The 114,960-nt window shown below is 53.8% G+C and carries 113 protein-coding genes, 2 pseudogenes and 1 other annotated feature (1 of these 116 cut by a window edge); of the genes and pseudogenes, 51 read left to right on the top strand and 64 right to left on the bottom strand.

Features of this window, described 5'->3' with window-relative positions; genetic code table 11:
- Positions 1-862: the 3' end of a pyruvate:ferredoxin (flavodoxin) oxidoreductase gene (gene nifJ, locus IM273_RS14410; RefSeq protein WP_193051538.1), read on the top strand. It extends 2,663 nt beyond the left edge of the window; 862 of the gene's 3,525 nt are visible here — the last part of the coding sequence; its start codon lies beyond the left edge, outside the window; the stop codon is at positions 860-862.
- A gap of 389 nt (positions 863-1,251) precedes the next feature.
- A complete protein-coding gene (gene ompC, locus IM273_RS14405; protein WP_193055553.1) occupies positions 1,252-2,412 on the top strand; it encodes a porin OmpC in 1,161 nt (386 codons plus the stop codon).
- Between the two features lie 332 nt (positions 2,413-2,744).
- On the opposite strand, the gene IM273_RS22480 is transcribed toward ompC, so the two are convergent.
- The 6 genes and pseudogenes from IM273_RS22480 to IM273_RS22475 form a co-directional block, all read right to left on the bottom strand.
- On the bottom strand, positions 2,745-2,822 hold the full coding sequence (locus tag IM273_RS22480) for a hypothetical protein (protein WP_223239581.1): 78 nt from the start codon (positions 2,820-2,822) through the stop codon (positions 2,745-2,747).
- Positions 2,823-2,890: 68 nt separating this feature from the next.
- Positions 2,891-3,313, bottom strand: coding sequence for a GFA family protein (locus tag IM273_RS14400; RefSeq protein WP_048999945.1), 423 nt, complete (start codon positions 3,311-3,313; stop codon positions 2,891-2,893).
- A gap of 3 nt (positions 3,314-3,316) precedes the next feature.
- Positions 3,317-3,514 (bottom strand): hypothetical protein, encoded by a 198-nt coding sequence (locus IM273_RS14395; RefSeq protein ID WP_028013317.1) that lies wholly within the window; start codon positions 3,512-3,514, stop codon positions 3,317-3,319.
- Positions 3,515-3,578: 64 nt separating this feature from the next.
- Positions 3,579-4,007 (bottom strand): VOC family protein, encoded by a 429-nt coding sequence (locus IM273_RS14390; protein ID WP_193055552.1) that lies wholly within the window; start codon positions 4,005-4,007, stop codon positions 3,579-3,581.
- A 95-nt stretch (positions 4,008-4,102) separates the two neighbouring features.
- A complete protein-coding gene (locus tag IM273_RS14385) occupies positions 4,103-4,447 on the bottom strand; it encodes a DUF1294 domain-containing protein (RefSeq protein ID WP_045260635.1) in 345 nt (114 codons plus the stop codon).
- A 78-nt stretch (positions 4,448-4,525) separates the two neighbouring features.
- Positions 4,526-4,663 (bottom strand): annotated as a pseudogene (locus tag IM273_RS22475) (hypothetical protein); the annotation flags it as partial.
- On the opposite strand from IM273_RS22475, the pseudogene IM273_RS22470 reads away from it, so the two are divergent.
- Together IM273_RS22470 and ttcA are read left to right on the top strand one after the other, a co-directional pair.
- Positions 4,660-4,833 (top strand): annotated as a pseudogene (locus IM273_RS22470) (site-specific integrase); the annotation flags it as partial. The pseudogenes IM273_RS22475 and IM273_RS22470 overlap by 4 nt on opposite strands.
- A 20-nt stretch (positions 4,834-4,853) precedes the next feature.
- On the top strand, positions 4,854-5,789 hold the full coding sequence (gene ttcA / locus IM273_RS14380) for a tRNA 2-thiocytidine(32) synthetase TtcA (RefSeq protein ID WP_193055551.1): 936 nt from the start codon (positions 4,854-4,856) through the stop codon (positions 5,787-5,789).
- Between the two features lie 42 nt (positions 5,790-5,831).
- On the opposite strand, the gene dbpA is transcribed toward ttcA, so the two are convergent.
- The 4 genes from dbpA to IM273_RS14365 all read right to left on the bottom strand — a co-directional run bounded on the left by dbpA (position 5,832) and on the right by IM273_RS14365 (position 9,969).
- On the bottom strand, positions 5,832-7,205 hold the full coding sequence (dbpA, locus tag IM273_RS14375) for an ATP-dependent RNA helicase DbpA (protein WP_193055550.1): 1,374 nt from the start codon (positions 7,203-7,205) through the stop codon (positions 5,832-5,834).
- Positions 7,206-7,232: 27 nt separating this feature from the next.
- Complete coding sequence (locus IM273_RS22465; RefSeq protein ID WP_305143948.1) at positions 7,233-7,397, bottom strand: hypothetical protein; 165 nt, start codon at positions 7,395-7,397, stop codon at positions 7,233-7,235.
- Positions 7,398-7,688: 291 nt separating this feature from the next.
- Positions 7,689-8,672, bottom strand: a complete 984-nt coding sequence (gene zntB, locus IM273_RS14370) for a zinc transporter ZntB (protein ID WP_028013350.1) — start codon at positions 8,670-8,672, stop codon at positions 7,689-7,691.
- A gap of 154 nt (positions 8,673-8,826) precedes the next feature.
- A complete protein-coding gene (locus tag IM273_RS14365) occupies positions 8,827-9,969 on the bottom strand; it encodes a methyl-accepting chemotaxis protein (protein WP_193055549.1) in 1,143 nt (380 codons plus the stop codon).
- 454 nt (positions 9,970-10,423) lie between these two features.
- Here IM273_RS14365 and IM273_RS14360 point away from each other — a divergent pair, with 454 nt between their 5' ends.
- From IM273_RS14360 to IM273_RS14350, 3 genes are all read left to right on the top strand, one after another.
- Positions 10,424-12,553, top strand: coding sequence for a bifunctional diguanylate cyclase/phosphodiesterase (locus tag IM273_RS14360; protein ID WP_193055548.1), 2,130 nt, complete (start codon positions 10,424-10,426; stop codon positions 12,551-12,553).
- A gap of 92 nt (positions 12,554-12,645) precedes the next feature.
- Complete coding sequence (locus tag IM273_RS14355) at positions 12,646-13,878, top strand: sensor domain-containing diguanylate cyclase (protein ID WP_193055547.1); 1,233 nt, start codon at positions 12,646-12,648, stop codon at positions 13,876-13,878.
- Positions 13,879-13,952: 74 nt separating this feature from the next.
- Complete coding sequence (locus tag IM273_RS14350) at positions 13,953-14,093, top strand: Ecr family regulatory small membrane protein (RefSeq protein ID WP_032644880.1); 141 nt, start codon at positions 13,953-13,955, stop codon at positions 14,091-14,093.
- Positions 14,094-14,283: 190 nt separating this feature from the next.
- On the opposite strand, the gene IM273_RS14345 is transcribed toward IM273_RS14350, so the two are convergent.
- A complete protein-coding gene (locus tag IM273_RS14345; protein WP_193051330.1) occupies positions 14,284-15,183 on the bottom strand; it encodes a LysR family transcriptional regulator in 900 nt (299 codons plus the stop codon).
- Positions 15,184-15,325: 142 nt separating this feature from the next.
- Between IM273_RS14345 and IM273_RS14340 the strand changes: the two genes are divergently transcribed.
- On the top strand, positions 15,326-16,255 hold the full coding sequence (locus tag IM273_RS14340; RefSeq protein ID WP_193051332.1) for an aromatic alcohol reductase: 930 nt from the start codon (positions 15,326-15,328) through the stop codon (positions 16,253-16,255).
- 101 nt (positions 16,256-16,356) lie between these two features.
- On the opposite strand, the gene IM273_RS14335 is transcribed toward IM273_RS14340, so the two are convergent.
- Positions 16,357-17,973, bottom strand: a complete 1,617-nt coding sequence (locus IM273_RS14335) for an ABC transporter substrate-binding protein (protein WP_028013356.1) — start codon at positions 17,971-17,973, stop codon at positions 16,357-16,359.
- A 185-nt stretch (positions 17,974-18,158) separates the two neighbouring features.
- Here IM273_RS14335 and mpaA point away from each other — a divergent pair, with 185 nt between their 5' ends.
- Complete coding sequence (gene mpaA / locus IM273_RS14330) at positions 18,159-18,872, top strand: murein tripeptide amidase MpaA (protein ID WP_047364989.1); 714 nt, start codon at positions 18,159-18,161, stop codon at positions 18,870-18,872.
- Here mpaA and ycjG read toward each other — a convergent pair.
- Positions 18,863-19,828 carry an L-Ala-D/L-Glu epimerase gene (ycjG, locus tag IM273_RS14325; RefSeq protein WP_048959059.1) on the bottom strand — a complete coding sequence of 322 codons (966 nt, stop codon included), beginning with the start codon at positions 19,826-19,828 and terminating at the stop codon, positions 18,863-18,865. The two genes, mpaA and ycjG, sit on opposite strands and share 10 nt — an antisense overlap.
- 108 nt (positions 19,829-19,936) lie before the next feature.
- Between ycjG and tpx the strand changes: the two genes are divergently transcribed.
- Positions 19,937-20,443: a thiol peroxidase gene (gene tpx, locus IM273_RS14320; protein WP_041909703.1), complete on the top strand. Its 507-nt coding sequence runs from the start codon at positions 19,937-19,939 to the stop codon at positions 20,441-20,443.
- Positions 20,444-20,718: 275 nt separating this feature from the next.
- Positions 20,719-21,927, top strand: a complete 1,209-nt coding sequence (locus IM273_RS14315) for an aldose 1-epimerase family protein (RefSeq protein WP_048959060.1) — start codon at positions 20,719-20,721, stop codon at positions 21,925-21,927.
- Between the two features lie 33 nt (positions 21,928-21,960).
- On the opposite strand, the gene tyrR is transcribed toward IM273_RS14315, so the two are convergent.
- The 3 genes from tyrR to IM273_RS14300 all read right to left on the bottom strand — a co-directional run bounded on the left by tyrR (position 21,961) and on the right by IM273_RS14300 (position 26,061).
- Complete coding sequence (gene tyrR / locus IM273_RS14310; RefSeq protein ID WP_028013361.1) at positions 21,961-23,502, bottom strand: transcriptional regulator TyrR; 1,542 nt, start codon at positions 23,500-23,502, stop codon at positions 21,961-21,963.
- Between the two features lie 112 nt (positions 23,503-23,614).
- Positions 23,615-24,667 (bottom strand): YcjF family protein, encoded by a 1,053-nt coding sequence (locus IM273_RS14305; protein WP_193051334.1) that lies wholly within the window; start codon positions 24,665-24,667, stop codon positions 23,615-23,617.
- On the bottom strand, positions 24,664-26,061 hold the full coding sequence (locus IM273_RS14300) for a YcjX family protein (RefSeq protein ID WP_045260646.1): 1,398 nt from the start codon (positions 26,059-26,061) through the stop codon (positions 24,664-24,666). Before IM273_RS14300 ends, IM273_RS14305 begins: the two co-directional genes overlap by 4 nt.
- A 155-nt stretch (positions 26,062-26,216) precedes the next feature.
- On the opposite strand from IM273_RS14300, the gene IM273_RS14295 reads away from it, so the two are divergent.
- Positions 26,217-27,227 carry a LacI family DNA-binding transcriptional regulator gene (locus IM273_RS14295; RefSeq protein ID WP_041909694.1) on the top strand — a complete coding sequence of 337 codons (1,011 nt, stop codon included), beginning with the start codon at positions 26,217-26,219 and terminating at the stop codon, positions 27,225-27,227.
- Positions 27,228-27,260: 33 nt separating this feature from the next.
- Here the strand turns inward: IM273_RS14295 and IM273_RS14290 are convergent, their stop codons facing one another.
- From IM273_RS14290 to pspA, 15 genes are all read right to left on the bottom strand, one after another.
- A complete protein-coding gene (locus tag IM273_RS14290; RefSeq protein ID WP_047368683.1) occupies positions 27,261-28,175 on the bottom strand; it encodes an OmpG family monomeric porin in 915 nt (304 codons plus the stop codon).
- A 66-nt stretch (positions 28,176-28,241) separates the two neighbouring features.
- Complete coding sequence (locus IM273_RS14285) at positions 28,242-29,324, bottom strand: ABC transporter ATP-binding protein (RefSeq protein WP_063154347.1); 1,083 nt, start codon at positions 29,322-29,324, stop codon at positions 28,242-28,244.
- Between the two features lie 13 nt (positions 29,325-29,337).
- The gene (pgmB, locus tag IM273_RS14280) at positions 29,338-30,003 is read right to left on the bottom strand and encodes a beta-phosphoglucomutase (protein WP_048956152.1); all 666 of its coding nucleotides are present in this window, start codon (positions 30,001-30,003) and stop codon (positions 29,338-29,340) included.
- On the bottom strand, positions 29,993-32,272 hold the full coding sequence (locus tag IM273_RS14275; protein WP_193051336.1) for a glycoside hydrolase family 65 protein: 2,280 nt from the start codon (positions 32,270-32,272) through the stop codon (positions 29,993-29,995). The genes pgmB and IM273_RS14275 overlap by 11 nt, the downstream gene beginning before the upstream one ends.
- Positions 32,266-33,324, bottom strand: a complete 1,059-nt coding sequence (locus IM273_RS14270; RefSeq protein ID WP_193051338.1) for a Gfo/Idh/MocA family protein — start codon at positions 33,322-33,324, stop codon at positions 32,266-32,268. The genes IM273_RS14275 and IM273_RS14270 overlap by 7 nt, the downstream gene beginning before the upstream one ends.
- Positions 33,325-33,335: 11 nt before the next feature.
- Positions 33,336-34,124, bottom strand: coding sequence for a sugar phosphate isomerase/epimerase (locus tag IM273_RS14265; RefSeq protein ID WP_193051340.1), 789 nt, complete (start codon positions 34,122-34,124; stop codon positions 33,336-33,338).
- A gap of 17 nt (positions 34,125-34,141) precedes the next feature.
- Complete coding sequence (locus IM273_RS14260; RefSeq protein WP_193051342.1) at positions 34,142-35,194, bottom strand: zinc-binding alcohol dehydrogenase; 1,053 nt, start codon at positions 35,192-35,194, stop codon at positions 34,142-34,144.
- Between the two features lie 29 nt (positions 35,195-35,223).
- A complete protein-coding gene (locus IM273_RS14255; protein ID WP_028013372.1) occupies positions 35,224-36,066 on the bottom strand; it encodes a carbohydrate ABC transporter permease in 843 nt (280 codons plus the stop codon).
- Positions 36,053-36,934 carry a carbohydrate ABC transporter permease gene (locus tag IM273_RS14250; RefSeq protein ID WP_028013373.1) on the bottom strand — a complete coding sequence of 294 codons (882 nt, stop codon included), beginning with the start codon at positions 36,932-36,934 and terminating at the stop codon, positions 36,053-36,055. The genes IM273_RS14255 and IM273_RS14250 overlap by 14 nt, the downstream gene beginning before the upstream one ends.
- Before the next feature lie 22 nt (positions 36,935-36,956).
- Positions 36,957-38,249, bottom strand: coding sequence for an ABC transporter substrate-binding protein (locus tag IM273_RS14245; protein WP_193051344.1), 1,293 nt, complete (start codon positions 38,247-38,249; stop codon positions 36,957-36,959).
- A gap of 13 nt (positions 38,250-38,262) precedes the next feature.
- Positions 38,263-39,960 carry a sugar phosphorylase gene (locus tag IM273_RS14240; protein WP_193051346.1) on the bottom strand — a complete coding sequence of 566 codons (1,698 nt, stop codon included), beginning with the start codon at positions 39,958-39,960 and terminating at the stop codon, positions 38,263-38,265.
- A gap of 184 nt (positions 39,961-40,144) precedes the next feature.
- Positions 40,145-40,369 (bottom strand): phage shock protein PspD, encoded by a 225-nt coding sequence (gene pspD / locus IM273_RS14235; protein WP_193051348.1) that lies wholly within the window; start codon positions 40,367-40,369, stop codon positions 40,145-40,147.
- Between the two features lie 12 nt (positions 40,370-40,381).
- A complete protein-coding gene (pspC, locus tag IM273_RS14230; protein WP_028013377.1) occupies positions 40,382-40,741 on the bottom strand; it encodes an envelope stress response membrane protein PspC in 360 nt (119 codons plus the stop codon).
- Positions 40,741-40,965 (bottom strand): envelope stress response membrane protein PspB, encoded by a 225-nt coding sequence (gene pspB, locus IM273_RS14225; protein WP_028013378.1) that lies wholly within the window; start codon positions 40,963-40,965, stop codon positions 40,741-40,743. The genes pspC and pspB overlap by 1 nt, the downstream gene beginning before the upstream one ends.
- Positions 40,966-41,018: 53 nt before the next feature.
- Positions 41,019-41,687, bottom strand: a complete 669-nt coding sequence (pspA, locus tag IM273_RS14220; RefSeq protein WP_028013379.1) for a phage shock protein PspA — start codon at positions 41,685-41,687, stop codon at positions 41,019-41,021.
- Positions 41,688-41,838: 151 nt separating this feature from the next.
- On the opposite strand from pspA, the gene pspF reads away from it, so the two are divergent.
- From pspF to IM273_RS14185, 7 genes are all read left to right on the top strand, one after another.
- Complete coding sequence (gene pspF / locus IM273_RS14215) at positions 41,839-42,831, top strand: phage shock protein operon transcriptional activator (protein WP_193051350.1); 993 nt, start codon at positions 41,839-41,841, stop codon at positions 42,829-42,831.
- Between the two features lie 88 nt (positions 42,832-42,919).
- Entirely contained in the window at positions 42,920-44,560 is a 1,641-nt protein-coding gene (sapA, locus tag IM273_RS14210; RefSeq protein ID WP_193051353.1) for an ABC transporter substrate-binding protein SapA, read from the top strand.
- Positions 44,557-45,522, top strand: a complete 966-nt coding sequence (gene sapB / locus IM273_RS14205) for a putrescine export ABC transporter permease SapB (protein ID WP_041909670.1) — start codon at positions 44,557-44,559, stop codon at positions 45,520-45,522. Before sapA ends, sapB begins: the two co-directional genes overlap by 4 nt.
- The gene (gene sapC, locus IM273_RS14200; protein WP_028013383.1) at positions 45,509-46,399 is read left to right on the top strand and encodes a putrescine export ABC transporter permease SapC; all 891 of its coding nucleotides are present in this window, start codon (positions 45,509-45,511) and stop codon (positions 46,397-46,399) included. Before sapB ends, sapC begins: the two co-directional genes overlap by 14 nt.
- A complete protein-coding gene (gene sapD / locus IM273_RS14195) occupies positions 46,399-47,391 on the top strand; it encodes a putrescine export ABC transporter ATP-binding protein SapD (RefSeq protein ID WP_028013384.1) in 993 nt (330 codons plus the stop codon). The genes sapC and sapD overlap by 1 nt, the downstream gene beginning before the upstream one ends.
- Before the next feature lies 1 nt (position 47,392).
- A complete protein-coding gene (gene sapF, locus IM273_RS14190; protein ID WP_028013385.1) occupies positions 47,393-48,199 on the top strand; it encodes a putrescine export ABC transporter ATP-binding protein SapF in 807 nt (268 codons plus the stop codon).
- Between the two features lie 161 nt (positions 48,200-48,360).
- Positions 48,361-49,275: an ATP-grasp fold amidoligase family protein gene (locus IM273_RS14185; RefSeq protein ID WP_193051355.1), complete on the top strand. Its 915-nt coding sequence runs from the start codon at positions 48,361-48,363 to the stop codon at positions 49,273-49,275.
- 14 nt (positions 49,276-49,289) lie between these two features.
- Here the strand turns inward: IM273_RS14185 and IM273_RS14180 are convergent, their stop codons facing one another.
- Together IM273_RS14180 and IM273_RS14175 are read right to left on the bottom strand one after the other, a co-directional pair.
- Positions 49,290-50,354: an ATP-binding protein gene (locus IM273_RS14180; RefSeq protein WP_193051356.1), complete on the bottom strand. Its 1,065-nt coding sequence runs from the start codon at positions 50,352-50,354 to the stop codon at positions 49,290-49,292.
- On the bottom strand, positions 50,351-51,055 hold the full coding sequence (locus tag IM273_RS14175) for a response regulator (RefSeq protein WP_028013388.1): 705 nt from the start codon (positions 51,053-51,055) through the stop codon (positions 50,351-50,353). Before IM273_RS14175 ends, IM273_RS14180 begins: the two co-directional genes overlap by 4 nt.
- Before the next feature lie 271 nt (positions 51,056-51,326).
- On the opposite strand from IM273_RS14175, the gene IM273_RS14170 reads away from it, so the two are divergent.
- From IM273_RS14170 to osmB, 9 genes are all read left to right on the top strand, one after another.
- Positions 51,327-51,713 (top strand): hypothetical protein, encoded by a 387-nt coding sequence (locus IM273_RS14170; protein WP_041909660.1) that lies wholly within the window; start codon positions 51,327-51,329, stop codon positions 51,711-51,713.
- 136 nt (positions 51,714-51,849) lie between these two features.
- On the top strand, positions 51,850-54,945 hold the full coding sequence (locus IM273_RS14165; protein WP_193051358.1) for a multidrug efflux RND transporter permease subunit: 3,096 nt from the start codon (positions 51,850-51,852) through the stop codon (positions 54,943-54,945).
- Between the two features lie 270 nt (positions 54,946-55,215).
- On the top strand, positions 55,216-56,004 hold the full coding sequence (gene fabI, locus IM273_RS14160) for an enoyl-ACP reductase FabI (protein ID WP_003856831.1): 789 nt from the start codon (positions 55,216-55,218) through the stop codon (positions 56,002-56,004).
- Between the two features lie 154 nt (positions 56,005-56,158).
- The gene (locus IM273_RS14155) at positions 56,159-57,145 is read left to right on the top strand and encodes a hypothetical protein (protein ID WP_063942365.1); all 987 of its coding nucleotides are present in this window, start codon (positions 56,159-56,161) and stop codon (positions 57,143-57,145) included.
- A gap of 88 nt (positions 57,146-57,233) precedes the next feature.
- The gene (locus IM273_RS14150) at positions 57,234-59,168 is read left to right on the top strand and encodes an exoribonuclease II (protein WP_045260657.1); all 1,935 of its coding nucleotides are present in this window, start codon (positions 57,234-57,236) and stop codon (positions 59,166-59,168) included.
- A gap of 320 nt (positions 59,169-59,488) precedes the next feature.
- Positions 59,489-61,480: a cyclic di-GMP phosphodiesterase gene (pdeR, locus tag IM273_RS14145; protein WP_028013393.1), complete on the top strand. Its 1,992-nt coding sequence runs from the start codon at positions 59,489-59,491 to the stop codon at positions 61,478-61,480.
- A gap of 118 nt (positions 61,481-61,598) precedes the next feature.
- Positions 61,599-61,781, top strand: coding sequence for a hypothetical protein (locus IM273_RS14140; RefSeq protein WP_045260688.1), 183 nt, complete (start codon positions 61,599-61,601; stop codon positions 61,779-61,781).
- A gap of 43 nt (positions 61,782-61,824) precedes the next feature.
- Positions 61,825-62,577 carry a DNA-binding transcriptional regulator YciT gene (locus IM273_RS14135; RefSeq protein WP_041909650.1) on the top strand — a complete coding sequence of 251 codons (753 nt, stop codon included), beginning with the start codon at positions 61,825-61,827 and terminating at the stop codon, positions 62,575-62,577.
- A 261-nt stretch (positions 62,578-62,838) separates the two neighbouring features.
- A complete protein-coding gene (osmB, locus tag IM273_RS14130) occupies positions 62,839-63,057 on the top strand; it encodes an osmotically-inducible lipoprotein OsmB (RefSeq protein WP_008501216.1) in 219 nt (72 codons plus the stop codon).
- A gap of 104 nt (positions 63,058-63,161) precedes the next feature.
- Here the strand turns inward: osmB and yciH are convergent, their stop codons facing one another.
- The 5 genes from yciH to pgpB all read right to left on the bottom strand — a co-directional run bounded on the left by yciH (position 63,162) and on the right by pgpB (position 66,812).
- Positions 63,162-63,488, bottom strand: coding sequence for a stress response translation initiation inhibitor YciH (gene yciH / locus IM273_RS14125; RefSeq protein WP_045260659.1), 327 nt, complete (start codon positions 63,486-63,488; stop codon positions 63,162-63,164).
- A complete protein-coding gene (gene pyrF, locus IM273_RS14120) occupies positions 63,485-64,225 on the bottom strand; it encodes an orotidine-5'-phosphate decarboxylase (protein ID WP_045260660.1) in 741 nt (246 codons plus the stop codon). The genes yciH and pyrF overlap by 4 nt, the downstream gene beginning before the upstream one ends.
- Before the next feature lie 186 nt (positions 64,226-64,411).
- Positions 64,412-65,581 (bottom strand): lipopolysaccharide assembly protein LapB, encoded by a 1,170-nt coding sequence (lapB, locus tag IM273_RS14115; protein WP_041909646.1) that lies wholly within the window; start codon positions 65,579-65,581, stop codon positions 64,412-64,414.
- 6 nt (positions 65,582-65,587) lie between these two features.
- Positions 65,588-65,896, bottom strand: coding sequence for a LapA family protein (locus IM273_RS14110; RefSeq protein WP_028013399.1), 309 nt, complete (start codon positions 65,894-65,896; stop codon positions 65,588-65,590).
- A 148-nt stretch (positions 65,897-66,044) separates the two neighbouring features.
- Positions 66,045-66,812 carry a phosphatidylglycerophosphatase B gene (pgpB, locus tag IM273_RS14105; RefSeq protein ID WP_028013400.1) on the bottom strand — a complete coding sequence of 256 codons (768 nt, stop codon included), beginning with the start codon at positions 66,810-66,812 and terminating at the stop codon, positions 66,045-66,047.
- Positions 66,813-67,009: 197 nt separating this feature from the next.
- Between pgpB and ribA the strand changes: the two genes are divergently transcribed.
- Positions 67,010-67,600: a GTP cyclohydrolase II gene (gene ribA, locus IM273_RS14100; RefSeq protein WP_028013401.1), complete on the top strand. Its 591-nt coding sequence runs from the start codon at positions 67,010-67,012 to the stop codon at positions 67,598-67,600.
- 37 nt (positions 67,601-67,637) lie between these two features.
- Here ribA and acnA read toward each other — a convergent pair whose 3' ends face one another.
- The 6 genes from acnA to topA form a co-directional block, all read right to left on the bottom strand.
- Complete coding sequence (gene acnA, locus IM273_RS14095; RefSeq protein ID WP_045630537.1) at positions 67,638-70,313, bottom strand: aconitate hydratase AcnA; 2,676 nt, start codon at positions 70,311-70,313, stop codon at positions 67,638-67,640.
- A gap of 163 nt (positions 70,314-70,476) precedes the next feature.
- Entirely contained in the window at positions 70,477-70,575 is a 99-nt protein-coding gene (gene ymiC, locus IM273_RS22460; protein ID WP_032644994.1) for a small membrane protein YmiC, read from the bottom strand.
- Positions 70,576-70,712: 137 nt separating this feature from the next.
- Positions 70,713-70,883, bottom strand: a complete 171-nt coding sequence (locus IM273_RS14090) for a hypothetical protein (RefSeq protein WP_032644881.1) — start codon at positions 70,881-70,883, stop codon at positions 70,713-70,715.
- A 2-nt stretch (positions 70,884-70,885) separates the two neighbouring features.
- Positions 70,886-71,026, bottom strand: a complete 141-nt coding sequence (locus tag IM273_RS14085; RefSeq protein ID WP_226841160.1) for a YmiA family putative membrane protein — start codon at positions 71,024-71,026, stop codon at positions 70,886-70,888.
- Positions 71,027-71,364: 338 nt separating this feature from the next.
- A complete protein-coding gene (gene cysB, locus IM273_RS14080) occupies positions 71,365-72,339 on the bottom strand; it encodes an HTH-type transcriptional regulator CysB (protein ID WP_028013403.1) in 975 nt (324 codons plus the stop codon).
- Between the two features lie 187 nt (positions 72,340-72,526).
- Positions 72,527-75,124: a type I DNA topoisomerase gene (gene topA / locus IM273_RS14075; protein ID WP_041909639.1), complete on the bottom strand. Its 2,598-nt coding sequence runs from the start codon at positions 75,122-75,124 to the stop codon at positions 72,527-72,529.
- A 399-nt stretch (positions 75,125-75,523) separates the two neighbouring features.
- On the opposite strand from topA, the gene IM273_RS14070 reads away from it, so the two are divergent.
- Entirely contained in the window at positions 75,524-75,775 is a 252-nt protein-coding gene (locus IM273_RS14070; RefSeq protein ID WP_003856804.1) for a YciN family protein, read from the top strand.
- Between the two features lie 34 nt (positions 75,776-75,809).
- On the opposite strand, the gene sohB is transcribed toward IM273_RS14070, so the two are convergent.
- Complete coding sequence (gene sohB, locus IM273_RS14065; RefSeq protein ID WP_041909637.1) at positions 75,810-76,856, bottom strand: protease SohB; 1,047 nt, start codon at positions 76,854-76,856, stop codon at positions 75,810-75,812.
- 251 nt (positions 76,857-77,107) lie between these two features.
- Between sohB and IM273_RS14060 the strand changes: the two genes are divergently transcribed.
- Both IM273_RS14060 and cobO read left to right on the top strand, forming a co-directional pair.
- Positions 77,108-77,869 (top strand): YciK family oxidoreductase, encoded by a 762-nt coding sequence (locus IM273_RS14060; protein ID WP_028013406.1) that lies wholly within the window; start codon positions 77,108-77,110, stop codon positions 77,867-77,869.
- Positions 77,866-78,456 (top strand): cob(I)yrinic acid a,c-diamide adenosyltransferase, encoded by a 591-nt coding sequence (gene cobO, locus IM273_RS14055; protein ID WP_193051362.1) that lies wholly within the window; start codon positions 77,866-77,868, stop codon positions 78,454-78,456. The genes IM273_RS14060 and cobO overlap by 4 nt, the downstream gene beginning before the upstream one ends.
- A 35-nt stretch (positions 78,457-78,491) precedes the next feature.
- On the opposite strand, the gene rluB is transcribed toward cobO, so the two are convergent.
- The 3 genes from rluB to rnm all read right to left on the bottom strand — a co-directional run bounded on the left by rluB (position 78,492) and on the right by rnm (position 80,963).
- The gene (gene rluB / locus IM273_RS14050; protein ID WP_045260662.1) at positions 78,492-79,367 is read right to left on the bottom strand and encodes a 23S rRNA pseudouridine(2605) synthase RluB; all 876 of its coding nucleotides are present in this window, start codon (positions 79,365-79,367) and stop codon (positions 78,492-78,494) included.
- 97 nt (positions 79,368-79,464) lie between these two features.
- On the bottom strand, positions 79,465-80,085 hold the full coding sequence (locus tag IM273_RS14045) for an L-threonylcarbamoyladenylate synthase (RefSeq protein ID WP_003856793.1): 621 nt from the start codon (positions 80,083-80,085) through the stop codon (positions 79,465-79,467).
- Positions 80,082-80,963 (bottom strand): RNase AM, encoded by an 882-nt coding sequence (rnm, locus tag IM273_RS14040; protein ID WP_193051364.1) that lies wholly within the window; start codon positions 80,961-80,963, stop codon positions 80,082-80,084. Before rnm ends, IM273_RS14045 begins: the two co-directional genes overlap by 4 nt.
- Before the next feature lie 139 nt (positions 80,964-81,102).
- Here rnm and trpL point away from each other — a divergent pair, with 139 nt between their 5' ends.
- The 8 genes from trpL to yedF all read left to right on the top strand — a co-directional run bounded on the left by trpL (position 81,103) and on the right by yedF (position 89,397).
- Complete coding sequence (gene trpL / locus IM273_RS22740; protein ID WP_106993556.1) at positions 81,103-81,147, top strand: trp operon leader peptide; 45 nt, start codon at positions 81,103-81,105, stop codon at positions 81,145-81,147.
- Positions 81,124-81,217: a sequence feature (Trp leader region), on the top strand. It overlaps the preceding gene by 24 nt.
- 25 nt (positions 81,218-81,242) lie before the next feature.
- Complete coding sequence (locus tag IM273_RS14030) at positions 81,243-82,805, top strand: anthranilate synthase component 1 (RefSeq protein ID WP_063942357.1); 1,563 nt, start codon at positions 81,243-81,245, stop codon at positions 82,803-82,805.
- Positions 82,805-84,400, top strand: coding sequence for a bifunctional anthranilate synthase glutamate amidotransferase component TrpG/anthranilate phosphoribosyltransferase TrpD (gene trpD, locus IM273_RS14025; RefSeq protein ID WP_193051366.1), 1,596 nt, complete (start codon positions 82,805-82,807; stop codon positions 84,398-84,400). The genes IM273_RS14030 and trpD overlap by 1 nt, the downstream gene beginning before the upstream one ends.
- A 3-nt stretch (positions 84,401-84,403) precedes the next feature.
- On the top strand, positions 84,404-85,762 hold the full coding sequence (gene trpCF, locus IM273_RS14020) for a bifunctional indole-3-glycerol-phosphate synthase TrpC/phosphoribosylanthranilate isomerase TrpF (protein WP_193051368.1): 1,359 nt from the start codon (positions 84,404-84,406) through the stop codon (positions 85,760-85,762).
- 10 nt (positions 85,763-85,772) lie between these two features.
- Entirely contained in the window at positions 85,773-86,966 is a 1,194-nt protein-coding gene (gene trpB / locus IM273_RS14015) for a tryptophan synthase subunit beta (RefSeq protein WP_028013413.1), read from the top strand.
- Positions 86,966-87,775 carry a tryptophan synthase subunit alpha gene (gene trpA / locus IM273_RS14010; RefSeq protein ID WP_193051370.1) on the top strand — a complete coding sequence of 270 codons (810 nt, stop codon included), beginning with the start codon at positions 86,966-86,968 and terminating at the stop codon, positions 87,773-87,775. Before trpB ends, trpA begins: the two co-directional genes overlap by 1 nt.
- A gap of 180 nt (positions 87,776-87,955) precedes the next feature.
- Positions 87,956-89,167 (top strand): selenium metabolism membrane protein YedE/FdhT, encoded by a 1,212-nt coding sequence (gene yedE, locus IM273_RS14005; RefSeq protein WP_193051372.1) that lies wholly within the window; start codon positions 87,956-87,958, stop codon positions 89,165-89,167.
- Positions 89,164-89,397: a sulfurtransferase-like selenium metabolism protein YedF gene (gene yedF / locus IM273_RS14000; RefSeq protein WP_003856774.1), complete on the top strand. Its 234-nt coding sequence runs from the start codon at positions 89,164-89,166 to the stop codon at positions 89,395-89,397. Before yedE ends, yedF begins: the two co-directional genes overlap by 4 nt.
- 156 nt (positions 89,398-89,553) lie before the next feature.
- Here yedF and IM273_RS13995 read toward each other — a convergent pair whose 3' ends face one another.
- On the bottom strand, positions 89,554-89,763 hold the full coding sequence (locus tag IM273_RS13995; RefSeq protein ID WP_048998820.1) for a hypothetical protein: 210 nt from the start codon (positions 89,761-89,763) through the stop codon (positions 89,554-89,556).
- A gap of 144 nt (positions 89,764-89,907) precedes the next feature.
- Complete coding sequence (gene ompW, locus IM273_RS13990; RefSeq protein WP_193051374.1) at positions 89,908-90,540, bottom strand: outer membrane protein OmpW; 633 nt, start codon at positions 90,538-90,540, stop codon at positions 89,908-89,910.
- A 280-nt stretch (positions 90,541-90,820) separates the two neighbouring features.
- Between ompW and IM273_RS13985 the strand changes: the two genes are divergently transcribed.
- From IM273_RS13985 to yciA, 4 genes are all read left to right on the top strand, one after another.
- Complete coding sequence (locus IM273_RS13985) at positions 90,821-91,225, top strand: YkgJ family cysteine cluster protein (protein WP_045630545.1); 405 nt, start codon at positions 90,821-90,823, stop codon at positions 91,223-91,225.
- A gap of 25 nt (positions 91,226-91,250) precedes the next feature.
- A complete protein-coding gene (locus tag IM273_RS13980) occupies positions 91,251-91,994 on the top strand; it encodes a YciC family protein (RefSeq protein ID WP_193051376.1) in 744 nt (247 codons plus the stop codon).
- A 56-nt stretch (positions 91,995-92,050) separates the two neighbouring features.
- Entirely contained in the window at positions 92,051-92,590 is a 540-nt protein-coding gene (locus IM273_RS13975; RefSeq protein ID WP_028013419.1) for a septation protein A, read from the top strand.
- Positions 92,591-92,694: 104 nt separating this feature from the next.
- Complete coding sequence (gene yciA / locus IM273_RS13970) at positions 92,695-93,090, top strand: acyl-CoA thioester hydrolase YciA (protein ID WP_041909616.1); 396 nt, start codon at positions 92,695-92,697, stop codon at positions 93,088-93,090.
- 38 nt (positions 93,091-93,128) lie between these two features.
- Here yciA and tonB read toward each other — a convergent pair whose 3' ends face one another.
- The gene (gene tonB / locus IM273_RS13965) at positions 93,129-93,851 is read right to left on the bottom strand and encodes a TonB system transport protein TonB (RefSeq protein ID WP_049138284.1); all 723 of its coding nucleotides are present in this window, start codon (positions 93,849-93,851) and stop codon (positions 93,129-93,131) included.
- Positions 93,852-94,073: 222 nt separating this feature from the next.
- Between tonB and IM273_RS13960 the strand changes: the two genes are divergently transcribed.
- Positions 94,074-94,370: a YciI family protein gene (locus IM273_RS13960; protein WP_028013422.1), complete on the top strand. Its 297-nt coding sequence runs from the start codon at positions 94,074-94,076 to the stop codon at positions 94,368-94,370.
- A 34-nt stretch (positions 94,371-94,404) separates the two neighbouring features.
- Here the strand turns inward: IM273_RS13960 and leuE are convergent, their stop codons facing one another.
- The gene (gene leuE, locus IM273_RS13955) at positions 94,405-95,040 is read right to left on the bottom strand and encodes a leucine efflux protein LeuE (protein WP_028013423.1); all 636 of its coding nucleotides are present in this window, start codon (positions 95,038-95,040) and stop codon (positions 94,405-94,407) included.
- Between the two features lie 106 nt (positions 95,041-95,146).
- Positions 95,147-95,320 carry a YciY family protein gene (locus IM273_RS13950; protein ID WP_086379783.1) on the bottom strand — a complete coding sequence of 58 codons (174 nt, stop codon included), beginning with the start codon at positions 95,318-95,320 and terminating at the stop codon, positions 95,147-95,149.
- Between the two features lie 144 nt (positions 95,321-95,464).
- Here IM273_RS13950 and cls point away from each other — a divergent pair, with 144 nt between their 5' ends.
- Together cls and IM273_RS13940 are read left to right on the top strand one after the other, a co-directional pair.
- Positions 95,465-96,925, top strand: a complete 1,461-nt coding sequence (gene cls, locus IM273_RS13945; protein ID WP_028013424.1) for a cardiolipin synthase — start codon at positions 95,465-95,467, stop codon at positions 96,923-96,925.
- Between the two features lie 33 nt (positions 96,926-96,958).
- Entirely contained in the window at positions 96,959-97,288 is a 330-nt protein-coding gene (locus IM273_RS13940) for an HI1450 family dsDNA-mimic protein (RefSeq protein ID WP_006810881.1), read from the top strand.
- Between the two features lie 31 nt (positions 97,289-97,319).
- Here IM273_RS13940 and IM273_RS13935 read toward each other — a convergent pair whose 3' ends face one another.
- From IM273_RS13935 to IM273_RS13905, 7 genes are all read right to left on the bottom strand, one after another.
- On the bottom strand, positions 97,320-98,156 hold the full coding sequence (locus tag IM273_RS13935; protein ID WP_193051378.1) for an ion transporter: 837 nt from the start codon (positions 98,154-98,156) through the stop codon (positions 97,320-97,322).
- Positions 98,157-98,204: 48 nt separating this feature from the next.
- Complete coding sequence (gene oppF, locus IM273_RS13930) at positions 98,205-99,209, bottom strand: murein tripeptide/oligopeptide ABC transporter ATP-binding protein OppF (protein ID WP_041909608.1); 1,005 nt, start codon at positions 99,207-99,209, stop codon at positions 98,205-98,207.
- The gene (locus tag IM273_RS13925) at positions 99,206-100,219 is read right to left on the bottom strand and encodes an ABC transporter ATP-binding protein (protein ID WP_193051380.1); all 1,014 of its coding nucleotides are present in this window, start codon (positions 100,217-100,219) and stop codon (positions 99,206-99,208) included. The genes oppF and IM273_RS13925 overlap by 4 nt, the downstream gene beginning before the upstream one ends.
- An 11-nt stretch (positions 100,220-100,230) precedes the next feature.
- Positions 100,231-101,139: an oligopeptide ABC transporter permease OppC gene (gene oppC, locus IM273_RS13920; protein WP_028013428.1), complete on the bottom strand. Its 909-nt coding sequence runs from the start codon at positions 101,137-101,139 to the stop codon at positions 100,231-100,233.
- A gap of 14 nt (positions 101,140-101,153) precedes the next feature.
- Complete coding sequence (gene oppB / locus IM273_RS13915) at positions 101,154-102,074, bottom strand: oligopeptide ABC transporter permease OppB (protein WP_028013429.1); 921 nt, start codon at positions 102,072-102,074, stop codon at positions 101,154-101,156.
- Between the two features lie 83 nt (positions 102,075-102,157).
- Entirely contained in the window at positions 102,158-103,789 is a 1,632-nt protein-coding gene (gene oppA, locus IM273_RS13910; RefSeq protein WP_028013430.1) for an oligopeptide ABC transporter substrate-binding protein OppA, read from the bottom strand.
- A gap of 770 nt (positions 103,790-104,559) precedes the next feature.
- A complete protein-coding gene (locus tag IM273_RS13905) occupies positions 104,560-105,207 on the bottom strand; it encodes a YchE family NAAT transporter (RefSeq protein ID WP_028013431.1) in 648 nt (215 codons plus the stop codon).
- Between the two features lie 478 nt (positions 105,208-105,685).
- Here IM273_RS13905 and adhE point away from each other — a divergent pair, with 478 nt between their 5' ends.
- The gene (gene adhE / locus IM273_RS13900) at positions 105,686-108,364 is read left to right on the top strand and encodes a bifunctional acetaldehyde-CoA/alcohol dehydrogenase (protein WP_028013432.1); all 2,679 of its coding nucleotides are present in this window, start codon (positions 105,686-105,688) and stop codon (positions 108,362-108,364) included.
- 65 nt (positions 108,365-108,429) lie between these two features.
- On the opposite strand, the gene tdk is transcribed toward adhE, so the two are convergent.
- Complete coding sequence (tdk, locus tag IM273_RS13895) at positions 108,430-109,044, bottom strand: thymidine kinase (RefSeq protein WP_028013433.1); 615 nt, start codon at positions 109,042-109,044, stop codon at positions 108,430-108,432.
- Positions 109,045-109,592: 548 nt separating this feature from the next.
- On the opposite strand from tdk, the gene hns reads away from it, so the two are divergent.
- Positions 109,593-110,006, top strand: coding sequence for a histone-like nucleoid-structuring protein H-NS (gene hns / locus IM273_RS13890; RefSeq protein WP_028013434.1), 414 nt, complete (start codon positions 109,593-109,595; stop codon positions 110,004-110,006).
- A gap of 198 nt (positions 110,007-110,204) precedes the next feature.
- Here hns and galU read toward each other — a convergent pair whose 3' ends face one another.
- The 3 genes from galU to rssA form a co-directional block, all read right to left on the bottom strand.
- Positions 110,205-111,113: a UTP--glucose-1-phosphate uridylyltransferase GalU gene (galU, locus tag IM273_RS13885; protein ID WP_028013435.1), complete on the bottom strand. Its 909-nt coding sequence runs from the start codon at positions 111,111-111,113 to the stop codon at positions 110,205-110,207.
- Positions 111,114-111,313: 200 nt separating this feature from the next.
- The gene (gene rssB / locus IM273_RS13880) at positions 111,314-112,327 is read right to left on the bottom strand and encodes a two-component system response regulator RssB (protein ID WP_193051686.1); all 1,014 of its coding nucleotides are present in this window, start codon (positions 112,325-112,327) and stop codon (positions 111,314-111,316) included.
- Between the two features lie 91 nt (positions 112,328-112,418).
- Complete coding sequence (gene rssA / locus IM273_RS13875; protein ID WP_028013437.1) at positions 112,419-113,321, bottom strand: patatin-like phospholipase RssA; 903 nt, start codon at positions 113,319-113,321, stop codon at positions 112,419-112,421.
- Between the two features lie 114 nt (positions 113,322-113,435).
- Here rssA and IM273_RS13870 point away from each other — a divergent pair, with 114 nt between their 5' ends.
- Both IM273_RS13870 and purU read left to right on the top strand, forming a co-directional pair.
- Positions 113,436-113,894 (top strand): YchJ family protein, encoded by a 459-nt coding sequence (locus IM273_RS13870; RefSeq protein WP_041909602.1) that lies wholly within the window; start codon positions 113,436-113,438, stop codon positions 113,892-113,894.
- Positions 113,895-113,940: 46 nt separating this feature from the next.
- Entirely contained in the window at positions 113,941-114,783 is an 843-nt protein-coding gene (gene purU / locus IM273_RS13865; protein WP_028013439.1) for a formyltetrahydrofolate deformylase, read from the top strand.
- The last annotated feature ends 177 nt before the right edge of the window (positions 114,784-114,960 follow it).

Here is a 114,960-nt window from a genome sequence, read left to right as displayed (position 1 = left end):
CACCGTTGACCAGCACCGCGCGCGTGTGATGCGCCTGCTTGAACAATTTGCCGATAAGATCCCGGCTGAACTTAATGCGGCGCTACACGCAGAAGCCACGCCAGAGATTCGTCGCGAGCAGGTAGCTGCACTTCGCAGCGCACTCAAGGGAATTGACGGCGCTGAACAGCTTCTGACCGACGCTGACGCCCTGGTCGAAAAATCGATCTGGCTGATTGGCGGTGACGGCTGGGCTTACGACATCGGCTTTGGCGGGCTGGATCATGTGTTAAGCCTGACCGAAAACGTCAACATTCTGGTTCTGGATACGCAGTGTTATTCCAATACCGGTGGGCAGGCATCGAAAGCCACGCCGCTGGGCGCCGTCACGAAATTTGGTGAACACGGTAAACGCAAGGCACGTAAGGATCTCGGCGTGAGCATGATGATGTACGGCCACGTTTACGTCGCGCAAATCTCGCTGGGGGCGCAGCTTAACCAGACGGTGAAAGCCATTCAGGAGGCTGAAGCGTATCCAGGGCCGTCGCTGATCATTGCCTACAGCCCGTGCGAAGAGCACGGCTACGACCTGGCCCTCAGCCACGATCAGATGCGTCAGCTGACGGCTACCGGCTTCTGGCCGCTCTACCGGTTCGATCCGCGCCGTGCGGAAGAGGGCAAATTACCGCTGGCGCTGGATTCACGTCCGCCGTCAGATGCCCTGGCAGAGACGCTGATGCAGGAACAGCGCTTCCGCCGTCTGAATGCACAACAGCCTGAGGTGGCAGAACAGCTCTGGAAAGACGCCGCCGAAGATCTGCAAAAACGGTATGACTTCCTGGCACAAATGGCGGGTAAAGCCGAAAAATCAACCAGCGACTAACTCCACTGCCCGGCTTGTCCGGGCATTTTTTTGCCATAAAAAAAGCCCGATGTCTTCACACCGGGCTAATCCAGATAATTAATGAATCTCTCTTTAGTTGCCCAAATGACATTCACGATAATTATGGATAAATAATCTTAAAGGCATATAACGGGGCAGAGATTACCTGATTCAACCGCTGATTAATAATTTTTATTTAATATGAATCATTTTCAATCATTCACCATGCCAATGATCATTTCCGCGGATTTATTCTTTTGAGATTTTACTCAATTAGTAACAATTATATTTTATTACTCTTTCGCAGGAGTGATTTAGCATGAGACAACTTTCTTATCCGGGAAGTTCAACAGGTAATCAAATAAAAACAACTGCAAAGGAATATCACGATGCAAAGAAAAGTACTGGCTCTGATGATTCCAGCTCTGTTAATGGCTGGCGCCGCGCACGCGGCAGAAATTTATAATAAAGACGGCAACAAATTAGATCTGTACGGAAAAGTAGATGGTCTGCACTATTTCTCCGATGATGCCTCTAAAGACGGCGATCAAACCTACATGCGTCTGGGTTTCAAAGGTGAAACGCAGATTAACGACATGATGACCGGCTACGCGCAATGGGAATATAACATTCAGGCGAATAACACCGAAGGGTCTAATAATCAGTCCTGGACGCGTCTGGCCTTCGCGGGTGTCAAAGTGGGTGACTACGGTTCCTTCGATTATGGTCGTAACTATGGCGTGCTGTACGACGTGGAAGGCTGGACCGATATGCTGCCTGAGTTCGGTGGCGACTCTTACACCTATGCGGATAACTTTATGACCGGCCGCGCCAACGGCGTGGCAACCTACCGCAACACTGACTTCTATGGTCTGGTGCAGGGTCTGAACTTCGCGCTGCAGTATCAGGGCAGCAACGAAGGCAGCAATTGCGATGAGACGGGTTGCTCTCAGGAAGGGACTAACAACCGGACAGATAAAAACATCCGCAATCAAAATGGCGACGGCTTCGGTATTTCAACCACCTATGATTTCGGCATGGGGTTCAGTGCCGGTGCCGCCTACGCCTCATCTGACCGTACAAATGACCAGGTAAGCGCAGGTACTGGCGCTGCGTCTCAATATGCGGGTGGTGATAAAGCGGATGCCTGGACTGCAGGCCTCAAATATGACGCAAATAATATCTACCTGGCGGCGATGTATTCTGAAACCCGTAATATGACGCCGTACGGTTCAGGTGATAGCAAATCAGGCGGCGGTATTGCCAACAAAACTCAGAACTTCGAAGTGACCGCACAGTACCAGTTCGATTTCGGTCTGCGTCCGGCCATTTCTTACCTGCAGTCTAAAGGGAAAGACCTGGGCAACGGTCAGGGCGATCAGGACCTGGTTAAATATGCGGACGTAGGCGCGACCTACTATTTCAACAAGAATATGTCCACCTACGTTGATTATAAAATCAACCTGCTGGATGAAGATGACAGCTTCTACAAAAACAACGGTATCAGCACCGACGATGTCGTTGCATTAGGCCTGGTTTACCAGTTCTGATGGCCAGAGCCCGCAGCGTCATGCGGGCTCTCCTTTTTTTGATGTTTGTCTCACAACAGCGCTTTATCGCGATATTGTTGAGGATAAGTTGAAAGAAAGCGGGTTAGACTGCGCCGATATCCCCCTCTTCATTAAGGATACCTGCGTTGTTTGGTCGTATATCCGTTACCATTCTGACACTTTTAGCATGCTTGTGGATGGCGTTAATCTTTGATTTTCGAGATATTGTCGGGCATCTCGGCACGCTGCTAAACCATCTGGATCACCATTAACAGTGATTCCCAGAAAAAAGCCACCAGCAGTGCCGGTGGCGGTCATACGCATTTCGAGCGTTATTTTTTCACGGGTTGAGGTTTTTTATCCCCTGATTCCGGGGCCTCACGCGGATCGTCTTTTTCTACACAGAGCATAATTTCTCCTGTTTTAGAAACCCACTTCCCACTATAGCCAGGCTGATAAAAAAAAGGCCAGGCGGTGATTAATCTTGATTGATCTCTTTTTTGCGAAACGAGAGATAGCCAAAAACGCCGCTTTCGCCGTCGCTCGGATGGTTTACGCCATCCATCACCGTCACTTCTGGGAAATCAAACGGCGACACATTTTTAAAACAGGCCACATTGACGCCGTATTCATTTGGGTTAGAGCGACGCTGATGGAACGTGTAAATCCCGCAGACCGAGCAGAAGAAATGCCGCGCCGTCCCCGTGTTGAACCGGTACTCCGTCAGCTTATCCTCACCTCTGGTCACGGTGATACCCGACAGCGGTGCAGAGACCACAATCGCGCCCCGCATACGGCAAAAAGAGCAGCTGCAGCGCCGCGCGGTATTCAAGCCGTCAGTCAGTTCGACGGTAAAGGCCACCGCACCACAGTGGCACTGTGCATGACGAATGTCAGCCATTGGCTATACCCCTTTTCTTACCAGTTCGGCAGCTTTGAGAAAAACCTCATCTTCTACACCATCGCCTTTCTGCCTGCCCAGCCTGACAAGTTCGTTGACAATGCTGTCACGATCGATCGTTTTTTGCGATGAAACTAGCCCTATAACGGCAGCCCCAATCGCCAGCCCCACTAATCCTGTTTGTTCGTCTTTGTTCTTCATACTCATGCTCCTGATACAACAAACAAGCGTAGCAGGATTTTTCAGACCGTTTTCAGGCGTTTTACTATTTCGCCTGGATCGCTGTTATTCCGACACGCTGGCCGTATGAGAGCTCTAAGGTATTACCGTCAGGATCGGCAAAAAATACATAATAACCGACGGGGTCACCCAGAGCTTCCGGCGCTTTCCTCAACACCCCTTCTTTAGCGGCCATCGCAGTTTTTCTATCAATTTCTTCGCGCGTTGCGCAGGCAATCCCAAGGTGGCCAAAATGCCCCAGCGGCGTATCGGTCACGGTGTCCGCCTGTACCAGAACCAGCGCAAAAGGACGCGTATGGTCAGTTAGCCACGCCACTTTACGGGCAGTTGGAAGATCGGGCTCACGCGAATGGATGACGTCCATCCCGGCATATCGGCGATAGAAAGCAAGGCTCTTCTCCAGATCCCTGACCATAAACGCAACATGAGTGAATCCTACATCAATGTCTTTCATTTTAAGATGTTACTCCTGTATTAACATGTCGTAGCCATCTTAAAAGCTCAAGTTAACTTGAGGTCAACGGTGAATTTGTGCGGTCCTGATGATGTTCAAAAAAGAATAAAGGGACAGAAATGATAAAGCGCCGCCGTGGCTGAAATATTCACGACGATGCTCAGCAAAAACCAGGTTTTGAAGGGTTGCTTCTGCGTTTTATGGCGAAAGAGCTGTTGGCCCAATATGGCGCCTGGCCACCCTCCCACAGTACCAAACGTCAGTAAAGTGACTTCCGGTATCCTGCGCATCGCTTTTCGTGCCGCCGTTTTGTCGACACCATAAATCGCTATCGTCAGCATATTAATCAGCAGAAACCACATGGCAAAAGGATACGAGGAAAAAAAGCTGCCGATCGCAGCGAAGATCAGCAGAACAAAACAAAAGCGATTTAATGTCATAGGGTCAGTCACGGAATATGTAAGCGTATGTCGGGAAAGCATTATACGCTATCTTACGCATTATCCGGTCAGGTGCTATCAGCCCGCTTTTGCATGCGGCCTCAAAATGAATGACCTCTTCGACGCACCGAATTGCATTTTGTGAAGCTTCGCATACGCGCCATCATGAGCAAGCAGTACCTTATGGCTTCCGCGTTCAACGATAACGCCAGTTTGTTTTGGTCCCCCCTCTCCCGGATGGCGAACAGAAAGCCGACTACGCTTTATTAGCTATTGCGCAGAGTGTAAAACGTGCTGGCATTCGCCGCCGGAATCCGTACCATACGCGGCATACTTTTGCCTGCTGGCTATTATCTGCCGGCGCTAACCCGTCTTTCGCCGCTACTGGCTCCGAAGGTAGTAATAAATGCAAGAAAATCAACAAAATACAAAGAAAGAGCAATACAACCTGAATAAACTGCAAAAGCGCCTGCGCCGTAACGTGGGCGAGGCCATTGCGGACTTCAACATGATTGAAGAAGGCGACCGCATCATGGTTTGCCTGTCAGGGGGTAAAGACAGCTACACCATGCTGGAGATCCTGCGTAATCTTCAGCAAAGCGCGCCGGTGAATTTTTCTCTGGTGGCGGTCAACCTTGACCAGAAACAGCCGGGTTTCCCGGAGCACATTCTGCCGGAATATCTGGAGCAGCTGGGCGTTGAGTACAAAATCGTCGAAGAAAACACCTACGGCATCGTGAAAGAGAAGATTCCGGAAGGGAAAACCACCTGCTCGCTTTGCTCTCGTCTGCGCCGCGGCATTCTCTATCGTACCGCAACGGAACTGGGCGCGACCAAAATTGCGCTGGGCCATCACCGCGACGATATTCTGCAAACGCTGTTCCTGAACATGTTCTATGGCGGCAAGATGAAAGGCATGCCGCCTAAGCTGATGAGCGATGATGGCAAGCATATTGTGATCCGTCCTCTTGCCTACTGCCGGGAAAAAGACATTGAGCGTTTTTCTCAGGCGAAAGGGTTCCCGATCATTCCATGCAATCTGTGCGGCTCACAGCCGAACCTGCAGCGTCAGGTGATCGGCGACATGCTGCGCGACTGGGACAAACGTTATCCGGGCCGCATTGAGACCATGTTCAGCGCGATGCAGAACGTGGTTCCTTCCCACCTCGCTGACGTAGAGCTGTTCGACTTCAAAGGTATCAACCACGGCTCGGAGGTGGTGAATGGTGGCGATTTGGCGTTTGACCGGGAAGAGATCCCAATGCAGCCTGCGGGCTGGCAGCCGGAAGATGATGACAATCAGTTCGAAGAGTTGCGTCTGAACGTGCTTGAAGTGAAATAAGCGATGGGCGTCTCAGAAAAACCTTCTGAGACGCTTTATGCCTTATTTCAGCAGATGTACGCGGCAGGTTTTGCCTTTAATCTTGCCGTTTTGCAGCTGCTTCCACGCCTTATGCGCAACCGCCTGGCGAACCGCCACGTACACGTGTGCCGGATGAACCGCAATTTTCCCGATATCCGCCCCTTCCAGCCCCACATCTCCGGTCAGTGCGCCCAGCACATCCCCCGGTCGCATCTTGGCCTTTTTGCCGCCATCAATGCATAGCGTCGCCATTTGGGCCTCCAGCGGCACGAGCCTGACGTTGCCCGGCGCGTTCACCCAGTTCAGTTTGATCTGCAACATTTCTGAGAGAATATTGGCGCGCTGCGCCTCTTCCGGTGCGCAGAAGCTGATGGCCAGGCCGCTGTTTCCGGCGCGCGCGGTACGACCAATACGATGGACGTGCACTTCCGGGTCCCAGGCCAGTTCATAGTTCACCACCAGTTCAAGGGATTTGATGTCCAGACCGCGGGCGGCGACGTCGGTCGCGACCAGCACGCGGGCGCTGCCGTTGGCGAAACGCACCAGCGTTTGATCGCGATCGCGCTGTTCCAGATCACCATGCAGAGACAGTGCGCTCTGCCCCGCCGCATTCAGGGCATCACAAACCGCCTGGCAGTCTTTTTTGGTATTACAGAACACTACGCATGACGCAGGCTGGTGCTGGCTCAGCAGTTTCTGCAGGAGCGGGATTTTTCCCTGCTGCGAGGTTTCAAAGAACTGCTGTTCGATGGCCGGCAGAGCATCGACGCTGTCGATCTCAATGGTGAGCGGATTATTCTGCACGCGACCGCTGATCGCGGCGATGGCTTCAGGCCATGTCGCAGAGAACAGCAGCGTCTGACGATCGGCCGGCGCGAAGCGGATCACTTCATCAATGGCATCGCTGAAGCCCATATCCAGCATCCTGTCCGCCTCGTCCATCACCAGCGTGCTTAAGGCATCGAGCGAAACGGTGCCTTTTTGCAGGTGATCAAGCAGGCGGCCGGGCGTCGCGACAATAATGTGCGGCGCGTGCTGAAGCGAATCGCGCTGTGCGCCAAACGGCTGCCCACCGCAGAGGGTTAAGATCTTGGTATTGGGCAGGAAGCGCGCCAGGCGACGCAGTTCACCCGCGACCTGGTCTGCCAGCTCGCGGGTCGGGCACAGGACAAGTGACTGGGTCTGAAACAGCGACGCGTCAATATGCTGCAGCAGACCAAGACCGAAAGCGGCCGTTTTCCCACTGCCCGTTTTCGCCTGCACACGCACGTCCCGGCCTTCAAGGATAGCGGGCAGCGCGGCCGCCTGAACAGGCGTCATCGTGAGGTATCCCAACTCGTTGAGGTTGTCGAGTTGGGTGGCAGGCAGAACATTCAGGGTAGAAAAAGCGGTCACAATAATCTCTCGTGGTCATCTTTACGGTCAGATGGCGCGTATCCTCGCAGATCTCGGGGTTCGATGCGACAATTTAATCGGTTCTTCGTCCGGCGGCGGGTCTGGCATCGGCTGCGGACGCGGAATGGGATCGGGCATCGGCACGGGATCGGTGGGGACAGGATCGGACTGACGCGCGTGTTGCAGTAGCAGAGCGAGTAAAATGCTCATCTTTCCCTCCAGGATTTGCTGTCGTCCCTTTTAGGGTAGACGCTGAGAAACAGGAGGCAAAAAAAAGCCGACTATAAAGTCGGCGTCGTACGAATCAATTGTGCTATGCAGTAATTCAAAAAAGGAAGTAAGACAATATGGAGCGCAACGCCCATCGCTTGACGTTGCATTCACCTGCGGGAGTAATATTGCACCTTACGGGGGTGATGTTTATTGACTTCGCTCAATTAAAAGAGCGTTTTAATCCTCGAAAAAGGTGAAAAAATCGTAAATTTACAGCCATTTACTACGATGCAACCACCATGCAACACCACCAATCAAAACAACTAACATGACGCAAAACGCGGTGAAGCCGTACCGATATTCGCCGCCGGGTATACCGCCCAGATTGACGCCAAAAAGCCCTGTCAGAAATGTGCTGGGTAAAAAGACCATCGCCATCAGGGACATCGTGTAGGTTCTTCTCGCCAGCGACTCCTGCATCACCTGTGCGATTTCATCCGCCATGACCGCCGTTCGGGCGATACAGGAATCGATCTCATCCAGCCCGCGGCCCAGCCTGTCAGCAATGTCCTGCATCCGGCGGCGCTGATCGTCATTCATCCAGTTGAGTCTTTCACTGGCCAGACGGGCATACACATCCCGTTGTGGCGTCATATACCGACGCATCACGATCAGCTGCTTGCGCAATAGCGCCAGAAAGCCGCGCGGCGGGATCTGCTGATCGAGCAGATTATCTTCCAGGTCGATGATTTTATCGTGCAGCTCTTCAATAAATTCGCTCGCATGATCGGTCAGGGCGTCACAGACGTCCACCAGCCAGCTGCCGCAGTCAACCGGTCCGGTCCCCTCTTTGAGGTCGTTTACAATGTCATCCAGCGCCAGAACCTTACGCTGACGTGTGGAAACAATCAGCCCATCGTCCATATAAACGCGCATCGCAACCAGCTGATCGGGACGTTCATCCGTGCTGCCGTTTATACAGCGCAGGGTGATAAGCGTCCCGTCACCCATCCTGCTCACGCGAGGCCGCAGGCTTTCCCCCGCCAGCGCATCACGTACGTTGTTAGGCAACAGCGGAGTCGAGGCCAGCCAGTCAGCGCTGTCCGGGTGGGTATAGTTCAGATGTAGCCAGCAGGGATGCTCTTTATCAATGACATCATCATCTTCCAGCGGTCGGGCACCGCCGCGGCCGTCCAGCACCCACGCAAAAACTGCGTCAGGAACGTTAAGTTCCGATCCTTTAATGCTCTCCACAGTGCCTCCCCTGTTTGGCTCTTTCGATGTCAGTCTAGCTTCCATCAGGGGTTAAGCAACAACTATGTTTCGCATCGCGCTGAAATCGCTCAGGAATTGTACACGCTATATTTTGAGAATAAAAAAGCCTGGCATGCCAGGCTTCGGGAAGCTGTCAATGAGAGTGCTCGGGGCGCGGATGAAACGAGACAGGGCTGGCTACTGGTGACGGGGGGTGCCCCTGGTCCAGCCTGAAATTTCGGGTCCGCGTCTGCAGTTCGATCACCTGATTACGCAGCACATCAGAGGAACCGTTGAGCTCCTCCGCCATCGCCACGTTGCTTTGCGTGACCCGCTCCAGTTCGGACAGCGCCAGCGTGATCTGGGAAATGCCCTTCTCCTGCTCTGCGGTTGAGGTAGAAATTTCGTCCATTAACCGGCTGACGTTGCCGGAGCCGGTCACGATGTCACGCATATTCTTCTCCGCTTCCGACACAACGCTGGCACCCTGGGTGACATTACTGCTGGTAACGTCAATCAGCGTTTTGATGTTTTTCGCCGCCTCAGCGCTGCGGTGAGCCAGGTTTCGGACTTCCTCTGCGACCACGGAGAACCCTTTCCCGTGATCGCCCGCCCGCGCGGCCTCGACGGCCGCGTTAAGCGCCAGAATATTCGTCTGGAATGCAATCCCGTCGATCAGGGAGATAATTTCCGTCATCTGCTGCGCGCACTCGGTAATGGATTGCATATTGCTGGCAACCTGTTCCATCAGATCTCCGCCCTTGCGCGCCTGCAACGTCGCGGCATTCGCCTGCTCGCTCGCCAGCCGGGTATTATCGGCATTGTTTCGGGTACTTGCCGCCATCTGCTCCATGCTTGCCGCAGTTTGTACCAGAGACGCAGACTGCTGCTCTGTTTTCACCGAGAGCTGGGCACTGCGGGAAGAGAGCTGATCCGACAAGGCCATGGCGTTTTGTGATGATGCCCTGATCTCACGCACCAGCGTAGCGATGTTGCTGGAAAGACTATTAATCCCGGGAATTAATCGCCCCGCGCAGTTATTGCCAAACTCGGGGATAGAGACGCCTAAGTTGCCTGCGGTCACTTCTTCAATACTTTTTTTCACAGTATTGATCGGCGTCACAAGAAACTTCGTCATATAACTCCAGAGCAAAAATAATCCAACGAAATTGACCAGATTAATCGAAATGAAAAGAGGAAGATTGCTGGAAAATAGAGCAACGATACCTGCATTCACTAAAAACAGGCACAGCAGGAACCAGGCAATGAAGGTCCTGACACTAATATTTCTTAGCATGTTTTTACCCACAACTTATATTTTGGTCGGCATTTAGATTTATAGCATTCACTTTTGCGTTTGTCCTCACATAATACGCTGGTTTCTCGTTTCGCTGTTACCCACCCAGCATTTAACTTAAGTCAGATAAAAAAGAGGTTTTAGTAGAAATGTCATGCACCATATGCTGTATTGCTGGTCCAAAGCCTCCTGAAGCGATACCATTATCTGCGGTACAACGGTCCATATGCACACATATTTAAGACGCTTTACTACAATCTATCGACTATGTTTAGCAGTACTTAATGCATTAACATAAAGAATATATTTTATATTTCGGGTAAGTTTGACCTTTGATATAAGTGGCTATTTTCCACGATAAATAACTAATATGGTTTGAATGCGCATGTTCGTTGCCAGATAAAGACGTGCCGGCCGGCAAAATCGGTAACCCTCTCAGGCGTGGGATTGCATAATGCTCAATATATCGTGGGACCCTGTGTTGATCGCTGTCTCTTATCTGGTGGCGTTTATCGCCTCCTTTGTGGCCCTGGACAGCGCCGGGAAAATTCCCCTTTCCAGCCGTAAAGCGGCTCTGTTCTGGCGCATTGCCGGCGGGATCACGCTGGGCATCGGGATCTGGTCAATGCACTTCATCGGTATGCTGTCGATGCAAATGCCGATGATGATGAGCTATGACCTATGGCTAACCCTTGCGTCTCTCGGCGTGGCGATCGTTGCCTCCACGATAGCAATAAATATTGCCGTTACGGGCAAACACCTCTCTCCCTTTCGGCTGTTCTTCGCCACGGTTATCCTCAGCGCTGGCGTGGTCGCTATGCACTATATCGGCATGGCCGCGTTGATGCTGGAAGGAAGCATCCTCTGGGATCGGCGCATTGTGGGTGTGTCCGTGATGATTGCCGTGGTCGCTTCCGGCGTGGCGCTGTGGCTGGCTTTTCGCCTTAGAGATAAGCACAAAGGGGTCTTTGTTACTCGCATTCTCGCCGCGTTAGTCATGGGCGCCGCCATTTGCGCGATGCACTATACGGGCATGAGCGCCGCGCATTTCCATGAGATGGCGCATACGCTCCCCGGCGGGGTCAGCGAGTTGGGGTTATCCATCTGGGTTTCCGTCACCACGCTCGCCCTGCTCGGCATGATGTTAATTATTTCGCTTATCGATTCGCACTGGCGGACCAGCCGGCTGACGGATAATCTGCGCCAACTCAACCGGCAGCTTGAGCTACAGGTTCGCTTTGACGCTCTCACCGGCCTCGCAAACCGTCAGCAGATGGATATCCGAATGCAGGATTGTCTGCACAGCGCCTTGTTGAGTAACAAACAATTTGCCGTGATTTTTCTGAATGTCGATCGCTTCAGACGCGTGAATGATACCTGGGGTCACAGCGTCGGTGATGAGTTATTAATTACCATTGCCCAACGCATCACCTCCCTACTTACCCGTGAGATGACGCTGGCCAGGCTGGGTGGGGATGCCTTTATCCTGCTGGTTCCCGAATGCGACGAAGAAAAGCTCACTACCCTGCTCACGACGCTGCTCGCGGATATGCGCCGTCCGCTATCCCTTTGCGGACATACGCTGAGTACCACCCTCAGCGCGGGTGTAAGCCTTTATCCTCAGGATGGCGAAACGCTGCATGAACTGAAGTTTAAGGCGGATGCCGCCTTACTCCACGTTAAGCAAGATGGTCGTAACGGCTGGGCGTTTTACCGCCCTGAGATGTCAACGGCGGTTCCGGCGCAGCCGGGTTTTCTGCAGGAACTTTATCAGGCGCTGGAAAGCGATCGGTTTGAACTGTGGTATCAGCCAATCTGGCATGCTAAAGATAAGACAATCCACGGTTTTGAGGCTCTTCTGCGCTGGCGGCATCCGGAGCAAGGCGTTTTGCTGCCAGGTCTGTTTTTACCCACTCTGGAACAAACGGGTTTGATTATTCCGGTTGGCAACTGGGCTATTGAAGCCGCGTGTCGGCAGCTTCATTTCTGGACTGAACAAGGTTTCAGCCAGTGGACGTTATCGCTCAATTTATCCCCTATTCAGTTCGAACAGCCGGATATCTTTCACATCGTATCGTCCATGCTGGATAAATATAAACTGTCGCCCTCAAGGCTGATCCTGGAGGTCACGGAGAGTACCGCGCTAAAAAATCTCGACCGCAGCATCGAGCTGCTCAACGCCTTTAACCATGCGGGGATCACCGTCTCTATTGATGATTTTGGCACGGGCTATTCCAACCTGCTGATGCTGTGCGTTCTTCCGGCAAAAGAGCTTAAAATCGACAAGAGCTTTGTGTCCTCTATTCTGGGAAATGAAAAAAGCCGCAAGCTGGTGGAAACCATTATTAATATTGCCCGCACCATGGAGATGACTGTCGTTGCCGAGGGGATTGAAACGGACGAACAGCAGGCAATACTGACCAGCCTCGGCTGTGACTATCTCCAGGGCTACCTTTTCTCCCGCCCCTTGCCCGCTGAACAGGTTCCGTGGCTGCTGCTACAAAAAAACTCAGATAAACAAATTATACCCATAAGTAAAATTCAAACGGACCCCGAATTTATTTCACAAAAAAATCATGCCTGACGGGATTGAGTAGAGTATGTTTCAAGGGAGTACATGCGGGTCAGTTCTACCATGATTGCCAGGCGTATCGTGCCGATGAACAGGAAAATACTATGTCGCAAAATAGTTTTGATGCGCTTAATGCAATTAAAACGCCCGTGTGGCTCATTTCTCCTGTTTCGGAACAGATTATTTTTGCAAATGTGGCCGCAATACAGCTAACGGGTAATAAAACGCTGAATGACCTGCGTAAAGGGTCCTGTTCTGCAAGTGCGCAAACCGTACTGTCGATGTATATTCCCGAACTGAAAAACGATCACGATATTGTCGAGATCTGGACAGTTAGACGGGGCGGGCAGGACGTACCGTTAAGCTGTCGCCTCTCCCTCACCCACGTCACGCCGGATAGTGATGTTATCGTTTTCGAAGGGATCTCTTCGCACGCCCCCTCAGGCCTGAAAGCCAGCCGTTCAGCAACCTATCAGCGCAAAAAACAGGGGTTTTACGCCCGCTTTTTCCTGACCAACAGCGCACCAATGTTGCTAATCGATCCTGCCCGTGACGGGCAAATTGTCGATGCAAACCTGGCCGCGCTCGGCTTTTACGGTTATTCACATGATGAGATGTGCCGGAAGCACACCTGGGAAATTAACACGCTTGGCAGAGGCGTCATGCCCATCATGACGGAGATCGCCGCGCTGCCCGGCGGACATAAGCCGCTTAATTTTATTCACCGCCTTGCCGATGGCACCACCCGCCACGTCCAGACCTATGCGGGGCCCATTGAGATCTACGGCGACAAACTGATGCTGTGCATAATCCATGATATTACTGAGCAAAAGAGGCTTGAGCAGGAGCTGGAAAATGCTGCATTACGTGACTCGATGACGGGGTTACTCAACCGACGTCAGTTTTATAACGTTATCGACCAAACCAACCTGAGCCACCTCTCCGCCCAGCAGCAATTTAGCCTGCTGCTGGTGGATACCGATCATTTTAAAAACATCAATGACCTCTTTGGTCACCTGAAGGGTGATGAGGTGCTCATCGCCCTCTCCCGAACGCTGGAAGCCTGCAGCAGACAAGATGACCTGGTGTTCCGCTGGGGCGGTGAAGAGTTTGTCATCCTGTTGCCGCGTACGTCTCTCGAAACGGCGCTGAAGATTGCCGAATCCGTCCGTGCGGCGGTCGCCCATATTACCCTCCCAGGCTTACCACGCTTTACCGTCAGTATTGGCGTGGCTCGGCATGACCCGGAAGAGAGTATTGACGCGCTGTTTAAACGTGTCGACGATGCGCTCTATCGCGCCAAAAACGATGGGCGTAATAAAGTCCTTGCGGCATGAAACTGGAGTATCGTGAAAAGCCCCGCTACAATGCCCAGCTTAAGTAAATTAACGACGGGTGGGTTGTGGCAACAATGGGAAAGACAGAAATAATACTCACCTTAATTATTTTATTGCTTATTATATTTGGCTTATGGTTTATTTTCAGCGGTGAGATTTGGTTTTTCGTTGAATATCTGGAAAACAGTCTCTACCCCACTTTTGACGCACTGTAGTGCACGTTTAATTTATTGTTTCACCTACCGAATTTGTCAGGTATCTGCATTGCCCTCAGCCACGTAAGATACGCGGCGTTATCCTCCAACAATGTTGATAACGAATCACTAAATCATTTGCTTATTTCGCCCGTTCTCTGACGGGCTTTTTTTATTTCCGACTATTAAGCAAAACCAGGGTTCTCGCCTGTCAGTCTCCATGTTGGTGTAGCACCGCTCTGCTCCAGTCATAAAAGGCGCGTACCGAAGGCGGAAGATAGCGGTTTTGTGGATAGACAAGCGAAAGCGGTAAATCGAAAGAGTCGTCCTCCATACAGCGAACCAACGCCCCGCTCTTCAGATACGGTTCAGCCAGATAGCTGGCCACGCGAATTAATCCGAGCCCTTGAATTCCGGCCTGGATATAGGCGTCGGTGTCATCGACGATCAGCGTCTCTTTCATGCGGATTGCACAATCGCCGTCATCACGCGTAAAAAACCAGTCAATGGTACGCCCGGTGCGGTGGTTCAGGTAGCCGACTGCGTAATGCTTTTCCAGTTGGTCGAGATTTTCCGGCTTACCACAGGCGGCTATATAGCCCGGAGAAGCCAGAACAACCCATCTGAAGTTCGCCAGAGGGCGCGCGACCAGCGTCGTTGAATCTTCGATCCTCCCGGTGCGGATCACGCAGTCATACCCTTCCTGAATAATGTCCTCCACGTTATCGCTGGAACAGAGTATCAGCTCCAGTTCGGGATACTGGCGGAGAAATTCCGGGAGACTGGGAAGAATGCAATGTCGGGCGAGAGACTGCGGCATCCCGACTTTAAAACGGCCACTGGGCTGCGCGGATCTGCCGGGAAAGGAAGACTCCATTGTCGCAATATCCGCCAGCAGCCGTTTGCTCTCGTCATAGTAACGTCGGCCTTCTGCGGTCACGCTGAGTTTCCGGGTGGTGCGCTGTAAAAGCTGAATGCCCAGGTATGTCTCCAGCTCCTTAACGACCCGCGATACGGTTGAGCGCGGTTGCCCCAGCACTTCTGCCGCCCTGGCGAAGCTATGGGTCTCGACCACACAAACGTATACCCGCATTGATTCCAGTTTATCCATATTCCCACCGCGCCTGAAAGGATCGATTATCCCATTTTTACGAACAGTCTAACTTATGCTTGTCGTCTTATCGAATGCAGCCATCTGACATAACCTTGCTCAAGTCGAAGTAAGAAAGCGATTTAACAAAGAGAGGCTCAGTATGAAAGAACGTGATATCACGACAGGCGAAAAAGTATTAGTGCTTGGTGCAGGACAATTGGGCGCTGCCGTGCTGGAGTATCTGGTTCCGGCAGTCACGCAGCGCGACGGCGCTGTCTCCGTTATCGTATCGCCCGGCTCCAGGGACAGCCGGGGTAAGCTTCAGTCCGAAACGCATCAAAAACTGGCTGATGCAGGGGCCAAATTTATCTCTGTCGATGTCGCTGCCAGCACGATTGACGCGTTAAAAAACCACTTCGCGGATTTTGATACCGTTATCAACTGCATGGGGTTTGTCGCTGGCGCGGGAACACAGATAAAGATTACTCGCGCGGTACTGGAGGCTCGCGTTAAACGCTATTTTCCCTGGCAGTTTGGCGTGAATTACGATGTGGTAGGCAAAGGGAGCGGTCAGCCCGTCTGGGACGAGCAGTATGATGTCAGGACGCTACTGCGGGAACAGAACGCGACGGAATGGGTGATTGTTTCAACCGGCATGTTTACCAGTTTTCTCTTCGAACCGGCATTTGATGTGGTGAATTTCTCCGAAAAAACCATCCATGCGCTCGGAGGATGGGACACACAGGTCACCGTGACATCACCTGCGGATATTGGCCGACTCACCACCGAAATTTATTTGCATCAGCCGCGGATCGTAAATGAAGTGATATTTGTCGCAGGTGAAACAACCTCATACGGAAAACTGGCAGAAACTGTTGAACGTGTGACCGGCCAAACGTTCACTAAAGACGTATTACCTCTCTCTGCGCTACTGGATGAACTGCGTTTGAAACCGGATGATACGATGACAGGCTATCGCACGGCCTTCGCCAGGGGAGACGGTGTATGGTGGCCGATGAAAGATACCTGGAATGTACAGAATAATCTGCCGACTCAGGATATAGCGTCATGGCTAAAAACCGTCATTTGAGGACATCACCTTTCAGGACGCTAATGAAAACTGGCGCTGTCAGCCGCGCCAGCTCTGGATTTAGCCGTGGTTACCTTGCGTTAACAGCAAGCCAGTACCGATTAGTGCTTTTCAATATATATCGTCCGGCTATATGCCACGTCTTCCGGGTTATTGATGGGGTAGCCCTTCACCCAGGGCTTAATCAGGCGACCGTTAGTGTACTGATAAATTGGCGCGATGGGCGCCTTCTCCATAAGGATTTTCTCCGCCATGTTGTAGTCCGCATTGCGCGCCTTCGCGGTGGTTTCCAGCGTCGCCTGCTGGACGATCTTATCGTAGGCAGGGTCATTAAAGCGGGAGATATTGCCGCTGTGAGTGGAGGTCAACAATGACAGGAACGTTGATGGTTCGTTGTAATCGCCCACCCATGAGGCGCGGATCACATCAAAGTTGCCGGTGTTACGGCTATCAATGTAGGTTTTCCACTCCTGGTTTTGCAGTTTGACATCCACACCGAGATTTTTCTTCCACATGGAGGCCACCGCAATCGCGATTTTCTGGTGGTTTTCCGAAGTGTTATACAGCAGGTTCAGCTTTAGCGGACGCTGAGGACCGTATCCTGCAGCCTGCAGCAAGGTTTTGGCCTGGGCGTTCAGCTCCTGCTGCGACATCTGCTCAAACGGCGAGGCGTCCGGAGTGAACCCTGCCGTCACGTCTGGGGTGAAGTGCCAGGCGGGCTTCTCCCCCGTCCCTAACACCTTTTCTGCCATGATACGACGGTCGATGCTCATACTCAGCGCCAGACGAACCCGTGCATCCGCCGTCGGGCCTTTTTGGGTGTTAAAGGCATAGTAATACGTTCCCAACTGAGGCGGCGTATAAACCTGCCCCGGAATGTCCTTCATGAGCTTCTGATACATGTTTTTTGGGAACGATTCGGTAATATCAATATCCCCTGCCAGGTAGCGTTTGGTCGCCGACGATTCCTGATTAATCGGCACGAAGGTCACCTTCTGCAGTACCGTTTTGGCATTGTCCCAGTAGTGCGTATTGGGCACCACAACCAGTTTTTCATTCACCACGCGGTCCTTCAGAACGTAAGCCCCGTTCCCCACCAGCGCGCCCGGCCGCGTCCACTCTTTACCGCTTTCGACGTTAGCTTTTTGTACTGGATAAAAAGCAAAGTTCGCCGTCAGGTTGCTGAACCACGGCAGCGGTTTGTCCAGCTGAACGCGTAACGTTCTGGCGTCCACCGCCGTCACACCCAGCGTATCGGGCGCGGCTTTGCCGTCAATAATGGCCTGCGCGTTATTAATTCCCGCCAGCGCGGCAAACCAGGCAAACGGAGAGGTGGTTTTCGGGTCAACCAGACGCTGCCAGCTGTAGACAAAATCCTGGGCGGTGACAGGGGAGCCGTCGGACCATTTCGCGTCATCGCGTAAGGTAAACATCCAGACGCGGTTATCGTTGCTCTGCCAGCGTGTCGCCACGCCCGGCGTCAGCTCCCCTTTCTCATTCTGATTAACCAGGCCTTCAAAGAGATCGCGAATCACCTGAATCTCTGGCAACCCCACGGCTTTCGCCGGATCCAGCGAAGCCGGCTCGTCTTTAATATGCCTGACCAGCTCCTGTTTTTGCGCCAGCGCAGTGCCCTGCGGCACGTCAGCTGCGAAAGAAAGTGAAGAGAGCCCGCACAGGCACAGTACGGCAAAAAGACGCGAAACAGGATGCTTCATAAGATCCCCTTTGATGAATTCAGGTATTAAGCAGATGCGTAATTATTTGTTTCGACAAAAAGAAATGCAAATAACTTACGCCTGAATAGTGATTTAAGGCAATTCTTAGCCATTACGGAAACTATTTGATTAACAGCGGGTTTTGCACAACACTGCCAGTAGTGACTTCTTTATCAGGATTTCGTATGGCAACCACCCGACCGAGAGCGGAACGCGGCGCCTTTCCGCCGGGCGCTGAGCAATATGGCCGCTCCTTTTTAGGCGCATCGCTGATCTGGTTCCCAGCCCCCGACGCAGACCGCGAAAGCGGCTTGATTCTTGCCGGCACGCACGGGGATGAAAACTCCTCCATCGTGACGCTTTCCTGCGCGCTGCGGACGCTGACGCCGTCATTACGGCGTCATCACGTGATTCTGGCGGTTAACCCGGACGGCTGCCAGCTGGGTCTTCGCGCCAATGCGCGAGGCGTTGACTTAAACCGTAATTTTCCGGCAGCAAACTGGCGCGCAGGGGAAACGGTGTATCGCTGGAACAGCTCCGCCGAGGAGCGTGATGTGGTTCTGCTAACGGGAGATAAGCCGGGCTCAGAGCCGGAAACCCAGGCGCTGTGCCAGCTTATCCATAAGATCCATCCCGCGTGGGTGGTCTCCTTCCACGATCCGCTGGCCTGTATTGAAGATCCACGTCACTCCGAGCTTGGCGCGTGGCTGGCAGACGCATTCGCCCTGCCGCTCGTGACCAGCGTGGGCTATGAAACGCCAGGCTCGTTCGGTAGCTGGTGCGCCGATTTGAGCCTGCCCTGCATAACCGCTGAATTCCCGCCGATCTCTTCCGACGAGGCCAGCGAAAAATACTTAAAAGCCATGGTGGATCTTTTACGCTGGCAGCCTCAGAGATGAAGCACGCCGCTGGTAAAATGGAGCGCGGGAGAGACGTCAACCGCCAGCCACGTCGGGCCGTCCAGATCGGCGAAACGGACCTGATTGACAAGCGGTAGCGCCGCGCCGATTGCCCGGGACGTACAGAGCATACAGCCCAGCATCAGTGAAAAACCTTGCGCCCGGGCTTCTGCCGCCAGGGCCAGCGCCTCTGTCAGCCCGCCGGTCTTGTCGAGCTTAATATTAATCATCTCGTAGCGGCCCTGCAGCTCGCTCAAGCTCGCGCGGGTGTGACAGCTTTCATCCGCACAAACGGGCAACGGATGGATAAAGTTCTTCAGCGCCGCGTCATCTTTTGCTGGCAGAGGCTGCTCCAGCATGGCCACCCCCAGGTCGGCCAGCAGCTGACAGCGGGCGGCCAGCCCTTCTGGATGCCATGATTCATTGGCATCAACAATCAGCGTGGCTGAGGGTACCGCCGCGCGAATGGCGACCATCCGCTCGCTAATCAGACGATCGTCGAGCTTCACCTTCAGCAGCCGGGCCCCGGCGTCATAAAGCGCTTTGGCGCTGGCGGCCATCTGTTCCGGCTCGCCAATCACTACCGTTTGCGCGGTAGCGACCGATTCCGGCAGCGCCACGCCCAGCAATGCTGTCAGGGGTTGCTGCTGTTTCGCCGCCTCGAGACTCCAGAGCGCACTATCAATGGCGTTACGTGCGGCCCCGGCGGGCAAACGATGCTGTAATGCCTCGCGCGTGAGTCCGGTTTGCAGGTCTGGCACCAGCGTCATGATATGCGCCATCACTGACGCGAGGCTTTCACCATAGCGCGGGTAAGGCGTACACTCCCCTACGCCTTTAAAACCGTCCTCTTCGATTTCAACGACCACCACGCTGGCTTCGCTTCGGCTGCCGCGGGAGATCACAAACGGGGTATGCAATGGCCAGGCTTCTTCATAGACCTTAACGCTTCTCATCACTGACTCCTTGCAGCCCGGAAAGGCGAAAAAATTTGGTTTGCCGTGTTATCCGCGGATGGCATACACTAGCCCCGACGTTAACTATATGTAAACAGGAAGATATCTATGTCACAACTCGTTCATTTCCAGGGCAACCCGGTTGCTGTTGCAGGTTCCATTCCGCAGGCTGGCAGCAAAGCGCAGGCTTTTACTCTGGTGGCTAAAGATCTGTCTGACGTCACACTGGCTCAGTTTGCGGGCAAACGCAAAGTGCTGAACATTTTCCCGAGCATTGATACCGGTGTTTGCGCCGCATCCGTGCGTAAGTTCAACCAGCTGGCAACTGAAATGGACAACACCGTTGTGCTGTGCATTTCTGCTGACCTGCCGTTCGCCCAGTCTCGCTTCTGCGGCGCTGAAGGCCTGAGCAACGTTATCACCCTCTCCACCCTGCGCAGCCCGGATTTCCTCGAAAACTACGGCGTCAGCATCGCCGAAGGCCCTCTGAAAGGCCTGGCAGCACGCGCGGTACTGGTTCTTGATGAAAACGACACTGTCGTCTTCAGCGAACTGGTTAATGAAATCACTACCGAGCCGGATTACACTGCCGCGCTGGAAAAGCTGAAAGCATAATCATTACTTAGCATTCTATACCGCTTTTTCAAAACCTCGCTATGGCGGGGTTTTTTATTAACTACTCGCTGAATCGTTAAAGCAATAATGAGCTTGCGTCACAAAATTAACGCAATTCAGTTTCAAGAATTCACCAAAATAGCGATCAGATCCGCATATTGATCGTTAAACAACCCTGAATTTACCCTCAGTGAGGCGCATCACATTTCCCTTATCGCCAAAACATTAGATTTGCTTACGAAGTTAAATAATCGTTTCAGCAAAAAGGGATAAATATGAAAATAAAACTGGCTTTAACGCTCCTTTCGGTACTGGTTTCGGGCCATGCCGCAGCAAAAACCTGGGTGCTGACAAGCGCTGAAAGCAGCGTGGAAAAAGGAAACTGGAAGATTTCCAGCGATGAGCTGAAAATTAACGATCGAACGTTCAGCATCGAGCAAAAAGTGTTGCACGGCGGCAAGCAGGAAGGTAGTAAAGTGATCGTTATTAGCAGTAAAAACGGCCTGACCATCACCTTAAGCCCGACGCGCGGGATGAACCTTCTGCACGTGGAGGGCTTTGGCACCAGGCTGGGCTGGAACTCCCCCGTTAAAGAGGTCGTTAACCCGGCGTATATTAATCTGGAAAGCCGAAACGGACTTGGCTGGCTGGAAGGTTTCAACGAGATGATGGTCCGCTGTGGCTACGAATGGACGGGGCACCCGGTCACCGCTGACGGCCAGATTTACACCCTGCATGGCAAGGCGGGGAATACACCGGCATCCCAGGTGGAGGTAGAAATTGCGGATGCTGCCCCGCATGAAATTCGTATTCGCGGTCTCATCAAAGAAAGCACCTTTAAAAAAGCGGATCTGCAAACCATGACCGAACTGCGTTACGTTCCAGGAACCAACCAGTTCAGCCTGCATGACGTTCTGACGAACCATGCCGATTACCCTCATGACTATCAGATTATCTACCACAGCAACTTCGGGGCGCCTGTCCTCGAAGAAGGCGCGCGCTTCCTTGCCCCGGCGGCAAGCGTGAGCCCGTTCAATGATTACGCGAAAGCGGGCGTTAACGACTGGCAAACCTACGCCGGGCCGACAAAAGGCTTTGATGAGATGGTCTTTAACATCAAACCGCTTGCGGACAGCAACCATGAAACCCTCGCGGCGGTGGTGAATAAAGCCGGTGACAAAGGCGCGTCAATTCAGTTTGATACCCGCCAGCTGCCCGTGCTGACCCTGTGGAAAAATACCGATACGCCAAAACAGGGCTATGTCACGGGGATTGAGCCAGGCACCAGCTACGCCTACCCCGTCACCATTGAACGCGAGCAGAAGCGGGTTAAGCAGCTGCAACCAGGCGCCAGCGCTCAATTTGACCTGACCTATACCCTGCTACACAGCGCGCAGCAGGTGAAGGACGTCGAAAGCAGGATTGCGTCGATTCAGGGCGAGACAAAAACAGAAATCGTGACCACGCCGCTGGCGAAGGAATAAGCATAAAAAAAGCCTCTTTACAGAGGCTTTTTGTTATTCGTCACCTTTCTTATGATTCAATCCATACTCACGTAGCTTATTCGCAATCGCGGTATGCGAGACGCCAAGCCGTTTTGCCAGTTTGCGGGTGCTGGGGTAGCTGCGGTACAGCTGCGTCAGCACGGAGCGCTCGAAGCGGCTGGTGATATCATCCAGCGAGCCTTCCATCGCCTCTTCGCCTACCGATACCGTTCCGGCGTCGTAATCCGGCAACAGAATGTCCTGAGGGCGCAGTTCATAGCCTTCCAGCTGGGTCAGCGCGCGATAAACGGCGTTTTTAAGCTGACGAATGTTGCCCGGCCAGCCGTAGCGCATTAACACCGTGCCGAGATCTGCAGACAGTTTCGGACGTGGAACGCCCTGCTCGTCGGCAAAGCGGGCCACAAACAGCTCCGTTAGCGGCATGATGTCCTGCGGACAATCGCGCAGCGGTGGAATGTTCAGCGTCAGGACGTTGAGGCGGTAATAGAGATCTTCGCGGAAAATCCCCTTTTGCACCAGTTCCACCAGGTTCTTCTGGGTGGCGCAAATGACGCGCACGTCCACATGCACTTCGTGATCCTCACCGACGCGGCGGAAGGTGCCGTCGTTCAGGAAACGCAGCAGTTTAGCCTGCATACGCGGCGACATTTCGCCGATCTCGTCCAGCAGCACGGAGCCGCCGTTGGCCTGCTCGAAGAACCCTTTCTTGCCTTCCGGCGCGTGTCCAAACAGCTCGCTTTCGACGGCATCTTCTGGAATAGAGGCACAGTTAAGCGCCAGATACGGTTTAGCCGCACGCGGGCTTGCCAGATGCACGGCGTGCGCCAGCAGATCTTTCCCGGTGCCGGTATCGCCGGTAATCAGCAGCGGCGCGGTAAGGCTGGCAAGCTTGCGCGCCTGATCAACCACGTGGCGCATTTTCGGGCTGACGGCAATAATCTGGCTGAATGCGCCAACGTCCTGGCTGGAGAGATTTTGCAGCTGGCGCCCCATGCGTAGCGTCGAGCGCAGCATGATCACCGCCCCGGTCAATACGCGACTATTTCCTTCTCCTTTCAGATAGACCGGTGTGATCTCCATCAGGAAATTCTGCCCGTTAATCACCACATGCTCGCTGTGCGTATTCTGCGGGTTGCTGTCCAGCCAGCGCTGAAAGTTAAAACCGGGGATCAGCTGCGCGGCGTGGTGGCTGCTGAGCTTCTCCTGGCTCTGCGCGAAAAGCTGGCAGCTCGCGTGGTTAACGCGCTCGACTTTACTTTTCAGATCCAAAGAGAGGAACGGTTCGGGCATCGCTTCAAGCAGCGCGCTCAGGGCGAGGTGCTCACGTTCGGAGGGCATCCAGGGGATGGTGCGTACATCCGTAACGCCAGCGATACGGCGTATTTCCGCCATCAGGCTGCTGAAGGTGTTAAATTCAATTTCGGCAAAATTGAGGTAAATTCGCCCGACAGGATCGATCTCAATGCCACGTAAGTCAATGCTACGTAAAACAAGAAGATCGAGTAATTCGCGGGTAAGACCGAGACGGTCTTCACAGAAGACTTCAAGACGCATGGGAAATTCACCGTTTTAAGCCAATAACGTTAAAATGATATGTCAGAACTCGGTGAACCGGAAGATGGCTGTCAACAAATATTGACAGCCAGCACGATTAGTGAACAAAGCCTCAAGGAGACGGTTTTTTATTGAGCGTTTCTTTCAGCTGACCGATCAGTTCACGCCTGAAATCCCCCAGCCGCGGCTTATCGCCATCAATCCACGGCAGCGGACGGCACACCTCCATCGCTTTGATACCCAATCGCGCCGTCAGCAAGCCCGCGCCAATGCCCTGGGCTGCACGGGCTGAAAGACGCGCCGCCAGATCCTGCGACATCCAGTCCATTCCCACTTCGCGCACCAGCTCGCTCGCGCCCGCAAACGCGATATTGAGCAGGACCAGTTTGAACAGCCTGAGCCGGCTGTAGTAACCCAGCTCTATGCCGTAAAGGTTCGCGATACGGTTGATGAGGCGCAGGTTACGCCAGGCGATAAAGGCCATATCCACCAGCGCCAGCGGGCTGACGGCAATCATCAGCGTGGATTCCGCCGCCGAACGGCTAATCTCACGCCGCGCCTGGGCATCCAGCACCGGCTGAACCATATGGGAATAGAGCGTAACCACCTCCCGGTCGTTCTGGGTTTCATGGATGGCGGCGTACCAGCGCTGGAGCGCCGGATGCGACTGATCGATACCGGCCTGGCTGGCCAGTTTTTCACAGAAGGCGCGGCCTTTGCCAGTGCCGTGGCTGTGGAGGAGATCCCGCGCTTCATCGCGCTCGTGCGCGCGCTGTCGCAAACGCCAGAGGCGGCGCCACTCGGTGGCAACCGACCCGACGCCCGCCCCCACGATGAGCGCGCCCGCGGCACATCCTCCCAGCGCAACCCAGTCCTGGGTTTGCCAGGCGTTCATCGCCCACTGCACGCCCTGCCCGACCACGCTGACGCCAAACAGCGCCAGACCGGCGGTGACCATCTTGCGCCACAGGCTGCGTTTAGGACGCAGAGCGGCTTCCACGACCGCCTCCGCCGGACCTTCCTCGGCGGCGGGATCGTCCGGCAGCGCCGGGGCAAAGTTCTCCGCCTGCGCGCCGCTGAACGTCTGCGCCGTTTTAAAGGCGTCCTGACGCTCGGGCTCAAGCGTTCCGGTAAAGTCTATGCGCGGTTTTAAGGGTTCCGTCATCGCAATTTATCTCCAATCAAAAACTCCAGCGCCGCATCCAGACGGATGTGCGGTAACGGCCGATCGACGCTCATGGTCTGAGGGCGGAAGGCTTCAAACTGGAAGCCCTGACTCTGCCAGAAGGCCTGACCCGGCAGCCGCGCGGGGACTTCGCCGGGATAGACGGTAAGCGGCTCGCCGTCACTGAGTCGATTCCCGCGTAATGCTGGTATTTTCTCGCCGTTAAGGTCAATCAGGCCGCTTTGGGTCGCCTGCACAGATGCGAGCCCAAGACAATCCATACTGATGCCTTCAAACGCGGCGTTTTGCCAGGCGTCCTGCACCAGCTGCTGCAGCAGAGAAACCATGTTGGCATGCTGATCGACCGTAACGTGATCGGCTTTTGTGGCCGCAAACAGTAGCTTGTCGATCACCGGTGAGAACAGACGACGAAACAGCGTCCGCTGCCCGTAGTGGAAACTCTGCATCAGCTGCGTCAGCGCGAGGCGCATATCGTTAAATGCCTGCGGCCCGCTGTTGAGCGGCTGCAGGCAATCCACCAGCACAATCTGGCGGTCGAAACGTAAAAAGTGGTTTTTATAAAAACCTTTGACCACCTTTTCGCAGTAGTAATTGTAACGCTCGCGCAGCATGCCGGCATTCGTGTGTTTGTCGGCCTGTGCCAGCTTCGACTCGCCTGCGCCGTCCACATCCGGCCACGGGAAGAACTGCAGCGCGGGCGCGCCTGCTAAATCACCCGGCAAGACAAAACGGCCCGGCTGGATGAAGTGCAGCCCTTCCTGTTTGCACTGATGCAGATAGTCCGTCCAGGCTTCAGCAATGGTCGCCAGACGGTTTTCGTCCGCAGGCGCCAGCGGATCAAGGCCCTCGCACAGCTGTCGCCATTTCGTTGACCACTCTGCGCGTTGCCCTTGCAACAAGCCCGTCATCTGGCGGGACCAGCTGAGGTAGTCCTGCGCCAGCATCGGCAGGTCGAGCAGCCATTCGCCGGGATAATCGACGATTTCCAGATACAGGGTTGAGGTATCCTTAAAGTGACGTATCAGCGATTCATTAGAACGAAAGCGCAGCGCAAGGCGAATTTCACTGACGCCTCGCGTTGGCGTCGGCCACGCGGGCGGATCGCCGTAAAGCTGCGCCAGCCCTTCGTCGTAGGTGAAACGCGGTATGCCAAAATCACGCTGAGGAACGCGCTTAACGCCCAGCAGACGCTCCTCGCGCACGGCGCTGAGCAACGGCAGCCGCGCGCCGGCGTGCAGATTCAGCAACTGGTTTACCATCGCGGTGATGAACGCCGTCTTACCGCTGCGGCTCAGGCCGGTAACGGCCAGACGCAGATGTCGATCAACGCCGCGGTTCACCAGTGAATTGAGTTCGTTCTTAAATCGCTTCATCGCCATCCTTCATTGCCCGGAAGCCAGGAATGTATGGCTTCAGAATACAATAAATGGGGGCAGATCGTTGATTATCAATTCTTATTTATTGCTATTGCCGTTTTCTCTCCAGTAAGATGAACGACATTGCTGTCAGTCCGGAGTGAGTAAGGTGTATGTCACCCACCATCTATGATATCGCACGGGTTGCGGGCGTATCGAAATCTACCGTTTCCCGCGTTCTGAATAAACAAACGAATATTTCCCCTGAAGCGCGAGACAAAGTGCTTAAGGCGATAGACGAATTAAATTATCAGCCCAACAAACTGGCCCGCGCCCTGACCTCTTCTGGCTTTGATGCCATTATGGTTATTTCGACCCGCTCGACCAAAACTACTGCCGGTAACCCTTTTTTCTCCGATGTTCTTCACGCCATTACGGCAAAAGCGGAAGAGGAAGGGTTTGACGTTATTTTACAAACCTCGAAAAGCAGTGAGGACGATCTGCAGAAGTGCGTGGGAAAAATAAAGCAGAAGATGATCAAAGGGATCATCATGCTGAGTTCACCCGCAAACGAATCTTTTTTCACCACGCTGGACGAATACGGTGTGCCCGTGGTGGTTATTGGAAAAGTAGAAGGAAAGTTCCAGAATATTTATTCTGTTGATACGGACAATTTTCACGACAGCGCTATTCTGGTCGATTCGTTTATTAAACATGGGCGAACAAAAATTGCCTGTCTGCATGCCCCGCTCGATTATCACGTTTCTATCGATCGCCTTGCGGGTTATAAATCCAGCCTTGAGAAGCAGGGTATCGCCATAAACCCGGACTGGGTCATTGATGGCGGATATACCCATGAAAGCGCGCTCCAGGCAGCCTGCAAATTACTCTCGTCTGACAACCCGCCCAATGCCGTTTTTGCTACTGACAGTATGAAATTGTTGGGTCTATATCGTGCAGCGGATGAGTTAAATCTGATGGTTCCCGAGCAGGTTGTTATGGCAGGCTACAGCGATCCGATGCTGTCTCTCGTTTTAACCCCTGCGCCAGGCGGGTTTGATATTCCGACGAGAAAGCTCGGCGAAGAGAGCTGCAACGTGTTGTTTAAGCGTATTGCGGGTAAACCTGCGCCGCATAAGATTTTGGTTGATACGCATTTTTCGGATGCGGCGTCCTTGCGCTAATAACCAGGGGCAATCGCCCCTGGTAAATCATGATCAGAACGCGTAGTTCACGCCGACACCCGCGTAGTGGAAGCGATCGCTCTCACCTTCGTCATGGTTTTCCCATTCGTAGGCATATTCCAGCGTCATGGATAAACCGTTGTTAAAATCATAGGCGTACAGCATACCCAGACGGTTGAAATCATGTCCTTCACGCGTCGGATCGTCCTGCCAGTCCCAGTTTGACCAGCGATCGAGTCCCAGACGGGTATAAGGCGTTAACGTCGTCTGGCCTAACGAAATCGGCAGGTAGGCACGAATTTCCTGGGTAGAAAACTCGCCGTTATTACGTGAGCTGTCCATATTGAAGCCGCGCTCTAAATAATAATTTACTTTCGCAGAGAACGTTTCGTTGATGGTCCAGGTAAAACCGGTTTCGGTCTCGACGCGGCTGTCAGAATAACCGGTTTTATCCAGATCGTTGGCAAACTGATACATGGCAAACCAGCCGCCAAAGCGCCAGTCGTCGGTTAATTTAATATCCCAGTCAGGCTGAACTTTGTAACGCTGCATATTAGCGCTACCGTCTTTTGCACCGTGTTCATCTTTAAAGTGATAACCATAATTGCGGAAGCCACCGGTCAGACCGAACGTAAAATCATCGGTGCCGATAAAGCGATAGCGCAATTCAAATTCCGGGCGATCGAAATAGGTGCCACGCGTCATGCTGCTATAATCAACCGGCCCTTCCTGATACATTGCCAGAGAGATTGTCCAGGCATCCCATGTTGCATTAAACCATACGGAGGGTTCATATAATCCATCTTTATCGTCGCTCTGACCTTCGACGTTTTCAATTTCATACATGGCACCGATATTAAACGCCCACTGTTTTGCGGATTCTGTTGCTTGCGCGCAGCTAACCCCTGCGCACAGAACGAGCGCAGCACTTCTTAGTAGAGTACTCATAAAATATTCCCTTTATAATTAACAAACAAAAAAACCGGAAATTTGCATTTCCGGCAAACACCTTTCTTATCTAATAGCCGCTTCGGTATCGGCGTCGAAGAAATGGCACTTATTCATATCGAACTGAATGCCGATAGTATCTCCGGCAACGTAGTCATTGGCCGCGCCTGCGCGGACAACCAGTTCATGTCCGCCCACGGTGGCATAAAGCATAAATTCGGCACCGGTAAGCTCAGCGACGCTGACTTTCGCCGCGATATCTTCTCCGCTGCTCTGCAGGGTAAGAATGTCTTCCGGACGGATCCCGAAGACGACCGCTTTACGCTGGTAACCTTGCGCATTCAACTCGACTAGCTTGTCCTCAGGGATCTCCAGACGCAGCGTTTCCGTTACGAAATAGCGATCGTCGATAGCGCCACGAATGAAGTTCATTGCCGGAGAGCCAATGAACCCTGCGACAAACATATTGGCCGGCTCGTTGTATACCTGCTTCGGCGCACCCACCTGCTGAATGATACCGTCTTTCAGGATCACGATGCGGGTCGCCATCGTCATGGCTTCCGTCTGGTCGTGCGTAACATAGATCATGGTGGTGTTAAGCTTCTGGTGAAGCTTGCTGATTTCGGCACGCATCTGCACGCGAAGCTTAGCATCGAGGTTGGATAACGGCTCATCCATCAGGAAGACGCCCGCTTCGCGCACGATCGCCCTGCCCAGCGCCACACGCTGGCGCTGACCGCCTGATAAAGCGCCAGGTTTACGCTTCAGGTATTCGCGTAACCCTAAAATCTGCGCCGCCCAGTTCACGCGTTCTTCAATCACCGCGGGCGCTATTTTTTGCATTTTCAGGCCAAAGGCCATGTTGTCGTAGACCGTCATATGCGGATAAAGCGCATAGTTCTGGAATACCATTGCGATATCACGCGATTTGGCAGGCACGTCATTCATGCACACGCCGTCGATAATCAGTTCACCCGCGCTGATCTCCTCAAGACCGGCAATCATTCGCAGCGTCGTGGATTTACCGCAGCCCGACGGACCGACGAAAACAATAAACTCTTTGTCTTCAATTTCGAGGTTGAAATCCTTAACCACGTGGACCTGGTTATCATAGATTTTCTGAATATGTTTCAGAGAAAGTTGAGCCATAATTTATTCCTTATCAATACGCCCGGGACGCCCAGAATTCTGTCAGGCATTTCCAGGTCAGTTCCCGCGTTGAATGAAGTTGTAATCCCGCATGGTTAAGGCCAGGCCCAATCCCGACCGACAGCATTCCTGCGGCGTTGATTGCTTCAACACCCGCAGCGGCATCTTCAATGCCAATCGCCTCTTCAGGACGCACGTTCAGCCCCGCACAGGCCGCAAGGAAGATCTCCGGGTCCGGCTTTGAACGGCAAATGCGGGAAGCATCAGCGCAAAAATCGAAGGCCTGATGAATGCCCAGCGCGTGCAAAATCCCTGGGGCATTGAGCGATACGGATGCCAGCCCAATCTTGACCTTCGCGGCACGGATCTCCGCCAGCACGTCGCGGATCCCCGGCAGCAGAGAATCCTGCGTCAGTGATGCCAGCGACTGGACGTAAAGCGCATTTTTTTTCGTCGCAAGCGCCAGGCATTGCTCCTCGCTAAACATCCCCTCTTTTCCGCCGTGCTTCAGAATGCGCTGGAGGGAATCCATGCGGCTTATCCCCTTAAGCTGTTCGTTAAACACTTCGTCGAAGGTAATGCCAATTTCCTCCGCCACGGCACGCCAGGCCAGAAAGTGGAGATGCGCGGTATCGGTGATCACACCGTCCAAATCGAATACAACAGCCTTAAGCGTCATGTTGCCCCTCCGTGGTAGCGGTCCCATTCACGGACGCAAGAAAATCCTTATACGCGAAGACTTCTCGCTCCGGGATATGTAGCGTTTTGCCCCACAGCGTCAGCGTGGCAGGCGCCGTGGTTTCAATGGTTAACACCTCGTTTTCATACGTGAAGTGCATTGCTGCGTTCCGCCACCGCAGCGGGAAAGCGAGTTTTTGCCAGTGAGCAGGCAGTTTTGGCGCGAGATGCAGTTCCCCTTCAATGATTTGCAGGCCAGCAAATCCCTGAATTGCGCCAGACCAGATCGCACCGGTTGCCGCGGCATGAATGCCCTCATCGCTGCTGTGCGGATCGTCGCCCAAATCAATGGCGATGCCATCGCGCCAGAAGGCATAGGCCCCCTGCGTGTCACCGCAGCGCGCGAGCACAATCCCGTGAATGGCCTTGCTCAGGGACGAATCATGGATCGTGCGTGGCTCATAGAACGCCAGATTGGCGGCGCATTGCCGTGGCGTAAACCGTTCTGGCAGCAGGTAGTTAAGCATCACCACATCGGCCTGCTTAAGGATCTGCATCTCGTTCACTTCCGCGCGGGAATAATCGAGCAGAATCGTCTGCTTACCCGCTTTGGCTTTATAACGGCTCAGATCGATGGCCGGTTTTGCCATGAAGGAATCATCCTGCGGGATCACACCGTCTGCATCGGCCTCCGGTAGCCATAAGCGCGCCAGGAACTTCGCAGCATTCTCCGTAAAACGCGCATCCTCACGCCCAAACATCGCCATAAACTGGCGCGCGCAGGCAACGTTGTGCCAGGCCAGATAGTTGGTGTAAGCGTTGTTGTTCACGTGCTCGGTGTATTCGTCCGGTCCGATCACATCATGGATTTCCAGACGACCATTGACGTCCGTTGCGCGTCCCATCCAGAACAAAGCCGTTTCCATCAGCAGCGTCAGGCCTTCGTTACGCATAAAGGCGTCATCATGCGTCGCCTGCCAGTACGCAACGACGGCCCAGGCAATATCAGCCACGATGTGATGCTCAGCAAGTGCGGAAGCCACCTTCTGGCGTACCCCGGTGCGGATGTTGATTGCCGCGAACTCCGGCGTCTCTTCCTCTCCGCTTGCGGCGCTTTCCCATGGGAACAACGCGCCCGGCCAGCCGTTACGACGGGCTTTTTCCCGTGCGCCAGCCAGATTAAGCCAGCGATAGCGCAGCAGGCTGCGGGCAACCTGCGGGCGGGTAAATAGATGGAAAGGCAGCAGGAAAATTTCGGTATCCCAGAAGACGTGCCCCTTGTACCCTTCGCCCGTCAGTCCTTTTGCGGCAATACTACTTCGCTCATCATGGGCAGGCGTCATCGTGGTCAGGTGCCAGACCGCATAATCCAGCGCCATCTGATCCTGTTGCTCTGCGGAAGTCACTTCCACCCGGGCATCACGCCAGACCTCTTTCCAGGCATACGCTGAGCTTTCAAGCAATGCGTCGTAACCTCTTGCGGCAGAAACTTTGAGATCGGCCAGCGCGTTGCGCGCAAAAGACTCCTGTGACAGCGCTTTATCGCTACGATGCGTCACCCAGACGATCTTTTCAAGCGTGACAGTGTCACCCTGAGCAATGGTCAGTGAATGATGTACGCTGAGACGCCGATTTTTGGCGGTGAAACAGCTGTCGCTCTTAGCGGAGAGCTGACAAAACGCCGAAACAACAACCTCCGACGCCCGGTCCTGCGTTTCATACACCCCCTGCATATAGTGCTGGTCAAAGACCCTGACCGAGATTTCATCCAGATGCTGTCTGCCGCTGTTCGTTTGCGTCGCATCAATGCCGGTTTTCAGCACGGCATGCGTGGCGGCATCAAGAGGCGTGATCGAGAGCTGCATAGCCACTAATGGCAACTGGTCCAGCGACACAAAACGACGACTCTCCAGCCGATAGCGCTTGCCGTCGGGCGAACGCCAGACAACGTTACGATGCAGTTCGCCGTTAGCGAAGGCCAGCTCGCGCTGCCACTCAAGAATTTCCCCAGCCAGGAGGGTGAAATTGACGCCGTCCAGCTCTACATCAATACCGGTGATATCCGGCAGATTGACCAGCTCGGTGGTCTCGTTGCGCCCCGCGCGATGATACAGTCCAGCGAGATACATGCCTCTGGTCTGCTGGGTGTACTCTTCTTCATGCGCAGCGCGAATGCCCATGTAGCCATTGCCGCATGCCATGATGGAGGCGTATTTATTCAGGCTGTGTGGACAAAAGCCCGGATCGGTTAATACAGAGACGTTCAGCATAGTGTTACGCTTTCCCCTGTTTCTGCGGATTCATAAAGCGCGCCAACAAGCTGCTGAATTACCAGTCCCTGTTCTGCATCGGCAATCATCACGGGCTCTCCCAGCACGTGACGTACGAAGGCATCCATGCTGCGCAGATGGCGCTGATCGTCCGCCTCTTCGCGCTGGGTAAGGGTTTCTAAAACACCGGCTTCGTCGTTGTAGATGTGCGCCGGGAACAGCGTTGCACCCGCCTTTTCACCGCAGAAAGAGACGTTCATGATTGACTGCTCGCGAATGTTAAGCGCAAAGGAGGTGTCCAGACGCAAAATGCCGCCGTTGCAGAATTCAATCGTGCCAAACAGCGCATCTTCCACGGTAAATTGCGCAGGATCCCACTCGCCAAACTGACCGGTGCTTTTACGGTTTCCCAGCCTCTGGAAGCTGTGCGCAGTCACCCGTTTTACCGCCGGGAAACCCAGGACATACATTGCGGCGTCGAGCATATGAATGCCGATATCAATCAGCGGTCCACCGCCCTGTAGCGATTTGTTGGTAAAAACGCCCCATCCCGGCACACCGCAGCGACGCAGCGCCTGCGCCGAGGTAAAGTAAACCTCACCGAGCGTTCCGTTCATTACCGCATCGCGCAGGAGTTGGGTATCCAGGGCAAAGCGATGGTGAAAATCATAGGCCAGGACTTTTCCTGCCTTGCGCGCCGCGATGCGCATCTCATCAGCCTGCTGCGGCGTCATCGCCGGGGGCTTTTCACACATCACATGGCAACCCGCCTCGAGCGCCGCCATCACGTGTTCAAAATGGAACCGGTTGGGCGAACAGACGCTCACCACATCCGGTTTTACTGCCTGCAACATCTCGTGAGCGTTCTGCCATGCCGATGGAATAGCATAACGTTCCGCGAACGCCTGTGCCTGCTCAAGGCGGCTGTCCATGACAGCCACCATTTGAACATCACTGCGCGTGGCGTAATACGAGGCATGCACTTTGTCCGCGACCTGCCCGGCGCCAATAATGGCGACGCGCAGAGGCGAAGGTGTAGAAGCACTCATCACGCTCGTCATCCTTAGCATTCACGCAAATAAGTGAGAGAGTCCTGATAAGCCTTAGCCGGATCCTCGGCGCGAACACGGCATTCATACACGACGTATCCCTGATAGTTATCGGCACGCAGCTGATCGAACAGGCTGGCGAAATCGAGGCTGCCGCTGCCCGGCTGATAGCGGTGGTTATCTGCAATGTGAACATGACCCAGCAGATCGCGGTTCTGATGCAGCGCGTCCGTCAGCGAGTCTTCTTCAATGTTCATGTGATAGAAATCACCGATGATCTGCACGTGCTTCAGGCCGTTCTCTTCGATATAACGACGCGCGTCTGCCAGGGTGTTGATCATATGATCCTGGTAACGGTTCAGCGGCTCCAGGTAGACGGTGGTGCCGGTGCGCGCGGCCACCTCATCCAGCCAGCGCAGCGAGGCGCTTACGGCTTTGCGGTCACCGTCCAGGCTGCGTGGAGAGGTCATTGGCGGCAGACGGAAGGTAAACATGCCCCAGGCAGCAGGCACGATAATGCCCTTTCCGCCGACTTCCGCCAGCGCTTCCAGAATGCGTTCGATCTGCTGTAATCCGTTCAGACGGCGTTCTTCGATGAAATCACCGATCCAGCCATCGTACCCGCCACATGCTGTCGTCACCGGCAGGCCCGTGGCTTTGATAGCGGCTTTCACTTCATCGAGATTTTCCACCAGCAGACGTCCGTCAATTTCGTAGCCATCAAAACCCATCGCTTTGATGTACTGGAATTTTTCCATGATGTTGGTCGGGAAAAAGGCCTGGTTTTGTGTTGCGATCTTCATGATTTGCTGTCCTTAGCTTAAAAAGTGACGCCCATTTTGATACTGAGTTCCGGATGCTGATCGACATACTTCATATAGCTTTCCGGGCTGGTGGTGAAGGTCACGACCGGGTCGATCAGATCTTCACAGTTCAGATAACCGTTCATCAGCAATTCCCAGCAGGTCTCTTCGATACGCTTGCGGCTCCAGCGCGGATAGTCCGGGTTCGGTTCACTGCAGGCGCGGGAGAAGACAATCTTCGCGTTGTTGAAGTGCGCTTCGCGGCCCAGGTTGAAGCCTGCCGCAAACGGTTTGGCGAAGGCTACGTAGGAGATGGTGCCGCCGTAGGCGAGCCCGCGCAGCGCGGACTGCAGTGCATCTGCAAAGCCGCTGGTTTCGATGATCACGTCCGCGCCCTGCTTGCCGGTCAGCTTTTTGATTTCCAGACCGACATCGGTACCGATTGGATTCAGGCAGTGGTCCGCGCCGTGACGGCGAGCGATCTCACAGCGGTGTTCGATCGGATCAACGCCGATAACCACTGACGCACCGGCTTTTTTCGCCAGCTGAATCGCAATTTGTCCGATGGCTCCCAGACCGACCACGACAACAAAGTCACCCACACGGACGTTGGCATCACGCACGCCGCTCATGGCGAACTGCGCCGGATCGTAGCAAACGGCATTCTTCCAGGACGCGCCCTGCGGCATTTTACGCAGCTTATAGTTGTTCACCGCGTTAACGATGACCGTCTCCTGCAGCGGGCCGTAGCAGCAGACGCTGTCGCCGATCTGGTATTCCGTTACGTCTGCACCGCATTCAATAATGTCGCCAACGATCATGTTGCCCAGCTGGAACTTACCGAATTCGATACCGCGCGCAGCGCCCTCTTCACGCGGCGTGAACATCTGCCACTCTGCGTTGAACTCTTCATCAATAAACGGGCTTGCCGCGCGGAAATCCACGACTTCCGTTCCGTGCTTCGGGGCGCCAAAGCGGGCGCTAATTTTCACTTCATGTGCTTCCACAGCACGGTCTTCATACTCCACCAGCGCCGCTACGCGTGGCGCTGTCGCAACTAACTTCTTCATAACTTGCTCCTGATAAAAAATTGGCCGCCTTAGCCCTTGACGCCACCGGCGGTCAAACCACTTTTAATAAAACGTTCAGAGAGTGCGTACATGATGACCACCGGAAGCGCCGTCACCAGCGATGCCGCCATCATGCGACCCCAGATATAATCTGGCGTACTAAAGAGCGTGTTCAGCCCGACCGGCAGGGTAAAGTTGCTGGCACTGGACAGGAAAATGGAGGCAAACAGGTAGTCGTTCCATGCCACCATGAAGCAGTAAACAAACACCGACACGAGACCGGAAATGGCCAGCGGCACGGTAATGCGGAAGATGATTTGCAGGCGGTTCAGACCATCCATCATCGCGGCCTCTTCTATTTCGTCCGGAATGGTGTCGAAATAGCTGCGCAGCATGAATACCGCCGTAGGCAACGTCTGGGTCACCATGGTGATGATCAGCGCCAGTTCAGTGTCGTAAATGCCGAGCGCGGTGATGATTTTGAACAGCGGCACCACCAGCAAAATCCCGGAGAACATATAGACGGTGTAGAAGCTCGCGTTGATCGTCGCGCGTCCTTTAAAACGCAGCTTGGACAATGCGTAAGCGCCCAGCGTGCCGAGAAACACCGCAATTACCGATGACGTCAGCGACACCACCATGCTGTTGCGGAAATAATCCACGAACGGGAAAATTAGCGGGTTAAAGATGTCAACGTAATGCTGAAGCGTCCACGCCTGCGGCAGAATAGTCGGATTCAGCGATATGGCCTCTTTCGCGCTCTTGAATGACGTCATCAGCATCACGAAGAACGGGAACAGCGTGATAATCAGAAATACCGCCAGCCCCAGATAGAAACCAATACGGCCCAGTATGCGTTTATTTGTTGCCATTGAGGTTTACCCTTTTTCTGGTCAGCAGAATGACGGCGAAGATGATCACAAACAGCACAACAGAAATGGCGGCTGCTTTGCCCAGATCGTTGAATGCAAAGGCAGTTTTATAGAGATATACGCCCAGAATATCGACCTTCGTGGTCAGCAGATAAACATCCGCAAACATGTAGAACATCCAGATGGTTCGCAGCGTCACCACCGTTGCCAGTACAGGCATGATGGCGGGCAACGTGACGATACGGAAACGCTGCCAGGCGTTGGCTCCGTCCATCTCTGCCGCTTCATACAGCGATTTATCAATGGTCTGTAAAATTGCCAGGAATGAGATAAAGGCATACGGGAAGTAGCGCCAGATGGCGAACAGCACCACCAGCACGAAGCTGCTGCCAGGGTTATCGAACCAGAGCGGCGCCTGGTCATACAGATGCAGCAGATCGACGCCCAGATAGTTCACAATGCCGTAGCCGTTGTTGAACATGTATTTCCAGGCAAATACCAGGGAAATAGAGGGCGTCACGTAGGATAAAATCACCAGCGAACGCGCCGTCTTCCGGAGACGAAACTCACGGTTAAAGAAGATGGCGACGGCAAGCCCCAGCCCGGTGCTGCCGAGCACGACCAGCGCCGTATACCAGAACGTCATCCACAGCGAGTGCCAGAACGCAGCATCCCCCAGAATGCGGATGTAGTTATCCAGGCCAACAAACACCGCATCAATACGCGGGTTAAGCGGCAGGCGTAAGAAACTGATTTCAATATTGGAAATCATTGGCCAGGCCACCAGGCCCCCCAGCAAAATCAGGCTGGGGGCCAACAGCAGCATGGCGAAAGGCATATCTGAACGACCAGAAAACAACGTCTTCATAATTTCCTTCCGCAGAGCGCTCCTATCGTTGTGAAATCAGGTCAGTCAGTCGCGTCTGGCTCTTGCTAAGCGTTGCGCTGAGATCTTGTTTACCCACGGTGACGTTATGCACCATGGAGCTGATAATGCCGGACCCTGTCACATCGCCCATGCGCGTGAAGTTTTTGTCGCCGACAGCACCAAACACCTGTACGTTCGGGAATTGGGCGATCAGTTCATAAGGCAGTTGCCCAAACGCTTTAATCACCTCGTTGTTTTTCCAGGTATCCGTTCCTACGACCAGCGTGTTCACCGGCAGCGCCGCGCCCGGCGACATCATGACCCAGTCGGTTGCGTTTTGAGCCTGCTCCATCCACGTCACAAACTTCTCAGCCGCCTGCGTTTCCTCTTCGGTTTGGCCGGTCGTGATTGTCAGTGAGGTGACCATGCCGTAAACGGCAGAGGACTTCTCGGTAGGTACGACGAAGCCAAGGTTGGCAGGGTTTCCATCCTGGAATACCGCTGGCAGGATGTAGGTGGAATAGACGGCCATCGGTGCAGAACCGTTCATGAAGGCATCTTTGATCTCCATGACGTCGTTCGAGCCCGGCATGGTGGTCGCGGCCAGCGCTTTATAGAACGCCAGCGCTTTCGCCATTTCAGGGGTGTCAATTTCAACGTTTCCGTTGGCATCAAAAACGTTCGCGCCGCCGGAAAGCGCAAACTGGGAGAACGCCTGCTCGGTCATGACGCTTTCCGCGGTGGGCAGCGCAATACCGTAATGTTTGTTGGCCGGGTCGTTAAGCTTCTGGCTGGCTTTCAGCAGCTGTTCCCAGTTATGCGGTTCCTGAATACCCGCAGCGGCAAGCACATCTTTGTGATACCAGACGCCGGACAGCCAGGCGCTCATCGGCACCCCCGTCCAGGCTGTGCCGTCTTCAGTACGCACAACGCGCAGGATCCCGTCATAGAAGGTCTTTTCGCCTACCGCTTCAATGGCTTCACCGATCGCCTTGCGATCCAGCAGTTGTTCCTTATCCATGACTTTCGCGTAATCATGGCTGACTTCAATCACTTCAGGCAGCGCGCCCGTTCTGGCGAGCGTAATTACTTTGGTGTTGTAGGCATCTTCTTCCACCGGCACCTGCTTCACCGTAATGCCGGGGTTTTCTTTCTCGAATTTTTCGATAAGTTTCGTAATAACTGCCTGGCGCTCCTGCTCTACTGACGAGTGCATGAACTCAATGGTCACAGCAGACGCTTTATCATCTTTACAGCCTGATAACAGGGCGCACGAAACCAGTGCTGATAACAGCACAATTTTGGGCATTTTCATTTTAGGGTCCTTTTTAGTTTTCTTTAATCCACATAACCTGCCATGGATTGAGGGTCAGCTCTTTACCGCTAACAGCTTGTCCTGATAGTAATTCCATACCAGTAAGCGTGTCCCCATAAACGGTATGAACGTTATTACTAAAATTAAACAGGGCTGTAATTCTCTCACCGTTTTCAGCCACACGAACAATTTTAAGAATTTGTTCATCCAGTGATTCAAAAAATGCCTGGGCATCAGGGTGAAACGCACTTTCCCCACGACGAATCGCAATAAACTCGCTTAAACGAGAATAAATTTTATGACGAATGCTATTTTTATTATTAAGTTCGAGATCAACCTGACCGGCGGTATATTTCTTGCGGTTTATCGCGCGGTTATAGCCGAGGCGCTCGACCCCTTCATAATCGTTACGGGAGCCAAGAATACTTTGAATATACACGGCAGGTACACCAGGGAAACTTAACAGCACCGCATGCGCCAGAATAAAGCGCGCAATGCGCTCATCATCTGAACTGTTTTGCGCGCTTAACGCGTCAAGATAGGTCACATTAATTTCGTAAGGACTGCGCGTACCGTCAGGATTATTTTTCCAGTTGACCAGCGCCCCTTCCTGCTGAAGTTTCTCAACCAGTGCGAGGATTTCTGATTCCGGCAGAATGCCGCGCAGCGGGTTCAGACCGATACCGTCATGAGACGCCAGGAAATTGAACCAGGTCGTTTTTGTTGAAGGCAGCGCCAGCGATCCCGCCCACTGACAGAGAGCGTTAACATTCTGACGGTGCACTGCATGCAGCACCAGCGGCGGCAAGGAGAACTGGTAGACCATCTGAGCTTCATTTTCACCGTCACCGAAATAAGAGATATTGTCCTTATGCGGAACGTTCGTCTCAGTAATGATCACGGTACCCGGCGCCACGGCCTCGGTAATAGCACGGAAAAGCTGGATAAGGCAGTGAGTCTGTTCCAGATGGATGCAGCTTGTTCCAGGGATCTTCCACATAAATCCGACGGCGTCCAGACGGATATAACGCGCCCCTTCCGCCAGGTAATGGAGCAGCACGTCAACCATCGCAATCAGCACCTGAGGCGAGGCGAAGTTGAGATCGATCTGGTCATCGCTGAAGGTGGTCCAAAGATGACGCACGCTGCCATCATGCAGCGTAAATGGTGTCAGCAACGGTAATGCGCGAGGACGCGTCACTGCAGATAAATCAGTTTCAGGATCGACAGCAATAAAGAAATCTTCGTAGCCAGGTTTCTGCGCAAGATAATTAGCAAACCATTCACTTTTTGCTGACATGTGGTTGCAGACGAAATCAAACATTAAGCTGGCAGACTGTTTTAAATCAGCAACGTCTTGCCAGGACCCGGTTTCAGGCGCAACGTTGTGGTAATCAATAACGGAAAATCCGTCATCAGAGGACCACGGATAAAAAGGTAAAAGGTGGACATGGGAAAACGTGCGAGCAAGCCACTCATTATAAAAGCGGGTAAATACCGGCAACGCTTTCTCCCCTTTCGCGGAGAACTGATCGGCGTAGGTGATCAGAACGACATCTTTTTCATCCCAGCCTGATTTACGCTTTTCTGTAATATCAACAGCAGCTTGTTCAAGCTTTGTTAATAACACTTTAAAATGTGCTTCAGAAAATGATTCACCGTAAATATGATTGATAAGTTTTTTAATTTTTGCGTTCACATTATTTTCCATGGTAGCGGTCCCACGAAGGGCAATCTACTCCCCTGAAAAATATCTGTCAACGAACCGGGAGGCTGAAAAACGCAATTACAAAGCAGCTCTGTGCAGTAATGTGAGCTGCCGCAAAGAAAGTGAGGGAAAGGGATGAAATGTCGTTAGCCCTTCCGGGGAGAGAAAGGGCTAACGCGAGCGTGAATTATCGGGATAAGTAACGGCGTGACAGCCGCTTTGCCGCTTTTTGCAACAGAGGTTCAAGCGCCACGGCCAGCAACATTCTGACCGGCTTGCGGGCAACAGATCTGATCGCCCAGCCCGCCACACCTGCCGGGCCGTAACGTAACGCCGTCATCAGAACCAGTTTACCTGCGATTTTCAGGCCGGGTTTTACCTTCTGACCGGCCTGTTGCCAGTTTTTCTTCATGTATATTCTCTCTTAAAGCTGACGAAAACGACTTCTCAGCGTAAAGGTATCGGATGTGACATAGCGTTCCATTTCACGTAACCGCTTCTCCCCTTCAGCCAGCCGATCGTCAACCGCATTGAGAAGATCGTTACTGGTAGGCGCGCCTTCCGCAGCCAGTTCGCCTTCCGGCATCGGGTCAAGTACAAACGACAGCACGATGTAGGCCACGAAAGTGATAAACGCCAGGCCGAAAAATATCGACAGCACCGTGACCACACGAACCAGCTTTACCGGAACGTCGAGATAATGGGCCAGCCCGGCGCAAACGCCGCGCACCATGCCCTGCTGTGGAATTCGCCACAATTTTTTGTTCAGATTCAGTCCTGACATTAACGGTCCCTCCAGTTAGGATGTTCTGCATCCAGGATTGCTTCCAGCGCCTGAATGCGATCGCGCATCTTGTTAGCCTGGTCGGTAAGCTGCGCAAGACGTTGTTGTTCACTCTGGGATAAATCGTTCCCTGAAGAACGGTTGCTGTAGTGCAGCCATAGCCAAATCGGCAAAACAAACAGCACGAAAATCGTCAGGGGAATGGCCAGGAAAAGCGCGCTCATGTGTACTCCTTGTCGTCGGATGCTTAGCGGCACGCTCAGGTGCCGCAACATTATTATTGGTTATCTTGCTTCATTTTGGCTTTCAATGCCGCCAGCTGCTCGCTGATTTCATCGTCCGCTTTCAGATCGGCAAACTGTTGATCCAGCGACTTTTGCTTACCGATGCCGTGGCTCTCTGCTTCCGCTTCCATCTGGTCGATACGACGCTCGAATGACTCAAAACGCGCCATGGCCTCATCCAGCTTGCCGCTGTCCAGCTGACGACGCACGTCGCGGGAAGAGCTTGCCGCCTGATGACGCAGGGTCAGCGCCTGCTGACGCGCGCGGGTTTCGCTCAGTTTATTTTCGAGCTCACCAATCTCTTTTTTCATGCGGGTGAGCGTGTCTTCCACCAGCGTGACTTCATGCTCGAGCGTAGCGATCATGTCCGCCAGCTTCTGCTTTTCAATTAACGCCGCGCGAGCAAGATCTTCTTTATCTTTGCGCAGGGCGAGTTCCGCCTTTTCCTGCCATTCATTGAGCTGAGCGGTGGCCTGCTCAATACGGCGCGTTAACTGCTTTTTCTCAGCCAGCGCACGGGCGGAGGTAGAACGCACTTCAACCAGCGTGTCTTCCATCTCCTGAATCATCAGGCGCACCAGCTTCTGCGGATCTTCTGCTTTCTCCAGCAGTGAGTTGATGTTGGCGTTCACGATGTCGGCAAAACGAGAAAAAATACCCATAATCAAATCCTCATAGTTCTGTTATCGGGCTATGCCCTGCTGTACTGATAATACAATTTCCGTGCCAGTTTTTTATCTTATTGATTTTACACGGTGTGATTGATTTTTACTCATCACATAACTATGCTGACCTGGTGAATATCGCTAAGGAGTGGTTAATTTCATCATGACTCAATACAAAGATAACTTACTCGGCGAAGCCAACAGCTTTCTTGAGGTGCTGGAACAGGTTTCTCGCCTTGCGCCGCTCAACAAACCGGTGCTGATTATCGGCGAGCGCGGCACGGGTAAGGAACTGATTGCCAACCGTCTGCACTATTTATCCGGACGCTGGGACGGCCCCTTCATTTCTCTAAACTGTGCGGCGCTGAATGAAAACCTGCTCGACACCGAGCTGTTCGGCCACGAGGCGGGCGCGTTTACCGGCGCTCAGAAGCGCCATCCGGGACGTTTTGAGCGCGCCGACGGCGGCACCCTGTTCCTTGATGAACTCGCCACCGCGCCGATGCTGGTGCAGGAAAAGCTGCTACGCGTGATTGAGTATGGTGAACTGGAGCGCGTCGGCGGCAGCCAGCCGCTGCAGGTTAACGTGCGCCTGGTCTGCGCCACCAACGCCAATCTGCCGGAGATGGTCGCGGAGGAGAAATTCCGTGCCGATCTGCTTGACCGCCTGGCCTTTGACGTCGTTCAGCTTCCGCCCCTGCGCGACAGGAGAAGCGACATCATGCTGCTTGCTCAACAATTTGCGATTCAGATGTGCCGCGAGCTCGGTCTCCCTCTTTTCCCCGGCTTCAGCGATCATGCGCGGGAGACGCTTCTGGCCTACCGCTGGCCGGGAAATATCCGCGAACTGAAGAACGTTGTGGAACGTTCTGTTTACCGCCACGGCAGCAGCGAGACGGAGCTGGACAATATCATTATCGATCCTTTTCAGCGCAATGCGCCGCCGGTTTCCTCCCCGTCATCGTCAGACGATACTCCCGCGCTGCCCCTTGATTTGCGCCAGTTCCAGCACGAGCAGGAGCAACAGCTGCTGGAGCAAAGCCTGAAGGCGGCGAAATATAACCAGAAACGCGCGGCCGAACTCCTGGGCCTGACCTACCATCAGTTACGGGCATTGCTTAAAAAACATCAAATGCGCTGACAATATCGGCACTTACCCGCAGACATTTTTACGAAGCAGGCGTAAGTGCGATACACTTTGCAGATCGAACCTAAAAACCTTAAAAATTATGCGTCTGGTTTTATCGTCCTTTTTTGCACTCGGTCTGTTCAGCGGCCTGGCGTTTGCTGCGCCCGGGCAGTCAACGCAGCCTGACATTCGTGACAGCGGCTTCGTCTATTGCGTCAGTGGCCAGGTGGACACCTTCAACCCGCAAAAAGCGGGCAGCGGCCTGATTGTGGATACGCTCGCCGCGCAGCTGTACGATCGTCTGCTTGATGTCGACCCGTACACCTATCGCCTGGTGCCTGAACTTGCGGAAAGCTGGGAAGTCCTGGATAACGGTGCAACCTACCGTTTTCGCCTGCGCGATGATGTCGCGTTTCAGCGTACACCGTGGTTTACCCCTACGCGCAAGCTGAACGCGGATGACGTGGTCTTCACCTTCCAGCGTATCTTTAACCGTAACCACCCGTGGCATAACGTTAACGGGGATAATTTCCCCTATTTCGACAGCCTGCAGTTTGCCGACACCGTTAAAAGCGTGCGCAAGCTGGACAGCCGGACGGTTGAATTTACGCTGACGCGCCCGGATGCCTCCTTCCTCTGGCACCTGGCGACCCACTATGCGTCCGTTATGTCCGCCGAATACGCGGCGAAGCTGACGAAAAAAGATCGTCAGGAGCTGCTCGACCGCCAGCCGGTGGGTACCGGTCCATTCCAGTTGGCCGAATACCGCGCGGGGCAATATATTCGCCTGCAGCGCCACGAACATTTCTGGCGCGGTACGCCGCTGATGCCGCAGGTGGTGGTCGATCTCGGGTCTGGCGGAACGGGACGGCTCTCGAAACTGCTCACCGGGGAATGCGACGTGCTCGCCTGGCCCGCTGCCAGCCAGCTCACCATTTTGCGCGACGATCCGCGTCTGCGTCTGACGTTACGCCCGGGGATGAACATCGCTTATCTGGCCTTTAACACCGATAAGCCGCCGCTGAACAACCCTGCCATACGTCACGCTCTGGCGCTGGCGATCAACAACCAGCGTCTGATGCAGTCGATCTACTACGGCACGGCGGAAACCGCCGCCTCAATTTTACCGCGCGCCTCGTGGGCCTACGACGGTGAGGCTAAAATTACGGAATACAATCCGGCAAAAGCGCGTGAACAACTGAAAGCGCTGGGCGCGGAAAACCTGACGCTCCAGCTTTGGGTGCCCACCAGCTCCCAGGCGTGGAACCCGAGCCCGCTGAAAACCGCTGAACTGCTGCAGGCGGATATGGCGCAGGTGGGCGTCAAGGTGATCATCGTACCGGTTGAGGGCCGTTTCCAGGAGGCGCGCCTGATGGATATGAATCACGACCTCACCCTGACAGGCTGGGCTACCGACAGTAACGATCCGGACAGCTTCTTCCGGCCGCTGCTGAGCTGTGCTGCGATAAATTCGCAGACCAACTACGCCCACTGGTGTAACCGGGAGTTCGACGCCGTGCTGCAAAAAGCGCTCTCTTCCCAACAGCTGGCCTCGCGCATTGACGCTTACGATGAAGCGCAAAAGATACTCGCTCAGGAACTGCCGGTGCTTCCGCTGGCCTCTTCCCTGCGCCTTCAGGCCTACCGCTATGATATTAAAGGCCTGGTGCTGAGCCCGTTCGGCAACGCCTCGTTCGCCGGCGTATCGCGTGAAAAAGAACAAGAGGTGAAAAAACCATGATTATTTTTACCTTGCGTCGGCTCCTTTTACTGCTGGTGACGCTCTTTTTCCTGAACTTTGTCGGCTTCAGCCTGAGCTATTTCACGCCGCATGCCCCGCTACAGGGCTCATCGCTGTGGGATGCCTGGCTGTTCTGGTTTAACGGTCTGCTGCACTGGGATTTCGGCGTGTCGAGCATCAACGGGCAGCTTATCTCCGAGCAGCTGAAGGAGGTGTTCCCGGCCACGATGGAGCTGTGCATTCTGGCCTTCGGCTTTGCCCTGATGGTAGGTATTCCCGTGGGCATGCTGGCCGGGATCTACCGCAACAAATGGCAGGATAAGTTTATCAGCGCCCTTGCCCTGCTCGGCTTCTCTATCCCGGTATTCTGGCTGGCGCTACTGCTGACGCTGTTCTTCTCGCTGACGATGGGTTGGCTACCGGTCTCTGGCCGTTTTGACCTGCTCTATACGGTTAAAACGGTAACGGGTTTTGCCATCATTGACGCCTGGCTGTCCGATTCCGTCTGGCGCCATGAGATGATCGTCAGCGCCCTGCGTCATATGGTACTGCCGGTGCTGACGCTGGCGGTTGCGCCGACAACCGAGGTGATCCGTCTGATGCGCCTGAGCACCATCGAGGTGTTTGAGCAGAACTATGTCAAAGCTGCCGCCACGCGCGGATTGTCGCGCCTGACCATACTGCGCCGCAACGTCCTGCACAACGCTCTGCCGCCGGTAATTCCGCGCCTGGGGCTGCAGTTTTCCACCATGCTTACGCTGGCCATGATCACCGAGATGGTCTTTAGCTGGCCCGGGCTGGGACGCTGGCTGATTAACGCCATCCGTCAGCAGGATTATGCTGCTATCTCAGCGGGTGTGATGGTGATTGGTTCGCTGGTCATTATTGTTAACGTGTTGTCCGATATTTTGGGTGCGATGGCTAACCCATTGAAGCATAAGGAATGGTATGCCTTACGATAACGTTTACAGTGAAAAGCGCACGCCCGGTGCGCTGCGTACCGTGTGGCGAAAGTTCTATGGTGACACCACGGCAATGATCGGCCTTTATGGCTGCGCCGGTCTGGTATTGCTTTGCCTCTTTGGTTCGTGGTTTGCGCCTTATGGCATCGATCAGCAGTTCCTTGGCTATCAGCTGCTGCCGCCTTCCTGGTCACGCTACGGCGAAGTCTCATTCTTCCTCGGCACTGACGATCTCGGACGCGACGTATTGAGCCGTCTGTTAAGCGGGGCTGCCCCGACGGTGGGCGGCGCGTTTGTCGTGACGCTCGCGGCGACGCTCTGTGGACTGGCGCTCGGTATATTCGCGGGCTCCACGCATGGCCTGCGCTCGGCGGTGCTGAACCACATTCTGGACACGCTGCTGTCGATTCCGTCCCTGCTGCTGGCAATCATTGTGGTTGCCTTTGCCGGTCCGCATCTGTCGCATGCCATGTTCGCCGTCTGGCTGGCTATCCTCCCCCGCATCGTGCGCTCGGTTTACAGCATGGTGCATGACGAGCTGGAAAAAGAGTATGTCGTTGCGGCCCGTCTGGACGGCGCGACGACCTTCAATATTCTGTGGTTTGCCGTTCTGCCAAACATCGCCGCCGGGCTGGTCACCGAGATCACCCGTGCGCTGTCGATGGCAATTCTGGACATCGCTGCGCTCGGGTTCCTCGACCTCGGTGCGCAGCTGCCGTCCCCTGAATGGGGTGCGATGCTCGGTGACGCGCTGGAGTTGATCTACGTGGCGCCGTGGACGGTTATGCTGCCGGGGGCGGCGATTATGGTAAGCGTGTTGCTGATCAACCTGCTGGGCGACGGTATTCGCCGTGCAATTAACGCGGGGGTGCAATAATGCCGCTTCTTGATATTCGCAACCTCACCATTGAATTCAAAACCGGTGAAGGCTGGGTTAAAGCCGTCGATCGCATCAGCATTACTCTCGCCGAGGGCGAGATTCGCGGGCTGGTGGGTGAATCTGGTTCGGGAAAAAGCCTGATCGCCAAAGCGATCTGCGGCGTGGCGAAAGACAACTGGCGCGTGACCGCCGACCGCATGCGGTTCGACGATATAGACCTGCTGCGCCTCTCTCCGCGCGAGCGTCGCAAGCTGGTCGGCCATAACGTCTCGATGATTTTCCAGGAGCCACAGTCCTGCCTCGATCCGTCCGAGCGCGTAGGCAAACAGCTGATGCAGAATATTCCCGGCTGGACCTATAAAGGCCGCTGGTGGCAGCGTTTCGGCTGGCGCAAGCGCCGCGCCATTGAGCTATTACACCGCGTCGGGATCAAAGACCATAAAGACGCGATGCGCAGCTTCCCGTATGAGCTGACCGACGGTGAATGCCAGAAGGTGATGATTGCCATCGCCCTGGCTAATCAGCCGCGTTTACTGATTGCGGATGAACCCACCAACGCGATGGAGCCGACCACCCAGGCACAAATTTTCCGCCTGCTGTCGCGCCTGAACCAGAACAATAACACCACCATTTTGCTGATCAGCCATGACCTGCAAATGCTCAGCAAATGGGCGGATAAAATTGACGTGATGTACTGCGGGCAAACGGTCGAAACTGCCCCGAGTGAGGAGCTGATCGCCGCGCCGCACCATCCATATACGCAGGCGCTTATCCGCGCCATTCCTGATTTTGGCAGCGCCATGCCGCACAAGAGCCGTCTGAATACCCTGCCCGGAGCGATTCCGCTGCTGGAATCGTTGCCGATAGGCTGTCGTCTGGGGCCGCGTTGTCCGTATGCTCAGCGTAAATGTATCGAAACGCCGCGCCTGACCGGCGCCAAAAATCATCTTTACGCCTGTCATTTCCCGCTGAACATGGAGAGAGAGTGAAATGGTCGAAACCTTGCTGGAAGTCCGCAATCTGAGTAAGACCTTTCGCTATCGCACGGGGCTGTTTCATCGTCAGACTGTCGAAGCGGTTAAGCCGCTGAGTTTTACCCTGCGTGAAAAACAGACGCTGGCGATCATCGGCGAAAACGGCTCCGGCAAATCCACGCTGGCGAAAATGCTTGCCGGCATGGTCGAGCCCACTGCTGGAGAAGTGTTGATTGACGATCATCCTCTGCAGTTTGGCGATTACTCTTTCCGCAGCCAGCGCATCCGCATGATCTTCCAGGATCCGTCTACCTCGCTTAATCCACGCCAGCGCATTTCGCAAATCCTTGATTTCCCTCTGCGTCTGAATACCGAACTGGAGCCAGAGGCGCGCCGCAAGCGTATCTTCGAAACGCTGCGTATGGTTGGGCTGTTACCGGATCACGAAAGCTACTACCCGCATATGCTGGCCCCTGGTCAGAAACAGCGTCTGGGTCTGGCCCGCGCGTTGATTCTGCGCCCGAAAGTGATCGTTGCAGACGAAGCGCTTGCCTCGCTGGATATGTCGATGCGCTCGCAGCTGATTAACCTGATGCTCGAATTACAGGAAAAGCAGGGTATCTCCTACATCTATGTCACCCAGCATCTGGGGATGATGAAGCACATCAGCGATCAGGTAATGGTCATGCACCAGGGGGAAGTCGTCGAGCGCGGCAGCACGGCGGATGTGATGGCCTCCCCGCTTCATGAGCTGACGAAAAGGCTGATTGCCGGGCATTTCGGTGAAGCATTGACCGCCGATGCGTGGAGAAAAGACCGTTAAGCGCGGCGGTAAACACGGATTGCTCCGCTCAAATAAGGATTAAATAGCCTGCGTGCGCTATTTAATCCTTTTATTTTTTGTCTCCATCCCTGCTCCATATTTTAAGCAATATCCATCAATAGTTCTTCTCCAGAATACCGGGACATTACGGAGGAGAAGAAATGAACACCACCACATATGTTCTAAAATATACGGAGTATCTCATCAGAAAATGCCGTTCATATTTCATGACGGACCTCAATTTTCATACTGCAAAACTCAAAAAGACATCAGGCATAACCCCTGACATTAAATCACCCACTACGTTGAGTGAAAAAATATGTCATCGCCTGGTCTATGACCATAATAATCTCTACACAATGCTTGCCGATAAACTCGCCGTCCGCGAATACGTTGCGTCCAGAACAACGCGAGTAAAAGCGGTGCCTTTGATTGGGGTTTACCGCAGGTTTTCGCATATCGATTTTTCAATACTGCCCGATCAATTCGTCCTTAAGTGCAATCATGACAGTGGAAGCACAATAATCTGTACAAACAAAAACCAGTTCAATTACCGACAGGCCCGTAAAAAGCTTACTCTCGCATTAAAGAAGAATTTGTATTACACCACGCGCGAGTGGCAGTACAAAAATATTACACCCGTTATACTGTGTGAGCCCTATGTCGATCTTTTCAATAATGCGGACAGGAACAGCACGCCGGAAATGCTGAGAATTCACTGTTTTCACGGGGTCGCACACTATGTTGAGGCCGATTTTACGGATGACCACGGCAGAGAGTTTATCAACGTTTACGACCGACACTGGAATTTACAGCCCTTCCAGATGGAATATCCTAATACGCCGGTCGCGCCCGGCGAGCCGAAATTGTTCCGTGAGGCTCTGCTGGCCGCTCAGGAGCTGGCGAAGGGTCTTGACTACTGCCGCGTTGACCTCATGTTGAAAAGCGATGAAATTTACTTCAGTGAAATAACCTTAAGCCCAAAACGGGGCAAATTGCGAATTACCCCTCTGGAATGGGATACAAAGTTAGGCGATATATGGCAGTTGCCGCTATCGGCGGGCAGGCCAGGCTGACCTGCCGCCAGGGCTCAGGCATCGGGCCAGGTCAGTTTGAACAGGGAGTGGTTTTGCTTCGATAAGGTATACGTTACATCGCCACCATGAGCCAGCATGATGGCTTTTACCACCGATAACCCTAAACCACATCCTTCGGGATTGACATCTCTGGCACCTTTATCCCGCTGGAAAGGTTGAAATAAGAAATCATGAAATTCCCTGGGGATGCCCGGCCCGCCATCCTCAATAAGGATATAATTGCCTTTATCAGAGACGCCATTTTTTACGATGAGTTTTCGCAAAGTTGAATAATGTAATGCGTTGTCAAACAGAACGGCCAGACACTGATTGATGCGCAACGGATCGAACACGCATCGCTGTTCCCTCAACTCTGTTTTAATCACAAACTGATTGTGCTTGAACTCGGGCATGAAAGTATCAAGCGCATCCTGGATTGTGCCTTTGAGGTCCGTTCTGGATTTATACAGCGTATAACCCGCCCCGCCGTCAGAGCTGATCACCCGAAGATCTTCAATCAAACGGGTTAACCCCTCAGTCTGCTTGAGAAGATTATTAAAAAGCAGCGGATCCGGCTCAAAAACGCCGTCAACCAGCCCCTGAAGCCGCCCGCGTAAAATCGTGACCGGGGTTCTCAGCTCATGGGCAATGGCGGCGTTCCAGGATTTCCTCTGAATATCCAGCGTCTGGAGTTTTTCCGCCATTTCATTGAAATCCGTGACCAGATGATTGACCTCTCCCAGACGGGAGCTGACGCAATAAGCACGGGCATCCAGCTGGCCCTGAGAAATTTTTCTCAGGCTGGACGCTACCGCGTTTAACGGGGTGAGTATTCGTGAAGAAAGTTTTATCGTTAAAAATATCGCGATTATTAGACTGATTGTTGTTGCGGTCCCGATCCACACCCAGTCCCACATCGTCATTTGCTCGTCATCGCCCTCAACGGCACCGCCGGGGAGGTGATCGAGAATAAAAGAGTAAAAAAACCAGGAGCCCAGTACCGCAATGGCAATGATCATAAACGTCAGCAATAGCATATACGTTAAGATCTGCCGACTCAGGACAGAATCTCTGTTCATTTTTTCTCCCCGAGTCGATAGCCCATCCCCCTGATGCTCTCAGGAACGCCATAAAGGCCTGCAAGCTCCAGCTTTTTACGCAGCTTGCTCATATGACTGTCTACCGTTCTGTCGAGCGTATCGCCTTCCGGCAGACACGCGTTAAGTAACTCTTCCCGGGAACAGACCTTTCGCGGGTATCTCACCAGGTAAGTAAGAAGTTTAAATTCCGTCGTCGTTAATACTGGGGAGACTACCTCTTCGCCCACGGTAACCTCAACGTAGAAATCGTCCGGGTAGACCGTAATAAAAGGCGTCCTGAGAGGCACGGCACCCGCCTGCTGAAGAGCGGGTCTGGTTCTGCGCAGCACGGCTTCAACCCGCGCGACCACTTCGGAAGGGTTGAAAGGTTTGATGACGTAATCATCCGCGCCAAGCCTGAGTCCCATCAGCTTATCCACGTCCTGATCGAGTGCGGACACCATAATGACGGGCACAGAACTTTCCTGACGGAGCGTCGTGAGTACGCTCCAGCCATCGCATACGGGCAGATGGATATCCAGCAATATAAGATCCGGTTTATGGAGCCGATTAAGCGCTATCGCCTGCTCGCCCTGCCGGGCTCTCAGCGTTTTCATCCCAGAACGCTCTAAGTAACTCATCAGTATATCGGCAATTTCGTTTTCATCTTCAACAACAAGGATTAGAGTATTTTTGTTCATTTTATCTCCGCGGGTGAAATCCCTTTGAGCACGCTATCAGATATCTTTAGCACAATAAGACACAGGCTCCGGGAAAAAGTGCCATGACCGCGAAAATTTCCTGGGTTAATTTAAGTGCCAGGCAATTTCTCCATACAGCCTACACATTCAGTCAATAAAGACTCGACAATGTCAGTCCACAATAGTTATTCGGAGTTAAACCATCTTTCGTTTAACGTGGTAAATACCCCTGTCGCTTAAAGGCTTTCTGAATTTGGCTGAGATAATGAACATGGAACTTTCGAAATACTTCTCTCCTAAAAAAATCGGCATATTTTCTCTCTTCCTGCTGCTATCGTGGGGATTACTTTATACCTGGCTGGTATTGATGCATAAAATGGATGAGAAAGTCGCCGCAACACTACTCTCTTCCCCCATGATCTATGGCTGCATCGCCTTGTCGGTTGTCTCTCTGATAATACAAAACAAAGCAGGCGCGTTCACTGAATTACTTCTCATCGCCTTCTGGCTAATGGTGATTTTTGTTTATCTCATTATTACGTTCACTGTGCTGCTGAACGCTACACCAGATTTTAACGATTTGGTGTTTTACTATGAGTGTTATTTAATTCTCTTTTTTGGCGGTTCACCGTTGTACCTCATCGTGAGAATGATTTAAACAACCGTGTTGTTTCGCTCCACACTCTCTCCATAAACCGCCCATGTCCGCTAAACAGGCGAGTTGTAGACTCTCCATCACACCATCTTGAACAAAATAACTCACTGAAATAGTCACGTATCTGGAAGTTAAATTAATGCCTCATTTCTTTATTGAACGTCCCATTTTCGCTTGGGTCGTGGCGCTTTTTATCGTCCTGGCGGGTGTATTGTCTATCCCCCGGCTGCCGGTTGCGCAGTATCCGGCGGTGGCACCGCCTGGGATTATTATTTCTGTCACCTACCCGGGCGCCAGCCCCGATATTATGAATACGTCGGTGGTGTCGTTACTTGAGCGCGAAATATCTGGCGTCGATAATTTGCTTTACTTCGAATCATCCAGTGACACAACCGGTTCTGCGTCTATTACCGTGACGTTTAAGCCCGGCACGGACATCAAGCTGGCGCAGATGGATCTTCAGAACCAGATTAAAATTGTGGAGCCGCGTTTGCCACAGGCGGTCAGGCAAAATGGCATCAACGTCGAGGCGGCCAATTCCGGTTTTTTAATGATGGTGGGGCTGAAGTCCGCAACCGGTAAATTTGAGGAAGCCGATTTAAGCGATTACTTTGCCCGGCATGTAAGCGACGAGCTTCGCCGCGTACCTGGAGTAGGGAAAATTCAGCTGTTTGGTGGCGAAAAAGCGCTGCGCATCTGGCTGGACCCGATGAAGCTTCATAGCTACGGACTTTCGGTGAGCGATGTGCTTACCGCCGTTGGCCAGCAAAATGCCCTGGTTTCGCCCGGCAAAACGGGAGATGAACCGGCATCTGAAGGGCAAGGTGTAACGTATCCGATCACCGTGAAGGGGCAACTCACTTCCGTAGAGGCTTTCAGGAATATTACTCTGAAATCAGAGGCGTCCGGCGCAAGGCTGAAGCTGTCCGACGTCGCGCGCATTGAGTCCGGCCTGCAAAGCTACGCTTTCGGTATCCGCGAAAATGGCGTTCCCGCAACGGCTGCGGCGGTCCAGCTATCGCCTGGCGCCAATGCGATGAGTACGGCTGCAGGCGTACGCGCACGCATCGACGAACTTTCTCAGGTGTTGCCGGAAGGAATGACGTTTACGGTTCCCTTCGATACCGCGCCTTTTGTGAAGCTCTCCATCATGAAGGTGGTGCAGACATTTGTGGAAGCGATGGTTCTGGTCTTCCTCGTAATGCTGCTGTTTCTGCATAAGATACGCTGTACGCTTATCCCGGCGATTGTTGCCCCCGTCGCACTGCTTGGCACCTTCACGGTGATGCTATTGAGTGGATACTCCATCAATATTCTGACCATGTTCGGCATGGTTCTGGCGATAGGGATTATCGTAGATGACGCTATTGTGGTCGTGGAGAACGTCGAGCGCCTGATGGAAGAAAAACAACTCTCTCCGCGCGACGCGACCCGGGAGGCCATGAATGAAATCACGCCGGCAATTATCGGGATCACGCTGGTGCTTACCGCCGTCTTTATTCCCATGGGTTTCGCCGAAGGATCCGTCGGGATTATTTATCGACAATTTTGTATTTCCATGGCGGTCTCCATACTGTTGTCGGCATTTCTTGCCCTCACGCTTACCCCCGCGCTATGCGCGACGCTACTTAAGCCTCACAGCGCAGCAAAGCACGTTGGTGGCAGGTTCGCAGCAGGGTTTAACGCCCGCTTTCGTACCCTCACGACGTGGTACGAATCCGGGCTGGGCGCGGTGCTGAGACGTACCGGGCGGATGCTGCTGTTGTACGTTGCGCTATGTGCTGCGCTATGTTTGGGGCTTTCTTCGCTGCCCTCGTCCTTTCTTCCGGATGAAGATCAGGGCTATGTTATGTCCTCAATTCAGCTGCCTTCCGATGCCACAATGCAGCGCACCCTGAGAGTGGTTAAAAAATTTGAAGAGGAAATTGCGGCCCGGCCGGATATTGAAAGCAACATTATGATTCTGGGATTTGGGTTTTCAGGCTCGGGACCGAATTCGGCCATGGCCTTCACCACGCTGAAGGACTGGAAAGATCGGCAGGGTACGACCGCACAGAATGAAGCCGACCATATACAGGCCAGCATGGCTAACGTCTCTGATGCCGTCACGATGAGCCTTCTCCCGCCGGCCATTTCGGATATGGGCACCTCCTCGGGCTTCACCTGGTACGTGCAGGACAGGGCGGGACTGGGCTACGAGGCGTTAAAGAGAGCGGCCGATGCGCTGGTTATGAAAGCTAATCAACGTCCTGAACTGAGTGACGTGTATATAGACGGTCTGCCGGAAGGAACAAGCCTGGCCCTTCAGATTGACCGGGAAAAAGCGGAAGCGCTGGGCGTTTCATTTGATGAAATCAACCAGACGCTCTCGGTCACCATGGGGTCGAACTACGTTAATGACTACACGAACAAGGGCCGCGTTCAGCAGGTCATTATTCAGGCCGACGCCCCTTACCGCATGCAGCCTGAGCAGATCCTGAAATTATCGGTAAAAAACCGTATGGGGCAGATGGTGCCAGTATCTACGTTTGCGACGCTTTCCTGGAACGTTGCGCCGCAGCAGTTGACGCGTTATCAGGGATATTCTGCTATCCGCATTACCGGCAGTGCGGCCCCGGGCAAATCCAGCGGCACTGCAATGAAGGCCATGGAGACGTTGTCACGGGATTTACCGCAGGGGATGGCCGGCGAGTGGGCCGGGAGCTCATTGCAGGAGAGAAAATCCGAATCTCAGCTCCCGGGTCTGATCGTTCTGTCGATACTGGTCGTGTTCATGGTGCTCGCCGCCCTGTATGAGAGCTGGTCAATTCCCTTTGCGGTCATGCTGGTCGTTCCCCTGGGGCTTATCGGTGCGGTGGTTGCCGTCTCCGTTGCGGGCATGACGAATGATGTTTTCTTTAAGGTCGGCCTTATCACCCTGATAGGCCTGTCCGCCAAGAACGCTATTCTGATTGTCGAGTTTGCAAGGCAGCTCCACCGGGAAGGACAACCCCTGCTGGCGGCAACAATACAGGCCGCAAGCCAGCGTCTGCGCCCTATTCTGATGACATCGTTAGCCTTTACGTTAGGCGTGGTGCCACTGATGCTGGCGCGTGGCGCGAGTGACAGCACGCAGCACGCTATCGGCACCGGGGTGTTTGGCGGCATGATCAGCGGCACGCTTCTCGCGATCTTTTTCGTCCCGGTATTCTTTATTGTCGTTGCGCGTTTCGTTGAGAACGCCAGGAAAGTGTGAATACCGCTGATGGATCGCGGAACCTTGCTGGTTGGATGAGGCGAAGCTGCTGCCGGGTGATATACTGGACGAATGCTGAAATTTTGAGCCCCCGCCAGCCCGCGCCTCACCTTTTGGGGCATTCCTCTTCGGAGATCGACGAGAAATATCGTGACACAAGGGGCCGTGAGTGGGCTATAATTTCGAGCTAATTTCGAATGATTTTGAAATACTGCCTGTAACGCTATGAATTACAAGGCAAAATAAGCAATGAATATAAGGATTAAAGCTATGGGTTTTCTTTCCGGTAAGCGCATTCTGGTGACTGGCGTTGCCAGCAAACTGTCCATCGCATACGGCATCGCACAGGCAATGCATCGCGAAGGCGCTGAGCTGGCGTTCACCTACCAGAACGACAAGCTGAAAGGCCGTGTTGAAGAGTTTGCCGCGCAGCTGGGTTCCAGCATTGTTCTGGAATGTGACGTTGCACAAGACGAAAGCATCGACGGCATGTTTGCTGAACTGGCAAAAGCATGGCCGAAATTCGACGGTTTCGTTCACTCCATCGGCTTCGCTCCAGGCGACCAGCTGGACGGCGACTACGTGAACGCGGTAACCCGTGATGGCTTTAAAATCGCGCACGACATCAGCTCCTACAGCTTCGTTGCAATGGCGAAATCTTGCCGCGCAATGCTGAACCCGGGCGCAGCGCTGCTGACCCTGTCCTACCTGGGCGCAGAGCGTGCTATCCCTAACTACAACGTTATGGGCCTGGCGAAAGCATCTCTGGAAGCCAACGTGCGCTACATGGCGAACGCAATGGGTCCAGAAGGCGTGCGCGTTAACGCCATCTCTGCTGGCCCTATCCGCACCCTGGCGGCGTCCGGCATCAAAGATTTCCGTAAAATGCTGGCACACTGCGAAGCGGTTACCCCGATTCGTCGTACCGTTACCATTGAAGATGTGGGTAACTCTGCTGCATTCCTGTGCTCTGACCTTTCCGCAGGTATCTCCGGCGAAGTGGTTCACGTTGACGGCGGCTTCAACATCGCTGCAATGAACGAGCTGGAAATTAAATAAGCTGTGGCTCTCTTCCCGCATGGGAAGAGAGCTTTCCCCCTCCGCACTCCCCTTCGTTATTCCGTTCTGCTATTTGTTATCACCTAACAATATTTTTCCCTTTATCTGCCTTACGCCAGGATATTGATCGCCATTTTGAGATCAAGGAACGCCCATGGAACAACGCCGTTTTTCCGGCAAAGGCCACTGGTATCACGAAACCCAGTCTAACCACGCGCAGCCGGATGTGCTGCCCCTGGTGCCCGAAGCCGCTAACGTCGACGATCGTTTTTTGCTCGATTTAGCCCTGCCAGATGAGATTGTCGCCGCCTGTACCGGCTGGCTCGCTCCTGCCAGATCCTTATGTCACCAGCTGTTCCCGCTCTCACTTCCCGTAAACCGCCTGCGAACGCTTAGCGCCTACGATCGGTTAAGTACCGCGCTGACGGTGGCGCAGGCCTGCGGCGTTCAGCGGCTGTGCAATCACTACGCCGCCCTCCTCGCCCCGCTGCCGGGTCCTGACTCCTCCCGCGAAAGTAACCGACGGTTGGCGCAAATCACGCAGTACGCCCGCCAGCTCGCCAGCTCACCTGACGTCATTGATGATAAGGCGCGAAACCAGCTTGATGAGGTAGGTCTGTCTATCTATGACGTTGTGGTGATTAACCAGATAATCGGCTTTATCGGTTTTCAGGCGCGCGTGGTCGCTGTCTTTCAGGCGCTGCTCGGCCATCCCGTCCGCTGGCTGCCGGGCCATCATATTCAGCCGCACACCCTGCCAACGTCCTCCGACGCGTGGATCTCGCTTCTGCCCGTGGTCGAGCTTCGCTATGCCAGTGCGCATCAGCTTGAGTCCCTCTCCCGCTGGCAGGCAGAGCCCACGCTTGAGGCGCTGACGCCGGTCCTGTGCCATGAACCGACCTTGCTCGACCTGATGGGGGAGATCCTGATAAACAGCCGGGAAACGATTTCGCTGCCTCCTCCAGCGCTTTCGGCAGCAGCCGAATTGCTGACACGCTCGCCGGACCGCTTCAGCGCCGCACAATTTACCCCGCTCACGGAAGAAGGACTTACTGCCGTTCAGGCGATCAACCTGCTCAGCCAATGCGCGCTGGAGGGCTGGCTCAATCGACTAAAAGTCGCATCCGGCAAAGCGGAATAACCACACTCTTTCCCCAAAGAGCGCTTGCTGTAGCAGTGAGAATCGCGTAAAACTGTCAGCCGCTCAATGGCTACGAAAATAGAACATTATGTTTCAGGACAACCCGCTGCTAGCGCAGCTTAAACAGCAACTGCATTCCCAGACGCCGCGTGCAGAAGGGGTCGTGAAAGCCACGGAAAAGGGCTTTGGCTTCCTTGAAGTTGACGCGCAGAAAAGCTACTTCATTCCGCCACCGCAGATGAAGAAAGTGATGCATGGCGATCGCGTCATGGCCGTCATCCATACCGAGAAGGAACGTGAATCCGCCGAGCCGGAAGAACTGATCGAGCCGTTCCTGACCCGCTTTGTGGGCAAAGTGCAGAGAAAGGACGATCGTCTTTCTGTCGTGCCGGATCACCCCCTGCTGAAAGATGCCATTCCCTGCCGCGCCGCCCGCGGCGTTGAGCATGATTTTAAAGAAGGTGACTGGGCCGTGGCAGAAATGCGCCGTCATCCTCTGAAAGGCGACCGCGGTTTCTATGCTGAACTGACCCAGTTCATCACCTTTGGCGACGACCATTTCGTCCCGTGGTGGGTCACGCTGGCGCGCCATAATCTTGAAAAAGAAGCGCCGAACGGCGTGGCAACTGAGATGCAGGACGAAGGCCTGGCGCGCCGCGATCTTACCGCACTGGAGTTTGTCACCATCGACAGCGCCAGCACAGAAGATATGGACGATGCGCTCTACGCTGAAGAGAGCGCTGATGGCAAACTGCATTTGACCGTCGCCATTGCCGATCCAACCGCCTGGATTGTGGAAGGTAGCAAGCTGGACGAAACGGCGAAAATCCGCGCGTTCACCAACTACCTGCCGGGCTTTAACATCCCGATGCTGCCGCGCGAACTGTCTGACGACCTCTGCTCGCTGCGCCCAAATGAGGTGCGCCCGGTTCTCGCCTGCCGCATGACCATTGCCGCAGATGGCACGATTGAAGACGATATCGAATTCTTTGCCGCCACCATCGAATCCAAAGCCAAGCTGGCCTATGACAATGTCTCCGACTGGCTGGAAAACACCGGCAGCTGGAAACCTGAATCCGATGCTATCGCGGCACAGATTCGTCTGCTGCACCGCATCTGCCTGAACCGCGGCGAGTGGCGTAAGACTCACGCCCTGGTCTTCAAAGATCGTCCGGATTATCGTTTTGTTCTCGGTGAAAAAGGCGAAGTGCTGGATATCGTGGCCGAGCCGCGACGCATTGCTAACCGCATCGTCGAAGAAGCGATGATTTCCGCCAACATCTGTGCCGCGCGCGTGCTGCGCGACAGGCTGGGCTTCGGTATTTACAACGTTCATACCGGATTCGATCCGGCCAATACCGAAGCGCTCGCGGCCCTGCTGAAGAATCACGATGTGCATGTTGATCCGGAAGAAGTGCTGACACTGCCGGGCTTCTGCAAGCTTCGCCGCGAGCTGGACGCTCAGCCGTCCGGTTTCCTGGATAGCCGTATTCGCCGCTTCCAGTCCTTCGCGGAAATCAGCACCGAGCCAGGCCCGCACTTTGGCCTCGGTCTGGAAGCCTACGCCACCTGGACCTCCCCGATCCGTAAGTATGGCGATATGGTTAACCACCGCCTGCTGAAAGCGATTATTAAGGGCGAAACCATTGCCCGTCCTCAGGACGACACGACCCTACAGATGGCCGAGCGTCGCCGTCTGAACCGCATGGCGGAACGTGACGTTGGAGACTGGCTATACGCGCGCTTCCTGCAGGATAAAGCCGGTACCGATACCCGCTTCGCGGCAGAAATTATTGATATCAGCCGCGGGGGAATGCGCGTACGTCTGGTGGATAACGGTGCGGTCGCCTTTATCCCTGCCCCGTTCCTGCACGCCGTTCGTGACGAACTGGTCTGCAGTCAGGAAAGCGGCACCGTGCAAATTAAAGGCGAGACGGTTTACAAAGTCACTGACGTGATTGATGTAACTATCGCTGAAGTTCGCATGGAAACCCGCAGTATTATTGCGCGCCCTGTCGCCTGATAACCTGCTCAATTGTCGGTCATTTCCGTTCAGAAAGGCCGACAATTTTCTCCCTGTCTTTCCCCTCGCAAAAGCATCATTTTTCTTACTTTTTCCGCCCCAGCCCGCCCAAAATAGCCATAATTATCTACAGTTAAAGAGTGCTGCCCTGTTCGGGCACGTGGATTTCATACGCTCAGCATTTTTATCTGTCTGATGCGTTTTATTATAAAAAAGCTGCGAAAAACAATACCTTCACTGCGGCTTTGCCGCTATTTTCAACGGAAAAGTCGACGACTAATGAATAATTTGTTCGCTAATGCGTCGCGGCGGGAGAAATCATGATCGACGAACTTGAGCAAAATTTGCTGTTTCGTTACATGGGTACTCACAGCCCGTGGTGGCGATTGTCGGCTGACAGCAACGCTCTGCACCTTGCCGCCAGCGAAAATGCTGACGTGACTCAGGAGATCGTACTGGATGATGAACAGGCCGCACAGATCCGTCAGCTAACGGTAATGACCACCAGCATTTCCCTGAACCTCTCTCTTTACGGCGAGCAAGTTCCCGTCCATCTTGTCGGACGCAAAATCACCCGAAACGAGTGGGCCGGAACGGCTTCCGCCTGGAACGATACGCCCTCCGTGGCACGCGATCTGGCTCAGGGACTCTCCTTTGCGGAACAGGTTGTTTCTGAAGCGAATTCCGTCATTGTCATTCTCGATCAAAACGGCAATATTCAGCGCTTTAACCGTCTGAGCGAAGAGTATACCGGTCTGAAAGAACATGAAGTCATTGGTCAAAACGTGTTTGAACTGTTCATGAGCCGCAGCGAAGCGGCAGCCTCGAAGCGCAACATTGCGGGTTTCTTTCGCAACGGCAGCTCCTACGAAGTCGAACGCTGGATTAAAACGCGAAAAGGGCAACGCTTGTTTCTGTTCAGAAATAAATTCGTTCACAGCGGCAGCGGTAAAAATGAAATTTTCCTTATCTGCTCCGGGACCGACATTACCGAAGAACGGCGTGCACAGGAGCGCCTGCGCGTGCTGGCCAATACCGATACCATCACCGGCCTGCCCAACCGCAATGCGATCCATGAGCTGATTTCAGACGCCATCAATAGCCGCGGCGACACGCAGGTTGGCGTGGTGTACCTCGACCTCGATAACTTCAAAAAGGTTAACGATGCCTACGGGCATATGTTCGGCGATCAGCTCCTGCAGGCGGTTGCACTTGCCCTTCTGAGTTGTCTGGATGAGGGGCAGGTTTTAGCGCGGCTCGGCGGCGATGAGTTTATCGTTATGGCCACCAATACCTCTCAGGGCTCGCTGGAAGCGATGGCGTCGCGTATTCTGACCCGCCTGCGCCAGCCGTTCAGAATCGGTCTCATTGAGGTTTACACCGGTTGCTCCCTGGGGATCGCCCTCGCGCCGCAGCATGGGAACGATCGGGAAAGCGTGATTCGCAATGCCGACATCGCCATGTACACCGCCAAGGAGAATGGCCGTGGCAAATTCTGCGTCTTCTCCCCCGAGATGAACCAGCGCGTGTTTGAGTACCTGTGGCTGGACACCAACCTGCGTAAAGCGCTGGATAACGATCAGCTCCTGATCCACTACCAGCCGAAAATGACCTGGCGCGGCGAAGTCCGAAGCCTTGAAGCGCTGGTCCGCTGGCAGTCGCCCGAGCGCGGGCTGATCCCCCCTCTGGAATTTATCTCTTATGCCGAGGAGTCCGGTTTGATTGTGCCGCTGGGTCGCTGGGTGATGCTTGATGTGGTTCGCCAGGTGGCAAAATGGCGTGACAAGGGAATTAACCTGCGCGTGGCCGTGAACGTCTCTGCACGTCAGTTGGCCGACCAGACGATTTTCAGCGAGCTAAAGCAGGCGCTTAAGGATCTGCATTTTGAGTACTGCCCTATCGACGTTGAGTTAACCGAAAGCTGTCTTATCGAAAACGAAGAGCTGGCGCTCTCGGTGATCCAGCAATTCAGTCGGCTCGGGGCACAAATTCATCTGGACGATTTCGGTACCGGCTACTCTTCCCTTTCCCAGCTGGCGCGTTTTCCTATTGATGCCATTAAACTCGATCAGGCTTTTGTCAGAGATATTCATAAGCACTCTGTCTCCCAGTCTTTGGTACGCGCCATTGTCGCAGTGGCGCAGGCGTTAAACCTGCAGGTGATTGCCGAAGGGGTGGAGAACGCAAAAGAAGATGCCTTTCTGACCAAAAACGGCGTCAACGAACGGCAGGGTTTTCTTTTCGCTAAGCCGATGCCCGCTGCCGCATTCGAGCGCTGGCTAAAACGATATCAAGCGCGACAACAACGTTAACGTCATACAGAGGTTCACTTTCGTATAGGTAATTTCGTTATGGCGTTTTTTCCCTTCTCTTTTGAACCTATTTTCTGCATCATTGAAATTATTAACTTTTCGCTCCTGGGGAGAGATGATGTCTACTATTGATCCACAAGCTATAGCACAACGTATTGATACCGTGCTGGATATCCTGGTGGCGGGTGATTATCACTCTGCAATCCGTAATCTCGAGATCCTGAAGTCTGAACTTCTCGCTCAGGATGGCGCTGACAATGCCCCCGAAAACCGACAGCCTAAAGCGCCGTGGGAAGTCTAAACCCACTGTCTCAGACCTCGTTTCGCTTTATTAATTGGATGCTATGAATTCCCGACAACAACTCATTTTGCAGATGGTCATCGATCAGGGGCGCGTAAGCGTCGTTGAGCTGGCTAAAACCACCGGCGTTTCAGAAGTGACCATCCGTCAGGATCTTAATCTGCTGGAAAAACAGAGCTACCTGCGCCGTGCGCATGGCTATGCCGTGCCGCTGGACAGCGACGACGTTGAGACGCGCATGATGAATAACTACGCGCTTAAACGAGAACTGGCAGAATTTGCTGCATCGCTGGTAAACCCTGGCGAGACGGTCTTTATTGAAAACGGCAGCAGCAACGCTCTTCTGGCACGTACGCTCGCCGAACAAAAAGACGTTACCATCATCACCGTCAGTAGCTATATCGCCCATTTGCTCAAAGAGACGCGCTGTGAGGTGATTTTGCTGGGCGGCATTTACCAGAAAAAAAGTGAGAGCATGGTAGGCCCGCTAACCCGGCAGTATGTCCAGCAGGTTCATTTCAGTAAGGCGTTTATCGGTATTGACGGCTGGCAGCCGGAGACAGGCTTCACCGGCCGGGATATGATGCGATCTGACGTTGTGAATGCCGTTCTGGAAAAAGAGTGTGAAGCCATTGTGCTGACCGACAGCTCTAAATTTGGCGCCGTCCATCCTTACACCATGGGTCCAGCCTCACGCTTTAGCCGCGTAATTACCGACGAAAGGTTAAGCGACGAACATCGTAATAAACTGGAAGATGACGGTCTCATTGTCGATATTATTAAAACGCCCGCCTGAGTCCATTTGCGCCCGTATTCCGGGCGCATATGCCCCCTTCGTCTGAGAGGATTCCTATCCATCCTTTAAGAGTTTTTACCTGTTTAACCTGGCGTAAAGTCGTAAAATTAATGTTAGCGATATAACAGGAAGTGACTATCACCTGCGTGATTACGTAACGCCTGCGCGACCAGCTTTCACGGAAAAAAGAATTGAGTATTCATTTTGACTATACTTAATGTGTACATCTTTCCGTGAATCGATAATTCAGGAGAAAGTATTATGACCTTAACCAGCAAAAAATTAGCCGCCGCTGTTCTGGCAATCACTGTAGCAATGTCCCTGAGCGCGTGCTCTAACTGGTCTAAACGTGACCGTAACACCGCAATTGGCGCCGGTGCTGGTGCGCTCGGTGGTGCAGTATTAACGGATGGTAGTACGCTGGGTACATTAGGCGGCGCTGCTGTCGGTGGTATTATCGGTCACCAGGTTGGCAAATAATTATTCTATCAGCCTTCCCGTTAAGGCGATTTAGCATCGCATTTCAGGTCTGACTAACGCACGTATATAACACGAGCCACGGCATTTGCCGTGGCTTATTTATTTTAGCCGCCTGCCAGTTTAACTTTCATGCCTTTGGCTTCAAGGAGCGATTTAATAAAATCGCGTTTATCACCCTGAATTTCGATAATGCCGTCCTTCACGGCGCCGCCGCAGCCACATTTTTTCTTCAACTCTGCTGCCAGCTTGTTCAGCTCCGCATCATCCAGATCAATCCCGGAGATCAGGCAGACCCCCTTTCCTTTTCGCCCGCTGGTCTGACGCTGGATACGAACAATACCGTCACCTTTCGGACGTTCTGCTTTCGTTTTCGGTTCGTCTATGCGCCCGCTTTCCGTCGAGTAGACCAGCCGACTGTTGGAATCAGTCATTGCGCCCCCTTTTTCAGTGATGCGTTGATAGCCTTAAGCGTCTCTGCCGGGTTCGCAGACTGCGTCACCGGCCGGCCGATAACCATGTAGTCAACGCCTGCTGCCAGCGCCTGCTCAGGCGTCATAATGCGTCGCTGATCGCCCACGTCGCTGCCAGCAGGACGAATGCCTGGCGTGACCAGTTTAAAATCTTTGCCCAACTCTGACTTAAAGCGTACCGCTTCCTGCGCGGAGCAAACGACGCCATCGAGACCACAGCTCTGCGTCAGACGCGCGAGACGCTCGGCGTGCCCGGCAGGTGACAACGTCACACCAAGGTCGCGCAAGTCGCTGTCGTCCATGCTGGTCAGCACGGTAACCGCAATCAGTAATGGCGCATCGTTGCCGAACGGCAGGAGTGCTTCGCGAGCGGCTGTCATCATTCTCGCCCCGCCCGACGCGTGGACGTTGACCATCCATACACCCAGTTCCGCAGCGGCGGCAACCGCGTGCGCCGTGGTGTTCGGGATATCATGGAATTTGAGATCGAGGAAGACATCGAAACCGCGCTGCTGCAGATCGCGGACGATTTGCGGTCCAAACAGCGTGAACATCTCTTTACCAACTTTCAGACGACAATCGCGAGGATCGATACCGTCGACAAAGGCCAGCGCTGCGTCACGCTTATTGTAATCAAGCGCAACAACAACAGGAGAATCCGTAATAACGCGGGAAGTGGAGGAAGTAACAGACGTCATGACCAGCCCTTTTCGTCTATGGGCGCGCAGCGGCGCGGAACAGATAAACGGCCTGCATTCTACCTGCCGTCGCCGCAAATTGACAGAATCCATTTATGCCCCTGCCAGGCCAGCAAGCCGCACGGTGTTGAGAAAGCGGTAAAAGCCATCAGTATGTTGTAACTAAAATGAAGGCTTTTAAAAAAATTACTGCCCATCCAGGCCGCGAATTGGCTTGATGGTGGACCAGGCCCGGCAGGACGGACAATGCCAGTAGAGCGTGTAGGCGGTAAAACCACACTTCTGGCAACGGTAGCGCGGCTTGCTGCGCACCTGCTCGCCAACCATGTCGCGCAGTACCATCAGACTCTCTTTCGCGCGCCCTTCTTCCGCATCGTTCAGATGGTAGTCCATCAGCTTGTGGAATACGCGCATCGTGGGATGACGCTGCAGCTGACGGGTAATATAAACCTGTGCGGTGTCGCTCCCCTCATACTGCTCAACCACGTCAGAGAGCATCAGCTCAGCGGTCGCGCCGGTATTCTCTTCCACGCAACGGCGCAGAAATGCCACCCACTCTTCCTGCTTGTCCAGCTGCTGATAGCAGGTTTGCAGCATTTCAAGCGTTTCGCTGACCAGCTCTTTGTCCTGGTCAATCACCCGCATCAGGCTTTCAACGGCTTTAGCGTAGTCGCCGCTGGCCATAAAAACGCGCCCCATCATGATAGAGATACGCGCGCTATTGCGGTCTGCGGCGGCACCTTTCTTCAGCAACGCCATGGCTTTGTCCATGTCGTCGTTGCCCATCTGCTGAAGGGCAAGCTCGCAGTAGAAATGCGCAATTTCAACGCGCTGCTTGTCTTTGCCCAGCTTCACCAGACGTTCGGCCGTATCAATGGCTTTCTGCCAGTCGCTGGTGGCCTGGTAAATCTGCAGTAACTGCTGCAACGCGCCGATACGGAAATCCGTTTCATCCACCAGCTGTGTGAACATATCTTCAGCGCGATCGTACAGCCCCGCGGCCATATAGTCTCGGCCCAGCTGTTGTACCGCCAGGAGACGTTGTTCGTAGGTCAGGGAGGCGCTTTCCATCAGGGTCTGGTGGATACGGATAGCGCGGTCAACCTCGCCGCGCGAGCGGAACAGGTTACCGAGAGTGAGGTGGGCTTCGACGGTCCCCGTATCCTCTTTCAGCATATCGAGGAACAGGTCTACCGCTTTGTCCTGCTGATTGCTCAGGAGGAAGTTCACCCCCGCAACGTAGTCGCGGGAGAGTCGGTTAGCCTCATCCTGTTTCGTTTGTTGCGCACTTCTGCGGCCCATATACCAGCCATAGGCTGCGGCTACAGGCAAAAGCAGAAACAACAACTCCAGCATAGTCGATTATTCCTTCACGACCGGCACACCTGAACTTTCCGGCATGTCGGACGCAGGCGCAATGTGCTGTTCAAGTCGTTTAATTTTACGTTCAGCGCGCGCAAGAGAAACACGAACTTTCAACCAGAAAAGACCGCAAACCAGCCAGCCGATGGCAAAGCCTGCAGCAAATAAGACCGCCAGCAGGCTGGAGACCCGATACTCACCCTGCGCCAGCAGATAGTTAAACGTCACCTGTTGATCGTTTTGTGCACCCAATGTGACTGAAATGACAAAAATCGCCAATACCAGTAAGAAAATGAGTAAATATTTCACATTACTTCCCGTTATGTGGTTCAAGCGAATAAAGTGTGTTCAACTCACCGCAATCAGCCTTATAAACTACCATTTTAGCGACGGGCGCGAAACGGAAAAAGTAACGCGCACGTCATGGATTTATGGGCAAAATGCACAATATCAACCGTCAGGCGTCGCTTTGCTCCCTTTCGGCGATCTCTTCTTTCTCTTCAGGTGGTGGCGTGAGCGGGCCGCAGAACCGTTCTGCAAGCCAGGTTGCCAGCGTCACCAGCATCCAGGAGATCAGCGTAGCGACCACCAGATCCCGCGGCCAGTGCATTCCCAGCAGCAAGCGGCTGCCCATCACCCCTGTCGCCCAAACCAGTAAAATCGCGATGGTCATAGTGCGACGTCGAGGCCAAAGCAGCCCAACGCCCAGCAACGCCCAGCTGGCTGCAAACATCGTATGGCCGGAGGGAAACGCGAATCCCGTCTCTTTTTGCCAGTGCTTACGCAGGAACTTTGGAATATCTTCCTGTTCTGAAAGCTGTTCTTTCACCAGCGCGCCGCGATCTTTACGCTTTAAATTGTAGAACTCATCCACCGGAACATGGTGCGCTTTTTCCAGCCAGACGACAAAAGGTCTTGGCTCCTGAACGTGATCCTTCACCCAGGACTTCACGCCCTGTCCAATAACGATCGCGCCACCGAGGATAGCAAAGAGCATCAACGCCGCGCGCAGTCTAAAGCGCAGGCACCACAAGAACCAGCCGCAGAGGATAACGTGGGTAATAATTCCCCACGGCTGCGTGACCGTCTCAGTTACCCAGTATAACGTTTTCAGCCACGTGGCATTCTGCCCCGGCTGCCACATCCAGCCGGAGACCCACACGGCCAAAGGCATAATCAGTAAAATGGCCGCGCCTGCTGCCGTACGTCTGGCGATTGAAAGCATGTCTTCTCCTTTTTCGCTAAGCCTCACAATCATAACTGAAATTCATTCGATGGGTGGATATGTCGGATCGTGCGTTTAACGTTCATATAGCATGGCGTCCATTAGGCGAACGTGCTGAGCTTGTGGCAAAATGGACAAATACAGAAAGCAAAACAGGCGCAAGGCACGAAACGTGTCAGCCTACTCTGGAGAATCACATGCAGCTTAAACGTGTGGCAGAAGCCAAACTGCCAACCCCATGGGGCGATTTCCTGATGGTGGGGTTTGAAGAACTGGCAACCGGACAGGATCATGTCGCGCTGGTCTACGGCGACATTTCAGGGCAGACGCCGGTGCTGTCCCGCGTCCATTCGGAGTGTCTGACCGGCGACGCGTTGTTCAGCCTGCGCTGTGATTGCGGTTTCCAGCTCGAAGCTGCCCTTACCCATATTGCCGAAGAAGGCCGCGGCGTGCTGCTCTATCACCGTCAGGAAGGTCGTAACATTGGTCTGCTGAATAAAATCCGCGCTTACGCGCTGCAGGACCAGGGCTACGATACGGTGGAAGCCAACCATCAGCTCGGTTTTGCCGCCGATGAACGTGATTTCACCCTCTGCGCCGATATGTTCAAGCTGCTGGGCGTGGACGAGGTTCGCCTGCTGACCAATAATCCCAAAAAGGTGGAAATCCTCACCGAAGCCGGGATCAACATCGTCGAGCGCGTACCGCTGATTGTCGGCCGCAACCCGAAAAATGCCCACTATCTCGATACCAAGGCGGCTAAAATGGGCCATCTTCTGAAAGAGTGAAAGTAAAAAGCCCGGCACAGATGCCGGGCTTTTTTTATCAATCCAGCATTTTACGAATCACATAATGTAAAATGCCGTCGTTCTGGTAGTAGGTCAGTTCGGTTGCCGTATCAATACGACACCGGCATTCCAGTACCTCGCTTTTCCCGTCTGCTCGCGTAAGCTTCACCGGCACCGTTTTGCCCGGCTGCAGGTTTTGCAGGCCGCTAATATCAATCTGCTCTTCCCCCGTCAGGCCCAGCGTTTTGCGCGTGACGCCCTGCGGGAACTCAAGCGGCAGGATCCCCATGCCAATCAGGTTCGAGCGGTGAATACGTTCAAACGACTCGGCGATGACCACGCGAACGCCAAGCAGTCGCGGACCTTTCGCCGCCCAGTCACGACTGGAGCCGGAACCGTACTCTTTCCCGGCGATCACCGCCAGCGGCGTACCTTCCTGCTGATATTTGACGGCTGCGTCATAAATCGACACGATTTCCGTCCCCGGAAGATGGCGCGTCATCCCCCCTTCCACGCCCGGAACCATTTCGTTACGAATGCGGATGTTGGCAAACGTCCCGCGCATCATTACTTCATGGTTACCGCGGCGCGATCCGTAGGAGTTAAAATCGCGACGCTCCACGCCCCGGCTTTGCAGATAACGGCCCGCCGGGCTGTCGGCTTTGATGCTCCCCGCCGGAGAGATATGGTCAGTGGTGACGGAATCCCCCAGCATCGCCAGTATGCGCGCCCCGTGAATATCCTGAAGCGGTGCAGGCTCGGCCAGCATTTCATCAAAGAACGGCGACAGGCGGATATAGGTGGAATCGTCCTGCCAGTCATAGGTGTCCGAGCCCACAACGTTGATGGCTTTCCATTCCGGCGTGCCTTCAAACACTTCCGCATACTCTTTGCGGAACATCTCGGTGGAGACCTTTTCAACGGCCATCGCAATTTCACGTGAGGACGGCCAGATATCTTTCAGATAGACCGGCTCATTCTTGCGGTCGTGACCAATAGGATCGGTAGCCAGGTTGATATTCATGTTCCCGGCGAGCGCGTAGGCCACCACCAGCGGCGGCGAAGCGAGCCAGTTGGTTTTCACCAGCGGATGAATACGTCCTTCAAAGTTACGGTTACCGGAAAGGACTGCGCCAACCGTCAGATCGCCCTGCTTGATTGCCGTTTCAATAGGTTCAGGCAGCGGGCCGGAGTTACCGATGCAGGTGGTACAGCCATAGCCCACGAGGTTAAAGCCCAGCTCGTCAAGATACGGCGTTAGCCTGGCCTGCGCCAGGTAATCCGAGACCACTTTGGAGCCCGGTGCCAGGGAGGCTTTTACCCAGGGCTGTGGTTTCAGCCCCAGCTCAACCGCTTTTTTAGCCAGCAGGCCGGCAGCCATTAATACGCTGGGGTTTGAGGTGTTGGTGCAGGAGGTAATGGCGGCTATGACAACCGCGCCGTCCGGGAGCTGATACTGATGTCCGTTCAGAACATAGTCGATTGGGCGATGGTCCTTCTTCGCCACGTTAACTTCCAGCTCGTTGCTTGCGGCAAACGCTTTTGGCACGTCGCTTAACGCTACGCGATCCTGCGGACGTTTCGGACCGGCGAGGCTCGCCTCAACGCTTCCCATGTCAAGCGCAAGCGTGCTGGTAAATACCGGCTCATCCCCCGGATTGCGCCACATGCCCTGCGCTTTGGTGTACGCCTCCACCAGCGCCACCTGCTCTTCGCTGCGTCCGCTCAGGCGCATGTACTCCAGCGTGACGTCATCAATGGGGAAAAATCCGCAGGTTGCACCATATTCTGGCGCCATGTTGGCGATGGTCGCGCGATCAGCCAGCGGCAGCGAATCCAGCCCGTCACCGTAAAATTCAACAAATTTTCCCACCACACCATGCTTACGCAGCATCTGGGTAACGGTGAGCACCAGATCGGTGGCGGTAATGCCTTCAGACAACTTCCCGGTGAGCTTAAAGCCCACGACATCAGGGATAAGCATGGAGACCGGCTGACCGAGCATGGCGGCTTCCGCTTCGATACCACCGACACCCCAGCCCAGCACGCCGAGGCCGTTAATCATGGTGGTGTGGGAATCTGTACCCACCAGTGTGTCCGGATAAGCCACCCACTCTTTGTCCTGCAATTCACTCCAGACGGCTTTACCGAGATATTCAAGGTTAACCTGGTGACAAATACCGGTGCCGGGTGGAACCACGCTAAAGCGGCTGAACGCCTGCTGACCCCACTTCAGGAAGACATAACGCTCGTGATTTCGCTCCATCTCGAGACGCACGTTCTCGCCAAAGGCATCGTCATCACCGAAGTGGTCAACGGTTACGGAGTGGTCAATCACGAGGTCGACGGGTGAAAGCGGGTTCACTTTAGCCGTATCGCCGCCGAGGCGTTTAACCGCCTCACGCATGGCGGCGAGATCCACCACGGCAGGAACGCCGGTGAAGTCTTGCATCAGGACCCTTGCCGGGCGGTAGGCAATTTCTCTGTCGGCATGGGCATTCTTAAGCCACCCTGCCAGCGCCTGAATATCGTCGAGGGTCACGGAGTCACCGTCCTGCCAGCGCAAGAGATTTTCCAGCAAAACTTTCAAGGACTTGGGTAAACGCGAAATGTCCCCAAGCGTTCTGGCAGCCAGCGGCAGGCTATAGTAGTGCCAGGTTTTATTTTCTGCCTGTAACGTGTCCTTACTGGCTTCGCGTAGGGTTAACGACATAAGCTCCTCCTTAATTACAGAGATGTCCTGACAATCATCAGGGCCGTAATTAAAGATAACACAAAGATGTCGTAACGTTTTGATAACAACCCAAATTGATAAATTTAGGAATGGTCCAGAGGAGGGTAAAACAAAAAACCCCGCCGCAGCGAGGTTTTATGATTTAGTGGACGGCCAGCCAGATGAGCTGACTCCAGAACAGAATCGACAGGGTAAAAACGCCGATCCATGACCAGTATTTTTGAGACATCATGTTATTCATCATAGGGACACCAGGCATTATTTATTAAACGTTCCGAGGCAGGTCCTCGTGCTATATTGCTGATGTGTATTTATTAAAGAGTACAAAGGCGCATAGTCATTATTCAGACTAACTGCATCATTACGCAATAAACTAAATTATTGTTTTTTGGGTTCGTCTTCCGCGAACACATCAATAAAAGCCTGCTGCTGCGGCGTCAGTTTCCAGGATGCTGGCACTGCTGTTGCAGGCGCTTTGCGTCCCTTGTGAACAGTGTCATGATGCTGACACATCCGCTTTGCCGTTTCTGTACGTACCGTCACTGCCATATTCAACCCCAATATTTCCAGGCCAGGAGAGCAACCATCACCCAGAACAGGGCGGAAGCGAGAAAGACCGCCAGCCAGGCTTTACGCTTGAGCGCAGGATCCCTTTGCGGTTCTTCACTTCCTGAAGGCATTGCTAACCTCATACAATCGATATCGCTTATCATTTAGGACCAAACAATTGGTATAATTAATCATCTGTTGAGATAAATCCTAAAGAAACTTTAGCCGAAAAGCCAGTGAATTTACGCATCAAGAGGCATGAAATATTCAATCTTTTGACCAGAAATAAATATTTGAAAAGAAAAATTTGCGTAGCCGTTAATTAGTTTCTATTTTTGTCGCCAATTCACGACACTAAAGCCACACAAATTAAAAGGATAATGACAATATATGTCAGGGGAAGTGCAGATGATGATAATTCTAATTTAGCTTTAAGCCGATATTTCGGTATCTTTCCCTCAGGGAAAGATACCGGGTGTGATTATTTTTCGGGGAGTTTGATATCTTTAAACATCTCTTCGATATCTTCATTTGATCGTAATGCCACGGCGGTATCCACCACGTCACGCGTTAAATGCGGTGCAAAGCGCTGAATAAAATCATACATATAGCTTCGCAGGAAGGTACTGCGGCGGAAGCCAATTTTTGTCGTGCTGTGGCTGAAAATATCATGCGCATCAAGACGCACCAGGTCAGGGTCTGACACCGGGTCGACCGCCATGCTGGCGATCACCCCTACCCCCAGTCCAAGCCGTACATAGGTCTTTATGACGTCGGCATCGGTGGCGGTAAAGACTATCCGCGGCGTTAACCCGGCCCGGTTGAAGGCGGTATCAAGCTCAGATCGTCCGGTGAAGCCAAACGTGTAAGTGACCAGAGGATATTGCGCCAGCTCTTCGATTGACACCGACCCTTTGCCCGCCAGCGGATGATCCGGGGTCACCACAATGGAGCGGTTCCAGTGATAGCACGGCAGCATGACCAGATCGTCATAGAGATGGAGCGCTTCCGTCGCGATGGCAAAATCTGCATTGCCCTTCGACACCGCCTCCGCAATTTGCGTCGGCGATCCCTGGTGCATATGCAGGGAGACGCGCGGATAACGCTCGATAAAGCCCTTGATAACGCCCGGTAGCGCATAGCGCGCCTGGGTGTGCGTCGTGGCAATATACAGCGAGCCTTTATCCGGCCAGGTATGTTCCCCCGCCACAGACTTAATCGCATCGACTTTGGAAAGGACTTCCCGCGCAATACGGATGATTTCCTGCCCCGCTGGCGTCACCTGGGTAAGGTGCTTACCACTGCGGGCGAAAATCTGAATACCTAATTCATCCTCCAGCATGCGAACCTGCTTGCTGATGCCCGGTTGCGAGGTATATAGCCCCTCGGCGGTGGAAGAGACATTAAGGTTGTGATTCACCACCTCAACGATATAACGAAGCTGTTGTAATTTCATGCCAGACCATCCGATTTAGCGCACGCGGTCAATCGCTTAAGACGATTTGATAATAAAAAAAGGGTTAACTATAACCACTATATCACTTATAGCCTGACTGTATAGTACGGAACAAAAAATAATAATAAGGTAATAAAAAAGGGCCGGAAGTCCGGCCCTTTCACGGGTAAGCTACGGTTAAGAAAGATTATTTCTTGCCTTCAACCCATTTGCCATCGACAAAGAAGGCGGACCATCCGGTCGCTTTACCCTCTTTCTCTGCCGCAACGTACTGCTGCTTCGTTTTACGGCTAAAACGGACCACCGTCTTATTGCCTTCAGGATCCTGCTGTGGCGCATCGGCCAGATAACGCAGCTTCTCAGGCAGACGATCGCGGAAGCGATGCAGCTCTTCCACCAGCGGGGCGCGCGTTTCACGCGATTTCGGGAAGGTGTTGGCGGCCAGGAAGACACCTGCGGCACCATCACGCAGCACGAAGTACGCGTCGGATTTTTCACACGGCAATTCTGGCAGCGGAACCGGATCTTCCTTCGGCGGAGCAACCTCACCATTGCGCAGAATTTTGCGCGTGTTCTTACACTCGTCGTTTGTGCAGGCCATATACTTACCGAAACGCCCCATTTTCAGGTGCATCTCAGAGCCACACTTCTCGCACTCCACAATCGGGCCGTCATAGCCTTTAATGCGGAACTCACCCTCTTCGATCTCATACCCGTCGCACGTTGGGTTGTTACCGCACACGTGTAGCTTACGTTTAGGATCGATCAGATAGCTGTCCATCGCCGTGCCGCATTTTTTGCAGCGGCGTTTCGCGCGCAGGGCGTTGGTTTCCGCATCATCACCTTCCAGCACGTTGAGAACTTCGTTCTCCGGCACCAGGTTGATGGTTGTTTTGCAGCGCTCTTTTGGTGGCAGCGCATAGCCTGAACAGCCAAGGAACACGCCCGTTGTCGCAGTACGGATCCCCATCTTGCGGCCGCAGGTCGGGCAGTCGATGCTGGTAAGAACCATCTGGTTAGGCAGCATGCCGCCCTCTTCAGGATCTTTCTCCGCTTTCTCAAGCTGGTTGGTAAAGTCGCTGAAGAAGCTATCGAGAACCTTCTTCCACTCCGCCTTGTGACTGGCCACTTCGTCGAGGCTGTCTTCCATCTGCGCGGTGAAGTCGTAGTTCATCAATTCGCGGAAGTTAGCTTCCAGACGGTCAGTGACAATCTCACCCATTTTTTCGGCATAGAAACGGCGGTTCTCTACGCGAACGTAACCGCGGTCCTGAATGGTCGAGATGATTGACGCGTAGGTTGACGGACGGCCAATCCCGCGTTTTTCCAGCTCTTTAACCAACGACGCTTCACTAAAGCGCGCAGGCGGCTTGGTGAAGTGCTGGGCCGGAACCAGGTCGACAAGCGACAACTCGTCGCCTTTGTTTACCGCAGGCAGCGTACGGTCTTCATCACCTTTACGCAGTGCAGGCATCACTTTCGTCCAGCCGTCGAAGCGCAGAATACGACCGCGTGCCTTGAGGCGGAAGTCGCCCGCGCCAACGGTCAGCGTAGTGGAATCATATTTCGCTGGCGTCATCTGACACGCGACAAACTGACGCCAGATCAGCTGATACAGCTTCTGGGCGTCGGCTTCCATATCCTTCAGCGACTCGGCTAAAACAGAGACATCAGAGGGACGAATCGCTTCGTGCGCTTCCTGAGAATTCTCCTTGCTGGCGAACTGGTTGGCGCTTTCCGGCAGGTATTTTTTACCGAAGTTATCGCTGATGTAGCCGCGCACCATGTTCACCGCGTCCTGGCTCAGGTTCGTTGAGTCAGTACGCATGTAGGTGATGTAACCCGCTTCATACAAGCGCTGGGCCATCATCATGGTTTTCTTCACGCCGTAACCCAGACGGGTGCTCGCCGCCTGTTGCAGTGTGGACGTGATAAACGGCGCGCCAGGCTTGCTGCTGGTCGGCTTATCTTCGCGTTCCAGTACCTGATAGCGCGCTTTTTCCAGCAGCGCCACGGCGGCCATGGTCTGATCGCGGTTTTCAGGACGGAAAGGCTTATCGTTGTGATGGCTTACCTGCAGCGGCAGCGCATCACCGCCCGGGGTAGTGACATTGGCGTCAACTTCCCAGAACTCTTCCGGCACGAAGGCTTTAATTTCGCGTTCACGCTCAACGACAAGACGCACGGCTACAGACTGCACGCGTCCTGCGGACAGGCCGCGGGCAATCTTTTTCCACAGCAGTGGAGAAACCATGTAGCCCACAACGCGGTCCATAAAGCGACGCGCCTGCTGGGCGTTCACACGGTCGATATTCAGCTCGCCCGGCTTCTCAAACGCCTGACGAATCGCATTCTTTGTAATTTCGTTAAACACTACGCGGCTGTAGCGTTTGTCATCCCCGCCGATCACTTCCCGCAGGTGCCACGCAATGGCTTCCCCTTCGCGGTCAAGGTCGGTTGCGAGATAGATGTGGTCTGCTTTTTCAGCCAGCTGCTTCAGCTCGTTAACGACTTTTTCTTTCCCGGGCAGCACTTCATATTGTGCATCCCAGTTGTGCCATGGGTTAACACCCATGCGGTTGACAAGCGCGCTACGTTCATCCTTTTTAGGCTTTTTAGCCCCTTTGGTGGAGGTAGAGTCTGCGCTCTTTTTGCTGGCTGAGCCACTGGTCGGCAAATCGCGGATGTGACCAACGCTGGACTTAACCACGTAGTCATTACCCAGATACTTATTGATCGTTTTGGCTTTTGCCGGGGACTCAACGATGACGAGAGCTTTACCCATATTCACCTTTACCTAATTTAATTCTTCCAGGAATACGCCGCACGTTGATTTCCCTTCCGCTGACGACGAGCCAATGATATTGCGACTGCGTCAGGGGATATCAACCCCTATGTCTTACCGAACGTCAGAATGGCGACATCCAGGTCATTGAGTTTTCGGGTATTTTTCTCACATCTCGTATAATTCGTGACGAATTCCCGGTCGAATGTCAAGCAATTCTGTTGCCAGAATGACGAAAGCGCACACTCTACCTGATAAAATTCGTTACGCAACTTTATTAGCATGCAAAAGCAAATCCCGCCAACCTGCCCTCTGCATCTTATCCCCTCACATTACAGGGAAAATTTGCCCCCAAAGCGCCCCCGGCGTAGACTATTGTCACTGTTTAAGGAGTGGATTATGCAGAATACGACCCAACCCATTGACCGAGCCTCTCTGCTTATCGAAGCAAACAAGCTTATTCGTGACCATGAAGATACGCTGGCAGGCATTGAAGCCACCGGTGTTGAGCAACGTAATGGCGTGCTGGTTTTCAGCGGCGAATACTTCCTTGACGAGCAGGGGTTACCGACCCCGAAAAGCACTGCCGTGTTTAATATGTTTAAATACCTGGCGCATACGCTTTCAGAGAAATATCACCTGGTCGATTAATGCAAAACGCGAGGCATATGCCTCGCGTTTTTGTTTACAGCAGCGGTTTTTGTCCGCGCTGTAGCCAGCGAAGCAGCAGGCGGTCCGCGCTTTCCGCCGCACTGTTGGTAAAGCGGTCCATCAGCCGTTTGCGCTGTGTAAAGCGCACGCCTACCAGTTCCCGGCCTTCCATCAGGTTGAGCAGCAGGTCATCACTGGTACCTACTTCATCCACCAGCCCTTTTTCCTGCGCCTGGATGCCGTACCAGTGCTCACCGGTCGCCACCTGTTCAATATCCAGCGTTGGGCGCATGCGATGTACGAAGTCTTTAAAGAGATGGTGAGTTTCATTCAGATCTTCACGGAATTTTTGGCGCCCCTCTTCCGTGTTTTCCCCCAGCAGCGTCAGGGTGCGTTTGTACTGACCCGCCGTGTGAAGTTCGATATCAATCTCTTTATTTTTCAGGAAGCGGTTAAAGTTAGGGATCTGTGCGACCACGCCAATGGAACCTATGATGGAAAACGGCGCCGCAACGATTTTGTCCGCCACGCAGGCCATCATATAGCCGCCGCTCGCCGCGACTTTATCTACTGCCACGGTAAGTGGGATCTGCTTCTCGCGCAGACGCTGCAGCTGCGAAGCGGCCAACCCGTAACCGTGTACCACCCCGCCCGGGCTCTCAAGACGCACCACCACCTGATCCTGCGGCGTTGCCACGGCCAGAACCGCAGTCACCTCTTCGCGCAGCGAAGCGACTTCATGCGCATCCATGCTGCCTTTAAAATCGAGCACATAGACGCGGGGTTTTGCGTCGCCCTGCGGCGTCGCGAGCTTTGCCTTCGCCTTCGCGGCTTTGGCTTCCTGCTTGTGTTTTTTCTTCTGGGCTTTCAGCCACAGCTTCTGCTGATGGCTATCGAGCAGCGAGAGGGACATCTCTTCCTGCATCTCTTTATACTGCTCGCTCAGGCGGGTGATGCGTAACTCCCCACGCTGACGCTTGCGCTGCGTCAGGTTGACAATCAGAACGGCAACCACGGCAATGGCAATCACCACCGTCGCGATTTTGGCCAAAAACAACCCATATTGAGAAAGTAATTCCACGCGTTCCACCTTGATTTAACCACGAATCTTTCACGGCAGTGTACAACAGCCCTGCCCCTGCGTCTCGCCCGTGACATTACCTCTGCGAGCCGTCTTCAGGAATCCCCGCGCTGCGGTTTAAATATTTGCAAATTGTTAATTTTGCAGCAATGCGTCCTGTAGACTGATTGAATTCTCACGCTAATTCGGGCATAAAGCCGAAAAGTCATTATGAAGGCGTGATTGAGACACCGTGCGCCTGAGGAGTCACCGTGCATTATCAACCGCAAAAAAACCTGCTGCAGAACCGAATCATTCTTGTCACCGGCGCCAGCGATGGTATTGGTCGCGAAGCGGCCCTGACGTACGCTGAATATGGCGCAAGCGTAATTCTGATTGGGCGCAACGAAGAAAAGCTCAAAGGGGTCGCTCAGGAAATTGAGGCCGCAGGCGGCACACCTGCCCCCTGGTACACGCTCGATTTGCTGACCTGCACCCCAGCGCTCTGCCAGGAGCTTGCTCACCGTATCAGTACCCACTACCCACGTCTTGACGGCGTACTGCACAACGCCGGTTTGTTAGGTGAAGTGCGTCCAATGGATGAACAGGATCCTGAAATCTGGCAGCAGGTGATGCAGGTTAACGTTAACGGTACTTTTTTCCTCACGCAGGCCTTGCTTCCTTTATTACTCAAATCCGAGTCTGGATCTCTGGTCTTCACCTCTTCCAGCGTAGGCCGCGAGGGACGCGCAAACTGGGGGGCTTATGCTGTCTCAAAATTCGCGACCGAGGGCATGATGCAGGTGCTGGCGGATGAGTACCAGAGCCGGCATCTGCGCGTGAACTGCATTAATCCGGGGGGGACGCGCACCAGCATGCGCGCCAGCGCGTTCCCGACGGAAGATCCGCTGAAGCTGAAAACCCCGGCAGACATTATGCCGCTCTATCTCTGGCTGATGGGCGACGACAGCCGCCGCAAAACCGGAATGACCTTTGATGCCCAGCCGGGCCGCAAACCGGGAATTTCGCAATGAGTGAAGAACGTCATCAGCAGCGACAGCAGCGTCTGAAGGAACAGGTTGACGCGCGCGTCGCGGCAGCCCAGGACGAGCGAGGGATCGTCATTGTTTTTACCGGCAATGGTAAAGGCAAAACTACTGCCGCGTTTGGCGCCGCTACGCGCGCCGTCGGCCACGGGCAAAAAGTGGGGGTCATCCAGTTTATCAAAGGGGAATGGCCCAACGGTGAGCGTAATTTGCTTGAACCTCACGGCGTTGAGTTTCAGGTGATGGCGACCGGGTTTACGTGGGATACGCAGAACCGGGAAACCGATACCGCAGCCTGCCTTGCCGTGTGGAAGCACGCAAAAAGGATGCTGGCTGACCCGACATTAAATATGGTGCTGCTGGATGAGATCACCTATATGGTCGCCTACGACTACCTGCCGCTGGAGGAGGTGCTGGATGCACTGAAGAACCGCCCTGCGCACCAGACGGTTATCGTTACAGGTCGCGGGTGTCATCGTGAGATTCTGGAGCTGGCAGATACAGTCAGCGAGCTGCGTCCGGTCAAGCATGCGTTTGATGCAGGCATCAAAGCACAAATTGGCATTGATTACTAAAGAAAAAGCCCGGTGAGTTCACCGGGCTTTTTCAATTAACCGTTGTTATTCCGGTTGCCAGAGCGACGATTGCTGTTCACCTGGCTGTGGCGTTTAACCGCACGACGGATCTGATTCGCCTTCATACGACGACGATCTTTCTCCACCGCCACTTTAGAGGTGGTTTCCGGCGTCAGGCCAACCAGCTCGCGCAGGTAGTTAGTCTGGGTAAGATCCAGCTCGGTATAACCACCGCGCGGCAGACCTTTCGGCAGCAGAATGTCGCCGTAGCGAACGCGGATCAGGCGGCTAACCTGCACGCCTACCGCTTCCCACAGACGACGCACCTCGCGGTTACGGCCTTCGGTCAGGGTCACGTTGTACCACTGGTTAATCCCTTCACCACCGGTAAATTTGATGGTTTTGAACGCCGCAGGGCCGTCTTCCAGCTGCACGCCACGCGACAGATCGCGCAGTTTATTTTCGTCGACCTGGCCGAAAACGCGAACGGCGTATTCACGCTCTACTTCACGGCTTGGGTGCATGAGGCGGTTTGCCAGTTCACCATCGGTGGTGAACAGCAGCAGACCGCAGGTGTTCACGTCCAGACGCCCCACCGCAATCCAGCGGGCGCCGCGCAGTTTTGGCAGACGGTCAAACACCGTTGGACGACCTTCCGGGTCGTTGCGCGTACACAGCTCGCCTTCCGGCTTGTAATACGCCAGCACGCGGCAGATCTGTTCCGCGGACTCTTTCACGGAGATAAGATGACCGTCAATGCGGATCTTGAGCCCCGGTACGATTTCTACGCGGTCACCCAGCGTGGCGATTTTACCGTCCACACTCACGCGGCCCGCTTCTATAATGGCTTCGATTTCACGGCGTGAGCCGTGGCCGGCGCGCGCCAGCACTTTCTGTAACTTCTCGCTCATTGAGCTTCCTCAGGTGTCGCCTTCACAGGCGTCGAATCAGGTCAAAAGCAGAGCCGAGCCCTACTTTGATGGCCGCGTAGTATATCTGCTTACACCTTTACAAGAAAGGCTTAACATCACCCACGCCTTCACGAATCACTTCAGGCGCGTCTTCGGTCAGATCCACAACGGTAGTCGGCTGCTGGCCGAGATAACCTCCGTGAATAATCAGCTCCACCACCTTCTCCAGACGATCTTTTATCTCCTCCGGATCGGACTCGGTAAACTCGCTGCCCGGCAGCATCAGTGAGGTAGAGAGCATCGGTTCGCCGAGAGTTTCCAGCAGCGCCTGGGCAATCGGGTTTGACGGCACGCGCATGCCGATAGTCTTACGCTTTTCCTGCAGCAGGCGACGCGGCACCTCCTTCGTCCCTTTCAGAATGAAGGTGTAGTTACCCGGCGTGTTGTTCTTGATCAGGCGAAACGCCACGTTGTCGACATACGCATAGGTCGACAGCTCAGAGAGGTCGCGACACATCAGGGTAAAGTTATGGCCGTCCGGCAGCTGACGGATGCGACATATTCGCTCCATCGCCCCTTTATCTTCAATTTTACAGCCCAGCGCGTAGCCGGAATCGGTCGGGTAGACTATCACGCCGCCTTTGCGGACGATCTCCACGGCCTGGTTAATCAGACGTGGCTGCGGGTTGTCCGGATGGATATAGAAAAACTGACTCATACTTCCCTCTCTTCAATTTGCTGCGGCTGCTCCCAGAGCTGCCAGACCGGCTCAACGCCAGCGGGTAGCCAGAGCTTGCGTCCCAGCTCGATCCACGCGCAGGGCTGGTGGAAATCAGAGCCCTGTGACCCTAGCAGGCCAAACTGGCGAGCGTAAGTCGCGAGCTGCGCGCGCTCGTTGGGCGCCTGCTGACACTGGGCGACTTCCATCGCCTCGCCACCGCATTCGGCAAAGTGCGCCAGCAGCCGTTTCAGCCATTTAGCAGAAAGATTATACCGTCCCGGATGGGCCAGCACGGCCTTACCGCCAGAATGATGAATGACATCAATAGCTTGTTTTATTGTACACCACTGTGGCGGAACGTATCCGGTTTTCCCGCGCGCCAGATACTTTTTAAAGACATCCGCCATGGTCGTCGCTTTGCCCGCTTCAACCAGAAAGCGGGCGAAATGACCGCGGGTGACCGCCCCGCCGTTCGCCAGCTTTTGCGCACCTTCCAGCGCGCCCGGAATATGCGCCTTCTCCAGACGCTCGCCGATCATCTCCGCGCGCTGGTTGCGGCGCGTTTTTTGTTCTTGCAAAAAGGCAAGAAGTGCCGGATGTTCTATATCAATGTTCAGGCCAACGATATGAATCTCATGGTTTTCCCAGACGGTCGAGATCTCGACGCCGGGCACCAGATTCAGCGCCAGCCCGCTGCGGGCGATCTCGGCGCGCGCTGCCGGAATGGCATCTGTCGTATCGTGATCGGTTATCGCCAGCGTGCCGACGCGCATTTCAACCGCGCGATGAACCAGGGCTTCGGGTGTCAGCAGGCCATCAGAGGCCTGAGTATGGCTGTGTAAATCATAAATAATCGTGTAGGTGGTATCGCTCAAAGCACTTCCCATAACAGGTTGGAGACATCCGAAAACGCCATGATACCGACTTAACGTGAAATTCTGAAATCAAGGGTTGACAATACGCCATCGAACTAGTTAACTAGTACGCAAGTTCACACGAGAAAGGTATCTGAAAATGACAGCACATTTCACTCTGCACGGTTGGTGGCGCACTTCCTGATCTTCGGGCAGTGTCACGCATCTGCGAAATGCAAACAGATACCCGCCCGCTACCCAGCGGGCTTTTTTTTGAACAGAATAAATGAGAACCACAACATGCAAACAGCCAAACCTCATCTCGAACTGTTGACCTGCGAAGCGGTTTATCGCCACAACCCGACCGCGCTGTTTCATCAGGTGTGCGGCGCGCGTCCGGCGACGCTGCTGCTGGAGTCTGCGGATATCGACAGCAAGGACGATCTGAAAAGCCTGCTGCTGGTCGACAGCGCGCTGCGCATTACCGCGTTAGGTGACACCGTCACCATTAAGGCGCTCTCTGATAATGGCGCATCGCTGCTGCCGCTGCTGGATGCGGCTCTGCCCGCGGGCATCGACAATGAACGTCACCCGGACCTGCGAATTCTGCATTTCCCGCCGGTAAGCCAGCTGCTCGACGAAGACGCACGCCTCTGCTCGCTGTCCGTGTTCGATGCCTTCCGCCTGCTGCAAAATCTTGTCACCGTGCCGGAAGATGAGCGCGAAGCAATGTTCTTCGGCGGGCTGTTTGCTTACGACCTGGTCGCCGGTTTTGAAGATTTGCCGGAAACCGAGCAGGGCAACCGCTGTCCGGACTACTGTTTCTACCTGGCCGAAACCCTGCTGGTGATCGACCATCAGAAAAAATATACCCGCATCCAGGCAAGCCTGTTCACGCCGTCTGCGTCTGAGAAAAACCGCCTTGAGCATCGCATCGCTCAGCTCCGGCAGCAGATGACGGAAGCGCCGCCTGCGCTGCCGGTACAGCACGTGGAAAAAATGACATGCGACGTTAACCAGACCGACGATCAATACGGGGCCGTGGTTCGCCAGATGCAAAAGGCTATTCGCGCCGGGGAGATTTTCCAGGTTGTGCCGTCCCGCCGTTTCTCGCTGCCCTGCCCGTCACCGCTGGCGGCTTACGACGTGCTGAAGAAAAGCAACCCGAGCCCATATATGTTCTTTATGCAGGACAATGATTTCACGCTGTTCGGCGCCTCGCCGGAAAGCTCGCTGAAGTACGACGCCACCAGCCGCCAGATTGAGATCTACCCGATTGCGGGCACCCGTCCGCGTGGCCGTCGTGCCGATGGCTCGCTGGACCGCGATCTGGACAGCCGCATCGAACTGGAAATGCGAACCGACCACAAGGAGCTCTCCGAACACCTGATGCTGGTTGACCTGGCGCGTAACGACCTGGCGCGCATTTGCACCCCGGGCAGCCGCTACGTGGCAGACCTGACCAAAGTTGACCGTTACTCCTTCGTGATGCACCTGGTCTCCCGCGTGGTGGGTGAACTGCGCAGCGACCTCGACGTGCTGCACGCCTACCGCGCCTGCATGAATATGGGCACCCTGAGCGGCGCGCCGAAAGTGCGCGCCATGCAGCTTATCGCCGAAGCGGAAGGACGTCGTCGCGGGAGCTACGGCGGCGCGGTAGGTTACTTCACCGCACACGGCGACCTTGATACCTGCATCGTGATCCGCTCCGCCTACGTCGAAGACGGTATTGCCACCGTTCAGGCCGGCGCCGGGATTGTTCTTGACTCTGTTCCGCAGTCAGAAGCTGACGAAACCCGCAGTAAAGCACGCGCGGTATTGCGCGCCATCGCTACCGCACACCACGCACAGGAGATTTTCTGATGGCTGACATTCTGCTGCTCGATAACATCGACTCCTTTACCTATAACCTGGCAGATCAGCTGCGTGCGAATGGTCACAACGTCGTTATCTACCGCAACCACGTTCCGGCTCAGACCCTGATTGACCGTCTGGCGACCATGCAAAACCCGGTGCTGATGCTCTCCCCGGGGCCGGGCGCGCCGAGCGAAGCGGGCTGTATGCCCGAACTGCTGACCCGCATGCGCGGCAAGCTGCCGATTATCGGTATCTGCCTTGGTCACCAGGCAATCGTGGAAGCCTACGGCGGTTACGTCGGCCAGGCGGGCGAGATCCTGCACGGTAAAGCCTCCAGCATTGAACATGACGGCCAGGCAATGTTTGCCGGGCTGCCGAATCCGCTCCCGGTCGCGCGCTATCATTCGCTGGTCGGCAGCAACATTCCGGCCGGGCTGACCATCAACGCTTCGTTTGAAGGGATGGTGATGGCGGTACGCCACGATGCGGATCGCGTCTGCGGGATGCAGTTCCACCCGGAATCTATTTTGACCTCCAATGGCGCCCGCCTGCTGGAGCAGACCCTTGACTGGGCGTTACAGAAACTGGAGCAGACCAACACCCTGCAGCCGATTCTGGAAAAACTGTATCAGGCGCAGACCCTGAGCCAGCAGGAGAGTCACCAGCTCTTCTCCGCCGTGGTGCGCGGCGAGCTGAAGCCCGAGCAGCTGGCGGCGGCGCTGGTGAGCATGAAAGTGCGTGGCGAAAGCCCGCAGGAGATCGCCGGTGCGGCAACCGCGCTGCTGGAAAATGCCGCCCCGTTCCCGCGTCCGGACTATCAGTTTGCGGATATCGTCGGGACCGGTGGCGACGGCAGCAACAGCATCAATATTTCGACCGCCAGCGCCTTTGTGGCGGCGGCCTGCGGCCTGAAGGTGGCCAAGCACGGTAACCGCAGCGTCTCCAGCCGTTCAGGCTCGTCCGATCTGCTGGCCGCGTTTGGCATCAATCTGGAGATGAATGCCGAGCGTTCGCGTGAAGCGCTGGACGATTTGGGCGTTTGCTTCCTGTTTGCACCGAAGTACCATACCGGTTTCCGCCACGCGATGCCGGTTCGCCAGCAGCTTAAAACCCGCACGCTGTTTAACGTGCTCGGCCCGCTGATCAACCCGGCCCATCCGCCGCTGGCATTAATTGGCGTTTACAGCCCTGAGCTGGTCCTGCCGATTGCCGAGACGCTGCGCGTGCTGGGTTACAAACGCGCCGCCGTGGTGCACAGCGGCGGAATGGATGAAGTTTCGCTGCATGCGCCGACGCTGGTGGCCGAGCTTAACGATGGTGAAGTACTCAGCTATCAGCTTGAGGCGTCTGATTTCGGCTTAACGCCGTACCATCAGGAAGCGCTGGCAGGCGGTACGCCGGAAGAAAACCGTGACATTCTGACGCGCTTACTACAAGGTAAAGGTGAGGCCGCTCATGAGGCCGCCGTGGCTGCCAACGTCGCCATGCTGATGCGTTTGCACGGTGAGGAAGACCTGAAGGCCAACGTTCAAAAAGTTCTGGATGTACTGCGCTCCGGTGCAGCTTACGATCGCGTTACCGCACTTGCGGCAAGAGGGTAAAGAATGCAGACCGTTTTAGCGAAAATCGTTGCCGATAAGGCCATCTGGGTGGAAGCACGCAAAGCAGAGCAGCCGCTTGCCAGTTTCCAGAATGACGTCGTCCCAAGCAGCCGTCGTTTCTATGACGCCCTGCAGGGTGCACGTACCGCCTTTATTCTGGAGTGCAAAAAGGCCTCTCCCTCAAAAGGCGTTATTCGTGACGATTTCGACCCGGCGCGTATCGCCGGTATTTATAAGCATCATGCGTCGGCAATCTCCGTGCTGACGGATGAGAAATATTTCCAGGGCAGCTTCGATTTTCTGCCGATCGTCAGCGGCATCGCACCGCAGCCGATCCTGTGCAAAGACTTTATTATCGACCCGTATCAGATCTGGCTGGCGCGTTTCTACCAGGCCGATGCCTGCCTGCTGATGCTCTCGGTACTGGACGACGAACAGTATCGGCAGCTTGCTGCCGTGGCGCACAGCCTGAAAATGGGCGTGCTGACCGAAGTGAGTAACGAAGAAGAGCTTGAGCGCGCCATCGCGCTGGAAGCCAAAGTGGTCGGCATCAACAACCGCGATCTTCGCGACTTGTCGATTGACCTGAACCGCACCCGCCAGCTGGCGCCACGTCTGGGTGCAGGCGTCACGGTGATCAGCGAGTCCGGCATTAACAGCTATGCCCAGGTGCGCGAGCTGAGCCACTTCGCCAACGGTTTCCTGATTGGCTCCGCCATGATGGAACATGACGACCTCAATGCGGCGGTGCGTCGCGTGCTGCTGGGTGAGAACAAAGTCTGCGGCTTAACCCGCGAACAGGATGCGCTGGCCGCGTATGAGGCTGGAGCAATCTATGGCGGTTTAATCTTCGTCGACACCTCTCCTCGGGCAGTCAATGAGGAACAGGCCCGCAAGGTAATCGCGGCGGCCCCGCTGAGCTATGTTGGCGTGTTCCGCAATGCGGATGTCGCGGACGTTGTGGCAAAAGCCGACGCGTTATCCCTGAGTGCCGTTCAGCTCCATGGCGATGAAGATCAGGCGTATATCAATGCCCTGCGCGACGCGCTGGCACCGCAGGTTCAAATCTGGAAAGCACAAAGCGTGGGCACCACCCTGCCCGCACGTAATCTTCACCACGTTGACAAATACGTGCTCGACAACGGCCAGGGCGGCACCGGGGAACGTTTTGACTGGTCGCTGCTGAACGGCGAAACGCTGGACAACGTTCTGCTGGCGGGCGGACTAAGCCCGGATAACTGTGTGGAAGCCGCGAAAACCGGCTGCGCAGGCCTCGATTTCAATTCAGGCGTAGAGTCGCAACCGGGTATCAAAGATGCCAGCAAGCTGGCCTCGGTGTTTAAAACTCTGCGTGCATATTAAGGAAGAGAAGATGACGACATTACTTAACCCGTATTTTGGTGAATTCGGCGGGATGTACGTTCCGCAAATCCTGATGCCCGCGCTGCGCCAGCTGGAAGAAGCGTTCGTGAGCGCGCAGAAAGATCCTGCGTTTCAGGCGGAGTTTACCGACCTGCTGAAAAACTACGCCGGGCGTCCAACCGCGCTGACCAAATGCCGCAACCTGACCGAAGGCACCAAAACCACGCTGTATCTTAAGCGTGAAGATCTGCTGCACGGCGGTGCGCACAAAACTAACCAGGTGCTGGGCCAGGCGCTGCTCGCGAAGCGTATGGGTAAAACCGAAATCATCGCCGAAACCGGCGCAGGTCAGCACGGCGTGGCCTCGGCGCTCGCCAGCGCCCTGCTCGGCCTGAAGTGCCGCATCTATATGGGTGCTAAAGACGTTGAGCGTCAGTCGCCGAACGTGTTCCGTATGCGCCTGATGGGTGCGGAAGTGATCCCGGTGCACAGCGGTTCTGCGACGCTGAAAGATGCCTGTAACGAAGCGCTGCGCGACTGGTCCGGCAGCTATGAAACCGCGCACTATATGCTCGGCACCGCGGCAGGTCCTCACCCGTTCCCGACCATCGTGCGCGAATTCCAGCGCATGATCGGTGAAGAGACCAAAGCGCAGATCCTTGAAAAAGAGGGTCGCCTGCCGGATGCAGTCATTGCCTGCGTCGGCGGCGGGTCTAACGCCATCGGCATGTTTGCCGATTTTATCGACGAAACCCGCGTAGGGCTGATTGGCGTCGAGCCTGCCGGACATGGGATTGAAACCGGCGAGCACGGCGCGCCGCTGAAGCATGGCCGCGTTGGGATCTACTTCGGCATGAAAGCCCCGATGATGCAGACCGATGAAGGGCAGATTGAAGAGTCTTACTCAATTTCTGCCGGACTGGACTTCCCGTCCGTTGGGCCACAGCACGCGTTCCTGAATAGCACGGGGCGCGCGGACTATGTCTCCATTACCGATGACGAAGCGCTGGAAGCCTTCAAAACGCTGTGCCGCAGCGAAGGGATCATCCCGGCGCTGGAGTCTTCTCATGCGCTGGCGCACGCGCTGAAAATGATGAAAGAGAACCCGGAAAAAGAGCAACTGCTGGTGGTGAACCTTTCCGGTCGCGGTGACAAAGATATCTTCACCGTTCACGATATTTTGAAAGCACGAGGGGAAATCTGATGGAACGCTACGATAACGTATTTGCAGAACTGAAATCCCGCCAGGAAGGCGCGTTCGTCCCCTTCGTTACCCTGGGCGACCCGGGCCCTGAGCAGTCTCTGAAAATTATCGACGCCCTGATTGAAGCCGGTGCCGATGCGCTGGAGCTGGGTATTCCGTTCTCCGATCCGCTGGCGGATGGCCCGACCATCCAGAACGCCACCCTGCGCGCCATTGCGGCAGGCGTGACCCCAACCCAGTGCTTTGAAATGCTGGCGGCGATCCGCCAGAAGCACCCGACCATTCCGATTGGCCTGCTGATGTACGCCAACCTGGTGTTCAACCGTGGTGTTGACGAGTTCTATGCAGAATGCGCGCGCGTGGGTGTCGACTCGGTCCTGGTAGCAGACGTGCCCGTGGAAGAGTCCGCGCCGTTCCGCCAGGCTGCGATGCGTCACAATGTCGCCCCTATTTTCATCTGCCCGCCTAACGCGGACGATGAACTGCTGCGCCAGATAGCCTCTTACGGACGCGGGTATACCTATCTGCTTTCGCGCGCGGGCGTGACTGGCGCCGAGAATAAAGCGGCCCTGCCGCTGCATCATCTGGTGGAAAAGCTGGCCGAGTACCATGCCGCGCCGCCGCTGCAGGGCTTCGGGATCTCCTCTCCGGATCAGGTCACCGCGGCAATTGAGGCGAAGGCGGCGGGTGCCATTTCCGGCTCTGCGATTGTGAAGATCATCGAGAAGAATGTGGACAAGCCCGAGCAGATGCTGAGCGAATTGAAAGCGTTCGTGACCGCCATGAAGGCGGCGACGCGTAAAGCATAATCCCTCCACCGTCTGGCAACCCTGCCAGACGGTTACTCCTCCTTCTCCATCCTCTCCAAAGGATTACGTCAAAATTGATCCCGTCGATATTTTCGGTGTGAATAGCTTTTCAAACTTTCGCGTAAGCGTATGATCTGGACTCTTTTTAGCACTAATCCTTCTGAGTTCAGAGGCTTATTCATGTCATGGCAATCCTTCAAACAGACTTACCTGGTTAAGTTCTGGTCACCAGTTCCGGCCGTTATCGCGGCAGGCATTCTCTCTACTTATTATTTTGGCATTACCGGCACCTTCTGGGCCGTGACCGGCGAGTTCACCCGCTGGGGTGGACAGCTGCTGCAGCTTGCAGGCGTGCATGCCGAAGAGTGGGGATACTTTAAGCTCATTCATCTGGACGGCACCCCGCTTACCCGCATCGACGGGATGATGATTATCGGCATGTTCGGCGGCTGCTTCGCTGCGGCGCTGTGGGCAAACAACGTTAAGCTGCGCATGCCCAAAAGCCGCGTTCGCATCATGCAGGCGGTAGTCGGCGGCATGATTGCCGGGTTTGGTGCCCGCCTGGCGATGGGCTGTAATCTGGCCGCGTTCTTTACCGGGATTCCGCAGTTCTCCCTTCATGCCTGGTTTTTTGCCGTAGCCACGGCGATTGGCTCTTACTTCGGAGCAAAATTCACCCTTCTGCCGCTGTTCCGCATTCCGGTGAAAATGACAAAAGTCAGCGCGGCGTCCCCGCTAACCCAAAAACCGGAGCAGGCAAAGCGCCGTTTCCGCCTCGGAATGCTGGTCTTTTTCGCCATGGTGGCATGGGCGCTCTGCACCGCCCTGAACCAGCCTAAGCTCGGTCTGGCGATGCTGTTCGGCGTGGGTTTTGGTCTGCTCATTGAACGCGCGCAGATCTGCTTCACCTCCGCGTTTCGCGATATGTGGATCACCGGGCGCACGATGATGGCGAAAGCGATTATCGCCGGGATGGCGGTCAGCGCCATCGGCATCTTCAGCTATGTCCAACTGGGCGTCGAACCGAAAATCATGTGGGCCGGTCCTAACGCGGTCATTGGCGGCCTGCTGTTCGGCTTCGGGATCGTGCTGGCTGGCGGGTGTGAAACCGGCTGGATGTATCGCGCCGTCGAAGGCCAGGTGCACTACTGGTGGGTGGGTCTGGGAAATGTGATTGGCTCGACGATCCTGGCGTACTGCTGGGATGACGTGTCTCCCGTTCTGGCCACCAACTGGGACAAGGTCAACCTGCTCAACACCTTCGGGCCTCTCGGCGGCCTGCTCGTTACCTACGCCCTGCTGTTGGTTGCTTTTTTACTGGTCGTCGCACAGGAGAAACGTTTCTTCCGCCGTGCGAGCGTTAAAACAGAAACGCAGGAGAATGCAGCATGAAGGAGATCGTGCCTGATTATCGTCTGGATATGGTTGGTGAGCCCTGTCCTTATCCGGCGGTTGCTACGCTTGAAGCCCTGCCGCAGCTTAAAAAAGGGGAAATACTGGAAGTGGTCAGCGACTGCCCGCAGTCCATCAACAACATACCGCTGGATGCAAAAAACCACGGTTATACGGTGCTGGATATCCAGCAGGATGGCCCAACCATTCGCTATCTGATTCAAAAATGATCGCTAAGGGCCTCGCAAGGGGCCTTTATCCTATTGAATTATAAGCCATGTTGATCCACGGCAAAAACGCGATTTTTGACTTAAGTAAAATCTCATTTCCCTGTTGAAGGAGGTTTTCACGGTTTGATGTATTTACGAGCTTTACTGGTTTTCGCCTTATTCATTCCCTTCCACGCACTGTCCCTGAATTTTTCTTCGACCTTCCTGCGTCTTAATTGCCCGGAAAGAGGACTTGTCGAGGTTATTCTGCACGTCTATGACCATACTCAGGAACGATGGCGCGGTCATTTTGAAACTGGCGCGGGTCATAAACGTGTGGGTGATACCGAAATTATCCCGTTTGCCAACGGTGATATTCTCTTCCATTCCCTGTCCAGCGACGCTTTCAGCTATTTATATGATGGGGAAAAGATCCTGAGGCACTGCGTAAAGCTTGATGAGCGGCAGGTTTATCCGTCGTTTTGAAGCGAGCAAAGCAAACTGGCCACCCTGTGGCCAGTTTGACGGGGATCAGAAACGATAACCCGCAGAGAACATAAACACCCACGGATCCAGGCGAGTACTGATACTTTGCTGCTCACCGCCCGCCTTAAAGCGTACGTCCGTATCAATATCCATATACCAGACCGAGGCGTTGATCAGCCAGTCGCGATTAATCAGGTAATCCAGACCGACCTGTCCCGCCATGCCCCACGAATCCTTCAGGCTGAGGTCCGTCAGCCCCGCCTCTTTACCGGTATCGTTGAATTTCTCATCAAAGAAGGTGGTGTAGTTCACACCGGCGCCAATATATGGACGCACCTTGCTGCTTGAGTCGCCAAAGTACCATTGCGCCATCAGCGTTGGCGGTAAATGGTGAACCGTGGCGATATCACCGGTCGCACCAAGACCGACACGGTGACGGAACGGCGTTGCCGCCAGAAGCTCAACCCCAACGTTATCAGTCGCCATCCAGGTGAATGTTAAACCTAACTGGGTGTTGTTACTGACGTTAAAACCGCCCATACCCAGCACGTTATCCGATCCTTCAGTTGGGCGAACCGTAGCCGAACCGGCACGAATAAAGAATTCGCCTGCTTCATGCGCATACGCGCCGCCAGAGAGACTGCTTAATACAAGGGCTGCCACCGCTAATTTTTTCATATCCGCTCCATCGTTGTGGTTTTAATCGCGGATGAGAATATACTCACAAAAGAGTAATAAGTGATCTGCCACAGATCACATTAAAACCAGTAAGTTAACATTCATTGATCTGGGTTAATTTTTTGTGGCGCTTTGAAAAGCAATAAGTTGTTTCTATGTCAATTTTTGGCATTTCACAGTTACAAAATTTTCTCTTTTCCCCCTCTTGCTCTTCCTCTGTCGGCTGGATAATTTATCGCTCTCACAAGTTGATTTGATGCGTTCTTTTTGCAGGTGTGCCATGAGTGAAGTTAACCCGTGCATGACGTGCGGAGCCTGTTGTGCGTATTTTCGAGTCTCTTTCTACTGGGCTGAAGCCAGCGATGGCGGCGGTACCGTTCCGGTTCATCTAACTGAGCCGTTAACCCCCTTTCTGCGCTGCATGAGCGGAACCAATCAAAAGCAGGCCCGCTGTGTCGCGCTGCAGGGTGAGCCCGGGGTTTCGACCCGGTGCGCGATCTATGAGGATCGCCCCAGCCCGTGCCGGGAATTTGCCATGTCGGGGGAAGATGGGCAGGTCAACGAAGCTTGTAATCGCGCCCGCGCGCGCTTTGGATTACCGCCGCTTTACAAAGATATGCTTTTCCATACAAGCCTTGATGCTGCCACAGCAGGTTCATCCGGTGTACAATTGCCGGCTAATTAACACCTGCAATACGCAAGGAGAGTGCATGTCTATCACGGCGAAGTCTGTCTACCGTGACACGGGAAATTTTTTCCGCAATCAGTTCATTACCTTTTTACTGATCGCGTTGCTTTGCGCCTTTATCACTGTGGTGCTGGGTCATGCGTTCTCACCGAGTGAAGAACAGATTGCCAGCCTGAGCCAGGGCGACCATCTTGCAGGAAGCGTGGGGCTATTTGAACTGGTGCAAAACATGACGCCAGAGCAGCAACAAATTCTGCTCCGGGCGTCTGCCGCATCCACGTTTTCTGGCCTGATTGGTAACGCCATTCTGGCGGGCGGCGTTTTGCTGATGATCCTACTGGTGTCGGCGGGCCACCGGGTCAGCGCCTTGCGGGCGATTGGCGCCAGCGCGCCGGTCTTACCTAAGCTGTTTATCCTGATCTTTTTAACCACCATGCTGGTGCAGATGGGAATTATGCTGGTTGTGGTGCCGGGCGTGTTACTGGCTATTGTGCTCGCTTTTGCCCCAGTAATGGTCGTGCAGGATAAAATGGGAATTTTTACCGCGATGCGCAGCAGCATCAGGCTGGCATGGGCGAACATGCGTCTGGTTGCTCCTGCCGTGATGGGCTGGCTGCTGGCAAAAACGCTCCTGCTCCTGTTTGCTCCGAATTTTGCGGTATTAACCCCGAACGTCGGCGCGGTGGTCGCGAATACACTGAGCAACCTGATTTCAGCGGTGCTGCTTGTCTATCTGTTCCGCCTGTATATGTTAATTCGTCAGTAACCCTGATGCCGGGTGCATGACAGGGCCCGGCTCAACAAAGAAGATGGAATCACAGAATGAAGCAGTTTCTTGATTTTTTACCGCTGGTGGTCTTTTTCGCGTTTTACAAACTGTATGACATTTATGCTGCCACCACGGCGCTGATTATTGCGACAGCGGTTGTGCTGATCTATAGCTGGGTGCGCTACCGTAAAGTTGAAAAAATGGCGCTGGTGACGTTCGTCCTGGTCGCCGTATTCGGTGGGCTAACCCTCTTCTTCCACAATGATGAATTTATCAAGTGGAAAGTGACGGTGATCTACGCGCTGTTTGCGGGTGCGCTGCTCATCAGCCAGTGGGTGATGAAAAAGCCGCTGATCCAGCGCATGCTCGGCAAAGAGCTGACGCTGCCTCAGGAAGTCTGGTCGCGCCTGAATATCGCCTGGGCGGTGTTCTTTATCCTTTGCGGTCTTGCCAATATCTATATCGCTTTCTGGCTGCCACAGAATATCTGGGTCAACTTCAAGGTCTTCGGCCTGACGGCCCTGACGCTGATATTCACCCTGCTAAGCGGCATTTATATCTATCGCCACATGCCGCAGGACGACAAGCACTGATTGCTGACTGACCAGAACGTGTTCGACAGGCGTTCTGGTCTATTCTCTCCGCTGTGAAATCATAGTAGCATCCCGCCTGAAGTCTTCCGTTATGAGTTAAAACAATGACAACAAATAACGCCCCTCAGGGCGAACTGGTTTTACGCACACTGGCAATGCCCGCTGACACCAATGCCAATGGCGATATTTTTGGCGGCTGGCTGATGTCGCAGATGGATATGGGCGGCGCAATTCTGGCAAAAGAGATTGCTCACGGACGCGTGGTGACCGTGCGGGTGGATGGAATGACCTTCCTGCGCCCGGTTGCAGTAGGTGATGTGGTTTGCTGTTACGCCCGCTGCGTAAAGCGCGGCAATACATCCATCTCCATCAACATTGAAGTCTGGGTGAAGAAAGTCTCTTCTGAACCGATTGGACAGCGCTATAAAGCAACTGAAGCGCTGTTTATTTATGTCGCTGTCGATAGCGACGGTAAACCTCGTCAGCTTCCGCCAGCCTGATTGGCAGGCAAAAAAAAGCCTCCTTTCGGAGGCTTTTCTTATTCCATCTGCGCCCCGCCATTCAGGCGGAAAACAATGTTCACGATCAGTCCGCTTCCCGGTTTACCGGGTTCGTAGCGCCATCTGCGCATCGCCGACTTCACTTCGCGCTCAAACATATTTGAAGGTTGCGCAGACAGAATTTCCACGTTATCCACGCGGCCATCCGCAGTCACGTCAAATTTCACCCGTACGCGACCTTCAATACGCAAGGCCTGAGCCCGCGCCGGATACTGAGGCTGATTACGGCTCAACGCACGTGGGCCCGCTGGTGCGGCAACCGTCGGCTTCGCCGCCGGTGCGCTGTTATTCATGACCGGACGCGAAGGCGCTGTATTCTCGACCGGCTGGGTCGCGCGCGGTTCAACCGGGCGTTCTTCACGTTTCGGACGCTCCTCGACCTTCTTCACCGGCTTTGGCTTCGGCTTAGGTTTTGGCTTCGGTTCAGGTTTGTGGATCACCACCGGTGCCTCCTTCGGTGGCTCCGGTACAGGCTCGGGTTCCGGTTCAGGCTCAGCAACCGGCTGTGGCGGGGGTGGCGCAACCTGCGGCGGTTCGAGATCCGCTGGCGAGACCATGGTTACCGAGATCGGCTGGGCGGGTGCGGGCATTTCAATAACCTGATGAACCGAGGTGTAGAGCAAACCCGCCACGACGGCACCGTGAATCACGACGGACAACAGCGTCGGCCAGGGAAAGCGGCGAGGTAAATCAAGGGTCATCGAAGTCATAATCATCAACGTTAAAAAACCGGACCCTGATTTTAAATGCAAATAGCAATCATATTCAATAAGACACTTTGTTCTGGCGCAATTTAAGCGCAGGAGTGGTCAAAAAAAGGACATCCAGATCGGGGTATTAACGTTGTTTTTATCTTTACATTGCAGTCAATTGCCCTTTCACATAACGTAACTGACACTTTATAACGCTTAAGGAGCTTCACCGTGCTTTACGTGATTTACTCTGAAGATATCGCTGATTCCCTCGAAAAACGTCTCTCTGTTCGCCCTGCCCATCTGGCTCGCCTGCAGCTGCTCCAGGACGAAGGCCGTTTGCTGACCGCGGGTCCAATGCCTGCTGTTGACAGCAATGACCCGGGAGCCGCCGGTTTTTCTGGCTCCACGGTTATTGCTGAGTTTGAGTCTCTTGAAGCGGCGCAGGCCTGGGCTGACGCAGACCCATACGTTGCGGCGGGTGTGTATGCAAAAGTGACGGTGCGACCGTATAAGAAAGTGTTCTGAGGTAAAAAGGCTCCCTCAGGAGCCTTTCTTCACATCAATGCAGTGACGCTAACCGCGCCGCAAACCCGACAAACAGCAGCCCTATCAGCCCGTTCCCCAGCTTTGCCAGCTTCTTTTTGGTTTTCAGATAACGCGTAACAAACGCCCCAGAGAAGATCAGAAAGCTCATGTACATAAAGCTAATCAGCTCAAGCGTGGTAGCGAGGATCAGGAAAGAGGTCCCGGTATTTTGCGCATTCACGTCGATAAACTGCACAAAGAACGAAACGTAGAACAGAATCGCTTTTGGATTGGTCAGGCTCAGGACGAGGGAGCGTTTCATGATCGTGCTGGCAGGCTCGGTTCCACTCTCTTGAGCGTTATTCTGACGTGTGATCACCGACCAGAGCATTTTTCCGCCCAACCACAGCAGATAGAAAGCCCCGAGATAGCGCACGATATTAAAGAGCACGGGGGTCGTCTGGATCAATGCCGCAACACCCGCCCAGGCCAGGAACATCAATACCGCATCACCGATAAACACGCCGGTCGCGGCAAGATACCCTTTTTTCACACCGTGACCGATCCCCGTTTTCAGCACAAACAGGGTGTTTGGCCCGGGAACCAGCACGATAAAAAATGCGCCAACAACATACGTCCAGAAATTCAGTACACCAAACTCCGCAAACACCTCTCCCTCCTTTTGCTAAAAATAACCGGAATATCGCCGCAATAACGATATTCGCAAAATAAGACACAATATAATCAGCGGGCACCTTGCGGTGCCCTCATGGGTTTCAGATATCCTGGACTGCGAACAGCAACGCATTGCGGTGCCGGGTCAATCCACATTTTCTGATGGCGTGGATACGCATATTGCGGCGGGATTGTGCTTCCAGCCAACGAGCCTTGCGACGACTCACCTGTCGCAACATACGCCAGCGCCCTACTTCTGTTCTACTGCGCTTCATGTCTACAACTCTTTCTCAAACAGAGCCGCCATTATAAACCCAACCCGACAGCAAACCAGCGCTTTTACCTGGCGTTTTTATTTGCCAGATGAATCCTGATGCGTACACTCATAACAATACGCTTTCAAAAGGATTTTTTTATCTATGACAACCTTCTACACCGTGGTGAGTTGGCTGGTCATTCTGGGATACTGGCTGTTAATCGCGGGTGTGACGTTACGCATCCTGATGAAGCGCAGAGCCGTACCCTCTGCCATGGCCTGGCTTCTGATCATTTATATCCTCCCACTGGTGGGAATTATTGCCTATCTTTCTTTCGGTGAGCTTCATCTGGGTAAACGCCGTGCCGAGCGCGCGCGCGCAATGTGGCCTTCCACCGCGAAATGGCTTAACGATCTCAAAGCCTGCAAGCATATCTTTGCCGAGGAGAACAGCAGCGTCGCCTCCTCACTGTTTAAGCTCTGCGAGCGCCGCCAGGGGATTGGCGGCGTTAAGGGCAATCAGCTCCAGCTTCTGACGTCGTCCGATGATGTCATGCAGGCGTTAATCCGCGATATTCAGCTGGCTCGCCATAATATTGAGATGGTGTTTTATATCTGGCAGCCCGGCGGCATGGCTGACCAGGTCGCTGAATCCCTGATGGCGGCCGCACGCAGGGGGATCCACTGCCGTCTGATGCTGGACTCCGCGGGCAGCGTGGCATTTTTCCGTAGCCCCTGGGCGGGCATGATGCGTAACGCCGGTATCGAGGTGGTTGAGGCACTGAAGGTGAATCTCCTGCGCGTGTTTCTGCGACGGATGGACCTTCGCCAGCACCGTAAAATGGTCATGATCGATAACTATATTGCCTACACCGGCAGTATGAACATGGTTGACCCGCGCTTCTTTAAACAGGACTCCGGCGTCGGGCAATGGGTGGATCTGATGGCGCGAATGGAGGGGCCGATTGCCACCTCGATGGGCATCGTTTACTCCTGCGACTGGGAGATAGAGACCGGCAAGCGTATCCTGCCGCCACCGCCGGATGGCAATATTATGCCGTTTGAAGAGGCCAGCGGTCATACAATTCATACCATCGCTTCCGGACCGGGCTTCCCGGAGGACTTGATTCACCAGGCGCTGCTGACGGCAACCTACTCCGCGCGTGAATATCTGATCATGACGACGCCCTACTTTGTCCCCAGCGATGATCTGCTGCACGCGATTTGTACCGCAGCGCAGCGCGGCGTCGATGTCAGTATCATTCTGCCACGCAAAAATGACTCCCTTCTGGTGGGCTGGGCCAGCCGTGCCTTCTTTAGCGAACTGCTTGCCGCCGGGGTGAAAATTTACCAGTTTGAAGGCGGGCTCCTGCACACCAAGAGCGTGCTGGTCGACGGCGAATTAAGCCTGGTGGGCACGGTTAACCTTGATATGCGCAGCCTGTGGCTAAACTTTGAAATCACCCTGGTGATTGATGACGCCGGCTTTGGCGGTGACCTGGCGGCGGTTCAGGATGACTATATCTCCCGTTCGCGGCTGCTGGATGCCAGGCTGTGGGTAAAACGTCCGTTATGGCAGCGAATAGCTGAACGACTGTTTTACTTCTTTAGTCCGTTGCTGTAAAACGTGCCCAACGATGTTAAACAGGTAGTCATCATGGAAATGGATCTGAACAATCGCCTGACCGAAGACGAAACGCTCGAGCAGGCCTATGACATTTTTCTCGAACTGGCGGTTGATAACCTCGATCCCGCAGACGTGATCCTCTTTAATCTGCAGTTCGAAGAGCGCGGCGGTGCCGAATTGTTCGACCCTTCAGAGGACTGGGCCGAACATGTAGATTTCGACCTGAACCCTGACTTCTTTGCCGAAGTGGTTATTGGGCTGGCTGATGAAGACGGCGGTGAAATTAACGACATTTTTGCGCGCGTCCTGCTGTGTCGTGAGAAAGACCACAAGCTGTGTCACATACTCTGGCGCGAATAATAAAAAAGGCTGCGATAGCAGCCTTTTTTATTTAATCCGGTAACGCGCTTCCGCAGCGGTTGCAAAACCGCGCGCTGTGTTCATGATCGGCCTGGTGGCAGTTCGGACATTTGCGCCGCTGTTTATGGTTCTGAAACGCGCTGCTCATGTGCGTGGTAATAAGCCCCGTCGGAATGGCAATTACCGAATACCCAATCAGAATCAGCACGGATGCCACAATCCGTCCCAGCGGCGTATGGGGCGTGATATCGCCATACCCCACGGTCGTAACGGTCACTATCGCCCAGTAGACGGAAGCGTTGAGCGTCGTGAAGCCATATTTCGGCCCTTCGATCAAATACATCAGCGCGCCAAAAACAATCATCACAATGGCAATGAACGAATAGAACAGAATAAGCTGATGGCGTGCGCTGACGATCGCGCTCCAGAATACGCGCAGCGACGGCATAAAGCGCAGTAACTTCAGAATACGCAAGACCCGAATAACGCGCATCGCTCGCCAGGCGAAAACATAGTTGAGGCTGATCTCCGGCCACAGCCACATCACATAGAGCGGCAGGATCGTCGCTAAATCAATAAAGCCCCAGAAGCTAAAGACGTACTTTGCCGGGTTGGGCCAGCAAACAACACGCAGAATATACTCTGCGGTAAAGACCAGGGTAATAATAAGTTCCAGCCAGACAAACGCATGCCATTCCTCAAATGTCAGGTGATATTGCGTCCCCACACCCGATTCAATAAAGATGACCACTACGCTCAGTAGCGCAAACAGCGCACACAGACCTTCAAAACGGCGTCCCGATACCGTTTCAGGATCGAATAAAAGATGATAGAGCCGCCGACGGACTGAAGTGAATAAACGCGACACGGTAACCTCGCAAAAAAATAAGGGCTGACATCATGTCAGCCCTTGCGATTATAGCGGGTCTACTTTCAGGCAGGAAACCGCATGTCGGAAACTGCCCTCCAGCACCGGTCGCGTTTTCGCGCATTCCGGCCCGGCCATTGGGCATCGCGTGCGGAACACGCAGCCCGACGGCGGATTGATCGGCGACGGCAATTCCCCTTCCAGAAGCTGAATCGTTTTATTCTTTTCCAGATCCGGATCGGGGATCGGCACAGCCGACATCAGCGCTTTGGTATAAGGGTGCAGCGGGTTATGGTACACCTCGTCATAGGTTCCCAGTTCCACGGCATGGCCCAGATACATCACCAGCACGCGGTCGGAGATGTGTTTTACCACCGCCAGGTCGTGCGCAATGAAAATCAGCGACAGCCCCATTTCGCGCTGCAATTTCTGAAGCAGGTTAACCACCTGCGCCTGAATCGACACGTCCAGCGCGGAGACCGGTTCATCACAAATAATCAGTTTCGGCTCAAGGATAAGCGCACGCGCAATGCCAATACGCTGACACTGGCCGCCCGAAAATTCATGCGGGTAACGGTTAATGAGGTTAGGCAACAGCCCGACTTTCAGCATCATCGCCTTCACGCGATCGCGGACTTCCTGACGCGGCATCTTTGGATGATAGGTGCGCAGCGGTTCGGCGATAATCTCACCGATGGTCATACGCGGGTTTAATGACGCCAGCGGATCCTGGAAAATCATCTGGATATCGCTGCGCACGTCGCGCCACTCGTCAGGCTTCATGCCCAGCAGATCTTTACCCAGCCAGGCTACTTTGCCGCCGGTAGCTTTCACCAGACCGATAATCGCACGCGCAAAGGTGGATTTACCGCAGCCGGATTCGCCCACCACGCCCAGGGTTTCCCCCTCGTACAGACGCAAGGTGACGCCATCTACCGCTTTCAGGGTCTTCGGCGGCTGCCAGAACCACTGCTTGCCGTCTTTGATGTCGAAATGCACCTTGAGGTCGGCGATTTCGAGCAGCACGTTGCGTTTTTCATCTACTGCGTTCATACCAGCTCCTCCTGCGGCTTAAAGCAGGCGCGCAGACGGCCTGGGGCAAATTCTTCCAGCGGCGGCGCGCTGTTACAGATTTCCATCGCGTGCGGGCAGCGCGGCTGGAACGGACAGCCTTTCGGCAGTCGCAGCAGGTTTGGTGGATTGCCCGGAATGGTGAGCAGGGATTCCCCTTCCGCATCAAGACGCGGCACCGCGTTCAGTAGGCCAATCGAGTACGGATGGGCTGGCTGATAGAACACGTCGCGCGCTTTGCCGTATTCCATGGTGCGCCCGGCGTACATCACCAGCACTTTGTCACAGATACCGGCAACCACGCCTAGATCGTGGGTGATCATGATAATCGCCGTGTTGAACTCACGCTTAAGCTCGTTCAGCAGGGTCATGATTTGCGCCTGCACGGTGACGTCCAGCGCGGTAGTCGGTTCATCGGCAATCAGCAGTTTTGGCCGGCACAGCAGCGCCATGGCAATCATCACGCGCTGACGCATACCGCCAGAGAACTCGTGCGGGAACATGCGCATGCGCTTGCGCGCTTCCGGCATTTTTACCGCATCCAGCATTTTAACGGATTCCTCAAAAGCTTCCGCTTTGCCCAGACCTTTGTGCAGCATCAGGACTTCCATCAGCTGCTCACCGACGCGCATATACGGGTTCAGGGAGGTCATCGGATCCTGGAAAATCATTGAGATCTGTTCGGCGCGAAGCTTGTTCAGCTCGAGCTCCGGCAGGTTAAGAATTTCGCGACCATTGAATTTCGCCGAACCGCCAATCACGCCGTTAGCGGCCAGCAGGCCCATTAACGCAAATGCCGTCTGGGATTTTCCGGAGCCGGATTCACCCACGATCCCCAGCGTTTCCCCTTTGCTCAGGTTAAAGTTGAGATTGTTGACCGCAGTAACATCGCCGTCCGGGGTTTTAAAGGTCACGCGGAGGTCTTTAACATCCAGCAGAAGATTGCTCTGCTGCTGCGCCTGTGGCGCGGTGGCCGTTTCAATAATTGTCATGACGGCGCTCCTTAACGGTCTTTCGGGTCGAGGGCATCACGCAGGCCATCGCCGATAAAGTTAAAACAAAACAGGGTAACGACCAGGAAACCCGCCGGATAAAGCAGCAGCCACGGTGAAACTTCCATCGAGTTTGCGCCGTCGCTCAGCAGCGCACCCCAGCTGCTCAGTGGCTCCTGCGTGCCCAGCCCCAGGAAGCTGAGGAAGGATTCAAACAGAATCATGCTTGGCACCAGCAGTGAGGCATAGACCACCACCACGCCCAGCACGTTAGGCACGATATGACGAACCACGATATTACTGGTTGATACCCCCCCTACCTGCGCCGCTTCGATAAACTCTTTGCGTTTGAGGCTCAGCGTCTGGCCGCGCACGATACGCGCCATATCCAGCCAGGAAACCATCCCGATGGCCACGAAGATCAACAGGATGTTCTGGCCGAAGAAGGTCACCAGCAAAATCACGAAGAACATAAACGGGAAGGAGTTCAGGATTTCCAGGAGACGCATCATCACCGAGTCTACTTTGCCGCCAAGGTAGCCGGAAAGCGCGCCGTAAAGCGTCCCCACGATCACCGCCACCAGGGCGGCGGCGATACCGACCATCAGAGAAATACGGCCACCAATCGCCACGCGCACCAGCAAATCACGGCCGGATGAATCGGTACCGAAATAGTGGCCGGACTCCATATCAGGCGCGCTGGACATCATGCCCCAGTCCGTATCGAAATAGGTAAATTGCGACAGCATCGGCGCCAGGGTGACAAACAGCGCGATGATCACCAGCACAACCAGGCTGGCGACCGCCGCACGGTTATGCATAAAGCGACGGCGCGCGTCCTGCCAGAGGCTACGACCTTCTACTTCCAGTTTTTCACTGAAGTTTTCCAGCGCCTCGCTGTTTTTCTTACTCAACATCATGGCGTGCTCCAGCGTTAGTAACGAATTTTCGGGTCGATAACGGCATAAAGCACATCGACAACGGCGTTAAAGAGAATGGTCAGTGCGCCCACGAGGATCGTGAGGCTCAGAACGAGCGAGTAGTCACGGTTAAGCGCCCCGTTTACGAAAAGTTGACCAATACCCGGCAGGCCGTAAATTGTTTCGATAACCATTGAACCCGTAATGATGCCGACGAATGCCGGTCCCATATAGGAGAGCACAGGCAGCAGCGCCGGCTTGAGCGCGTGGCGGAAGATGATCCGGCGCATCGGCAGCCCTTTCGCGCGCGCGGTGCGGATGAAGTTTGAGTGCAGCACTTCGATCATTGAACCACGGGTAATACGCGCGATACTGGCGATGTAGGCCAGCGATAATGCCACCATCGGCAAAATCATGAACTTCAATGCCCCGCCGTTCCAGCCGCCCCCGGGCAGCCATTTCAGCGTGATGGCAAATATCATCACCAGCAATGGCGCGACAACGAAGCTGGGTATGACTACCCCGGTCATTGCCACCCCCATTACGGCATAATCCCATTTGGTATTTTGTCTGAGCGCGGCGATAACGCCTGCAGTGACCCCGAGAACGACGGCCAGAATGAATGCTGCAGCACCCAGTTTTGCCGAGACCGGGAAGCTGGAGGCCACCAGATCGTTAACGGAATAGTCTTTATATTTAAATGACGGTCCAAAATCACCGTGCGCCAGCTGCTTCAGATAATTGAAGTATTGGGTGGTGATGGGATCGTTTAAGTGATACTTCGCTTCGATGTTGGCCATGACTTCTGGCGGCAACGTACGTTCACCGGTAAATGGACTTCCCGGCGCGAGACGCATCATAAAGAAGGAAATCGTAATTAGAATAAATAACGTTGGTATCGCTTCTAAACAGCGACGCAGGATAAATTTCAACATTGCCCGTACCTTCTGGCGTGTGCCTGATGAATGTTACAAAGTAGACACAGTGGGGCAAGCCATGCTCGCCCCACGTATTGCCATTAATGCTTGATAATATAAAGATTCTTAACGGAAATATTATCCAACGGGTCTTTACCGGTATAACCCCCTACCCACGGTTTCACCAGACGGGCGTTAACGTAGTAGTAAACCGGTACAATTGCAGAGTCTTTATCGAGCTGTTCTTCTGATTTCGCGTACAGCTCTGCGCGCTGCGCATCGTCAGACACTTTCAGGGTTTCAGCGATGATCTTGTCAAACGCCGGGCTCTTATAGTGCGCCGTGTTGTTTGAACTGTCGCTGAGCATGGTGTTCAGGAATGATGTCGGTTCGTTATAGTCCGCACACCAGCCCGCACGCGCCACGTCGAAGGTCCCCTGATGACGCGTATCAAGGAAGGTTTTCCACTCCTGGTTTTCCAGCTTAACGTTCACGCCCAGGTTTTTCTTCCAGATAGACGCGACGGCAATCGCCAGTTTTTTATGCAGATCTGATGTGTTATACAGCAGGTTGAACGTCAGCGGCTTGTCTGCGGTGTATCCTGCTTCAGCCAGCAGTTTTTTCGCTTCTTCGTTACGTTTTTCCTGCGACCATTTGAACCACTCAGGCTCAACCAGTTTCATCCCATCGGTATACGGAGGCGTGTAGCTGTACGCCGGCAGATCGCCCTGGTTTTTCACTTTGTTCACGATGATATCGCGATCCAGTGCCAGCTTCAGCGCGGTACGAACGCGCACGTCGGTGAACGGTGCTTTCTGGTTGTTGATTTCGTAATAATAGGTGCAAAGATATGGATCGACGTGAACTTCTTTCGGGATCTCTTTCTTCAGCTTCTGGAACAGTTCAATCGGCATGTTGTTATAGGTCATGTCGATTTCACCGCTGCGGTAGCGGTTAACGTCGGTCACTTCGGAAGAGATTGGCAGGTAGGTGACCTGATTAATTACGGTCTTCGCATTATCCCAGTACTGCGGGTTACGCTCCAGCACCATACGTTCGTTGACCACCCAGTCTTTCAGCTTATAGGCGCCGTTGGTCACGATATTGGCAGGCTGCGTCCATTTTTCACCAAATTTTTCCACGGCGGATTTTGGTACCGGCGAGACGGACGGGTGAACCAGCAGCTTATAGAAGTACGGAACAGGTTCGCTCAACGTCACTTCAAAGGTATTAGCATCGATCGCCTTCACGCCCAGGTCGGTGACCGGCTTTTTACCGGCGATGATGTCATCGATATTGGCGATGTGGCCATACTGCAGATAGCTCGCATATGGAGAGGCGGTATTTGGATTCGCCAGGCGCTGCCAGCTATATACGAAATCTTCGGCGGTAACCGGTGTACCGTCGGACCATTTGGCATCTTTACGCAGATGGAAGGTCCAGACTTTGAAATCTTTATTTTCCCACTTTTCTGCCACACCCGGTGCCGGGTGGCCGTCTACGTCAGTCACCAGCAGACCTTCAAACAGGTCGCGGTTAACGTTTGACTCAGGAACGCCTTCAATTTTATGCGGATCGAGAGACTGCACTTCCGCACCGTTGTTACGTACCAGCGTCTGTTTTTCCGCCAGTTGAACACCTGCAGGTACGTCCGCAGCCATTGCAGCGTTTCCCGCGATTAGCGCAGTTAAAATCCCCGCCGCTACCAGATTTTTTTTTGTGATGATGGACATTGTGTTGGTACTCCACTCATTATAATTACTGGCTTTCGCCAGCTGTCTAATCCCCTGTTGGGGCCTGTACAGCGCAGGAGTTTTTTTTGCTGCTGTCAGGTTCTTTTTTTACTGCTTGCTATCACCGACTTTTTTATTACTGACCGCTCGTATGGCCGTCTTGCGTCGATTCTTGCCAGGCCTCCCCTGTTTGAGACCTGTGCTGGATATCTGAGAAGAGGATTATATGAAAATAATTCTCATCTACTTGTTTTAGGCTGCAAAATAGTAGGCCGGAAAGTATCAAATGGCGTAAACACGCGCCAATACATTTTGCAAATTTGTTAAGCAATTCTCTTTTACGGCCCAGGTCGTATCGTCCTGCCCAGCCCTTCCATACGTTGAGCACCCTAAAAAACACTTTAAATTCAAACTAATATGGAAGATTTTTTCTTCAGGCGCGTCGCTGCATTCTCATCGCGTAGTTTTGTACGAAAATTTAACAATTGATTATTATTTAGCACATTCATCTAACGAAATGTTGAAATTACTAATATCATTTCGGTTATCCCGCAGCAAGCCCAAGACTATCGTGTGAGTAAAATAACAGTGCGTTCGAAGATTTTCTGTGCAGGCAGGCTTGAGATGAATTCATAACTCTATGAAATATATGAGATGAACATTATTAGTAGAATTTATTATGACAGGTAAGCTTTTCAACTTTATTTATATGATTTGCTGATATTGATACAAAAAAACGGCGCCGAAGCGCCGTTCTTTCGTATGAAATATCAATGTAACAAGCCGGGGAAAATGCTTTTAATACCCGTGACAATGAATTCGATCCCGAGAGCCATTAACAGCAGCCCCATGATACGCGTAATAACGTTGATGCCGGTCTGCCCCAGCAGGCGTACCAGCAACGGCGCCATACGGAATACGCCCCAGCAACAGAGCGCGAAAAAGGCAATCGCGACAGAAAAACCGATCAAATGCATGAGGCTATGGTAACGCGTGCCCCAGACAATGGTTGAACTGATGGCACCCGGCCCGGCCATGAGGGGCAATGCCAGCGGAACCACGCCGATACTTTCGCGGATGGCGGTTTCTGACTTTTCCTGCTTGTTCTGCTTATCCTCACCCAGCTTACCGCTGATCATGGACATGGCAATGGTCACCACCAGGATCCCGCCCGCAATGCGGAAGGAGTCAATCGAGATGCCAAAGAGCTGGAGAATGGCATCACCCAGGAAAAGCGAGGTGAGCAAAATGATTGCCACAGACAGGTTAGCGGTAAGATTGGTTTTGTTCCGGGCCGCCGCCGTCTGGTAACTGGTCATACTAATGAAGACAGGAATGATCCCCACCGGGTTGACCAGGGCAAACAGACCAATAAAAAATTTGAAATACGTTGGAAAATCAAAGAGCGTTTGGATCACGTTTTGCTCCGCTTTTGCGCATGCCCGGGACAGTTACATTGTTAGGAAAAATCGCGCTGAAGATACGCTTTTTATTAGCATACTTCACCAGAAATCTGTGCCAAAACGTTAGCATTTCAGAATGTTAAACATATGTTGAGACAATGATAGCGTCACTTCCAATAGTTACTTAATTAATTAACAGTGGAAATATATCCATTAAATAACCCTGCTGAAAGGTATCAGCTTGGTGGAAAATTGATGCAGATCATGATTTCCGTACTCAGAAGTGAGTAATCTTGATTACGCCCCCAGGGAGGTCACCTGACAAAAAGGGATGATGCTAAGGTAAGGCTCTTTTAGTAAATTAGTTTACTGGAGCATAAAGTAACCCTTTGTTTTACTTTATGTAACGCAAGTCGTATTGGCACTGTCTATACTGTCTGACGTATCGAGCGCTGGTTTACTAAAAGAGTTTAAACATTATCAGGAGAGCATTATGGCTGTTACTAATATCGCTGAACTGAACGCCCTCGTCGAGCGCGTTAAAAAAGCCCAGCGTGAATATGCCAATTTCACCCAAGAACAGGTTGATAAAATCTTCCGCGCGGCCGCTCTGGCTGCTGCAGATGCTCGAATCCCTCTCGCTAAAATGGCCGTTGCCGAATCTGGCATGGGTATCGTTGAAGATAAAGTGATCAAAAACCACTTTGCTTCTGAGTATATCTACAACGCCTATAAAGATGAGAAAACCTGTGGCGTTCTGTCTGAAGACGACACCTTCGGGACGATCACCATCGCCGAACCTATCGGCATCATTTGCGGTATTGTTCCAACGACTAACCCTACCTCAACGGCTATCTTCAAATCGCTGATCAGCCTGAAGACCCGTAACGCAATCATCTTCTCTCCACATCCACGTGCGAAAGACGCAACAAATAAAGCAGCAGACATCGTTCTGCAGGCAGCAATTGCTGCGGGCGCACCAAAAGATCTGATTGGCTGGATCGACCAACCTTCTGTTGAACTGTCTAACGCGCTGATGCATCACCCGGACATTAACCTGATTCTGGCGACCGGTGGTCCTGGTATGGTTAAAGCAGCATACAGCTCCGGTAAACCAGCAATTGGTGTAGGCGCAGGTAACACCCCCGTTGTTATCGATGAAACCGCTGACATCAAACGTGCTGTTGCGTCTGTGCTGATGTCTAAAACCTTCGATAACGGCGTTATCTGTGCATCTGAACAGTCTGTAGTTGTTGTTGATTCCGTGTACGACGCAGTACGCGAGCGTTTCGCCAGCCACGGCGGCTACCTGCTGCAGGGCAAAGAGCTGAAAGCGGTTCAGGACATCATCCTGAAAAATGGCGCGCTGAACGCTGCTATCGTAGGTCAGCCAGCCTATAAAATTGCTGAACTCGCAGGCTTTACCGTTCCGGCGACCACCAAGATCCTGATCGGTGAAGTTAAAGTTGTTGACGAAAGCGAGCCGTTTGCTCACGAAAAACTGTCTCCTACGCTTGCTATGTACCGTGCGAAAGATTTCGAAGACGCGGTAGAAAAAGCCGAGAAGCTGGTTGCCATGGGCGGTATCGGTCATACCTCATGTCTGTACACCGACCAGGATAACCAGCCAGAGCGTGTCGCCCACTTCGGTCAGATGATGAAAACTGCCCGTATCCTGATTAACACCCCTGCTTCTCAGGGTGGTATCGGTGACCTGTATAACTTCAAACTCGCACCTTCCCTGACTCTGGGTTGTGGTTCCTGGGGTGGTAACTCCATCTCTGAAAACGTTGGTCCAAAACACCTGATCAACAAGAAAACCGTTGCTAAGCGAGCTGAAAACATGTTGTGGCACAAACTTCCGAAATCTATCTACTTCCGCCGTGGCTCTCTGCCAATCGCGCTGGATGAAGTGATTACTGATGGCCACAAACGTGCGCTCATCGTGACTGACCGTTTCCTGTTCAACAACGGCTACGCTGACCAGATCACCTCTGTGCTGAAAGCGGCTGGCGTCGAAACTGAAGTGTTCTTCGAAGTTGAAGCTGACCCAACCCTGAGCGTTGTACGCAAAGGTGCTGAACTGGCGAACTCCTTCAAACCAGATGTGATTATCGCACTGGGTGGTGGTTCCCCAATGGACGCCGCGAAAATCATGTGGGTTATGTACGAACATCCGGAAACCCACTTCGAAGAACTGGCGCTGCGCTTTATGGACATCCGTAAACGTATCTACAAGTTCCCGAAAATGGGCGTGAAAGCGAAAATGATCGCCGTCACCACTACTTCCGGTACCGGCTCAGAAGTGACGCCATTCGCGGTAGTAACAGATGACGCAACAGGTCAGAAATACCCGCTGGCTGACTACGCGCTGACGCCAGATATGGCTATCGTTGATGCCAACCTGGTCATGGAAATGCCGAAGTCTCTGTGTGCGTTCGGTGGTCTTGATGCCGTGACTCACGCGCTGGAAGCCTACGTTTCTGTACTGGCGTCTGAGTTCTCTGACGGTCAGGCTCTGCAGGCTCTGAAACTGCTGAAAGAAAACCTGCCAGCGTCCTACAACGAAGGTTCTAAAAACCCTGTAGCACGTGAACGTGTCCACAGTGCAGCAACCATCGCCGGTATCGCGTTTGCGAACGCCTTCCTGGGTGTTTGCCACTCTATGGCGCACAAGCTGGGTTCACAGTTCCACATTCCTCACGGTCTGGCGAACGCCCTGTTGATCAGCAACGTTATCCGCTATAACGCCAACGACAACCCAACCAAGCAGACTGCGTTCAGCCAGTATGACCGTCCGCAAGCGCGCCGTCGTTATGCTGAAATCGCTGACCACCTTGGTCTGAGCGCACCGGGCGACCGTACTGCTGCGAAGATTGAGAAACTGCTGGCATGGCTGGAAAGCCTGAAAGCTGAACTGGGTATTCCTAAATCTATCCGTGAAGCAGGCGTTCAGGAAGCTGACTTCCTCGCTCACGTAGACAAGCTGTCTGAAGATGCCTTCGATGATCAGTGTACTGGTGCTAACCCGCGCTACCCACTGATCTCCGAGCTGAAACAGATTCTGCTGGATACCTACTACGGTCGTGAGTTCAAAGAAGGTGACGTTGCAGCTGTGAAAACAGAAGCTCCTGTCATTAAAGCTGACAAGAAAGCGAAGAAAAGCGCTTAACTGACAGCCTGAGGAAAAAACCCGCCTGTATGGCGGGTTTTTTTATGTCTGAATAGCGGCGGATATTATTTTCTGTTGTCGTGCTGGATCGCCGTCAGCGAGCCTACGGACAACGCTTCCTTATAATGCTTACGACAGACCGACACATAGCGTTCATTGCCACCAATCACCACCTGCTCACCGTCCGCATAAGGTTTTCCCGCCTGGTCGAGACGAAGCACCATGCTGGCCTTGCGTCCGCAGAAACAGATAGTTTTCAGTTCAACCAGCTTATCTGACCAGGCAAGCAAATACTGGCTTCCGGCAAACAGCTCCCCGCGGAAGTCCGTACGCAGCCCGTAGCACAGAACGGGGATATCGAGCTCATCAACCACTTCAGAGAGCGCATGCACCTGTTCACGCGTCAGAAACTGGCTCTCATCAACCAGCACGCAGTGAATGGGCTCTGACGCATGCGCAGCGCGGATATCCTCCAGCAGGTCAGTTTGCGGGTTAAACAGCCTGGCTGGCGAAGAGAGGCCTATTCTGGAACTCACCTTCCCTGCACCGAAGCGATCGTCGATTTCAGCGGTATAAACAACGGTACGCATTCCTCGTTCCTGGTAATTGTATGAGGATTGCAGCAGTGCGGTGGATTTCCCGGCATTCATTGCCGAATAGTAGAAATAAAGTTGTGCCATTGGCCGTAAAACCCTAATCAATGTGTAATATTCCCGATGATTCATTGTACCATATTTTGTCTGGTCATCAGCGACACGCCGCACAAACGATGCCGTACTGAAAGGTGTAAAACGCCCTCTTTTCGCAAAAATAATCCGCTAAAACAGAGAGTAATGGCGGTCATGCTGGTGAATAGGTTATATGGTTAGCCAAACATAACACTTCTTTTTATAGTGGAATCTGCGTACATTAAAATTCACTATTTATTAACTATTCCTGCCTTAACACCGTCGCCTGGAACTAATACAAAAGGCTGATATTTATCCGCCGCAACTATAATTCCTGCGGCAAATGTCACAAAAAAAAGATGCAAGCGGTGGGGTTAAGCAGGTTATCGTGATAACAAGCGAGACTGCCAAAGAGGAAATTTAAGTTAGCGTAATTAATAATAGCGGCTTTATTTAGTATTTTTTGAATTCCTTACATTCCTGGCTATTGCACATCTGAATTTATGGCTCTATTATTAGGTCAACAAACCACCCCCCATTATAAGTTTGAGATTACTACAATGAGCGAAGCACTTAAAATTCTGAACAACATCCGTACTCTTCGTGCGCAGGCAAGAGAATGTACCCTTGAAACGCTCGAAGAAATGCTGGAAAAATTAGAAGTTGTAGTTAATGAACGTCGCGAAGAAGAAAGCGCTGCTGCTGCTGAAATCGAAGAGCGTACGCGTAAACTGCAGCAATATCGTGAAATGCTGATTGCTGATGGTATCGATCCAAATGAATTGCTGAACAGCATTGCTGCTGCAAAAACCGGTACCAAAGCAAAACGCGCTGCCCGTCCTGCTAAATATAGCTATGTAGATGAGAACGGCGAAACTAAAACCTGGACCGGCCAGGGCCGTACTCCTGCTGTAATCAAGAAAGCTATGGATGAGCAAGGTAAACAGCTGGATGACTTCCTGATCAAGGATTAATCAAGCCGAATTCAGAAAAATCCCGCCTCTGGTGGGATTTTTTTTGCCCGCAATTTATCACTAACATCCTCTTACACTCCGTCATAAAGCGTTATTTGGCTATTTAGTTTCGCTTACAAACAGGCTGGTCATGGCGTTTTATGGGCATAAAAAAACCGGTGGGCAGCGCCACACCGGTTTCATAGATTTACGCCTGGATTATTTCTTAATACCCATACTCTCTTTGAGCCAGCCTTTAAATTCTTCACCCAGCGTATTATGGCGAATGCCGTATTCAACGAACGCCTGCATATAACCGAGCTTATTACCGCAGTCATGGCTCTTACCTTTCATGTGGTAAGCCTCAACGGTCTCTTTCTCGATCAGCATATCAATGGCATCCGTCAGCTGGATTTCATCCCCTGCTCCTGGAGGCGTTTTCGCCAGCAGTGGCCAGATTTCAGCACTCAGGACATAGCGACCCACCACTGCCAGATTAGAAGGCGCTACGTCGGCTTTAGGCTTCTCTACGACACCAACCATTGGCACGCTTTCGCCTGGCTCAAGGTTCACGCCCTTGCAGTCAACCACACCGTAAGCGGTCACGTCTTCAACTGGCTCAACCATGATCTGGCTGCAGCCCGTTTCGTCGAAGCGGTGGATCATCTCAGCCAGGTTGTCCTGGGAAAGATCGGATTCGTATTCATCCAGAATCACGTCAGGCAGAATAACCGCGACGGGCTCATCACCCACAACCGGGTGTGCACACATAACCGCGTGGCCCAGACCTTTAGCCAGCCCCTGACGAACCTGCATAATGGTGACGTGCGGAGGGCAAATAGACTGAACTTCTTCTAACAGCTGACGCTTAACGCGTTTTTCCAGCATGGCTTCGAGTTCAAAACTTGTATCGAAGTGGTTTTCGATAGAGTTTTTAGATGAATGCGTAACCAGCACAATTTCAGTAATGCCGGCCGCGATACACTCATTAACGACATACTGGATTAATGGCTTATCAACCAGAGGCAGCATCTCTTTAGGAATCGCCTTAGTTGCTGGTAACATCCTGGTCCCCAATCCCGCTACCGGGATGACGGCCTTTCTGACTTTCGAATTTAGGGCAGCCATTCAAATTCTCCTGAGCTGTTCAAGTTTTGAACTTTTATGCAATAAATAACGCGTTGAGTATATCAGCCTCGCCCCGCAGTCCGGGTCTGAAAAGAACGCGTTGCCGATGAATTAGGACAAATACGCATGAATCTGGGCAGCGATAGTAGCACTCCCGAGAAAACACAGGTAAAGCAATCTTAAAATTAAGATCCAATTGCTTATTCCGTGGACAACATTAAGCGAAGCCTTCCCCCGGCCCCCCAAATTTGGCACTGCCAGGAAGAACAGCGATGGCTAATTTGATTTAGATACGCCTTTCCCAGTGTTCCAAGCGGCACCCCGTTGCTCACCTGAATATGGTGTTCCCCGGTATTCAGTGACGCGTTGAGACCTGCAGAAACGAGGATAAGATTCTTTAAACCGCTATGGTAATAACCAACCAGCAGCGGGAACTGTCCGGGTAAATTGGCCTGACGAAAAAGCTGGTTTACCTGTTTGAGTAAACTGCCTAACTCAGGGAGCCGTTGTCCCTGATGTGATAACTGTTCCTGCAATAATCCATTAAAGAGCGCGCGAAGTAACAATGCAGCTAATACGCCATTATCCCCTGCACGGGTTACGTCCAGAGAATAAAATGCGAGGTCGGAATCAGACAGAGGTGCAATATCCAGCACCAGCCCAGGCTGATCGGCCGCCACCAGCTGGCGATAGTTTACGCGGCAGTGGGAAATAGTTTGCTGAACGGGAGGCTGAAGTTCTTGCAACAATTTCGCCGCCGCTGGCGGATTACTCACCAGCGCGTCCCAGTCCTGAAAAAGGCGTTCCTCTTCCTCAACGCGGGAATTAAACATATTTGGATAAAGGCACGCTAATACCGTCTCACGTAACCGGTTCAGATCTTTGACGGGTTTTAGCAGAATATCCTGAACGCCAAGACGTAATGCTTTGGCAATATCCGCCATATTTTCCGTCGCGGAGATCACCAGAATGGGCATCTGGTCCCCCTCGTTGCGCAGATGTTCAACCAGTTTAAGCCCATTCATTCGCGGCATCGCGATGTCGCAAATCATCAGATCGGGCGTAATACCGGTCATTTTTTCCAGCGCGTCGACACCATCTTCAGCCAGTAAAGTGTTTGCTCCCAGCGAGGATAACCACGAATCCAGTAGCGATCGGAAAACGGGCTCGTCTTCAACAATCAAAATGTGTTTTCCGGCCAATGGCTGCGTCATGGTTCCTCCCCTGGCTGACAGTTACTAAATAGTGGCATGCTATCGGCACTATCGCCTGTCAGATTTTGCTGAAGTAGTCAAAAAAAGGTGCTTAACGTGCTGTTCGCACAAACGGCAGCAACTCGTCTATTTTCTTTTCGACGGCTAGCGAGCCCGCTGCGATGGCGGCCTCAGCCCGATGGAAATCAAGGGTAGAGATTTGCGGACAGTAAGGCTGAATAAGAATATCCGGAGGATCGCCAGCCATACGGTTACGTTTAAGGCGATTCTCAAGAACCTGAATTGAGGTGGTCATGATCTCCATGGCCGTCGGTGCGGCAACCGAGCGTCGTGCGGCCAGGCGACCAATTCTTCCGCGCAGGCGTTCATGCCAGGCAAGCTTTTCAACGTCGGCATCTTCGCTCTGCAGATTGACCGGCATAAGGTCTTGCTGCATCAGATGAGCGTCGTGCTGCAAATCAACGGCGATGACGATGTCCGCCCCCATGGCGCGCGTCAGAGAGATGGGAACCGGGTTCACGACGCCACCATCGACAAGCCAGTAACCGTTATGGGGCACGGGCGCCATAAGCCCAGGAATACTGCATGAAGCACGCACCGCAAGGTGAATATCCCCTTCGGTCAGCCAGAGTTCACGGCCTGTGCTGAGATTAGTTGCGACGGCACCGAAAGGCATCCGGCAGTCAGTAAAGTCTTCGAGAGGCATCACCCGGCGGAACTGGTTAAAGACGCGTTCACCGCGCAACAGCCCACCGCGCTGCCAGGAGAGATCCATCAGACGCAGCACGTCCCAATAGCTGAAGGAGCGCACCCAGGTTTCGAGATCCGGAAGCTTGCCGCACGCGTAGGCGGAGCCGACAAGCGATCCGATTGAACATCCTGCTACGATATCAACGTCAACGCCCATCTTGTTTAAGGCATTAATCACGCCGATATGAGACCATCCCCGGGCTGCACCTGATCCCAGCGCCAGTCCAATTTTAACCTTTCTCATTAGCCCTGTTTTACTTCCCCTGGATTCCTGACATAGCGTCAACGCAACTGCTCAGTTAACATAGTGCTACCCGAGGCGTTTTACGCCCTTATTTTTTGTTCCAGGAAGAGAATCGTGTCTCAACTCTGCCCCTGTGGTAGCGCTCTGGAGTATAGCCTATGTTGCCAGCGATATCTTTCTGGCAATCAGGTTGCACCGGATCCGTCACACCTCATGCGTTCACGGTATACTGCTTTTGTGATCAAAGACGCAGACTACCTGATAAAAACCTGGCACCCGTCCTGCCACGCCGCCGATTTCCGACAGGAGATCGAAGCCGGGTTCGCCAACACCCACTGGCTTGGGCTTACCGTGTTTGAATCTTCACCCGGTAGCCACCACGACGAAGGCTTTGTCAGCTTTGTTGCCCGTTTTACCGAGAACGCCAGGCCTGGCGCCATTATCGAGCGTTCCCGGTTCTTAAAGGAAAGCGGGCAGTGGTACTATATTGACGGTACGCGCCCACAGTTTGGTCGTAACGATACCTGCCCTTGTGGTTCAGGAAAAAAATTCAAAAAGTGTTGCGGGCAGTAACGCCTGACAACCCAGACTTCGCAAATACAAACAGGATTTCCCGGCGATGCAATCATTACAACGTAAAGTTCTGCGCACTATCTGTCCCGATCAAAAAGGGCTGATCGCACGAATCACCAATATTTGCTACAAGCATGAACTGAATATCGTGCAGAACAACGAGTTCGTTGACCACCGTACCGGTCGCTTCTTCATGCGTACCGAACTGGAAGGCATTTTCAACGACACCACCCTGCTGGCCGATCTGGACAGCGCGCTGCCGGACGGTTCCGTGCGTGAGCTGAATCCTGCGGGCCGTCGTCGCATTGTGATTCTGGTGACGAAAGAAGCTCACTGCCTGGGCGATCTGTTGATGAAGGCCAACTACGGCGGCCTGGACGTAGAAATTGCCGCTGTTATTGGCAACCACGAAACCCTGCGCACGCTGGTTGAGCGTTTTGATATTCCGTTTGAGCTGGTGAGCCATGAAGGCCATACCCGTGAAGAGCACGACAACCTGATGGCTGCTGCCATTGAAGCGCATAACCCGGACTACGTGGTGCTGGCGAAATATATGCGCGTGCTGACGCCTTCCTTCGTCGCCCGCTTCCCGAACAAGATTATCAACATTCACCACTCGTTCCTGCCGGCCTTTATTGGCGCGCGGCCTTATCACCAGGCTTACGAGCGCGGCGTGAAGATCATCGGCGCAACCGCGCACTACGTGAATGACAATCTGGACGAAGGTCCAATCATCATGCAGGACGTGATTCACGTGGATCACACCTACACCGCAGAAGATATGATGCGCGCCGGACGTGACGTTGAGAAGAACGTGTTGAGTCGTGCCCTGTATCAGGTGCTGGCGCAGCGTGTCTTTGTCTACGGTAACAGAACCATCATTCTTTAATCTTTCAGAAAATGAATTGATTAGCTTTGCGCCTTTACGGATAAAAAGCAGGCAAACAGCTTCTTTTCCCTAAAGGAAAGCTTTACAGGGGCGTCTCATTTGATATGATGCGCCCCGCTTCCAGCAGGAAGCAGGCCAGTAAAAACGCATTACCCCGTGGTGGGGTTCCCGAGCGGC

It is taken from the genome of Enterobacter cloacae complex sp. P13B (assembly GCF_014895915.1).
GTDB classification, from domain to species: Bacteria; Pseudomonadota; Gammaproteobacteria; order Enterobacterales; family Enterobacteriaceae; genus Enterobacter; species Enterobacter bugandensis.
This window is presented reverse-complemented; position numbering and strand designations above follow the sequence as displayed.

Bases quoted from the DNA above. Each gene is read 5' to 3' on its own strand.
- cobO (WP_193051362.1), top strand. From the start codon at position 77,866: ATGAGTGAAGAACGTCATCAGCAGCGACAGCAGCGTCTGAAGGAACAG.
- IM273_RS14185 (WP_193051355.1), top strand. From the start codon at position 48,361: ATGAACACCACCACATATGTTCTAAAATATACGGAGTATCTCATCAGA.
- IM273_RS14275 (WP_193051336.1), bottom strand. From the start codon at position 32,272: ATGCTGAACGTCTCTGTATTAACCGATCCGGGCTTTTGTCCACACAGC.
- IM273_RS14260 (WP_193051342.1), bottom strand. From the start codon at position 35,194: ATGAAGAAGTTAGTTGCGACAGCGCCACGCGTAGCGGCGCTGGTGGAG.
- IM273_RS14045 (WP_003856793.1), bottom strand. From the start codon at position 80,085: ATGAGTCAGTTTTTCTATATCCATCCGGACAACCCGCAGCCACGTCTG.
- trpCF (WP_193051368.1), top strand. From the start codon at position 84,404: ATGCAGACCGTTTTAGCGAAAATCGTTGCCGATAAGGCCATCTGGGTG.
- pgmB (WP_048956152.1), bottom strand. From the start codon at position 30,003: ATGACGCTTAAGGCTGTTGTATTCGATTTGGACGGTGTGATCACCGAT.
- IM273_RS14255 (WP_028013372.1), bottom strand. From the start codon at position 36,066: ATGGCAACAAATAAACGCATACTGGGCCGTATTGGTTTCTATCTGGGG.
- IM273_RS14355 (WP_193055547.1), top strand. From the start codon at position 12,646: ATGTCGCAAAATAGTTTTGATGCGCTTAATGCAATTAAAACGCCCGTG.
- galU (WP_028013435.1), bottom strand. From the start codon at position 111,113: ATGGCTGCCCTAAATTCGAAAGTCAGAAAGGCCGTCATCCCGGTAGCG.
- purU (WP_028013439.1), top strand. From the start codon at position 113,941: ATGCAATCATTACAACGTAAAGTTCTGCGCACTATCTGTCCCGATCAA.
- IM273_RS14305 (WP_193051334.1), bottom strand. From the start codon at position 24,667: ATGACGGAACCCTTAAAACCGCGCATAGACTTTACCGGAACGCTTGAG.
- sapD (WP_028013384.1), top strand. From the start codon at position 46,399: ATGCCGCTTCTTGATATTCGCAACCTCACCATTGAATTCAAAACCGGT.
- ompC (WP_193055553.1), top strand. From the start codon at position 1,252: ATGCAAAGAAAAGTACTGGCTCTGATGATTCCAGCTCTGTTAATGGCT.
- IM273_RS14395 (WP_028013317.1), bottom strand. From the start codon at position 3,514: ATGAAGAACAAAGACGAACAAACAGGATTAGTGGGGCTGGCGATTGGG.
- IM273_RS14300 (WP_045260646.1), bottom strand. From the start codon at position 26,061: ATGAAGCGATTTAAGAACGAACTCAATTCACTGGTGAACCGCGGCGTT.
- adhE (WP_028013432.1), top strand. From the start codon at position 105,686: ATGGCTGTTACTAATATCGCTGAACTGAACGCCCTCGTCGAGCGCGTT.
- IM273_RS14340 (WP_193051332.1), top strand. From the start codon at position 15,326: ATGAAAGAACGTGATATCACGACAGGCGAAAAAGTATTAGTGCTTGGT.
- yedE (WP_193051372.1), top strand. From the start codon at position 87,956: ATGTCATGGCAATCCTTCAAACAGACTTACCTGGTTAAGTTCTGGTCA.
- trpD (WP_193051366.1), top strand. From the start codon at position 82,805: ATGGCTGACATTCTGCTGCTCGATAACATCGACTCCTTTACCTATAAC.
- IM273_RS13980 (WP_193051376.1), top strand. From the start codon at position 91,251: ATGTCTATCACGGCGAAGTCTGTCTACCGTGACACGGGAAATTTTTTC.
- ymiC (WP_032644994.1), bottom strand. From the start codon at position 70,575: ATGAATAACATGATGTCTCAAAAATACTGGTCATGGATCGGCGTTTTT.
- IM273_RS14240 (WP_193051346.1), bottom strand. From the start codon at position 39,960: ATGGAAAATAATGTGAACGCAAAAATTAAAAAACTTATCAATCATATT.
- hns (WP_028013434.1), top strand. From the start codon at position 109,593: ATGAGCGAAGCACTTAAAATTCTGAACAACATCCGTACTCTTCGTGCG.
- yciH (WP_045260659.1), bottom strand. From the start codon at position 63,488: ATGACTGATTCCAACAGTCGGCTGGTCTACTCGACGGAAAGCGGGCGC.
- IM273_RS14285 (WP_063154347.1), bottom strand. From the start codon at position 29,324: ATGGCTCAACTTTCTCTGAAACATATTCAGAAAATCTATGATAACCAG.
- IM273_RS14385 (WP_045260635.1), bottom strand. From the start codon at position 4,447: ATGACATTAAATCGCTTTTGTTTTGTTCTGCTGATCTTCGCTGCGATC.
- rssB (WP_193051686.1), bottom strand. From the start codon at position 112,327: ATGACGCAGCCATTGGCCGGAAAACACATTTTGATTGTTGAAGACGAG.
- IM273_RS14360 (WP_193055548.1), top strand. From the start codon at position 10,424: ATGCTCAATATATCGTGGGACCCTGTGTTGATCGCTGTCTCTTATCTG.
- pgpB (WP_028013400.1), bottom strand. From the start codon at position 66,812: ATGCTTTCAATCGCCAGACGTACGGCAGCAGGCGCGGCCATTTTACTG.
- IM273_RS14170 (WP_041909660.1), top strand. From the start codon at position 51,327: ATGGAACTTTCGAAATACTTCTCTCCTAAAAAAATCGGCATATTTTCT.
- ycjG (WP_048959059.1), bottom strand. From the start codon at position 19,828: ATGAGAAGCGTTAAGGTCTATGAAGAAGCCTGGCCATTGCATACCCCG.
- IM273_RS22480 (WP_223239581.1), bottom strand. From the start codon at position 2,822: ATGCTCTGTGTAGAAAAAGACGATCCGCGTGAGGCCCCGGAATCAGGG.
- trpB (WP_028013413.1), top strand. From the start codon at position 85,773: ATGACGACATTACTTAACCCGTATTTTGGTGAATTCGGCGGGATGTAC.
- IM273_RS14400 (WP_048999945.1), bottom strand. From the start codon at position 3,313: ATGGCTGACATTCGTCATGCACAGTGCCACTGTGGTGCGGTGGCCTTT.
- IM273_RS14295 (WP_041909694.1), top strand. From the start codon at position 26,217: ATGTCACCCACCATCTATGATATCGCACGGGTTGCGGGCGTATCGAAA.
- IM273_RS14290 (WP_047368683.1), bottom strand. From the start codon at position 28,175: ATGAGTACTCTACTAAGAAGTGCTGCGCTCGTTCTGTGCGCAGGGGTT.
- IM273_RS14315 (WP_048959060.1), top strand. From the start codon at position 20,719: ATGAAAATAAAACTGGCTTTAACGCTCCTTTCGGTACTGGTTTCGGGC.
- IM273_RS14150 (WP_045260657.1), top strand. From the start codon at position 57,234: ATGTTTCAGGACAACCCGCTGCTAGCGCAGCTTAAACAGCAACTGCAT.
- IM273_RS13950 (WP_086379783.1), bottom strand. From the start codon at position 95,320: ATGAAGCGCAGTAGAACAGAAGTAGGGCGCTGGCGTATGTTGCGACAG.
- IM273_RS14175 (WP_028013388.1), bottom strand. From the start codon at position 51,055: ATGAACAAAAATACTCTAATCCTTGTTGTTGAAGATGAAAACGAAATT.
- IM273_RS14165 (WP_193051358.1), top strand. From the start codon at position 51,850: ATGCCTCATTTCTTTATTGAACGTCCCATTTTCGCTTGGGTCGTGGCG.
- IM273_RS14265 (WP_193051340.1), bottom strand. From the start codon at position 34,124: ATGAAGATCGCAACACAAAACCAGGCCTTTTTCCCGACCAACATCATG.
- IM273_RS14090 (WP_032644881.1), bottom strand. From the start codon at position 70,883: ATGGCAGTGACGGTACGTACAGAAACGGCAAAGCGGATGTGTCAGCAT.
- IM273_RS14180 (WP_193051356.1), bottom strand. From the start codon at position 50,354: ATGAACAGAGATTCTGTCCTGAGTCGGCAGATCTTAACGTATATGCTA.
- sapF (WP_028013385.1), top strand. From the start codon at position 47,393: ATGGTCGAAACCTTGCTGGAAGTCCGCAATCTGAGTAAGACCTTTCGC.
- sapA (WP_193051353.1), top strand. From the start codon at position 42,920: ATGCGTCTGGTTTTATCGTCCTTTTTTGCACTCGGTCTGTTCAGCGGC.
- IM273_RS14335 (WP_028013356.1), bottom strand. From the start codon at position 17,973: ATGAAGCATCCTGTTTCGCGTCTTTTTGCCGTACTGTGCCTGTGCGGG.
- IM273_RS14070 (WP_003856804.1), top strand. From the start codon at position 75,524: ATGCAGAATACGACCCAACCCATTGACCGAGCCTCTCTGCTTATCGAA.
- IM273_RS14155 (WP_063942365.1), top strand. From the start codon at position 56,159: ATGGAACAACGCCGTTTTTCCGGCAAAGGCCACTGGTATCACGAAACC.
- cysB (WP_028013403.1), bottom strand. From the start codon at position 72,339: ATGAAATTACAACAGCTTCGTTATATCGTTGAGGTGGTGAATCACAAC.
- pdeR (WP_028013393.1), top strand. From the start codon at position 59,489: ATGATCGACGAACTTGAGCAAAATTTGCTGTTTCGTTACATGGGTACT.
- topA (WP_041909639.1), bottom strand. From the start codon at position 75,124: ATGGGTAAAGCTCTCGTCATCGTTGAGTCCCCGGCAAAAGCCAAAACG.
- IM273_RS14345 (WP_193051330.1), bottom strand. From the start codon at position 15,183: ATGGATAAACTGGAATCAATGCGGGTATACGTTTGTGTGGTCGAGACC.
- sapB (WP_041909670.1), top strand. From the start codon at position 44,557: ATGATTATTTTTACCTTGCGTCGGCTCCTTTTACTGCTGGTGACGCTC.
- sapC (WP_028013383.1), top strand. From the start codon at position 45,509: ATGCCTTACGATAACGTTTACAGTGAAAAGCGCACGCCCGGTGCGCTG.
- oppA (WP_028013430.1), bottom strand. From the start codon at position 103,789: ATGTCCATCATCACAAAAAAAAATCTGGTAGCGGCGGGGATTTTAACT.
- pspB (WP_028013378.1), bottom strand. From the start codon at position 40,965: ATGAGCGCGCTTTTCCTGGCCATTCCCCTGACGATTTTCGTGCTGTTT.
- ttcA (WP_193055551.1), top strand. From the start codon at position 4,854: ATGCAAGAAAATCAACAAAATACAAAGAAAGAGCAATACAACCTGAAT.
- ribA (WP_028013401.1), top strand. From the start codon at position 67,010: ATGCAGCTTAAACGTGTGGCAGAAGCCAAACTGCCAACCCCATGGGGC.
- lapB (WP_041909646.1), bottom strand. From the start codon at position 65,581: ATGCTGGAGTTGTTGTTTCTGCTTTTGCCTGTAGCCGCAGCCTATGGC.
- IM273_RS14135 (WP_041909650.1), top strand. From the start codon at position 61,825: ATGAATTCCCGACAACAACTCATTTTGCAGATGGTCATCGATCAGGGG.
- IM273_RS13925 (WP_193051380.1), bottom strand. From the start codon at position 100,219: ATGACAATTATTGAAACGGCCACCGCGCCACAGGCGCAGCAGCAGAGC.
- tdk (WP_028013433.1), bottom strand. From the start codon at position 109,044: ATGGCACAACTTTATTTCTACTATTCGGCAATGAATGCCGGGAAATCC.
- mpaA (WP_047364989.1), top strand. From the start codon at position 18,159: ATGGCAACCACCCGACCGAGAGCGGAACGCGGCGCCTTTCCGCCGGGC.
- cls (WP_028013424.1), top strand. From the start codon at position 95,465: ATGACAACCTTCTACACCGTGGTGAGTTGGCTGGTCATTCTGGGATAC.
- pspD (WP_193051348.1), bottom strand. From the start codon at position 40,369: ATGAAGAAAAACTGGCAACAGGCCGGTCAGAAGGTAAAACCCGGCCTG.
- IM273_RS13940 (WP_006810881.1), top strand. From the start codon at position 96,959: ATGGAAATGGATCTGAACAATCGCCTGACCGAAGACGAAACGCTCGAG.
- tyrR (WP_028013361.1), bottom strand. From the start codon at position 23,502: ATGCGTCTTGAAGTCTTCTGTGAAGACCGTCTCGGTCTTACCCGCGAA.
- IM273_RS14250 (WP_028013373.1), bottom strand. From the start codon at position 36,934: ATGAAGACGTTGTTTTCTGGTCGTTCAGATATGCCTTTCGCCATGCTG.
- IM273_RS13995 (WP_048998820.1), bottom strand. From the start codon at position 89,763: ATGGAAGAGAATATCACCGTTGGCAAACGGGATAATTTCGGTATCACC.
- acnA (WP_045630537.1), bottom strand. From the start codon at position 70,313: ATGTCGTTAACCCTACGCGAAGCCAGTAAGGACACGTTACAGGCAGAA.
- IM273_RS14140 (WP_045260688.1), top strand. From the start codon at position 61,599: ATGTCTACTATTGATCCACAAGCTATAGCACAACGTATTGATACCGTG.
- oppC (WP_028013428.1), bottom strand. From the start codon at position 101,139: ATGATGTTGAGTAAGAAAAACAGCGAGGCGCTGGAAAACTTCAGTGAA.
- IM273_RS14365 (WP_193055549.1), bottom strand. From the start codon at position 9,969: ATGCTAAGAAATATTAGTGTCAGGACCTTCATTGCCTGGTTCCTGCTG.
- IM273_RS14350 (WP_032644880.1), top strand. From the start codon at position 13,953: ATGGGAAAGACAGAAATAATACTCACCTTAATTATTTTATTGCTTATT.
- IM273_RS13975 (WP_028013419.1), top strand. From the start codon at position 92,051: ATGAAGCAGTTTCTTGATTTTTTACCGCTGGTGGTCTTTTTCGCGTTT.
- IM273_RS14030 (WP_063942357.1), top strand. From the start codon at position 81,243: ATGCAAACAGCCAAACCTCATCTCGAACTGTTGACCTGCGAAGCGGTT.
- osmB (WP_008501216.1), top strand. From the start codon at position 62,839: ATGACCTTAACCAGCAAAAAATTAGCCGCCGCTGTTCTGGCAATCACT.
- IM273_RS14390 (WP_193055552.1), bottom strand. From the start codon at position 4,007: ATGAAAGACATTGATGTAGGATTCACTCATGTTGCGTTTATGGTCAGG.
- yedF (WP_003856774.1), top strand. From the start codon at position 89,164: ATGAAGGAGATCGTGCCTGATTATCGTCTGGATATGGTTGGTGAGCCC.
- trpA (WP_193051370.1), top strand. From the start codon at position 86,966: ATGGAACGCTACGATAACGTATTTGCAGAACTGAAATCCCGCCAGGAA.
- tonB (WP_049138284.1), bottom strand. From the start codon at position 93,851: ATGACCCTTGATTTACCTCGCCGCTTTCCCTGGCCGACGCTGTTGTCC.
- IM273_RS14085 (WP_226841160.1), bottom strand. From the start codon at position 71,026: ATGAGGTTAGCAATGCCTTCAGGAAGTGAAGAACCGCAAAGGGATCCT.
- oppF (WP_041909608.1), bottom strand. From the start codon at position 99,209: ATGAACGCAGTAGATGAAAAACGCAACGTGCTGCTCGAAATCGCCGAC.
- pspC (WP_028013377.1), bottom strand. From the start codon at position 40,741: ATGTCAGGACTGAATCTGAACAAAAAATTGTGGCGAATTCCACAGCAG.
- IM273_RS13985 (WP_045630545.1), top strand. From the start codon at position 90,821: ATGAGTGAAGTTAACCCGTGCATGACGTGCGGAGCCTGTTGTGCGTAT.
- rluB (WP_045260662.1), bottom strand. From the start codon at position 79,367: ATGAGCGAGAAGTTACAGAAAGTGCTGGCGCGCGCCGGCCACGGCTCA.
- pspA (WP_028013379.1), bottom strand. From the start codon at position 41,687: ATGGGTATTTTTTCTCGTTTTGCCGACATCGTGAACGCCAACATCAAC.
- ompW (WP_193051374.1), bottom strand. From the start codon at position 90,540: ATGAAAAAATTAGCGGTGGCAGCCCTTGTATTAAGCAGTCTCTCTGGC.
- fabI (WP_003856831.1), top strand. From the start codon at position 55,216: ATGGGTTTTCTTTCCGGTAAGCGCATTCTGGTGACTGGCGTTGCCAGC.
- rssA (WP_028013437.1), bottom strand. From the start codon at position 113,321: ATGAGAAAGGTTAAAATTGGACTGGCGCTGGGATCAGGTGCAGCCCGG.
- tpx (WP_041909703.1), top strand. From the start codon at position 19,937: ATGTCACAACTCGTTCATTTCCAGGGCAACCCGGTTGCTGTTGCAGGT.
- oppB (WP_028013429.1), bottom strand. From the start codon at position 102,074: ATGTTGAAATTTATCCTGCGTCGCTGTTTAGAAGCGATACCAACGTTA.
- pyrF (WP_045260660.1), bottom strand. From the start codon at position 64,225: ATGACGTCTGTTACTTCCTCCACTTCCCGCGTTATTACGGATTCTCCT.
- yciA (WP_041909616.1), top strand. From the start codon at position 92,695: ATGACAACAAATAACGCCCCTCAGGGCGAACTGGTTTTACGCACACTG.
- IM273_RS14245 (WP_193051344.1), bottom strand. From the start codon at position 38,249: ATGAAAATGCCCAAAATTGTGCTGTTATCAGCACTGGTTTCGTGCGCC.